At 55.9% G+C, this 115,343-nt stretch carries 90 protein-coding genes, 2 tRNA genes and 2 pseudogenes (1 of these 94 running past the window's edge); 52 read left to right on the forward strand and 42 right to left on the reverse strand.

Annotated features, from left to right (window positions below; genetic code table 11):
- Positions 1–131: 131 nt before the first annotated feature.
- Complete coding sequence (ppc, locus tag RSQ48_RS02045) at positions 132–2,966, reverse strand: phosphoenolpyruvate carboxylase (protein WP_131071230.1); 2,835 nt, start codon at positions 2,964–2,966, stop codon at positions 132–134.
- A 163-nt stretch (positions 2,967–3,129) separates the two neighbouring features.
- Between ppc and ilvD the strand changes: the two genes are divergently transcribed.
- The 8 genes from ilvD (at position 3,130) to RSQ48_RS02085 (ending at position 13,510) form a co-directional block, all read left to right on the forward strand.
- Positions 3,130–4,989, forward strand: coding sequence for a dihydroxy-acid dehydratase (gene ilvD, locus RSQ48_RS02050; RefSeq protein ID WP_131071231.1), 1,860 nt, complete (start codon positions 3,130–3,132; stop codon positions 4,987–4,989).
- 482 nt (positions 4,990–5,471) lie between these two features.
- The gene (gene nadE, locus RSQ48_RS02055; RefSeq protein WP_275694068.1) at positions 5,472–6,299 is read left to right on the forward strand and encodes an ammonia-dependent NAD(+) synthetase; all 828 of its coding nucleotides are present in this window, start codon (positions 5,472–5,474) and stop codon (positions 6,297–6,299) included.
- Positions 6,300–6,816: 517 nt separating this feature from the next.
- Positions 6,817–7,881, forward strand: coding sequence for an AI-2E family transporter (locus RSQ48_RS02060; RefSeq protein WP_003804212.1), 1,065 nt, complete (start codon positions 6,817–6,819; stop codon positions 7,879–7,881).
- 308 nt (positions 7,882–8,189) lie between these two features.
- Positions 8,190–8,274: transfer RNA gene (locus tag RSQ48_RS02065), tRNA-Leu, on the forward strand.
- A gap of 412 nt (positions 8,275–8,686) precedes the next feature.
- Entirely contained in the window at positions 8,687–8,878 is a 192-nt protein-coding gene (locus RSQ48_RS02070; RefSeq protein WP_311219480.1) for a helix-turn-helix transcriptional regulator, read from the forward strand.
- Positions 8,879–9,627: 749 nt separating this feature from the next.
- A complete protein-coding gene (locus tag RSQ48_RS02075; RefSeq protein ID WP_415302087.1) occupies positions 9,628–10,107 on the forward strand; it encodes a helix-turn-helix domain-containing protein in 480 nt (159 codons plus the stop codon).
- Between the two features lie 189 nt (positions 10,108–10,296).
- Complete coding sequence (locus RSQ48_RS02080) at positions 10,297–12,168, forward strand: DUF262 domain-containing protein (RefSeq protein WP_415302088.1); 1,872 nt, start codon at positions 10,297–10,299, stop codon at positions 12,166–12,168.
- Positions 12,169–12,349: 181 nt separating this feature from the next.
- Complete coding sequence (locus RSQ48_RS02085) at positions 12,350–13,510, forward strand: PIN domain-containing protein (RefSeq protein ID WP_415302089.1); 1,161 nt, start codon at positions 12,350–12,352, stop codon at positions 13,508–13,510.
- A 94-nt stretch (positions 13,511–13,604) separates the two neighbouring features.
- Here RSQ48_RS02085 and RSQ48_RS02090 read toward each other — a convergent pair whose 3' ends face one another.
- Positions 13,605–15,593: a hypothetical protein gene (locus RSQ48_RS02090; protein WP_415302090.1), complete on the reverse strand. Its 1,989-nt coding sequence runs from the start codon at positions 15,591–15,593 to the stop codon at positions 13,605–13,607.
- A 158-nt stretch (positions 15,594–15,751) separates the two neighbouring features.
- The gene (trfA, locus tag RSQ48_RS02095) at positions 15,752–16,849 is read right to left on the reverse strand and encodes a plasmid replication initiator TrfA (RefSeq protein ID WP_415302091.1); all 1,098 of its coding nucleotides are present in this window, start codon (positions 16,847–16,849) and stop codon (positions 15,752–15,754) included.
- Positions 16,850–17,770: 921 nt separating this feature from the next.
- On the opposite strand from trfA, the gene RSQ48_RS02100 reads away from it, so the two are divergent.
- From RSQ48_RS02100 to RSQ48_RS02140, 9 genes are all read left to right on the forward strand, one after another.
- The gene (locus tag RSQ48_RS02100; RefSeq protein ID WP_415302092.1) at positions 17,771–18,667 is read left to right on the forward strand and encodes a helix-turn-helix transcriptional regulator; all 897 of its coding nucleotides are present in this window, start codon (positions 17,771–17,773) and stop codon (positions 18,665–18,667) included.
- Between the two features lie 107 nt (positions 18,668–18,774).
- Entirely contained in the window at positions 18,775–21,330 is a 2,556-nt protein-coding gene (locus RSQ48_RS02105) for an N-6 DNA methylase (protein ID WP_415302093.1), read from the forward strand.
- Positions 21,323–22,540 carry a restriction endonuclease subunit S gene (locus RSQ48_RS02110; RefSeq protein ID WP_415302094.1) on the forward strand — a complete coding sequence of 406 codons (1,218 nt, stop codon included), beginning with the start codon at positions 21,323–21,325 and terminating at the stop codon, positions 22,538–22,540. Before RSQ48_RS02105 ends, RSQ48_RS02110 begins: the two co-directional genes overlap by 8 nt.
- Before the next feature lie 92 nt (positions 22,541–22,632).
- Entirely contained in the window at positions 22,633–23,802 is a 1,170-nt protein-coding gene (locus RSQ48_RS02115) for a hypothetical protein (RefSeq protein ID WP_415302095.1), read from the forward strand.
- 34 nt (positions 23,803–23,836) lie between these two features.
- Complete coding sequence (locus tag RSQ48_RS02120; protein WP_415302096.1) at positions 23,837–27,070, forward strand: type I restriction endonuclease subunit R; 3,234 nt, start codon at positions 23,837–23,839, stop codon at positions 27,068–27,070.
- A complete protein-coding gene (locus RSQ48_RS02125; protein WP_415302097.1) occupies positions 27,070–27,753 on the forward strand; it encodes a M48 family metallopeptidase in 684 nt (227 codons plus the stop codon). Before RSQ48_RS02120 ends, RSQ48_RS02125 begins: the two co-directional genes overlap by 1 nt.
- Before the next feature lie 532 nt (positions 27,754–28,285).
- On the forward strand, positions 28,286–29,236 hold the full coding sequence (locus RSQ48_RS02130) for a DUF1837 domain-containing protein (protein WP_415302098.1): 951 nt from the start codon (positions 28,286–28,288) through the stop codon (positions 29,234–29,236).
- Positions 29,233–31,833 carry a DEAD/DEAH box helicase gene (locus tag RSQ48_RS02135; RefSeq protein ID WP_415302099.1) on the forward strand — a complete coding sequence of 867 codons (2,601 nt, stop codon included), beginning with the start codon at positions 29,233–29,235 and terminating at the stop codon, positions 31,831–31,833. The genes RSQ48_RS02130 and RSQ48_RS02135 overlap by 4 nt, the downstream gene beginning before the upstream one ends.
- Before the next feature lie 26 nt (positions 31,834–31,859).
- The gene (locus RSQ48_RS02140; protein ID WP_050451002.1) at positions 31,860–32,156 is read left to right on the forward strand and encodes a DCL family protein; all 297 of its coding nucleotides are present in this window, start codon (positions 31,860–31,862) and stop codon (positions 32,154–32,156) included.
- 364 nt (positions 32,157–32,520) lie between these two features.
- Here RSQ48_RS02140 and RSQ48_RS02145 read toward each other — a convergent pair whose 3' ends face one another.
- Positions 32,521–33,897, reverse strand: a complete 1,377-nt coding sequence (locus tag RSQ48_RS02145) for a tyrosine-type recombinase/integrase (protein WP_415302100.1) — start codon at positions 33,895–33,897, stop codon at positions 32,521–32,523.
- A gap of 348 nt (positions 33,898–34,245) precedes the next feature.
- Between RSQ48_RS02145 and RSQ48_RS02150 the strand changes: the two genes are divergently transcribed.
- Together RSQ48_RS02150 and RSQ48_RS02155 are read left to right on the forward strand one after the other, a co-directional pair.
- Positions 34,246–35,334, forward strand: coding sequence for a site-specific integrase (locus RSQ48_RS02150; RefSeq protein WP_415302101.1), 1,089 nt, complete (start codon positions 34,246–34,248; stop codon positions 35,332–35,334).
- 112 nt (positions 35,335–35,446) lie between these two features.
- The gene (locus RSQ48_RS02155) at positions 35,447–36,871 is read left to right on the forward strand and encodes an SIR2 family protein (protein WP_415302102.1); all 1,425 of its coding nucleotides are present in this window, start codon (positions 35,447–35,449) and stop codon (positions 36,869–36,871) included.
- Between the two features lie 910 nt (positions 36,872–37,781).
- Here the strand turns inward: RSQ48_RS02155 and RSQ48_RS02160 are convergent.
- The 3 genes from RSQ48_RS02160 to RSQ48_RS02170 are packed head-to-tail and all read right to left on the reverse strand — an operon-like array spanning position 37,782 to position 39,054.
- Entirely contained in the window at positions 37,782–38,105 is a 324-nt protein-coding gene (locus RSQ48_RS02160) for a TraK family protein (RefSeq protein WP_415302103.1), read from the reverse strand.
- Positions 38,102–38,734, reverse strand: a complete 633-nt coding sequence (locus RSQ48_RS02165) for a hypothetical protein (protein ID WP_415302104.1) — start codon at positions 38,732–38,734, stop codon at positions 38,102–38,104. Before RSQ48_RS02165 ends, RSQ48_RS02160 begins: the two co-directional genes overlap by 4 nt.
- Entirely contained in the window at positions 38,731–39,054 is a 324-nt protein-coding gene (locus tag RSQ48_RS02170; RefSeq protein ID WP_415302105.1) for a hypothetical protein, read from the reverse strand. Before RSQ48_RS02170 ends, RSQ48_RS02165 begins: the two co-directional genes overlap by 4 nt.
- Positions 39,055–39,110: 56 nt before the next feature.
- Between RSQ48_RS02170 and RSQ48_RS02175 the strand changes: the two genes are divergently transcribed.
- On the forward strand, positions 39,111–40,058 hold the full coding sequence (locus tag RSQ48_RS02175; RefSeq protein ID WP_415302106.1) for a helix-turn-helix domain-containing protein: 948 nt from the start codon (positions 39,111–39,113) through the stop codon (positions 40,056–40,058).
- 23 nt (positions 40,059–40,081) lie between these two features.
- Positions 40,082–40,315, forward strand: a complete 234-nt coding sequence (locus tag RSQ48_RS02180) for a HigA family addiction module antitoxin (protein ID WP_415302107.1) — start codon at positions 40,082–40,084, stop codon at positions 40,313–40,315.
- Between the two features lie 243 nt (positions 40,316–40,558).
- On the opposite strand, the gene RSQ48_RS02185 is transcribed toward RSQ48_RS02180, so the two are convergent.
- Positions 40,559–42,550, reverse strand: a complete 1,992-nt coding sequence (locus RSQ48_RS02185; RefSeq protein ID WP_415302108.1) for an ATP-binding protein — start codon at positions 42,548–42,550, stop codon at positions 40,559–40,561.
- A gap of 951 nt (positions 42,551–43,501) precedes the next feature.
- Between RSQ48_RS02185 and chrA the strand changes: the two genes are divergently transcribed.
- From chrA to RSQ48_RS02205, 4 genes are all read left to right on the forward strand, one after another.
- Positions 43,502–44,728: a chromate efflux transporter gene (gene chrA / locus RSQ48_RS02190; RefSeq protein ID WP_415302109.1), complete on the forward strand. Its 1,227-nt coding sequence runs from the start codon at positions 43,502–43,504 to the stop codon at positions 44,726–44,728.
- Between the two features lie 189 nt (positions 44,729–44,917).
- The gene (locus RSQ48_RS02195) at positions 44,918–45,439 is read left to right on the forward strand and encodes a ferritin-like domain-containing protein (RefSeq protein ID WP_415302110.1); all 522 of its coding nucleotides are present in this window, start codon (positions 44,918–44,920) and stop codon (positions 45,437–45,439) included.
- 762 nt (positions 45,440–46,201) lie between these two features.
- Positions 46,202–47,203, forward strand: coding sequence for a 2Fe-2S iron-sulfur cluster-binding protein (locus RSQ48_RS02200; RefSeq protein ID WP_131071245.1), 1,002 nt, complete (start codon positions 46,202–46,204; stop codon positions 47,201–47,203).
- Between the two features lie 120 nt (positions 47,204–47,323).
- On the forward strand, positions 47,324–47,875 hold the full coding sequence (locus tag RSQ48_RS02205) for a GNAT family N-acetyltransferase (RefSeq protein ID WP_415302111.1): 552 nt from the start codon (positions 47,324–47,326) through the stop codon (positions 47,873–47,875).
- 135 nt (positions 47,876–48,010) lie between these two features.
- On the opposite strand, the gene dld is transcribed toward RSQ48_RS02205, so the two are convergent.
- The 4 genes from dld to lldP form a co-directional block, all read right to left on the reverse strand.
- Positions 48,011–49,732 (reverse strand): D-lactate dehydrogenase, encoded by a 1,722-nt coding sequence (dld, locus tag RSQ48_RS02210; protein WP_059318532.1) that lies wholly within the window; start codon positions 49,730–49,732, stop codon positions 48,011–48,013.
- A gap of 2 nt (positions 49,733–49,734) precedes the next feature.
- A complete protein-coding gene (lldD, locus tag RSQ48_RS02215) occupies positions 49,735–50,874 on the reverse strand; it encodes an FMN-dependent L-lactate dehydrogenase LldD (RefSeq protein ID WP_003804027.1) in 1,140 nt (379 codons plus the stop codon).
- The gene (gene lldR, locus RSQ48_RS02220; RefSeq protein WP_059318533.1) at positions 50,871–51,650 is read right to left on the reverse strand and encodes a transcriptional regulator LldR; all 780 of its coding nucleotides are present in this window, start codon (positions 51,648–51,650) and stop codon (positions 50,871–50,873) included. Before lldR ends, lldD begins: the two co-directional genes overlap by 4 nt.
- 77 nt (positions 51,651–51,727) lie before the next feature.
- Complete coding sequence (gene lldP, locus RSQ48_RS02225; RefSeq protein ID WP_003804023.1) at positions 51,728–53,395, reverse strand: L-lactate permease; 1,668 nt, start codon at positions 53,393–53,395, stop codon at positions 51,728–51,730.
- Positions 53,396–53,867: 472 nt separating this feature from the next.
- Here lldP and RSQ48_RS02230 point away from each other — a divergent pair, with 472 nt between their 5' ends.
- Both RSQ48_RS02230 and RSQ48_RS02235 read left to right on the forward strand, forming a co-directional pair.
- A complete protein-coding gene (locus tag RSQ48_RS02230) occupies positions 53,868–54,296 on the forward strand; it encodes a hypothetical protein (RefSeq protein WP_131071248.1) in 429 nt (142 codons plus the stop codon).
- A gap of 114 nt (positions 54,297–54,410) precedes the next feature.
- Complete coding sequence (locus tag RSQ48_RS02235) at positions 54,411–55,115, forward strand: GntR family transcriptional regulator (protein WP_219235580.1); 705 nt, start codon at positions 54,411–54,413, stop codon at positions 55,113–55,115.
- A gap of 42 nt (positions 55,116–55,157) precedes the next feature.
- Here the strand turns inward: RSQ48_RS02235 and RSQ48_RS02240 are convergent, their stop codons facing one another.
- A complete protein-coding gene (locus RSQ48_RS02240) occupies positions 55,158–55,619 on the reverse strand; it encodes an Lrp/AsnC family transcriptional regulator (RefSeq protein ID WP_003804018.1) in 462 nt (153 codons plus the stop codon).
- 143 nt (positions 55,620–55,762) lie between these two features.
- Between RSQ48_RS02240 and kynU the strand changes: the two genes are divergently transcribed.
- The 14 genes from kynU (at position 55,763) to RSQ48_RS02310 (ending at position 69,286) form a co-directional block, all read left to right on the forward strand.
- Complete coding sequence (gene kynU, locus RSQ48_RS02245; protein ID WP_003804016.1) at positions 55,763–57,013, forward strand: kynureninase; 1,251 nt, start codon at positions 55,763–55,765, stop codon at positions 57,011–57,013.
- Positions 57,014–57,049: 36 nt separating this feature from the next.
- On the forward strand, positions 57,050–58,423 hold the full coding sequence (locus RSQ48_RS02250) for an amino acid permease (RefSeq protein WP_003804014.1): 1,374 nt from the start codon (positions 57,050–57,052) through the stop codon (positions 58,421–58,423).
- 167 nt (positions 58,424–58,590) lie between these two features.
- Entirely contained in the window at positions 58,591–60,453 is a 1,863-nt protein-coding gene (locus RSQ48_RS02255) for an amidohydrolase (RefSeq protein WP_131071250.1), read from the forward strand.
- A 170-nt stretch (positions 60,454–60,623) separates the two neighbouring features.
- A complete protein-coding gene (locus tag RSQ48_RS02260; protein ID WP_131071251.1) occupies positions 60,624–61,394 on the forward strand; it encodes a DeoR/GlpR family DNA-binding transcription regulator in 771 nt (256 codons plus the stop codon).
- Positions 61,391–62,485: an ABC transporter ATP-binding protein gene (locus RSQ48_RS02265; protein WP_003804005.1), complete on the forward strand. Its 1,095-nt coding sequence runs from the start codon at positions 61,391–61,393 to the stop codon at positions 62,483–62,485. Before RSQ48_RS02260 ends, RSQ48_RS02265 begins: the two co-directional genes overlap by 4 nt.
- Before the next feature lie 19 nt (positions 62,486–62,504).
- Positions 62,505–63,767 carry an ABC transporter substrate-binding protein gene (locus RSQ48_RS02270; protein WP_003804003.1) on the forward strand — a complete coding sequence of 421 codons (1,263 nt, stop codon included), beginning with the start codon at positions 62,505–62,507 and terminating at the stop codon, positions 63,765–63,767.
- 12 nt (positions 63,768–63,779) lie between these two features.
- Positions 63,780–64,670, forward strand: coding sequence for a carbohydrate ABC transporter permease (locus RSQ48_RS02275; protein WP_003804001.1), 891 nt, complete (start codon positions 63,780–63,782; stop codon positions 64,668–64,670).
- Positions 64,670–65,512: a carbohydrate ABC transporter permease gene (locus RSQ48_RS02280; protein ID WP_415302112.1), complete on the forward strand. Its 843-nt coding sequence runs from the start codon at positions 64,670–64,672 to the stop codon at positions 65,510–65,512. Before RSQ48_RS02275 ends, RSQ48_RS02280 begins: the two co-directional genes overlap by 1 nt.
- A gap of 9 nt (positions 65,513–65,521) precedes the next feature.
- On the forward strand, positions 65,522–66,331 hold the full coding sequence (locus RSQ48_RS02285) for a phosphodiesterase (protein ID WP_059318539.1): 810 nt from the start codon (positions 65,522–65,524) through the stop codon (positions 66,329–66,331).
- Positions 66,332–66,713: 382 nt separating this feature from the next.
- Positions 66,714–67,415 (forward strand): TerC family protein, encoded by a 702-nt coding sequence (locus RSQ48_RS02290; protein WP_059318540.1) that lies wholly within the window; start codon positions 66,714–66,716, stop codon positions 67,413–67,415.
- Positions 67,416–67,515: 100 nt separating this feature from the next.
- Positions 67,516–67,797 carry a peptidylprolyl isomerase gene (locus RSQ48_RS02295; RefSeq protein WP_003803993.1) on the forward strand — a complete coding sequence of 94 codons (282 nt, stop codon included), beginning with the start codon at positions 67,516–67,518 and terminating at the stop codon, positions 67,795–67,797.
- A 311-nt stretch (positions 67,798–68,108) separates the two neighbouring features.
- The gene (locus RSQ48_RS02300; protein WP_003803991.1) at positions 68,109–68,375 is read left to right on the forward strand and encodes a hypothetical protein; all 267 of its coding nucleotides are present in this window, start codon (positions 68,109–68,111) and stop codon (positions 68,373–68,375) included.
- A gap of 3 nt (positions 68,376–68,378) precedes the next feature.
- On the forward strand, positions 68,379–68,840 hold the full coding sequence (locus RSQ48_RS02305) for a YaiI/YqxD family protein (protein WP_003803990.1): 462 nt from the start codon (positions 68,379–68,381) through the stop codon (positions 68,838–68,840).
- 71 nt (positions 68,841–68,911) lie between these two features.
- Positions 68,912–69,286, forward strand: coding sequence for a nucleotide pyrophosphohydrolase (locus tag RSQ48_RS02310; protein WP_003803988.1), 375 nt, complete (start codon positions 68,912–68,914; stop codon positions 69,284–69,286).
- A 24-nt stretch (positions 69,287–69,310) separates the two neighbouring features.
- Here the strand turns inward: RSQ48_RS02310 and RSQ48_RS02315 are convergent, their stop codons facing one another.
- From RSQ48_RS02315 to RSQ48_RS02345, 7 genes are all read right to left on the reverse strand, one after another.
- Positions 69,311–69,952 (reverse strand): HD domain-containing protein, encoded by a 642-nt coding sequence (locus RSQ48_RS02315; protein ID WP_039943889.1) that lies wholly within the window; start codon positions 69,950–69,952, stop codon positions 69,311–69,313.
- A gap of 104 nt (positions 69,953–70,056) precedes the next feature.
- A complete protein-coding gene (locus RSQ48_RS02320; RefSeq protein WP_003803983.1) occupies positions 70,057–71,031 on the reverse strand; it encodes a Bug family tripartite tricarboxylate transporter substrate binding protein in 975 nt (324 codons plus the stop codon).
- Between the two features lie 30 nt (positions 71,032–71,061).
- Positions 71,062–72,216 (reverse strand): mandelate racemase/muconate lactonizing enzyme family protein, encoded by a 1,155-nt coding sequence (locus tag RSQ48_RS02325; protein WP_415302113.1) that lies wholly within the window; start codon positions 72,214–72,216, stop codon positions 71,062–71,064.
- A 300-nt stretch (positions 72,217–72,516) separates the two neighbouring features.
- The gene (locus tag RSQ48_RS02330; RefSeq protein ID WP_415302114.1) at positions 72,517–72,897 is read right to left on the reverse strand and encodes an RNA-binding S4 domain-containing protein; all 381 of its coding nucleotides are present in this window, start codon (positions 72,895–72,897) and stop codon (positions 72,517–72,519) included.
- A gap of 78 nt (positions 72,898–72,975) precedes the next feature.
- Positions 72,976–74,289, reverse strand: coding sequence for a ferric reductase-like transmembrane domain-containing protein (locus RSQ48_RS02335; protein WP_240208934.1), 1,314 nt, complete (start codon positions 74,287–74,289; stop codon positions 72,976–72,978).
- A 262-nt stretch (positions 74,290–74,551) separates the two neighbouring features.
- On the reverse strand, positions 74,552–75,727 hold the full coding sequence (locus tag RSQ48_RS02340) for an amidase (protein ID WP_415302115.1): 1,176 nt from the start codon (positions 75,725–75,727) through the stop codon (positions 74,552–74,554).
- Between the two features lie 15 nt (positions 75,728–75,742).
- Positions 75,743–76,735, reverse strand: coding sequence for a Bug family tripartite tricarboxylate transporter substrate binding protein (locus tag RSQ48_RS02345; RefSeq protein ID WP_003803973.1), 993 nt, complete (start codon positions 76,733–76,735; stop codon positions 75,743–75,745).
- 156 nt (positions 76,736–76,891) lie between these two features.
- Between RSQ48_RS02345 and RSQ48_RS02350 the strand changes: the two genes are divergently transcribed.
- On the forward strand, positions 76,892–77,785 hold the full coding sequence (locus tag RSQ48_RS02350; RefSeq protein WP_003803971.1) for a LysR substrate-binding domain-containing protein: 894 nt from the start codon (positions 76,892–76,894) through the stop codon (positions 77,783–77,785).
- On the opposite strand, the gene RSQ48_RS02355 is transcribed toward RSQ48_RS02350, so the two are convergent.
- The gene (locus RSQ48_RS02355) at positions 77,777–78,631 is read right to left on the reverse strand and encodes an AraC family transcriptional regulator (protein WP_003803969.1); all 855 of its coding nucleotides are present in this window, start codon (positions 78,629–78,631) and stop codon (positions 77,777–77,779) included. The two genes, RSQ48_RS02350 and RSQ48_RS02355, sit on opposite strands and share 9 nt — an antisense overlap.
- A gap of 131 nt (positions 78,632–78,762) precedes the next feature.
- Between RSQ48_RS02355 and RSQ48_RS02360 the strand changes: the two genes are divergently transcribed.
- Positions 78,763–79,305: a carboxymuconolactone decarboxylase family protein gene (locus tag RSQ48_RS02360; protein ID WP_131071259.1), complete on the forward strand. Its 543-nt coding sequence runs from the start codon at positions 78,763–78,765 to the stop codon at positions 79,303–79,305.
- 64 nt (positions 79,306–79,369) lie between these two features.
- Here the strand turns inward: RSQ48_RS02360 and RSQ48_RS02365 are convergent, their stop codons facing one another.
- A complete protein-coding gene (locus RSQ48_RS02365) occupies positions 79,370–79,681 on the reverse strand; it encodes a monooxygenase (protein ID WP_131071260.1) in 312 nt (103 codons plus the stop codon).
- 166 nt (positions 79,682–79,847) lie between these two features.
- On the opposite strand from RSQ48_RS02365, the gene RSQ48_RS02370 reads away from it, so the two are divergent.
- The 5 genes from RSQ48_RS02370 (at position 79,848) to RSQ48_RS02390 (ending at position 87,252) form a co-directional block, all read left to right on the forward strand.
- A complete protein-coding gene (locus tag RSQ48_RS02370) occupies positions 79,848–80,732 on the forward strand; it encodes an EamA family transporter (protein ID WP_003803963.1) in 885 nt (294 codons plus the stop codon).
- A 93-nt stretch (positions 80,733–80,825) separates the two neighbouring features.
- Entirely contained in the window at positions 80,826–82,730 is a 1,905-nt protein-coding gene (gene htpG, locus RSQ48_RS02375) for a molecular chaperone HtpG (RefSeq protein ID WP_003803961.1), read from the forward strand.
- 412 nt (positions 82,731–83,142) lie between these two features.
- Positions 83,143–85,338: a TonB-dependent receptor gene (locus tag RSQ48_RS02380; RefSeq protein WP_415302116.1), complete on the forward strand. Its 2,196-nt coding sequence runs from the start codon at positions 83,143–83,145 to the stop codon at positions 85,336–85,338.
- Between the two features lie 99 nt (positions 85,339–85,437).
- Positions 85,438–86,118 (forward strand): Fe2+-dependent dioxygenase, encoded by a 681-nt coding sequence (locus RSQ48_RS02385; protein WP_003803959.1) that lies wholly within the window; start codon positions 85,438–85,440, stop codon positions 86,116–86,118.
- Between the two features lie 21 nt (positions 86,119–86,139).
- Positions 86,140–87,252, forward strand: a complete 1,113-nt coding sequence (locus RSQ48_RS02390) for an alpha-hydroxy acid oxidase (RefSeq protein WP_415302117.1) — start codon at positions 86,140–86,142, stop codon at positions 87,250–87,252.
- Here RSQ48_RS02390 and ampD read toward each other — a convergent pair.
- Genes ampD through RSQ48_RS02405 form a run of 3 tightly spaced genes read right to left on the reverse strand, consistent with a single transcriptional unit; the run spans position 87,240 to position 88,975 of the window.
- On the reverse strand, positions 87,240–87,875 hold the full coding sequence (gene ampD / locus RSQ48_RS02395; RefSeq protein ID WP_003803957.1) for a 1,6-anhydro-N-acetylmuramyl-L-alanine amidase AmpD: 636 nt from the start codon (positions 87,873–87,875) through the stop codon (positions 87,240–87,242). The two genes, RSQ48_RS02390 and ampD, sit on opposite strands and share 13 nt — an antisense overlap.
- A 4-nt stretch (positions 87,876–87,879) precedes the next feature.
- Entirely contained in the window at positions 87,880–88,131 is a 252-nt protein-coding gene (locus tag RSQ48_RS02400; protein ID WP_131071264.1) for a PP0621 family protein, read from the reverse strand.
- Positions 88,124–88,975: an inner membrane protein YpjD gene (locus tag RSQ48_RS02405; RefSeq protein ID WP_003803955.1), complete on the reverse strand. Its 852-nt coding sequence runs from the start codon at positions 88,973–88,975 to the stop codon at positions 88,124–88,126. The genes RSQ48_RS02400 and RSQ48_RS02405 overlap by 8 nt, the downstream gene beginning before the upstream one ends.
- A 103-nt stretch (positions 88,976–89,078) precedes the next feature.
- On the opposite strand from RSQ48_RS02405, the gene ffh reads away from it, so the two are divergent.
- A complete protein-coding gene (gene ffh / locus RSQ48_RS02410; protein WP_003803954.1) occupies positions 89,079–90,503 on the forward strand; it encodes a signal recognition particle protein in 1,425 nt (474 codons plus the stop codon).
- Positions 90,504–90,658: 155 nt separating this feature from the next.
- Here the strand turns inward: ffh and lysM are convergent, their stop codons facing one another.
- From lysM to trmB, 4 genes are all read right to left on the reverse strand, one after another.
- The gene (gene lysM / locus RSQ48_RS02415; protein WP_240208943.1) at positions 90,659–91,102 is read right to left on the reverse strand and encodes a peptidoglycan-binding protein LysM; all 444 of its coding nucleotides are present in this window, start codon (positions 91,100–91,102) and stop codon (positions 90,659–90,661) included.
- 129 nt (positions 91,103–91,231) lie between these two features.
- On the reverse strand, positions 91,232–91,432 hold the full coding sequence (thiS, locus tag RSQ48_RS02420; RefSeq protein WP_003803952.1) for a sulfur carrier protein ThiS: 201 nt from the start codon (positions 91,430–91,432) through the stop codon (positions 91,232–91,234).
- Between the two features lie 42 nt (positions 91,433–91,474).
- On the reverse strand, positions 91,475–92,422 hold the full coding sequence (pip, locus tag RSQ48_RS02425) for a prolyl aminopeptidase (RefSeq protein WP_415302118.1): 948 nt from the start codon (positions 92,420–92,422) through the stop codon (positions 91,475–91,477).
- The gene (trmB, locus tag RSQ48_RS02430) at positions 92,419–93,186 is read right to left on the reverse strand and encodes a tRNA (guanosine(46)-N7)-methyltransferase TrmB (RefSeq protein ID WP_003803950.1); all 768 of its coding nucleotides are present in this window, start codon (positions 93,184–93,186) and stop codon (positions 92,419–92,421) included. Before trmB ends, pip begins: the two co-directional genes overlap by 4 nt.
- Before the next feature lie 202 nt (positions 93,187–93,388).
- On the opposite strand from trmB, the gene RSQ48_RS02435 reads away from it, so the two are divergent.
- Together RSQ48_RS02435 and RSQ48_RS02440 are read left to right on the forward strand one after the other, a co-directional pair.
- A tRNA-Gly gene (locus RSQ48_RS02435) sits at positions 93,389–93,462 on the forward strand.
- A 238-nt stretch (positions 93,463–93,700) separates the two neighbouring features.
- Positions 93,701–94,792 (forward strand): annotated as a pseudogene (locus RSQ48_RS02440) (tyrosine-type recombinase/integrase); the annotation flags it as partial.
- 50 nt (positions 94,793–94,842) lie between these two features.
- Here the strand turns inward: RSQ48_RS02440 and RSQ48_RS02445 are convergent.
- The 13 genes and pseudogenes from RSQ48_RS02445 to RSQ48_RS02505 form a co-directional block, all read right to left on the reverse strand.
- Entirely contained in the window at positions 94,843–95,865 is a 1,023-nt protein-coding gene (locus tag RSQ48_RS02445; RefSeq protein WP_415302119.1) for an IS30 family transposase, read from the reverse strand.
- 62 nt (positions 95,866–95,927) lie between these two features.
- Positions 95,928–98,015 (reverse strand): capsular polysaccharide synthesis protein, encoded by a 2,088-nt coding sequence (locus RSQ48_RS02450; protein ID WP_079984729.1) that lies wholly within the window; start codon positions 98,013–98,015, stop codon positions 95,928–95,930.
- A gap of 770 nt (positions 98,016–98,785) precedes the next feature.
- The gene (locus RSQ48_RS02455) at positions 98,786–99,910 is read right to left on the reverse strand and encodes a hypothetical protein (RefSeq protein WP_153163444.1); all 1,125 of its coding nucleotides are present in this window, start codon (positions 99,908–99,910) and stop codon (positions 98,786–98,788) included.
- A 2-nt stretch (positions 99,911–99,912) separates the two neighbouring features.
- Positions 99,913–100,779: a histidinol-phosphatase gene (locus RSQ48_RS02460; protein ID WP_058195286.1), complete on the reverse strand. Its 867-nt coding sequence runs from the start codon at positions 100,777–100,779 to the stop codon at positions 99,913–99,915.
- Positions 100,776–101,735, reverse strand: coding sequence for a hypothetical protein (locus RSQ48_RS02465; RefSeq protein ID WP_415302120.1), 960 nt, complete (start codon positions 101,733–101,735; stop codon positions 100,776–100,778). The genes RSQ48_RS02460 and RSQ48_RS02465 overlap by 4 nt, the downstream gene beginning before the upstream one ends.
- Before the next feature lie 186 nt (positions 101,736–101,921).
- Positions 101,922–102,515 carry a 4Fe-4S single cluster domain-containing protein gene (locus RSQ48_RS02470; RefSeq protein WP_312451482.1) on the reverse strand — a complete coding sequence of 198 codons (594 nt, stop codon included), beginning with the start codon at positions 102,513–102,515 and terminating at the stop codon, positions 101,922–101,924.
- A complete protein-coding gene (locus RSQ48_RS02475) occupies positions 102,512–104,374 on the reverse strand; it encodes an AAA family ATPase (protein WP_058195251.1) in 1,863 nt (620 codons plus the stop codon). Before RSQ48_RS02475 ends, RSQ48_RS02470 begins: the two co-directional genes overlap by 4 nt.
- Complete coding sequence (locus RSQ48_RS02480; protein ID WP_415302121.1) at positions 104,371–105,597, reverse strand: hypothetical protein; 1,227 nt, start codon at positions 105,595–105,597, stop codon at positions 104,371–104,373. Before RSQ48_RS02480 ends, RSQ48_RS02475 begins: the two co-directional genes overlap by 4 nt.
- Entirely contained in the window at positions 105,521–107,929 is a 2,409-nt protein-coding gene (locus RSQ48_RS02485) for a PIN domain-containing protein (RefSeq protein ID WP_415302122.1), read from the reverse strand. The genes RSQ48_RS02480 and RSQ48_RS02485 overlap by 77 nt, the downstream gene beginning before the upstream one ends.
- The gene (locus tag RSQ48_RS02490) at positions 107,926–111,672 is read right to left on the reverse strand and encodes an AAA domain-containing protein (RefSeq protein WP_415302123.1); all 3,747 of its coding nucleotides are present in this window, start codon (positions 111,670–111,672) and stop codon (positions 107,926–107,928) included. The genes RSQ48_RS02485 and RSQ48_RS02490 overlap by 4 nt, the downstream gene beginning before the upstream one ends.
- 227 nt (positions 111,673–111,899) lie before the next feature.
- Positions 111,900–112,271 carry a DUF3742 family protein gene (locus RSQ48_RS02495; protein WP_121738022.1) on the reverse strand — a complete coding sequence of 124 codons (372 nt, stop codon included), beginning with the start codon at positions 112,269–112,271 and terminating at the stop codon, positions 111,900–111,902.
- Between the two features lie 17 nt (positions 112,272–112,288).
- Positions 112,289–112,854 (reverse strand): annotated as a pseudogene (locus RSQ48_RS02500) (RES family NAD+ phosphorylase).
- Positions 112,855–112,866: 12 nt separating this feature from the next.
- Positions 112,867–113,493: an integrase gene (locus tag RSQ48_RS02505; RefSeq protein WP_125283004.1), complete on the reverse strand. Its 627-nt coding sequence runs from the start codon at positions 113,491–113,493 to the stop codon at positions 112,867–112,869.
- Positions 113,494–113,812: 319 nt separating this feature from the next.
- Here RSQ48_RS02505 and mobH point away from each other — a divergent pair, with 319 nt between their 5' ends.
- A protein-coding gene (gene mobH, locus RSQ48_RS02510; RefSeq protein WP_264838725.1) for a MobH family relaxase crosses the window boundary here: on the forward strand, positions 113,813–115,343 show its 5' portion. The gene runs 311 nt beyond the window's last position; the window shows 1,531 of its 1,842 coding nt (coding positions 1–1,531); the start codon lies at positions 113,813–113,815; its stop codon lies off the right edge, out of view.

The raw sequence follows: 115,343 nt of genomic DNA on the forward strand, positions 1-115,343 counted from the left end.
GGGCGTGATCCCGGTAAGGATCACGCCTTATACAAAAAGCGACGTAATGGCTTATTGTACGCCTTTAACTTCTTTTGGAAATTAGCTTATTTATAAAAGTAATTAAAAAAGCCGATTTCCTGGTTCCTGCTTTAGCCCGAGTTACGCAGCCCTGCGGCAATGCCGTTAATCGTCAGGTGGATGACGTGTTGCTTATTGACACCACTGCGCGTTGGCTGACTGGCTTTTTGCCCTTGGCGGCGATGGCGGCGCAGCAGTTCCACCTGCAAGTGATTCAGCGGGTCAATATAGGCAAAGCGTTCGGTCAGGGCATCTCGCAGTGCCTGATCGTGCGCCAGCAGCTCATGACCGGTAATTTCACGGAACAGTCGGTGTGTGAGCTCGAACTCGTCGCGGATTTGCGTGAAGATGGTCTCGCGCAGCTCCGGGTCTTCGACCAGCCCGGCGTATTTCAGGCCGATGTCCAGGTCTGTTTTTGCCAGCACCTGTTCCATATTGGAGAGCAGGGTACGGAAAAATGCCCAGTCTCGTGCCATGGCTTGCAGCTGGGCCAGGCGCTTGGCACGGTTCAAGCCGTCATCGGGCAACCCTGATTCCAGGTAGCGATGCAAGGCGGTGCCCATGCCGTACCAGCCTGGAATGGGCAGGCGGCATTGTGCCCAGGAAAAACTCCAGGGAATGGCGCGCAGGTCTTCAATGCTTTGCGTGGCCTTGCGGGACGAGGGACGCGAACCAATATTCAGGCCGGCAATTTCCTTGATGGGCGTGGACTGGAAGAAGTACTGATCAAAATTGGGCGTGCCGTAGACGAGCTCGCGATAGCTTTGATGTGCCTGCTCGGACATCCAGGCCATGATTTCGCCGTAGGCGGCCAGATGTTCGTCATCATTCGGTGCCCCTTTGCGTGCGCCCAGACTGGCTTCTAGCGTCGCAGCGACAAAGAGCTCCAGATGCCAGCGCCCCACGTCTGCATCTTTGTACCGTCCCTGAATCATCTCGCCTTGCTCGGTCAGACGGATCTGGCCGTTCACGGTGCCTGGAGGTTGGGCCAGAATGGCGTCGAAGCTGGAACCGCCGCCTCGGCCTACCGAGCCGCCACGGCCATGGAACAGCCGCAGACGGATTTTGCGGCGCGAGAACACCTGGGCGAATTCACGTTCGGCACGGTACAAGGTCCAGTTGGAGGTCAGGTAACCGCCGTCCTTGTTGCTGTCCGAGTAGCCCAGCATCACTTCCTGCACACTATCCTGGGCATGGCGTACACGCTGGCGTATTTCTGGCATGTCCAGCCATTCCTGCATGATTTGCGGGCCCCGTTCCAAGTCGGGGATGGTCTCGAACAGGGGAACGACCATCAAACCCTGGTGTTCAGGCTCATCGGAGTTGGGCACGATCAGCCCGGTCTCCTGCTGCAATACCAGCACTTCCAGCAAGTCGCTCAGCGTTTCAGTGTGCGACACAATCGTCTGCTCCAGAGCCCGGGCGCCAAAGCGGCGACGACATTCGGCCGCTTTGCGCAGGATGGACAGTTCTTTTTCGGTTTCTTCCGAGTAGCGATACCAGGGCGAGACCAGGGGGCGGTGATGGCGCAGTTCGGAGCGCAGCAAGTGGACACGGTCCTCTTCGGACAACTGGCGGTAGTTGACCGGTTCGTCCTTGTACAGTGTGCCGGCCACGCGAAACAGCTCGTCCAGCACGCGTTCGTGGACATCGGAGCTTTGGCGCAGATCCAGGGTGGCCAGATGAAAGCCAAACACTTCCACGGCTTGAATCAATTCGTTCAAACGCAGGCCGGCAATGGCGCCGCCTTTGTTTTCTGCCAGCGAGTCCGCGATGATCTGCAAGTCGGCCTTGAACTCCTGGGGACTGGCGTAGGGCGGGGCGGCGTAAGTGGGGCGATCGGCCAGATCGCGACCTAGCAAGGTTTGCGCCGTGGCAGCCATGCGGGCGTACAGATGGATGAAGCTGCGACGATAGGGCTCGTCCACCCGGTGTGGCGAGCGGTCCTGGCTGCTGGCCGACAAGGCCGCCAGGTCTTTGCTGACCCGATTTAACGCGTCGGACACCGAGATTTCCGTACCGAGCAGACGAATCTGTTCCAGATAATGCTGAAGGGCGCGGGTGGACTGACGCAGTACCGCCTGTTCAACTGTCTCCGGGCCTACATTGGGATTACCGTCACGGTCGCCACCAATCCAGCTGCCCATGCGCAAAAAAGCGGGCAGGGCGCGGGTTTTCTGATCCAGCAGACTTTTCTTGCCCGGTTCCAGCAGACGGTCCAGATCGTGGTAGAGCTGGGGGATCGTAGGTAAAAAGGTGGAGCCGTAATAGGCCAGCGCATTGTCGATCTCGTCCAGTACGGTCAGCTTGTGATCGCGCAGCATGCGGGTTTGCCACAGCAGCGACACCAGACCGGTCAGCTTCTCCTGGGTGCGGGCCGATTGCGCGGCGCTGGCCTTGTGGTCCAGGCCGTTTAGCTCATCGGCAATCGCCATATGCACGGCCAGGGTACTTTGGCGCTGAACTTCGGTTGGGTGAGCCGTCAGCACCGGCATCACACATGCCTCTTGCAGATAACGGCGAATTTTCTTGGCGCTTAGGCCCTGATCCATCAGGGTCTGGATGGCGTGCTGCAGGCTGCCCAGCAATTTTTCCGGGTCCTGCTCTTCGCGGCGACGATTCTGGTCGCGGTCCTCGGCAATATTGGACAAGTGCAGAAAGTAGGCAAAGGCACGGGCCACCGAGCGGGCCTGGGCATCGTTCAGCTTGGGAATGTCTTTTTCCAGAATCCGTGCTTGCTGCGGATCGTGTTCACGTCTGAAACTGACGGCAGCCCTGCGCAAGGCTTCAATCAGCGTGAAGGTCGCCTTTCCTTCGCTGTCACGAATCACCTCTCCCAGGGTCTTGCCCAGAAAGCGGATGTCCTGTCTGAGCAGGTTGGAAAGGTCAGGCACGGCCTGCGGCATAATCAATCTCCTGTTAACTAAGGGGTTTTGCTGCAAAGGATTCTGGGTGCCAGATCGGTAGCTGCCCTATGGTAAGACGCCTGCCCGACCTTGACGCGCACAAAGCGCCTTGGGACGTTTATGATAGGTATCTTTACATAATTTTCCTGTTCAGAGAGTAGTCATGCCCCAATATCGCTCCCGTACCTCGACACACGGTCGGAATATGGCCGGCGCGCGTGCCCTGTGGCGCGCCACCGGTATGAAAGACGAGGATTTCTCCAAACCGATCATTGCGGTGGTGAACTCCTTTACGCAATTCGTACCGGGTCACGTACACCTGAAAGACATGGGTCAGTTGGTGGCCCGTCAAATTGAAGCGGTTGGTGGCGTGGCAAAAGAGTTCAACACCATTGCGGTGGACGACGGTATTGCAATGGGCCACGGCGGCATGCTCTATTCCCTGCCTTCGCGCGAACTGATTGCCGATTCGGTGGAGTACATGGTCAACGCGCACTGCGCCGATGCCATGGTGTGTATCTCCAACTGCGACAAAATCACCCCCGGCATGTTGATGGCCGCCATGCGTCTGAACATTCCCGTGGTATTTGTGTCGGGCGGACCGATGGAAGCGGGCAAGGTCTACTCGCCAGATGGCAAAACCGTGGTGCAGAAGCTGGATCTGGTCGATGCCATGATTCAGGCAGCCGATCCCAACGTGAGCGATGAACAGGCCGAAGCCGTGGAGCGTAGCGCCTGCCCCACCTGTGGTTCCTGTTCGGGCATGTTCACGGCCAATTCCATGAACTGCCTGACCGAGGCGCTGGGCCTGTCCCTGCCGGGTAATGGCACCATTGTGGCGACGCACGCGCGTCGCCAAGGCCTGTTTGAGCGCGCAGGCAGCCTGATCGTGGATCTGGCCAAGCGTTACTACGAGCAAGACGACGAATCCGTTCTGCCCCGCAACATCGCCACCTATCAGGCTTTTGAGAACGCCATGACGCTGGACGTGGCCATGGGCGGTTCCACCAACACCGTTTTGCACTTGCTGGCCGCAGCCCAGGAAGCCGGGGTGGAATTCACCATGGCCGATATCGACCGCATCTCGCGCCGTGTACCTTGCCTGTGTAAAGTTGCGCCTGCCACCCCCGAATACCATATGGAAGACGTACACCGCGCAGGTGGCATTATGGCGATTCTGGCCGAGCTGGCTCGGGCTGACCTGCTCAATCTGGACGTGGGCAACGTACACAGCGGCACCTTGCGTGAAGCCATCAAGCGTTGGGACGTCAAGGGCGACAACGTCAAAGCCATCAGCGACTTCTTCCGTGCTTCCCCTGGCGGCATTCCCACCCAAGTGGCCTTCAGCCAGGACCGCTACTATCAGGAACTGGACACCGATCGTGCCAATGGCTGTATTCGTGACAAGGCCCATGCTTACTCGCAAGACGGCGGGCTGGCCGTGCTGTACGGCAATCTGGCCATCAACGGGTGCATTGTTAAAACGGCAGGTGTGGATGAAAGCATCCTGACCTTCACTGGCACAGCTCGTGTTTACGAAAGCCAGGACGATTCCGTTGCCGCCATTCTGGACGGTGTGGTCAAGGCGGGTGACGTGGTCATCATTCGCTACGAAGGTCCCAAAGGCGGCCCCGGCATGCAGGAAATGCTGTACCCCACCTCCTACCTGAAATCGATGGGGCTGGGCAAAAGTTCGGCGCTGTTTACCGATGGCCGCTTCTCGGGCGGATCGTCCGGCTTGGTGATTGGTCATGCTTCCCCGGAAGCGGCCGAGGGCGGCAATATCGCCCTGGTACAAGATGGCGATACCATCGAAATCGATATCCCCAACCGTCGTATTCACCTGGCGATCAGCGATGAGGAATTGGCGGCACGCCGCGCCGAAATGGAGTCGCGTGGTGCCAAGGCCTGGAAACCCGTGAACCGCGAACGGGTTGTGTCGCAGGCCCTGAAAGCGTATGCCGCGCTGGCTACTTCGGCAGACCGTGGCGCTGTGCGCGACGTGTCGCAACTGGATCGCTAAGCCCAATTAAGGTTTAGCTGATGAAACCCCATCTGTTCTGGCAGATGGGGTTTTTTTATGGGTTTTGAGGGTGGGGCTGGTGTTGATCTTCGTATAAACGTAGCCCAAGCCCGCAGCCCCTGGCTCCAGGCGGATGGCTTGCCGATGCTGCGCACCGCTACCTTTGTCTGAGTTTGCCTTCGGGCGCACGCTGAACGCGCGCGATAGCTCATCTGCCGGACGTACTATAAGCGTCGCGCTTAAACAGCAGAGTGCGTGAATCCCGAAGACAGACTCCCCCTGCGACAAGCTGTCTGACTCGTCTGGAGCCAGGGGCTGCGGGCTTGGGCGGCTTTAGAGGAGCAACAGTCCCTGGTTTTCTGTTGTGTTGGACTTTCTGGCCCAGCACAGCTTGCTTACGCATTAAACCTCTCCCGTCTGGCACAGTTTCTCCAGTCCTTTACAATCGAATTATTGTTCACTTTGTGTAGAGAGCCTGCGCCATGACTGATGATCAACGCGCTTTGCAAGCCAGTATTCGTGCGGAATTGGGAATGATGGATCATTTCGACGTTCAGCAGGAAATTGAACGTCGCGTCCGCTTTCTAAGTGACTATCTACTGCGCACCGGTTGCCGTAGCCTGGTCCTGGGGATTAGTGGGGGCGTGGACTCCCTGGCGGCAGGATGCCTGTCTCAGCGCGCTGTCGAGCAGGCGCGGGAGCAAGGCCATCAGGCGCAGTTTATTGCTGTCCGTCTACCCTACGGTGAACAGGCCGATGAGAAAGACGCGCAAGGTGGCCTGAAGGTTATCAATCCCGATCAGACGCTGGTTGTCAACGTGAAGCCTGCCTCGGATGCCATGCTGGAACAGTTGCTGGCCTCCGGCCTGACATTTCGTGATGCGGCGCAGCAGGATTTTTTGATGGGCAATATCAAAGCTCGCCAGCGCATGGTGGCTCAGTATGCCATTGCCGGGGCCAGGGGGGGGCTGGTGGTCGGTACCGATCACGCCGCAGAGGCCTTGATGGGGTTTTTTACGAAATTCGGTGATGGCGCCGCAGACATTACCCCCCTGGCGGGCTTGAACAAACGACGTGTACGTGCTCTGGCCTCCGCGATGGGGGCCCCTGATGATTTGGTCTTTAAAGTCCCGACCGCCGACCTGGAAAGCCTGACTCCCTTGAGGCCGGACGAGGACGCCTTTGGAGTCAGCTATGAGCAGATCGATGACTTCTTGGAAGGTAAAGTCATTGATGACGAGGCGACACAGATCATCATCAAGACATTCCGTGCATCGGCGCATAAACGCGCCTTGCCGGTGGCGCCCTGATCGGGGAGGATAAGGGATGATCGGCCTGCGCTTACCGACTCTCGTGCTGAGAGGGGCCCACTTCCCGGACTGATAAACACAATAAAACGCCCGACGGCATGGTGCCTTAGGGCGTTTTTACATCTGCCTGGATAGCGGGGTGAGTCCAGCTTCCCAAGCCTCCTGTCCGCCTATCGGTATACCAGACCCTGCTTGGTGAAAGAAGCGTTTAAGCGGTTTCACAGCAGCAGGAGTAGACTTGGCAAAACGTGGTGCGAAGCAGAACACACGAAGGGCAAAGAGCCGCCTCGCTCAAGTCAGGTAGCCTTCCCCTTTCATACTGCGACAACCCCCGTTCTGATGAGTCTTGACCTGTGCGGATCGCGCCTGCAGCCCCAACCCTGTCATAAGCTGAAGAACCGTGATCAGCTTGTTGTAAGAAACGGGTATTCCTTGGCCTGCGATCATGCTATCGTCAAAAAAACTTTCGGGCACCGACCCATGCCCAGACCAATAGACAAGAGGGTCTCCACCGTTTATGCAACCCGTCTTACCCGCATTTCTCATCGCTCGCTGGCTATTGCTGCTCTTGCTGGCCGCAGGCGTCTATTTTTTGAAGGGATTTCTGGTCCCTGTTCTGGCCGCACTTATCATTGGCCTGGCCGGTTGGCCTTTATATAAACGCTTGGTCGTCCGGTGCAATGGACGTAACGCATTAGCCGCCACCCTGGCCTTGCTGGTCGTCATCGTCGTGCTGGTTGTGCCCTTATCCCTGGCCTTGTCCTTTGCCATTCAGGAAGCCAGCAGCTTTATCACCTGGGCGCTGGCCGCCAACCGCTACGGCACACCCACGCCCGAGTGGATCAAGGCCATGCCACTGGTGGGCGAACGTCTGACCGCGTATTGGCAGCTCTATCTAGGCGAACCCCATGCACTGGGTGAACTGGTGGAAATGGTCAGCGGCCAGCATCTGGGCAATATCTACCGCATGGTGCTTTCCGCCACCGGCAACGTGTTCCACTTGTTGCTGACCGTATTGTTCATGCTGATCACGCTGTTTTTTATTTTCAAAGATGGCGACCGCTTACTGGCTCAGCTGGACATCGTGGGCGAACGCATCCTGCCGGGTCGCTGGCAGCGTTTCTCCCGCGTCGTGCCCGCAACCGTGAACTCCACGGTCACCGGCATGGGTCTGATTGCCTTGGGAGAGGGCGTAGTCCTGGGGATTGCCTATTGGATTGCGGGTGTGCCGTCACCCGTATTACTGGGCGTTATCACCGGCTTCATGGCGCTGATTCCCGGTGGCGCACCCTTGTCCTTCACCCTGGTCTCGCTTTATCTGGTCGGTTCAGGCCACTTGGTTGCGGGCGTCAGCCTGTTTCTGTGGGGCGCAATCGAACTGTTCATTGTGGATAAAACGCTAAGACCTCGCCTGGTCGGCGGTCCGGTAAAACTGCCTTTTCTGCCCACCTTCTTTGGTCTGGTGGGCGGGGTTCAAACCATGGGTATTGTGGGTTTATTCATCGGCCCGGTTTTGATGGCCTTACTGGTCGCGATCTGGCGTGAGTGGATACGTAACGGACAGGTGGCCGCTGCGGACTAGCCCCTTCACGCCGAGCAGAAGACGGAGCAGGCCAGGGCAATGCACCTGGCCTGTTTTTTTGCAGGCCTAGGAAGGTGAATCAGACCAGGCCGGGCAGAACTCAGGCCTTGTGAAAAGGGCTTGTCATAACTTAAGCAACTGTGACAAAGCGGGCGGAAAAGATGCAATAAAAGGGGAGTTGGACAGAAGATCGGCCGAGCTGGCGCTGAAACAAAAAAAATTGCCTGGGTACTTGCCAAAATATTCAAAAATCTGCGTATAATAACAATCTTTCCTTCCAAGCCTGGATTCCCAGGTTGCCATACCTAGCCCGGGTGGTGAAATTGGTAGACGCAGGGGACTCAAAATCCCCCGCCGCAAGGCGTGCCGGTTCGATTCCGGCCCCGGGCACCACTTAAGTAAGCCCTTGATTCTCAAGGCAATTTTCAGGCAACACTCACTGTCTGGCTAAATTCCCGTTGTACTCAGATTTTGCTTGTGCACAGTCCTGTGCACAGTATTTTTGCCTTTGCAAATTCCTGCACCCAGGTTGCGAGTTTCGATTGCATCTCACCTGGTACCCGCCCTCTCCTCGCGACGCAAGCAGCTGCCCACCCAGAACAAGAGTCATTTGGGCGGTGTCCAACGGCTCTACCCCCAACTTTTTCTGAAATTGCCCCCATCATCCTACCCTTGCCTTCCTATACTCACCCGGACGTCAGAGGACGCCACCGGACCCAACGATGCTCCCCTATCGTTTGGTGGAGGAATATATAGAGGTACCGAGGACAATCTTCCGGAATCACTTTGGGGAAGGAAGTGAGCAATGCATACAACAGAATCTTTTTTACGCATCCGCGATGTACTGGCGATCATCCCCGTTTCCCGGGCAACCTGGTACGTAGGCATCCAAGCAGGACGATATCCAGCGCCAGTAAAGCTAGGCCCTCGGGCCTCGGCCTGGCGACGCAGTGACATTGACCGCCTGGTTGCGACGCTGAGCGAGAATGCAGAGTAGCGCTGCCCTCAGATGAGCAGCCATTCGGTTGGCCAACGCACCTGCCCAACCAAAAAATGGAAAAACCCGAAGCGGCGACTGCTGCTTCGGGCCTGGGTGCGAACCTTCCCTCCGGGCACCGTACTCACGGATGAAGTGACTGTCTTCCGTCATAACCCCTGCGGGGCTAGCGACATACCTTGCAGCCACCCCTCAGACTAACTAAGCGGCCACATGGGCAATAGGTCGTCCAGCTCGCGCATTGAAAGGCTGTAGACCGGCCGATCTAACTCAAAAAAGACCTGGTCATCGATGAGCCGAACAACCAGAAAGACCGGGCAACTGGCCTCAGGTACCTCCTCGTCATCCTGATTATTAGGGTTGAGCAACGTAAGCGCCTTCGCGCACTCCGCTAGCAGAGCCTGGATAGAAGAGGCAGAGCTCTCAAACTGGTCGAGGCCAGCGGCTGCACCCAGCGTCTCAATAGACACTGTGAGCGTACCCCCGGTACCTCGCTGAATGCCCAACAAGATCAAAGCACGAAGGATTCGCTTTGCTGACTCGCTCAAGCAGTCGGTATCAAACGCGTTAGGGTGAAAGTCGGTCATCATACGCTCCATGACAAAAGCCTGGAGCGTATTTTTTGGGACCTAACGTGGAGAATCTATCGCCGGTGGCGGCAGACTCACGCTATTGGAGACCGAAGGTTAGGTGCCGACGCGACCTATACGTGATTGGGCATGTGCCCGATCACAAAAAAGGCAATCAACATGAGAAAGGAAATAGAACAGAAGGGTCATCACCTGAGGCTGGCGCTTCGTGCGGCCATGCATGAGAGATCCCACGGCACGTCATACGTCGCAAAGCAAGTGGGAATCAGCCAGAGCTATCTGTCAGAGCTCATGAGGGGTGATAAACCAATGGAACAGGTTAGCGATAAGCACTTGAGAGCATTCGCTGCTTATCTGGGCGTACCTCCAGTCGCTGGATTTGTACTTGCAGGCAGACTCAATGCGTCGGACTTCCTCGAAGTTATCCCTCCACTGGAAGAAAGGCTGGAAAAGACGTTGAGGTTAGTATGTGCGTCGCCATCGGCAGCGGAAGCTCATATCCAAGAAAGCGATCTAGTGACGCTGTCCGTACCTGTGAAGATGCTAATTTCTTTGCTGTATCAACAAACGCAGCAAGCTGATCTGCTCCGACCTTCGCAAGCATGGTGGGAGTCGAGGCGTATTGTTTTCCAGGACTAAGCAAATGTGCTCTGCCCCTACTCAGAACGTGAGTAAGGGGCATTTTTTATGAAGGGTCTGTGAGTGACCACAAGCGGATATTCATGTCCGTCAGGCATAAAGCCTTTCGCGATGCTCCTCTTCCAGCATTCGTGCTCCACGAGAGACAGACTGGCATAATCCTGTTATCAAAGGTAACAGGAGTGGGGAATGAAGTCAGAAACATGGACGATCCAGCAGGTGTTCCAAGATCGTAAACAGTACAAAGTGCCGTTTTACCAGCGGGCTTACGTGTGGACCTTGGGAGAGCAGTGGAAGCTTTTGTGGGACGATATAAAGGACAAGGCTGACGAACGGCTAACTGGAACGACTCCCGCACCCCACTTCCTCGGGGCCATCGTAGTGGAACCTCAGGACAAGTTCGGCCTGCGAGGTGTCGACACCCTCCACATTATCGATGGTCAACAGCGGTTGACGACCCTACAGTATGTCTTAGCTGGTATTCGTTTGGCCACACGCGAGCTCGAGATTGAGGACTACGACTCCTATTTGGCAGCTGTGTTGGATAACCCGAACCCCAGCACCATGGCCAATGCGGACGTGGAGGTCTTCAAAGTCTGGCCGACGTTCTCTGATCAGAAGGCGTTTGTTGAGGCCATGACTGCGGACAAGCTGGCCACCCTGCAAACCCGGTTTCCAGCGCACTTCACCCAAACAAACACATTCCGGCGAATTGGCATCACCCATCCTCCGGCGTTGGACGCCATATGGAACTTCGCCGAATGGGCCATGGACTGGATTAAGACCAATGGTGGCGCCGATGCCGCCGAAGCTTTGGTTCTGGCGGTCTTGACCGACCTAAAAGTGGTGATGATCCAATTAGAGAAAGACGACGACGCCCAGGTTATTTTTGAAACTTTGAACGGTCGTGGAGCGAAGCTCGATGCTACCGACTTGATCCGTAACTACTTGTTTATGAGTGTCGACAGTGCCAATGAAGATTCGGCATCGTTGTACGAAGATAAGTGGAAGCAGTTTGAAGAAACCACTTGGAAGGTCGGAGAGCGTCGAGGTCGCATCGTCAAACCACGGTTGGAATGGCTGATTTTTTCTGCTATTCGTGCGCAGACTGGACAGGAAGGCGATCTGGCCCGGCTGTACGTAGATTTTAAGAACTACGCTCAAGGTAAAACCACAACCCAGCAATTGGACATGCTTAGCACCTATGCCAAGCATTACCTTCAACTGATCGAAGGAAAGGGTGCCTTGCCCATTGCTAGATTCGGCCGACGTCTCCAGCCGTTCGACACCACGACCACCCATCCGCTCGCATTACGTATTTCAATAGCCGACCTACCGGACAGCGAGAAGACGGCGATATTCAACGATATCGTCTCCTACGTCGTACGCCGTGCGGTTTGTGGCCTGACTACTAAGAACTACAACAACTGGTTCATGTCGATGCTACGCCAATGGATCAAAGGGCCTATGACCCGTGTCGCGTTGAAGGACCTTCTAGCCTCATCACCCAACAGTCCTGCTGCACGCTGGCCCGACGACGACGAGTTCTCACATGCCCTCCAGTCTGCCCCTATTTACTACGGCAACCTTGATCCAGGTCGGTGCCGTATGTTGCTCACTGAGCTAGAGGGCTGGCTGCGCCTGACCAAGCGCACAGAAGAGCCCACCATTCCCGACTTGTCCAACCTTGACATCGACCATATCCTGCCGAGATCCTGGTATGAGCATTGGGCACTACCTGATGGCTCCAAGGCGACACTCGTCGAAGCCCAAGTCGCTGAGCAGCAAGAACTAATGGGCGGTACCCTATCAAGTCACCACCTGGCTATCCGTCAGCGTGCCAAGGCAATCCCATCGTTGGGTAACCTCACATTGCTAAACCTGTCGGTCAATCGTGAAGCGCAGAACAAGTCGTTCCAGATCAAAAAAAATCTGCTGATCGCTAACACTGTGCTGAGTATCAATGGCGACTTGATGACCCAAAATACCTGGGATGAGAAAGCCATAACGGCTCGCTCTAAAGTTTTATCCGAAGCTGCAAAGAAACTCTATCCGCGCTAAGTGCTCTCTCGATTTCAAAGCACTTCTAATTAGGCACAAACCGTCTTTTTTTGGGCGACTCGCGCCTATTCGCAGCGACTGAAATCAGCCAGAAGCGGCCGTTGACGATAAGGAATCGAATAGTTAGAGGGTATGCTGAGTCTTGTGTAAATAGAATTGCTTAGATAGGGAAGTATCTACCATGGACCTAAATGACGATCAAATCAAAGAAGCGATCGCTAACAGCGAAATTTCAGCAATCACGCTTGACACGTCCATTTTTTCAGGAAACGGCAATCGTTTCGAACACGGTTTGCTTGCTAGGCTTAAGCAGTTCAATGACACAGAGATTCATGTCGTACTGTCCGACGTGGTTGTTCAAGAGGTGAAGGCTCATGTGATCACCGAATCCACCGATTCACAGTCCAAGGTTCGAGCTGGGATAAAGTTAGCCAGCAAGGCCTGGCAGTTCAGTGCAGAACAGCGGGATGTCGCTATGCGCGCACTTTTCGGAGATGAGACGCCAGAGCTACTTGCTCAGCGAAGAATAGCCGCTTTCATCGAATCCGCAGCAGCAGATATAGTCGAATCAGCTAGTCGAGTGAGTGTCGCCCGTATCCTAGCTGACTACTTTTCGGCAACTCCTCCTTTTGGAAAATCGGCAGCCAAGAAGAGCGAGTTCCCAGACGCTTTTGCGCTCCAGGCTCTAGAACACTGGGCCGAGGAGAAGGCTCTGCTGCTACTTGTCGTATCAAAAGATTCCGACTGGGTGCGATATTGCAAGACCTCGCCTCACTTAGTAGCTACCGACGACCTAGCAAACGCACTGAGCTACTTTCATCAAAATGCGGAGGTCGCTTGTGCTCGACTAATCGAACGTTTTAAACAGGATCCGTTACCAATTGAGAACGTCATAGAGGATGCAGTGCGTGATGCTACAGATCGACTGACGTTCACGCCGGAAGTAAGTTCGGGTTATTACTATGACGCAGATATTTATGACATCGACGTCACTTCTATTTCAATAGAAAATGACATAAAAACGCTTAAGCCATTTAGGGTAATCGATAAACCAGAGGAAGATGTGCTGGTTGTTGAAGCGGCCATAGAAGCGACGATTGCAGTATCCACGTCATTTAATTTCTCGGTCACAGATCCAATTGATAAAGATGAGGTTTCCATCGGTTCAGCCTCAGCAACGGTTGACGTGCCTATGGATCTAAGGGTCATCCTGACGTTCGAGGGTGACCTTGCAGGAGACGCCGAGTTGGTCGAAGTTGAAGTCGAGGTGGATAGCCGAAGTATCGTCGTCGATTATGGCGATGTGGGTCCTGACTGGGTTCCAGGCCCCTGCGACGAATAAATGCGTCAAAGCTGGCAATTACCGCTTCGGGTTGCTGATTCAACCGGTGGGTGCCGCCCCGATCTCGTGAGCAGCACCCAACCAGCAAACGCTCCTACATCCGCTTGAACGAGCTATCCAGCAATTCAGCCATGCGCTCACTACCGTCATTTGAGCGCAGCCATGCATAGTGGCGCTCTACCGTTATAGGGCGATCATTGAGCACCAGCGCTGCTGTCTTGTAGTCCCCTCCGTCCGCCTTCAGAATCGATGTTGCGACAATATGTCGAAAGGCGTGCGCACGGATACCGACGCAGCGCACGAGGTACCGCGCCGTGAGCCTAGCTACATGCTGGCTCAACCCCTCCCATGGCCTATGCTCCGTAACGCCATGGGAAGCCATCGCCAAGAAAACTAGGTCAGTCGGTTCGCGCAATAGTTTTGGACGGAAAATGAACAGGTAGCGCTCAATATCTCGCCAGGCGGACGCATGAACCTGGCTGTCATAATCCCGGTCACCAGCAGCACCTTTCACGTTCTTGAACTTCGCCCTTGAGATGCGAACCCACCATGACTTATCAGGACGCTGGTAAAGCTCGCCCGTGTTATCGGCTCTCCAGGTCAAGCTTGCGAGCATACGAAACCGCAACGGGTTGCTTATCAACATCCTCAGCAACACCAAGTCACGGGCCCAGAAAGCCTCTCTGCGAGGCTGGCCGACAGGGCGATCGGCACGAATCCGCTGGATCATATCGGCCATGGCATCCATGGGCTGCGTGGATTGCAGGATGTGTTTCAAGGGCTCCATAGAAGATCTTGAAGCGACAATCTCATCCTTGTAGGACTGATTCAATTGATCGAGCAATTCAAACTGACGCTGACACAACGTCTCCCAGTCGTAATCCCAGTACTTCTGCGGGAGTGTTTTCAGGAGCTCAGGGCGTTGCCGCAAGTAGCCAACCTCAGGGCGCACCACCGACCCAATGAAACCAAAAAACTGCGGCACTCCGCGGCTCAGTACTCCCACTCGTTTGCGTTGCCATTCGATGTATTGCTCGATGTAGTCTGGGACGGCCAACCACGCCATTGTTTCGGCAGTCTCTTTAGCCATGCCTAACCCGCCTTCGTTTTTGTCAAGACCAAGCCAGCCGAGGTAAGACGCCGTCTTGTGCCAATTGATTCTCGCGGTAGCGACTTCTCGACCATCTAGAAACTCAAACCAACTCGATGGTCTTAGCGGTGTGATGGGGCAAGGAGAAAACCGCCACTTGGCCAAACGGCTGCGTTTATAGCTTGGGACGGCTGATGTTTTATACCGGAGAAATTCGGTCCACTGCTCTCGCAGCAATGAGCCCTCCTCAGGCTTTGCGCAGAACGGCAACTTAGTGAGCTCCACAATCTTTTGATTGAACGGCACAGGAGCTGGCGTGCCACCGACAGTTGGCTTGAAACCGTAAGGACGCATTCCGGAGAGGTTAACCAGTAGATTTCTCTCTAGGCCAAAAAAGCCTTCCAGGCGCAGAAGATAGCGAGCACTGCCGGCGCGAGGAATCTTTCCGCGCAACCAGCCCCAGAGCATGTCTTTTGGGATGCCTGCTCGTCTTGCTACGTGGGCAACGGGTAAGTCTGCAATTACGCTTCGGAGTGTCTCCTGGAGCGGCGTCTGACTGCCGGCGCTAAGGGCCGCTGCTGTGTCCAGCTCGACGACGGCTTCCTTCCAACGTCGCATCATTGAGCGATTGTTGGAAATATCTCGGTTCGACTTACCTTCGTCTGCCAAATAGTTGAAGAAGCGCTCCAGGGCCTCGATGTGGCTAACGCGCATCTCACTGCCGATGACATCATCTATGCTCAAGCGATTGGCCCGTAGAAAGCTTCGCAGTACGGTCGCGCGGTTTGCCGCGGTCTGCGCATTGATGGTTTGGATCTCGACTTGACGATTCAGGTTTTCCAGTAGGGTTTGATAGGTTAATGGTTGGCTCATAAATCTCTTTCTAGCCAAACCACCTTGGTTTTCTGCCGTCTGCGAAGCAGTTATAGACGACGGAGTGAAATACCTGACGATTTTGTAACCAACTGATTTGTTTGGTTTTTTCCCTTTCACGGGTTTCCCCCTTTGAGCTGCAAAGGGACACAAATCTCAGGTAGTCATCGGGCGAAGGTGGCTCAGCAAAAAAACTTCGCCTCCCGTATAGGCAAATTACCCTGACCATGATCAGAACATTCAGCTTTAGCATCACCCCAGCACCTAGACTCCAGCCCTCACTCCCCGTTCCAACTCACCCGATGAACCTGGATCTTCTCCCCGTCATTCGAGAAGTGATACTCCGAAATCCGGCACGAGGGCGGCGTATCGCCGGCTTTTAATTTGTCGAGCGCTTCGCACAGTCCCTTTCGGAAGTTGCTGAACCTAGATTCATAGCCGGACATTTCATGTAGCTTTTTCACGCTGAGCCACAGCGGACCTTGGTGGGTTGCATAGAAACTTGCCAGCCACCCCTGGAGCCCGCTGTAATCCATCGCCTTTCGTTCCAGCGCTGTCCAAGCTCCCGGCCCGAAAAGCTCGGCAACAGATTCACTGACCCGCAGCCAGAGTCGATCGCTGCCCAGGGGAGCGCCTGCGATTGCTGATGCCTCAACATCTTGCTCACTGTCTTCGAATGAAACCGAGAGGAATTTTGGCACTTCGAGATTGAGACGATCTCGCCGAATTCGTAGCTGGGCAAAGCTCAGTCTTAGCAGGCTTGCACGGATTGAGTGATGCAACCTCACGCTGTATGAGCGGCCCATCCGCTTAGCGAACTCGTAGAAGGTCGTCCCGACATGCTTGTTCTCCGTCTCCGGAGAAAGCGGACGCTCGCGGTAGTAGTCCAGGCAGGTCGCATAGACGATACGGTCGAACTGGCAAAGCTCATACCCATTCAGCGTCACGGTGACGTTGTTGAATGACGCGATCGTCTTGTTGACGACCAGCAGGGATGTATCGCCGGATAGCACCTGGTCGTTCAGCGTCGGCACTTTGCGACTGCTGGAGAACAGGGCACAGCGCAATAAAGCGTTTGGCAGCACTTGAGCCACATCGGAGAGCGTTGGCAGGTAGGTTTCTGCGCCGCGTCGGGTCGCCTGCCGGCTTCGCGCGGACGTGAGTTCGTCCCGGGTAGCGTTCGACGGCAATATCTTGACGGGCTCTTCTTGCTTCTTGATCCTCAGCTCACTGGTGTGAGCAAGGGACGATAGCGTGTTCGAGGCTTCAAGCAAGTCTTCGCGCGCATCAGGGGCCGCCTTCAGGGCGGCGCGTGCAGTGGCTTCAGCAAGGGCTCGAAGCTTATCGGCGCGGGAGAGGTTCGTCAATTCAGCCATTCTTTCCCTCAGTCTGGTTCATACGCACAAAGCTCTCCATCAAGGAGCGCAGAACCTCCGATGCATTAAAGCCAAGCTGATGGCACGTGCCATGAAAACTGCTATGTAGGTCTCGAGGAACCCGGGCAACAAATTGGACTGTGGTGGGGGAATGGCGGGATGCGTTCTTTTTGGTTGGCTCGGTGCTGCTCATATGGAACTCGGTAGGACAACGGGATTTGATGTGTATATACACATCAGTGCGTCCATGACCGAGTCAGTCGACTCAGGATAGTTCCTAACTTCGATTTCAGAGGGAGGCTCAGAGGGAAACGCTGCCCAAACGACTTGTACGCCACAGCATTAAAACTTGTACTCCACAGCACGGCGACTTGTACTCCGCAGCACCAAAACTTGTACTCCACAGCATGCTGGGCTGATAGACATCCAAAAACGCCATTAAATTGCTAGGAGATTTGATGTGTATATACACAGCCATAGACATGGTAGACCTCTGTAGCCTGCATAGCCCCTCATTCGATGGAGCCTCTCAAGCTTGAGATGATGCGCCAGCGATGAGGCGTCCAGCAATCCGAGGCATTGCACCCGATCTGGGTTGAGGAGTTCATTGGGTGCGGATGCTCGGTTTCTGCACCCAGGGCCGAGGTGGTGCGAGCGTGGTATCGACCAACCCTGACGGAGCGCAGTAGCCAACTCCAGGATAGGGTTGCGGCCGCTGGCCGCCTGGGTGCCGGCTGTCCATTGCTCACTAGCGACACCGCGGTGTGTCACTGTCTGATGCAAGGTCGCCAAATCCTTGCTTTTCTACAAAAACAGCCTCAGAATATAATCATTTTGATGATAACGTCGGGCTAAGAATGATAAGAATAGTGTACTTCTCTAGCCGTTTCCCCCGTTCTCTTGGCTAAGGAGACACTAACTGTGCGCTCCAAAAGTGTCGATGACCTGAGCCATGCGCAGCGCGAGCGGCTGGCCTACATCGATTTTCGGCTCTACTTCTTCGGTGAGGTCGGGCGCCCGGACCTGGTCAGCCGGTTCGAGATTGCTCCTGCGGGTGCAACAAGAGACCTCGCCTTGTACAGAGAGATCGCCCCGCAAAACATAGAGTTCGATGGCAGCGGCAAGATCTACCGTATTGGCAAAAGCTTCACCCCAACTTTTGAGCATGCCTCGCCACGCGTCTTGTCAGCACTTGCCTTGGGATTTGGTGATGGAGTGAGTGGAGATTCACAACCGCTTCTACCTTGCGAATCTCCATCGGTATTGACAAGCCCTCGGATGGATGTGCTGGCCCCTATTTGCCGAGCGATTCACGCCAAGCGACCAGTGGCCATCCGTTACCACTCGATGAGCAGCGGGGAGTCTGAGCGAGTCATCGTACCGTTTGCCCTGGTTGACACCGGGCTGCGCTGGCACGTGAGGGCATTCGATCGCAAGAGCGGTGAGTTCCGCGACTTCGTCATTACGCGAATAGAGGCGCCTGTCTTGCTCGACGAGGAGCCGAAGTCCAATGAGCGGTCCGACAATGATATCCAGTGGACACGAATCGTTGAGCTGGAATTCGTCCCGCACCCACGCCTAAACCGGCCGGAAATCATTCGAATGGATTACGCCATGAAGGATGGCTCGATCCGGATGCGCGTTCGCGCTGCTGTTGCAGGCTACATGCTCCTGCGCTGGAGTGTGGACTGCTCACCCGATCACAGCCTCCAAGACGAGCAGTACCGCCTGTGGCTCCGCGATCCGCTGGCACTCTATGGCGTCGAGAACGCAAAACTGGCTCCGGGTTACCGTCATCCGACGACGCACCTTCATTAAATTCAACTTGGTATGTCGCTGAGATTACCGAAAAAGCTAAATCTAAAGGTTCATGCATGAGCAATAACGCTATACAGATACCCCCGAACAAATTGGTTGGAGAATCTGTGGCCAGTCGTCATCGCAAAAAGCTTACTCTTACGCAGCTCGAGTCCTTTCTTCTGAAGGCAAGTGACATCCTCCGCGGCAATATGGATGCCTCGGAATATAAGGAGTACCTCTTTGGGATGCTGTTCCTGAAGCGGCTATCCGACCAGTTCGCTGCGGACCGCGCAGCCTTGCTCAAGGAACTGCAAGCGTCGGGCGCATCTGCAAAGGTCATCGAGACCAAGCTCAATCACAAGCGCAGTCCCCACTACACCTTCTGGGTGCCCGAGCGCGCACGCTGGGAACTCGATGAGCCCATCACTCTCGAGAATGGCCAACAATTCCGCGGCCTGATGCATGTCAAGCAGAACGTCGGAGAGATGGTGAACAAGGCCTTGGCCGCCATCGAGGAAGACAACAGCGAATCCTTGAGCGGCGTGCTCAAGCCAATTAACTTCGTGCACACCAAGGGCGACAAGAAGCGCGTTCTTCCCGACGACAAGATCGTCGACCTGATCACTCACTTCAGTACGGTCAAGCTGGCCAACGCAGACTTCGAGTTCCCCGACCTCCTCGGTGCCGGCTACGAATACCTCATCAAGTACTTTGCTGACTCGGCGGGCAAAAAAGGCGGTGAGTTCTACACCCCGGCACCGGTCGTGCGCCTGCTGGTGCAGCTGCTCGAGCCTATCGAGGGCATGTCGGTCTACGACCCCACCTGCGGCTCCGGCGGCATGCTCATCCAATCAGGGCAGTACGTCGAGGAATCCGGGGGTAACGCTCAACGTATGGCACTGTATGGCCAGGAACTGTCGGGTACCACCTGGGCCATCTGCAAGATGAACATGATCTTGCACGGCTACCGAGCAGCAGACATTCGCAACGAAGATGTCTTGGGCAAGCCGCAGCACATCAATGATGGTTCTTTGATGCGATTCAAGCGGGTGCTAGCCAATCCGCCGTTCTCGCAGAACTACTCCAAGGCGGAAATGCAATTCCCTGAACGCTTCCATACCTTCATGCCCGAAAGCGGCAAGAAGGCTGACATGATGTTCGTTCAGCACATCGTGGCGACGCTAGATCAGGATGGCAAAGCTGCTGTAGTGATGCCGCATGGAGTGTTATTCCGAGGTGGCCCCGAGAAGGAAGCCCGCAAGAAGATCATCGAAGCAGGCAACCTGGAAGCCATCATTGGCCTTCCGCCTGGCCTCTTCTACGGAACAGGTATTCCCGCCTGTGTCTTGGTGCTGTCGAAGATTGGCACCAAGGATCGTAAGGATGTGATGTTCATCAACGCGGACCGTGAATTCAAGGAGAGCAAGAACCAGACTATCCTTCGCCCGGAAGACATCGAAAAGATAGCCTACGTGTATCACGAACGCCTTGAGGTGAAGGGCTACTCCGAATTGATTCCTTTCGCAGACCTGAAGGCCGAAGACTGGAACCTGAACATCCGTCGCTATGTGGACAACTCTCCTTGGCCTGAGCCGCAGGATGTGCGCGCCCATATCCACGGCGGTGTACCCACGACCGAAATTGATGACCTCCAAGGATACTGGAAAAACTACGGCACCTTGCGTGATCAGCTGTTTACTTGTCGCGCCGGGGACGCCGCGTATTGCGACTTTGTGCCGGCGCTGAAGGCCGACAAAGCGCAAGCAAAGCTCTTGGTTGAAAAGAACGATTCGGTGAAAGCCACCAATGCGAAGTTTGCAGAGGCCTTGGCCTCCTGGTGGCAAGCCAATGTTGGCGACCTTAAGCAGCTGCCCAAACTCGGTAGCTTTGTACCGTTGCGCAAGAAATTCGCTCAAAGTCTCGAGGACACCTTGGTGCCTTTCGGGTTGTTGGACAAATTTCAGATTCGCGGGGCCTTTGCAGAGTTTGCCAGCGAGCTAGCGACGGACTTCAAATCGGTAGCCGCATCTGGTTGGAATGCGGATCTGATTCCGGCAGACGACATCCTGGCGGCCCAGTTTCCAGATGTGTTGAAGGAGTTGCAGAAGGCTCAAGAAACCATCGTACGCCTGCAAGGTGAATTCGAAGCTGCGGAGCCGGGGGAAGGTGAAGAAGTTGAGGAGGTCGATCTCGATACCTACGACTTCGAGGAAAGCGGCGATGTGTTGCGCAAAGCTGTTATTGATGCACTGAAGGCTCGCAAGAAAGAGCTGGCACGCGAGGCTAAAGCCTTGAAGAAAACGGCTCCGGCTGAAGCGAAGGCTTTGGAAAACGAGATCTCGAAGGTTGAGTCTTTGATGACCAAGCATACGGCCAAAGAAGATGAGCTGAAGGCCGCCAAGCAGACGGTAAAAGCGATTGAACTCAAGCGTGACGTCCTAGTGGAGAAGGCTCGAGACGCCATCTCGGATGCGGACGCGGAGCAGCTAATTCTGGAGCGTTGGAAGAAAACGCTGGTTAACGCCTATGAAAATCGTGTAGGAGCCTACCAGGCACAACTTGTTGGACGGATCGAACTGTTGTGGGCCAAGTACGCCGTAACTTTGCAGGACATTCAGGCAAAGCGTACCGCAGCAGCGGCAAAGTTGAGCGCTTTCCTGAAGGAGAAGGGTTATGAATAGCAAACATTTGCAAGCTCCTGCTGGCTGGGCTCTGGCCACGCTTGGCGAAATCTGTGACATTGATCCTGATATGTTGTCGAGCTCAACTTTAAGTGACTACGAATTTCAATACATAGATATTGCGAGCGTTTCACCGAACAGAATTTCAAACCAACTCAGCCTTGAGAAGTTTTCGACTGCTCCCTCTCGGGCAAGAAAAAAAGTCAGAAAAGACGATGTCTTGATGGCAACGGTCCGCCCGAACTTAAAAGCTATCGCAAGAATACAAGAAACTGGCGAGTTGGTCGCCTCGACGGGATTTGCAGTTCTGCGAGCAAGACGGGAGGTAAGCCATCCCGAGTTTCTAAAGCAGCTCTTGTTCTCCGACTCAATCGACTTGCAAGTTGAGAGCCTGGTGGCTGGCTCAAATTATCCAGCCATCACAGTCGGCAATGTTAAAAGACTCAAGGCCCTCGTTCCGACGTATCTAGAGCAATGCGGCATCGCCGACGTGCTGTCTGCACTGGATGAGCAGATTGAGGCGACGGAAGCATTAATCTCCAAGTTTGATGCAACTAGGACAGGCCTAATCAGAGATCTGCTTGATGAAGTTGCCGCTGCTCCGAAACTTCCGCTAAAAGATTTGGCTGATATCGGAAGCGGTATTACCTTAGGGCGTGAATTTAGTGGTGTAGGAACAGCTGAGTACCCTTACCTGCGCGTCGCGAATGTACAAGATGGGCGGTTAGAGTTGAGCGAAGTTAAAACCATCAGAATCCCCGTGGAAAATGCGGAGAAAGTTATGCTACAGCCAGGCGACGTGCTGATGAATGAGGGTGGCGACTTCGACAAACTGGGGCGAGGAGCGGTGTGGGAGGGGCAGATTCCAAACTGTCTGCATCAAAACCATGTCTTCCGAGTTCGGTGCGATCAATCCAAATTACTGCCTGGTTTTCTCGCTCTTTGGGCTGCTTCAGCCTTTGGTAAGCGTTTTTTCATGCTGGCATCAAAGCAATCCACGAATTTGGCTTCGATTAACTCGACTCAGCTTAAAGGATTCCCTGTTCTTACCCCGCCGATAGAGAAACAACGCCAAATTTTGGAAGCCGTCGAATCCGTTGACGCGATACAAGCTCAGAACAAAGCTGAGATCATCAAGCTTCGGCTGAAAAAGCAAGGGCTAATGAAAGACTTGCTTACCGGCGCGGTTCGCGTCACGGGAGCCCACTGATGCGGAGTACGCGAAATTATCTCTTCTCCGATGGAGACCTACAGTCCTCGCTTGATAACCAGATTAGGACAGCTCGTAATGCTGTAGCGAGCATGCGCCGAGATCATTTTTTGGCAACCTCAATTGATACGCTGGTTGAGCATCTCGTAGCCGAGTATTCAGTGACACCGCTGACCCTCCATGAGGAGCAGCGGTCTATGGACAGAGAAGAGGCTCAGATCGATGTAACTGGTCGATTTGACTATGCCCAAGCCCACTCAGGGCCTACCATTGCCAAAGGCTTTCGATTCACCTTCTTTTACCCGTTCAGCGGGGACGCAAACCTCTGGAAGTTGCGTCCGAATACATGGTCCACGGTGCTGCCGTCCGCCGAGGTTGATGCTCGCCGCTCACTTCTCATTATCCGTATCGAGAACACCAGCAGCGCAAGCCCGGAGCAGCTAAAACAAACCTTGGATTCGCAACTGAGCAATATTCGTAACTACATCGGGTGGCAGGCTCAGATGCTATCTGCCTTCAATGAGCAGCTACCGCGCCAAATTCGAGAGAGCGTTGAGACTCGTCGCAAGGAGTTGGAAAAACTTGATGGGGTTTCAGCAGTTTTCGACATTCCCTTGGTGAAGAAGCCAGGTATGCCAGATTTCAAGCCCATTGAGATGGCAAAGAAGGTTAGCCGCCCGCTACCACGAGTTCCGGCTACCGGCGTCAAACCCGAGCCAGCCATCAATGCGGAAGCGTTTGAGGAGATCCTTAGAATCATCCGCCATGCAGGAGCGTCATTCGAAGGCACTCCACAGACCTATGCCGCCATTGGCGAAGAAGGCCTGCGGGACAATATGCTTTCGCACATCAACGTCATCTTCGAGGGTAAGGCAACCGGCGAGACTTTCCGTAAATACGGGAAAACAGACATCCGGATAGAAGAAGAGTCTCGTTCGGCGTTTGTGGCGGAGTGCAAGCTGTGGGGTGGTCAAAAGCTCCTTGGAGAAACTCTCGATCAACTGCTGGGATACCTGACCTGGCGAGATTGCAAGGCAGCCTTGGTCATCTTCAACAAGAGCGTTGCTGGATTTTCTGGCACCCAAGAACAGGTGCGCCCAGCTCTAACTACTAGGCCTGGCTATCTTCGAGAACTGTCAGCTCCATCCGGTGAATGGAGGTTTGTCTTTCAGTCCAAAGAGGACCCTTCCAGAGAGGTCACGGTTCACGTGTTCATGTTCAACCTCTACGTCGCTCCGGACAGGGCCGGGAAGAAACGTTAGTCCTATACAAAAAGACAAACCATAGGGAGCAACAATGTCCGAACGCCTACAAGTAGAAAAACCATTCCTCGACCAGCTGGCAACCCTTGGTTGGGATGTCATTGATCATGGCGAGTCGCTGCCGTCCTCCCCGGATAGTAGCCATCGCAGAAGTTTCAAAGAGGTTGCGCTCAGGAGTGTGTTTTTCGAGGCTGTTCGGGCGATCAATCTGGATGAGGCTGGACTGCCTTGGCTGACCGACGTTCAACTTGAATTTTTGTTTGAGCACATCACGTCGCGCCCAGGTTCTTTGGTTGAAGCCAACCGGGCTGTACATGAGGCGCTGCTTGCCGGCGTCGATGATCTCGACCATGAGACTGCTACCGGCGTTGTGAAGCGTAAGGCTCGATTCATCGATTTCGACAAGCCTGACAACAACCAGTTCGTGGCCATCAACCAGTTTCGCATTGATACCCCAGGCCAGGCTAAGGAACACATCCGCCCGGACATCGTACTGTTCGTGAACGGCTTACCCCTGGTGGTCATTGAGGCCAAGGAGGCCAACACGTTTACCAGCCTGCCGCTGGAGGAAGCCAAGCGTCAAATTTTGCGCTATTCCGAACGCCGTGATGAGTCGACCAAGGGTGGAGTCAAGGAAGGCGAGGAACGCCTGTTCCACTTCAACCTGCTCTCGATTGCGACTACAGGCACCCAGGCGGTGTACGGTTCGATCACTGCGGAAATGGACGAGTTCCAGACTTGGCGCTCCATCGAGCCGCCCGAATACCAGACCTACACCCCGCCGCTTGGAGGAGCGCCTCGAGCTCAAGAGGTTCTCATCCAGGGAATGCTCCCAAAGCCCACGCTGCTCGACTTGCTCCAGAATTTCTGCCTGTTCGCTACCAAGCGCGACAAGCTCATCAAGGTCGTTTGCCGCTACCAACAATACCGAGCCATTCTCAAGGCTCTGGCCCGCATCCGCTCGAATGAAGGACCGAATCGAGGAGGCGTTATCTGGCACACGCAAGGCTCCGGCAAGTCGCTGACGATGGTTTTCTTTGTGAAGAAGCTGCGCTCCTCGAAGGACCTGTTTGATTTGAAGGTGGTGATGGTCAACGACCGCACGGACCTGGAAGATCAGCTCGGGGGGACCGCTCACCTGGCAGGGGAGAAAGTTACGACTATCGGTAGCTCTCAGGAGTTGAGAGAAAAACTGGCCGGCAACGACTCAGGCCTCTACTTGGTAATGGTCCACAAGTTCCGCGAGGCTGCGGAGCAGCTCCCTGAGAGTGTCAAATCTGCGCTGGGCATCTCATTGTCGGCGCCAAAGCTCAAACCGTTCCCCGAGGTGAACTCATCCGATCGCATCATCGTCTTTATTGACGAAGCCCACCGGACCCAGTATTCAGATCTCGGCAACAACCTGGCCATCGCATTCAAGAACGCCGTCAAGATTGCATTCACTGGTACGCCGCTTATAACGGCGCGGCACGACCAGACTACGATGCAACGCTTTGGCGACCTCATCGACACTTACAAGCTGAAAGATGCCCAAGAAGATGGCGCAGTGCTGCCAATTATCTACACAGGGCGTACAACTGACACCGCGTTGTCTCACAAGTCAGAATTTGACGAGAAATTCGATGATCTTTTCGCCGAACGTACCGAGGAAGAGCTGGAGGCAATTAAGAAGAAATACGGCACCCGGGAGGATATCTTGGAGGCTGAGGCGCGGATTGCCGAAGTTTCAAAGAACCTTGTGAAGCACTACATCGAAAATGTTATGCCTGATGGCTTCAAAGCCCAGGTCGTGAGTGTTTCGAAGATCGCAGCGCTTCGCTATGAGGGTGCCATCGCCAAAGCGCTTGAGGAGTACGCTGATAAATATGCCAAGCGTGCGGACGCAGATTCTGAAACCCTCAAACGCATCAATTTCCTGAAGGCGGCAGTGATTGTGTCGGTCGATGGCACCAACGAGCTGGCCGGCGTCCTGGAAGCAAAAAAACGGGCCAAAGAGCTGGATGCCGTAAACAACCTCCTAAAGCGCTTCGACTACGATAAGCCTGAGACTGGGATCGCATTCCTTATCGTGTGCGACATGCTCCTGACGGGCTTTGATGCGCCCATCGAGCAAGTGATGTACATCGACAAGCCCTTACGTGAGCACACTCTGTTGCAGGCGATTGCTCGAGTGAACCGCACGTACCCGGGTAAGAAATTCGGTCTGATCGTCGATTACGTGGGGCTTACCAAGCACCTGCGCGAGGCATTGAAAATCTACGCGAGCGATGATCAGGATGAAATCTTGCAGGGCATGCACTCCATGGAAGAGGAGTTTGCCAAGCTGGAAGGCACCTATGGCCGACTCATCTACTTTTTCAATGAGAACAAGCTTTCCGAGGCTGAGGACTGGGGAAATCAAAAGCTTGATGCGGAGGATGACTACCTGATCTTTGAGATGATGATGGATGTGCTCGAAGACATCCAGCAGCGCGAGACCTTTTCCGTCTTACTGATGTTGTTCTTGCAGGCACTGAACACGATACTTCCCGACCCAAAGGCGAGCGGCTACATTGCGCCAGCAAAGCGCTTTGCCTGGCTGAAGGCACAGGCCCGTGAGCGTTTCAAGGATGAGGGGATGAGCTTTGGCAATGCTGGTGAAAAGGTCAAAAAGCTAATCAACGACCACTTGGTCAGTCTCGGCATCAACATGAAGGTGCCTCCCATCGAATTGATGTCTGCGGCGTTCCCAGATCAGGTGAAAAAAGGCAAGTCCTCGAAGGCAAAGGCGTCGGAGATGGAGCACTCACTTCGCAAGCACATCACCGTGCATATGGAAGAAGATCCTGCGTGGTTTGGCTCCTTATCCGAAAAGCTTGAAGAGGTGCTGAAGAAGTACAAGGACAACTGGGACGAACAGGCCAAGCAGTTGGAACTACTTGTTGGCACCGCAAAGTCTGGACGCTCGAAGGCGCCTACGGAAGGTGTGGACGCCAAAGCAGTTCCGTTTTACGAAATGTTGCTCAAAACTCTCGAGAAATCCATAAAGCTGACTTCGACAGACAAAGCGGGTATGAAGTCGTTGGTGAATGGCTTGATGCCTATGCTCAAGGATGAAATGACGACCCCTGGGTTCTGGGCAAACAGCGTCATGGTTTCGAATTTGCAGGGCCTGGTCGAGGACCGCTTAGTCGACAGTGGCGTGGATATTTTGGTGGAGCATTTCGAGACGCTGGCCCAGGATGTTGTGCAACTAGCCAAAGCCCGACATTCTGATATTCTCAGCTGATGCTTAAGGTTGCTGACATTGATTGCACCGTGCTGCGCTCTGCCCGTCGGAGCGTAGCTATTTTTATTGAGCGAGATGGCTCGGTGAGCGTACGCGCTCCATCGTCGGTTGCTGACGAACAGCTGGTCAAGGTCGTCGAAAAGAAACTGCCTTGGATCTATCGAAATATGGCTCTGTGGCGGGAGCTCAACCGCAACGTGCCAAAACGTGAGTTTGTATCAGGTGAGTCATTCTATGTAGCCGGCAAACCTTGCATTTTGGATGTGCGATCGGACACCAAGAAGCCGTTAGAGTTGGTAGGCGATCGACTGGTATTGAAACGCAGCCAACTGGCCAAGGCAGAGGAGCTTCTCCGGGCTCTGTACAGGAAACTAGGCTATGAGCGGCTCCCAGGTATCATTGACCGGTATGCCTCCAGGATGGGTGTCCGTCCCGGAAAGCTGCGGGTTTGGGAGCTCCAAAATCGCTGGGCATCATGCTCCGAACTGGGCAATCTCAACTTCCACTGGAAGGTCATGTCATTGCCTGGGGATGTGCTCGAGTATCTGGTCGTGCACGAACTCGCCCACATCAAGCACCGAAACCATACAAAAGAGTTCTGGGGTGAAGTGGACAAAGCGCTGCCTGGTTGGAAGCACGCGGCAGCTTGGCTGCGCGATAACGGAGCCGGTAGGACGTTTTAACTTGGTTGCTTCGCTTAAGCACAACGTCTTCTGATCAAACTTTAGCTGTATAAATCTAGACTTGATGTGACAAGCACTGTCAGACCGTAAACGACCCAAAGCGGAAGTTCCATATTTGCCGTGAGCGTCTGGTAAAAGCAGCTTTTAGTCATCCGAGATCTGCGACGCAATAGCCGTTGTCAGACTGAATCAAGCATGCGAAATACGAAGAAGTTTGAAACACCATCGTAGCCTGGTGGGGCCCAGACAGACTGGTCTACCTATCAATTCAGGACTCGATTGATCTCAATTTCAAGTACTTCACGGACTTTCCCAACACAGGTCGTCGGGTATCAGTTGAATGATATGGATGTTGTTATGCACTCATGCTCGTCAACCGAGCCCCGCAGAGGGGCGATCATGTTGTGATTCGACCGACTTAATCCCTGCTTAAAGCGCCTTAAGCGCCAGTTCGTGGACTATGGAGGTTTATTCGGTTACATTTTCTTTCGTTGCCCGTCTGTGGGAGACGGGTAGACGATATGGAGGCCATTTGTCGACCATTACTGCCACTGATCTCGAATCTGCCCTAACGGGAAATCCAGAAGCACTAGAAGTTCATCTTACGCTAGTGGAGCGAGACGTCCCCATTGAGGGACATTCAGTCAAGATTCACTGTCACTGTCTTTCGGTGGATGGGAATGGTCGTGTTCAACCGCATCGACTGGCGGAGTTCATGCGGAACGCCGTCGTTGACTATGCGATCCCGCGCTCGAAACTCGCCGATGCGAAGGCGCGCGATCATAGGTTCAATAGCACCGAGGCAGTCGCCGAACTCGTCGAGCGGGCCAAACGCTCATTTACCGATTTAGCGAACACCGGCGAGGGTGGCGAGATGTTGCTGTTCCTACTGGCGGAGCGCTTCCTCAAGTTGCCACAAATTCTTTGCAAGATGGATCTCAAGACGGACACGCGAATGCACTATCACGGCGCGGATGGAGTGTATGCCGGGGTGACCCCAGAAGGAGTATTAAAGCTCTACTGGGGTGAATCAAAAATCTACGGTGATGCGAGCGCTGCGATTCGTGCCTGCCTTAATTCCCTCGCCCCCTTCCTAATCGAACTCGAACACGAGGAGGCAGAGCGGGAGCGCGACCTGATGCTCCTGAGCGACAAGGCCGACCTTAGTAACCCAGCTCTCACCGATGCGCTCAAGAACTATTTTGACAAGTCGTCGGTCATGTCGAAGCGGGTCCAATATTGCGGCGTGGCCCTTGTAGGCTTCGACGCACCATTCTACCCAGAAGCCAATGCGAAGGCTGTTGCTGAGGAGATAGTCAAGGCATCCCGCACTGAACTTACTGGTTGGAGCAATAGCATTGGGGAACGGCTCAAATTGGAGAATCTTGACCAGATGGAAATCGAGATGTTCTGTATCCCTCTGCCTTCAGCCGAAGGTTTCCGCGCCGCATTCCTCAAGGCGATGGGGTTCAAGGAACAATGAGCCTCGCTGACCTCCAATCCTGGCTTCTCCAAGAAGGCGTCCGAGACGATCTCGATGCAATTACCCGACTCACAGTACGCAACGAACTAGATAATCTGGCGCCAGACCCTTCGGCACCGTCCGCCACGGCGATTGATTGGCCCAGATTGTTGCTCGCTGGCAGCATTCTGGCGCGATCCGATCAAAGGCGCGATCAAGAAGCCGCGCTCCGGATCGCAACCGCTGCAATTTCTCTGACGGACGGTCAAGCACTCAAAGACGCAGGTGCCGTCCTCTTGGGTAAGCTCTCCAACTTCCGGGCCATCGCGTTAGCCACGAATCGGGGCCTGCTGACAGCTGACCTTGACGGGCGGCTGGGCGTCGCGTTGCGTCTCGAAGCTCAGCGCCGCGAGATGGACCGTTCCATCTTGGTGCAATCGAGTGGTGCTTGGCTACAAGTAAATGATTTTCAGCAACGCTTCTGGAGCAATGCGGGAGGGGAACGCTGGCTCTCAGCATCCGCGCCTACCGCCTCTGGCAAAACGTTTCTCGTGCTTCAGTGGCTGATCGACCAAGTGATTGCGCGTGAGGCGCGGGTGGCCGTCTACCTCGCGCCCACCCGCGCGCTGGTCTCCGAGATAGAGACCAGTCTCAAGAGAATTCTAGGTAATACCGAGGAAATTGAGGTGTCGTCTCTTCCCCTTCCCGATAAGTATAGAGCTGCTCGCGCTGGCGGCGCGCGAGTGATTCTCGTATTCACACAGGAACGGTTGCACTTTCTCGCCAACGTCCTCAGTGACGTGCTTTCGATCGATCTGCTCATCGTGGACGAAGCGCACAAGATCGGTGACAACCAGCGCGGCGTGATTTTGCAGGATGCAATAGAGCGAGACACCCGTGCTAACCCAAAGTTGAAGGCTGTATTTATCAGTCCGGCGACCCAGAACCCAGAAGAGTTACTCACGGATGCCCCCGATGGTGTACAGACCGTCGCCGTCGATAGCGACTTCTCCACCGTCCTTCAGAACCTCATGGTCGCGACCCAGGTACCGCGAAAATCGAAGCTCTGGACGCTTACTCTTCGACAGGAGGGAGCAACACTTCCGGTCGGGACTCTTCAGCTCGCGAGCACGCCGGATGGACTCAAGAAGCGCCTTGCGTTCATCGCCGCGGCTGTCGGTGAGAGGGGTGGTACGCTCGTCTACACGAATGGCGCCGGAGAGGCGGAAGAGGTCGCCGATCTGATCAGTCAGCTCCTCCCCAAGCTTAGACCCGTCGATTCGGAGCTCTTAGAACTCGCTGAACTTGCTCGGAAGGGCGTGCACCAGGACTTTCGGCTTGCACCATTAGTTGAGCGAGGGGTGGCGTTTCACTACGGCAACATGCCATCGCTGCTCCGGCTAGAGATAGAACGGCTGTTCCGTTCAGGAAAAATTCGCTTCCTTGTATGTACTTCAACTCTGATCGAGGGCGTGAACCTGTCGTGTCGCACAATAGTTGTGCGTGGACCGCGAAAAGGGAAAGGCCATCCGATGGAGCCGCACGACTTCTGGAACCTAGCTGGCCGCGCAGGCAGATGGGGAGATGAGTTCCAAGGAAACATCATCTGTATCGATCCGGAGGATACGCAGGCTTGGCCCAGTGGTGTGCCCAGCCGCGCGCGCTACCCCATTAAGCGCGAAAGCGACGCTGTTCTCGACCTTGGCGACGGTATGGCGGACTATCTATCCGAGCGTGGATTATCGGATATTTCCAGCATTGAGGACACGGATAAATTCGAACAGGTTGGCGCCTATCTGCTCACCACGTTCATGCGGCTTGGCTCTATATCAGCAGCTAGCCTCTCGAAGCGCCATGACGCTGCGTCGATTGCGAAGCTCGATCAGGCTCTCGGTGCCTTGGCAGCGCAGATCGAAATCGACGTTGATCTGGCGGCTCGGCATCCAGGGGTTAGCGCGGTTGGCCTTCAGCGCCTTCTTGAAGCTTTCCGTTCGTATGGCGGTGATGTCGAAAACCTGCTCCTGGCCGAGGTGGCGAGCAATGACAGTTACGACCGGTTCATAACGATTATGGGAAGGATTAACAAGCACATGTTTCTAGCCTTCGCCCCCGAAAGCCGTATTAGGCTATATGCGTTGATCGTCTTCAAATGGTTAAAGGGGTATTCGTTGGCTAAGATCATCCGAGATAGCATCGAATGGCACCAAAACACCGCGAGATCTTTCAAGCTCCCGGACTTGATCCGCGGCACGATGGAATTGGTGGAACAGATCGCCCGCTTCAGGGCGCCAAAGTACCTTTCAGCCTATATGGATGTGCTGCACCTGCATCTGCGTGAGATTGGCCGTGAAGATTTAATCGACGACGGTTTGGATATCGGAACGCAGCTTGAGTTCGGCGTTTCGTCGACGACACTTCTCTCACTCATGGAGCTTGGCCTTTCCCGCATGAGCGCTGTTGTTTTGTACGAAAAAATTGCCCGTGACGACCTCACCAGAGAGGAATGCGTGGCGTGGATTGCCGAGCGTGTTGGTCAACTCCAAACAATGGATGTCCCAGCCATCATCATCCGCGAGGTGCGCGAACGTCTCACGCTGCCTGGCGACATAGCCTCGTAATACCACCACAGAATCGGAGGTTACGCATGCCCGCAAAGCCCATTGCCCTCGGCCCATTGCAGTTCGACAGGAGGGGGGATGCCGTCAAATACTTGAAGGCGATGCTCCACCGGTATGACGTGGGAGATCGAGTCAGCGCCGACGACGCAGTGATTCTACGAGCGGCGCTGGAGCGCCATCCAAATGCCGCTGCAAAAATTGGTTGCGGCATTACCGACTTCAGTGTCCGAACTGCTGACTTCGGCACGAAGTGCTTCTGGGTGAATCGTACTGATGGAACGACCGAAAAATTTTCCATTACCGGCTCCATCCACGGTAGTTAAGCGAAATAGCGTTATCCGCCCTCGTTCAGGGCACTAAAAGTGATAGCTCATATGCCTAATCAGCTGTCATCTTGCACTTGCTTGCAGACTGCGGGAACTTCGGTAATGCGTGCGGGGAATCGAACGCAAAACTCAACCCTGAAACAGGTCGGGAAAGTCGCGCACGTTGGAGCTAGGCGGCGAGTGAAAACTTGCGTTCGACACTTAGCCGGGCGCGATTTGCCGGACCACCGTCGGCTCCCGCAGCAAAGTAGACAGTGAGCGGTGCCCATCGAATTCACGGTTCTGGCCGAAAGCGGCTATTGGAGCTCAGTTGCGACTTGAGATGACAGTGTATGTCAGATCGAGTCTGGGTTAGTACACTTTAGCGCCTCTGCTTCCTCCAGGCACCAAGCCCTGTTAGCGACTTTGTTCTGGCACGTCGCTCCCGCGGCCGGCGCTCCCGCTCCTTTTCTTCGCCAGACGCATTCAGAAAGTCATACATCGCCTGTAGCGCCTCCTTCTTCTCATCGAAGTACTCATAGAGGTTGTAGTGCCGCTTCTCCACACTCGACAGGCCATGAGACTGAAGCTCATCACGAAATTCTTTCGGCACCTTCAGCTTGGCCAGTAAGGTGGTCACGCCAGAACGCACTCGCTTCAGAGAAAAACCTTCGATGGAGTCTCCTACGACATTCTTGGCCCAGCGCCGCACAGTGGTCGCACTCAGGGGCGTACCTGGATTTACTGACAAAGCAAACTCGCCCTCTGCGCACCGCAACTCGTTGAGCGCAGTTTCAGCCGCCTCAATCAACGGAATGAGAATGAGGCGCACATTGCCCGAGCGTCCCTTGGTATCTTCCAAAACAACAGCGTTGGGGCGCACATCTTCATTCTTTAGCCGAAGCAGCTGTTCCAGTCGCTGGCCACCAAGCAAGAGGTGCAAACGCAGGAACGCCGACTCTCTGCCAGGGACGTTGATGACCTTCCAATACTCCCGCATCACCTCTGGCATCAGCGGGTTCTTGTCCACGCCATAGGAGTTCGGGATACTTGATACATCAGAAACCGGATTGATTTTGACGTTGAACGGAGCGTACCTTTTGGAAGCAGCCGGGTCGTTATTGATCTTCCTGGCCTGCTCATACGCCGCATGAAGATATGCCCTCACCTGCCTCGCAGTCGTTTTGTACCCCGCCTCCAAAACCTTGCGTAGCACGGTCGAAATCTGCTCGGTTGTCACCTGGTTAGCCTGAGTGGCGGCAATCTTGGGGAAGGCTACCTTCACGTTTTTGTGAAATGAATTCCTTGTATCCTTCGCCGTCGTTGGATTCCCTAGGCCGTCGACATACACGGCCATCAATTTCTCCAAGGTATAACCCTTAGCAACAGCAGCTAAGGCCTCTGCTTCTTGTTTCGCCGCTACTTCTGCTTTCGCCTGCTGCAAGAGTCCCCGCAGGCCGCCTTCATCGCGAGCCTCATAGTGCCGAGCTGCCAAAGCAGCCGCCGCAAAACGAGCAGCAGAAAGTGAGTAACCTTGCTTTGTAGGATTGACACTCTTGGGCGGAGCGAGCTTGTCATATAGACCGATCTGCACTCGATCCGGCTTACCGTCGTGAGTGAATCTATAATAAAAAGTGATCCCGTCTTTGGCTGCCTTTCTAATCTCAAGACTACCGCGTGGCGACACCGACTCAATCCGCAAAAATTGCCTCGGTTTAATCGTCTCAATCGCGGTTTTTAACGTCATCTGTTTTTTCATCTAGCTGATCTCGTGCACAGTTTTGTGCACAGTTTATCGCAAGATGGAATAAAACTATAGCAGACACCAATAGACAATAAATCCTTATTAATCAATAGTTTATAATTTTAGGATTGTCTAAAAAAGTCCAGGAAAGTCCAGGATTGCCACTCTCAAAATCCCCCGCCGCAAGGCGTGCCGGTTCGATTCCGGCCCCGGGCACCACTTAAAAATCCCTAGTATTTACAAGCATCTAGCGCGATTTTTAGTCTTTCCCTAGCACTAGGGGATTTTCCAATTTTGTGAGCCAGGTACAGTTTCGGGACAGTGGCGAAGCGCCGAGCGTACTTCCGGAGCTTCTGCACACACATGGCTACTATCGTTAAGACCCCCTCTGGTACCTGGAAAGCCGTCATTCGCAAGACCGGCTGGCCAACCTCGTCCAAAACATTTCGCACCAAACGTGACGCCGAAGACTGGGCGCGTCGCACCGAAGACGAAATGGTGCGCGGCGTCTACATTCAGCGCGCCCCTGGCGAGCGCATGACGCTTGGGTCCGCCCTGACACGCTACCTGCGCGAAGTCACGCCCACCAAACGCGAATCCACACGGGCGTCCGAAATTAAAAAAGCCCAGCCGCTGCTCAAGCACCTCGGCAAATACTCGCTCGCTGCCCTCAGCGCCGATATCGTCGCGCAGTACCGCGACATCCGACTGGCAGGCGATCCCGACGAAAACGGCAAGCTGGTACCGCGCAGCAACAACACCGTGCGCCTGGAGCTGGCGCTACTCAGCCACCTATTCACCATCGCCATCAAAGAATGGGGCTTGGGCCTGCCCTTCAATCCCGTATCGCAGATTCGTCGCCCGGCTCCCGGCGCAGGCCGCAATCGTCGGCTGACTCCCGCAGAAAACAAACGGCTGCTAGCAGCCGTCGATGCCTACTCCAACCCGATGTTCAGCTGGATCGTGCGCATCGCCCTGGAAACCGGTATGCGGCTCTCCGAGATCGGTGGCCTGCGCCTGGGCCAAGTAGACCTGCAAAAACGCGTCGTGCGCCTGGATATCACCAAGAACTCATCGCCACGCACCGTACCGCTCACCAAAGCGGCGACAGCGGCGTTTCAGGCTGCCATGGATAACCCCACTCGACCGCCTGAAACCGATCTGGTGTTCTTTGGTGAACCGGGGCGCGATGGCGTGCGACGGCCGTATCTATTCGACAAGGCGTGGACGGATGCGAAGAAAGAGGTGGGGCTGACGGACTTCCGGTTTCATGACTTGAGGCATGAAGCGGTGAGTCGGTTGGTAGAAGCGGGATTATCCGATCAGGAAGTCGCGGCGATCAGCGGGCATAAAAGTATGCAAATGCTGAAGCGGTATACGCACTTGCGGGCGGAGGATTTAGTAGGGAAGTTGGATAAGCTAGATATAGACCAGCATACAAGCGAGTTTTAGCACGGCCAGTCCTCCCTCTCTTGCACTGTTCGACAGCACCATAGCAACGGTTAGCACTACGATCGCTCTGGCCTATCTGCAATGTGGTTCAATAGGCTGACAGGAGGGGCAAATGCCAGACTATGCACAATACCAAGCCGAAATCAAAGCCGATATCGCTGAAACCTTGCAACGATTACAGTGCCAGCCAATTTTATTCATTGGCAGCGGATTTTCACTGCGATATGCAAATGGACCGAATTGGGAAGATCTATTAACACTACTTGCCAATGAATGCCCAAAAATCGAAAGAGACTTTGCTTATTTCAAGCAAAAATATGGTGGCGACCTTACCAAAGTTGGATCACATTTCGCAGAGGAGTATTTTGAATGGGCCTGGAGCAAGGAGGGTAGAAAAAAATTCCCCGACAACCTTTTTCAAGCCTCCATTCCTAGAAATGCATACATAAAGCATAAGGCTGCGAAAATATTAGAATCGTTGCAGATTAACGAAAAAAACCCAGCCTTAAGAGCAGAACTTACATCCCTTAGAAAATTAGGCCCACATGCAGTAATAACAACAAACTATGATTCCTTATTAGAATCAATATTTCCGCAATATGAAGTTGTGGTAGGCCAAAGCGTATTCCGGCACTCATCACTCGTAGTCGGTGAAATTTTTAAGATTCATGGATCAGTCACTAAACCAGAATCAATAATAATAACTAGCGAAGACTACGATTCATTCAACGCTGACAAAAAATACTTAAGCGCAAAGTTATTAACATATTTTGCAGAGCACCCGCTGCTTTTCATTGGCTATAGCGCCACAGATCAGAACATAAAGAATATTCTCTATGATATGAGCCGTATGTTTTCGCACACATCCGGCTTGATACCAAATATGTATATATTACAGTGGGATGGTTCGATAACTAAGAGTTCGATGCCTGCCAAGGAATATGTATTAGACGTTGGCGAAAACATCAACGTACGAATAAAAAGTATTTCTGCAGATAGTTTTGAATGGATTTACGAAGCCTTTGGAGCCGGAGGAACAATGGAACGAGTTGACCTGAAGGCACTTAGATCCCTAGCCCACAGAATGCACAACCTGATACGAACAGATATTCCAACCAAGAATATTCAGGTGAATTATGAAGCGCTAGAAAATGCAATATCAAATGGGGAGGAATTCGGCAAGTTGTTCGGCGTAACTAACCTTGGCGATCCAAGCACTGCCAATGCCAACCATCCATACACGGCCAGCCAACTAGCAGAACGCATTGGCGTTTCGCACTGGTATTACGCCAACAAATTGATAGCTCAAATACAATCTGAAACCGGTTTCAACATGAAGGGATTTGACAACATTTATCATGTAGATATAAAAACCGGTCAAGCTGCGAATAGTCGAACAAGAAAATACTCAGATGCAGCCGTATCTCTATTAAAAAAAGTACACGAAGGAATTCCCTGCGAAATCCCTGAAAGCGTAATTTCAGCTCAACCATCACAAAAAACAAAGGCTAAAACTGTCACTCCCAAGAAAAAATAACGTTTCTCAAAAGAAAAATTAATTGGTGCCCGAGGCCAGAATCGAACTGGCACGCCTTGCGACGGGGGATTTTCTTACCACTTCGGCTTTCGCCGCCGTCGCTCTACAAGCAACGTTCGTGGTCTGGAGCACGCCTTCACCTTAGCCTTTCAGCCGTAGGTGCCCGCCGTCTACTCTCTACACCTTCCTGGCGTTCAATCACCAGGCTTGGCTCGGTATTAGCTCGGATCATAATCCAGGGCCTTCGCCGAGTTTGACGGGCTTCACCTCATGGGTTTCCCCTTGAGGGCTCAAATTGATCTGAGTCCCCTGCGTCTACCAATTTCACCACTCGGGCACACGGCGAGAATGTAGCATCAGGGCCCAGTCAAAATCAAACAATTCGCAAAAAATACCCATTAAAAACAAAGAGTTCAGAAATCAACCGAACTCTAGCGAAGATAATCCAACACGTTTTCTTGAACCGCGCAGCACCCCACAGACATAGCACCGTGCCATAGTCCCCAATGTACGGAAAGCAGCGCCGAAGGCGGGTCAGAAACGCCTGAGAATCAAGCCATCGCCCCTCGCATCAGTTCAACGCTGCTGATAATCAGAAAAATATCCGTACATTAGGGGCCAGCCCACTTGGGCTTGCGACTACCTGTTGCGGCAGCAACCGCAGGCCTCGCAGAGCAAGATTCCGTTGAGTCTCAGGCGAATAAGGCTGGTGTTGTAGCCAGAAAGCGCATAGCGCTGTATGACTACAACACACATCTTGCCATCTCTACTCACGCGAAAACACGCGATGAAACGCGATGCAAAACCATTGACGCCTTGAATCGCGTTGTTATGCATAGAATCCCGCTGAATTGCATTCAGTCGCGTGAAGTTGCCTTGAATCGCATTTGCTTGCCTTTACCAACCGACGTCAGATGAGATCATCACGAATTTTGTTTGGGCGATGCGCTAACACGGGTGCTACGCTCTTTTCATTACTCCGGGATGTAGGGCTGGATGATGAAGGCCTCACCAAGGCCTTTAAATGGCCCTCAGAGCCCTGCAAACGGTTTTCCTGACCCCTGACATACCGTGCGACGTAACGCGTGAACTGGCTGTAGCTCATGACGTTTAGAACGTCGCTGTGCGCGTCGTAGATGGCAGCCAAGGTATGCCCCGCATCAAACAGGCGGCGTATCTCCTCCTGACGAGCGAGAAAAGCCACACGAGCGACTCCGCGATGCTGTTTGCTCATTTCATGTCTCGATCAGGTCCGCGATGCTGTCGATCGCTCTTTTTTTGGTGCTGTCGATCTACCTCAGCACGGATACGCGCCTTAAAAGCCCCCATGCTCTCCCCGGGCAGGGCATTGAGTTTGAGTAAACGCCCTGCCGCCATAACCCCCTCATCGCTTTCCCACCAACCTGGCGGCAGCGTTTGGCCTATTTCCTTTGTAAAAGGAAATACCACCCCCACCCCCACCCCCTCCCCCGGTCGGGGTATTGATTTATAAGCACTTTTTGCAATTGTGGATAACTTACGGCTCTTTATGCGGTCTAAAGATGTCCACAGGGCTCCCCTCGCGCTGGGAGTACTGAAGTTCAACCAGCGGGGCCAAGACAGCACAAAAATCTCCCCGGTTTCATTATCGAGTGCGACGAGTTTGCGGCGCTCAAACTCGCACAGTGCTTCCTCCAGCACGGCAACCGGCAAAGACAGGTCCGCCGCCGCCCGAGGGCGTGGCAGGAAGTAGCAGCCGCAAGCACTGGCATCTGGCGAAAAGAAAAGATAGGCACCAATGAGCTTCTGATCCGGCAACAAATTACTGATCGCGGGCCATGCCAGCAGGTTGCATGGTACTGCCCGGGTATCCACCGCACTCATACAGCCGCTCCAGGAGCCTCCAGGCCCGTGCGCACCCCTTTACCCACCTGTCGCTGCGTTAACGCGCTAGAAGCCGTCTGAGGGTCTTCTGCGTGGCAAAGGTAGGACGCGATATCCGTTGTGCGGAAATACACCCGCCGTCCGATCTTCACGCGGGCCTCGCAGATTCTCAGCGCATACGGCTGCGAAGTCCGCAACGCGACCCGCAAACCGTCAGCACTACGGTGCAACAGCTCGGCCAACTGCTGCAAGCTGAGCAGCGGCCCGTACTTTTGATGCAGATTGTTTTCCAAAGCTTGCTGGCTGTACGCATTGTTCATTCTGAATCCTTTCGGTGTAGTTCGATAGGTATAGAAGTTACGCGTAAGCACCGGCCTTGAAAGACCTACAATATGACAGTAAGGTTGACGAACGTCGGGTGGCGCCACATCGAAAAGACATGACACCAAAAGAGACTACAAAAATCATCGTGTGGGAAGGTTGCCCAAGCGTCGTCGCGGCCGCTGTGCATCGTTTCGAACAAGCCTGCACGCCCTCATACACCACGGCTTTACGCCGCTACTCGATCTGGAGCCTGGTGCGTGTGCATATGGACGCTCCGGTCGCAGAGGCATTGCAAGCATTGAAGCTGCCCAACCTGTTGGGCCACTCGTTCTCGCGTTGGCTAGAGCTGGGCTGCGAACGTGGAGAAAGGGTGCGACTCGAACGGCTCAGCAAAAACATACGAGCCTTGCAACGCGCCTTCAAGGCTGAGTTTCATCCTGGCCTACATGCCTTACTGGATACGTTGTGCGAAGTGGGCTTTTTTGTCCTGTCACGCAAACCTCGAATATCCGTTGGCGTGCCCAAAGAAAGAGCCTCCCAAGCCGTCAACTATGGCCGCCGTCAGTCATCCGACTATCCCTTTTGCGAGTTATGCTGGAAGCACTCCATGCGTGCCGTGGTAGAAGAAAAGGCAAAGAAAAAATCCACAGGCACGCGTGCGCCGCTGGCCGAAATAATACGTTTTAGCAGCCGTTTTTGTGCCGACCATAACCCCTCCGATCCCACTTCACGCTATCGCGTAGACCATCGCTATCGGCAACGATTTCAAGATGAGGTAAAACGACAGTGGGGACTGATGAGACGCAAGCAAACGCCCTGGACTCACACCCCCGATGAATGGGAAGTCCGCATGCAAGCGTACGGATTGGCGCGAGTACCCGACGAAACACGAGCCGATGCAATGCGCCGCATGGCCGCGCAAGGTACACCAAGAAAAAACATCGCCGAACACTTCGGCGTCAGCCGCCAAGCGGTGCACAAAGCACTCAAGCATGTTTGAATCGGTGAGAAGGAGAAACCCACATGCCACCCAAAGTACATCCTGGCGAGCTTATCAAGATGGACGTCATGGAGCCGCTGGGGCTGGATTTAGAAACGGCTGCGGGGCTGTTTGGTGTACAGCCAGAGGTATTGGCTGTGGTTATCGCGGGGCAGCGCGCTGTCACTCAGGAACTTGCTGCTGGGCTTGCGAGGCAAGGGCATGGCACTGAGCGGATGTGGTTGGCATTACAGAAAGCGTTTGATGCACGGCCTTAGAAACCCAAAACTCACGAGTCACGCCTAATTTATAACCGCTATAAAACTGAACAAATTTTCGTGGCCGGCCAGAAGCAGCCGAACCCGTATTTCGATTGAGTAACCACTAGATATCGGTAGCAACCAGGATTAAGGGAGCGACCTAAGCTAGACACCAGGCCCCTTGAATCGCTTATGGCTGCGATGTCTCGCGATTGCGTCCGTCTGGCACGAGGCACCCATCTCGGCGAATGACTCCCGTCATTAGACGGTCTTTTTCTGCATGTCGGCAATGAGTTCTGGCCCTGAAGACTCGGAGAACGAATCGCGCTTTAATGTAAGTGCGTCAATCATCGTTTGGTTTGTTAACAGGAAGTTATCCAGCAACGTATACCAGTTGAGTACGAAACGCTTCATGCGCTCGTCGTCGCTGACTAGACCAGGCAATCCCTTCGCGACCTGACCTTGCATGCGGCTGCGAATCTCCGTATCCGTCACGGATATCTTGCGTCCGATCAGAATGAGTTCGAAGTGCATCGCGTCGCTGCCAAACTCTGCATGTTTCTTGATGAGCTGCGCGTAGCCATCGAGCTGTTGGAGATGCTTGTAGTTAAGCGCGATACTTGGTCTCTTGATTTCCACCACGATACAACGATAAATCTTGCGGCCCATCGAATCGTGATGCAGAACCTTGCGGGCGAGGAACAAATCTGTCTGCTTGTTCGCACCCTCGATGGCTCTAGCCTCATTCTCTTCTAAATCGTCTAAAGCGATGTCGTTGATCCCCTTGACTGCGTCGCGAAGCGACTTGGCTATTTTGGTGAACGTGTCCTCCTCAGCTCCCAGAGTCTCGTAAGAACTACCGAACAGCCATGTGTTGGCCTCGATGATGCCCTGCAAATCTGGCGTCTCAAGCGTGTCCAAATAGTGGTCGTTCATCAGAGTCCGCAGCTTGTCGGCCACCTCGTGTCTATGGCGGAGGACTTCAATCGCTGAAACGATGCTTTGCAGCGTCACGCTCTTGAGTTGCTTGGCGAACAATTTAGTCGAAGCGTCGTCGAGCTCCAGCACGCTGTTAAGCACCTCGAAGATAGCGTCGTTCTCATTAGATACCGCCAGCTTGTCAAGGAGTCGCACGACAATCTTCTTCTGGCTCTTCTTGAGCGACTTCAATGCCGTCGGATCAGCGGTGTAGATGGCTCGTAAGATATTCTTAGTGTTCTCGAACCGCCACTTCTTATAGTCCTCTGTCAAGCCCGCATAGCTCGGAAAAACGCCATCGGCGACGTAGCCTTCAATCTCTCGCTCGGCCTGTCTCCGTAGAAAGTCCTCATACACAGACTTGGTAATCTTGTTAAGTTCACGCGCCACTTTTCGCCATATCTCGGACTCAAAGCCTGTGGCGTCTGGGCTATCCAGATCCCCTCCGCTCGGTTTGAAAGTGTCAACCCACTTTGAACCGACGTAGATGCTGGTATGAAAGCTTCCCTTGTGATTGAAGGTACTCAGTTTCTTATCGACTGTCTTGCCAGAAGAGTTCAAGAGGTAAACATAGGACTTCTCAGAGCCTGGCTTTTGCTCCCAACGAAGGACCGACACGTCGAACTCATAGTCGTCAAGAGAGAGTTTTTGCTGAATTAGGTCGTGCGACGGCACCACCACTTCATCACCATTAAGGCGGAGCCTCTTCGCAGGGTTAAGCGCGAGAAACCAGCCGAACTCCACAGAGAGTAGATTGTGAAGTACCCCAGTGGTCGGCAATCCTGTATGTAGGTTAAGCAGTTCCACCGTTGTTCCAGTCTTACCTGCATCCAACCCTCCAAGAAATGCGGACGGCTCCACTGACCGGCCCTCATAGTTCGTGAGCGCCGCACCGTTCACCTCGATCCGAGCGGGCCCCGACCCGACTGCATTCGTCCACCAAATGGCCCGTTCGGCGAGTCTGTGAAAAGACAGCCTGCCACGTCCATGTGAACCATGCATCGTTACGTCATCCTTCTTACTGGAGTCGTTGAATCGACCAAACGTTTCGCTATGCGTTTCGAGCTGGATGCCTTCGCCGTCATCGGCAACTGCCACTCGCACCGCACTACCCATCGCCCCTTCCTCAACCCACACGTCGACATTGGACGCCTTGGCATCGAAGCCGTTCCATGCCAGCTCGGCAATTGCGCGCCACGGATCTGTGGTCCGAAAATGCTTTTTGATCCCCTCCCCGTTAATCTCCGTCTTTCCTGAGATTTGTCGAATCGCCATGTTAAATCCCTGAGTTGGTCATTTCATCCGCACGAGAAGCGGTCGAGTTCAGCATTCTGCTCACTAGCCTCGATCGCCGCGACGATGAAAGCCAATTCGTTGATCAGCAGCGTCCAGTCGTGATTGACAACACTGACTTGCCGTTCAAAAGTTTTGCCGGGAAAGGTAGCTAGTAATTAGTAATTGTATCCAGGGCATCGTGCGTCATGTCAAACAACGACAACAACGCCGGCACGAGCTCTTTACCAGATCGAAATGCTGCACAGATACGCGCCGATGAAAGAGGCCGTGAGCGTCGTACTGACGCTGCTAACGAACCGTCATAACACGCTCTTTCCTCCATAGTAGGTAAAAACACAGGTCCCAACCGTATTACGACTACTACTTTGGGTCGAAAGCCGTCGTTCCGCCACACCACAGCTACCACAAACGCTAGTTGACCTATACCCTGGCTGTACCGAACCCACACTTCGGTACAGTACAAGTACACACATCAGTTCCTGCCGATTTCGCTAAAATACGATAAGCAAATGATTTAAAACTACTTTCCACTACCCCAAGCTACGCTCGGTTTCGTACCACTTCCCTAGACCAGCACCTTAAATCACCGACTCAAAATCCCCCGCCTAAACAAACACCCATCCCCTCCCTCCCGGCAGTTAGTTTCCTTACCCCCTGAGTTAACCCCCCCCCTCAGCGATCTCCCCCTTCCAGGCCGGCTCTGTGAAAAAGTAATAATCTTTAAAAAAAGAGCAGTGGGTTGGGGTGATACGGTTTCGGTTATTTCTTATGCTGGCCTTCTCATCTCAATGAACCAGGAACTCGTACACTAGTGGTCTTTAGCGTCACAGGGTTTACTGCTTAAGACTGGCAATTCTCGTGTGTCTCTTTAGCCCTTCCTCTTATTTGGACTCAGCGCATGGCCGGTCGTGACAGGAGAATAAAGCTGCAATGAACCGTTGGATTCCGCCGCGACAGGCGTCATTGGAGTCTGGGAATGGCTCCGCTCTGGAGGTGTTCTGGGCCTTCCTGAAATTAGGCCTGACTTCGTTCGGCGGCCCTATTGCCCATCTTGGGTATTTCCGTGCGGAGTTCGTCGAGCGCCGGCGCTGGCTGGACGATCGCAGCTACTCTGATCTGGTGGCCTTGTGTCAGTTTCTGCCGGGTCCGGCCAGCAGTCAGGTGGGGATGGCGATTGGCTTGGGGCGGGCTGGCTGGATGGGTTTGCTGGCTGCCTGGACGGGGTTTACCTTGCCGTCCGCGATTGCCTTGATTCTGTTCGCCTTGGGTTTGGCCGGGCAGCAGGGGATCGCGCAGTCCCCGTGGGTTCATGGGCTCAAAATTGTAGCGGTGGCCATTGTGGCTCAGGCGGTGCTGGGTATGGCCCGTTCCTTATGTCCTGATCGGGGCAGGGCGGGGTTGGCGATTCTGGCCGCTTTGCTCAGTCTCTTGCTGCCTTCTGCGTTCGGACAGGTGCTGGCGATTGCGGTCACGGGCTTGTTGGCCTGGTGGAGGCTGGATTCTGTGCAGGCCGGTGCTATGCAGGCCCATTCGTATCCAGTGTCACGTACGGTCGGGACGGCGGCGTTGGTGCTCTTTGCGGGTCTGTTGATGGTTTTACCGGTGTGGGCAGCAGTCAGTGCTTCGTCCACGGCGCAACTACTGGAAGGGGTGTACCGTTCCGGGGCTTTGGTGTTTGGTGGTGGGCACGTGGTGTTGCCTTTGCTGCAGGCTGCGGTCGTACCCAGTGGGCTCGTCAGTAATGCCGATTTGATGGTGGGGTATGGCGCTGCCCAAGCAGTTCCAGGGCCATTGTTTACCTTTGCGGCTTATATCGGCGCGATGGCTCAAGGCCCCTTGCACGGGTGGCTGGGCGGGCTGGTCTTGTTGGGGGTTATTTTTGTTCCGGCCTCGCTGATTCTGATCGGGGTCTTGCCTTTTTGGCAGGGTTTGCGACACAGGGCGGGGATTCGCACGGCGATGGCCGGGGTGAATGCGGGTGTAGTGGGCATTTTGGGCGTGGCTCTGTATGACCCGGTGTGGACCAGTGCCATTCATACTCGGGCGGATTTTGGGCTGGCTTTACTCTTGTTTGGTTTGCTGACAGTAGGGCGTGTGCCGCCCGCCCTGGTTGTGCTTCTGGCGGGGCTGGGGGCATCGTTGCTGGCCGTGTTCTGATAGAGCTTAACTGGGGTCGCGGCAAGCTTGCTTCACACCCGCCTCGGGCGGGCCGAACGGGCTAAAAGTCGCCCTGCGGTCAGTCTTGTTCTGAGAGCAGGGACAACAATTTCGCGGTTTGGGAACGCTTTGTGCTAGGTATCCATCGCTTGTCGCCGTTGCGACAGGCTAAACCGACTGGAGGATCTCATGGACAGCACTCACTCACGCGCAAGCAAACATTTAATGGACTGGCTGCGGGACGCGCATGCGATGGAAGAACAAGCTGAAACAATGTTGAACAGCATGCTCTCGCGTGTCGAGCATTATCCCGAACTGCATCAGCGCATTCAGCAGCATATTGAAGAAACCCGGACTCAGCAGAGCTTGGTGCGTCAGTGCATTGAGCGGCGCGGTGGTGACACATCCCTGCTCAAGGATCTGGGCGGCAAGGTCATGGCAACCTTTCAGGGGTTTTCGGGGATGTTTGCGTCTGACGAGGTGGTCAAGGGCTGCATGTTCAGTTTTGCCTTTGAGAGTCTTGAAATTGCCGCCTACAGCCAGATCAAGGAAGCGGCTGACTATTTGGGGGACGTCGAGACGGCCGCCGTTTGCCAACAGATTCTGGAGCAGGAACGTGCCATGGCCCATTGGCTGGAAGTGCATTCCCCTGAGTTGGTACGGGTCTTTCTGGCTCGGGCCGATGAGGGCCACCCCCAGGCAAAGCGTTGACACACGACAAAGGAGGCGAGCGGCGCCCGGTTTGCTGGTCTGGCTGGGCGGGGGTGATGCAAATTTGCCATAGATACGCTGCTTGCCTGAATTTGCCTGCAAAACCTGATTGTTGGAGGCTTATATGAATACATCACGCCAAGATCGCCGGGCATTGCCAACGCAACCCGAGGCCCCAGAACCCAGCCGTGAATCTCAAGCGGATATTGCAAGGCGGGTGCAGGAAGATTTGAAAGAAGTAAATAAGCAGAGTCAGGACAGGACACCAAGCAAAACGGGTGATCAGAAGGCGACCCAGTTTGACGGCTCTCCCAAGCCAAAGCCTGACCCTAGCCCCAACTGGTTCAAACCAAAAGATGATACCCCTGCCATTTTGCCCAAGCGCCACGGGCCCAAGAACCCCGACTGAGATTCCCGGCTAGCCCTTGACTGGATAAACGCAGCCTAGGGGGGCTGTAGGGCAAGGGGCAGGGTGACATTCCAAGCCGTGGCTGCACAGATAAGGCGAAATGCTGGGGCCTTCACTGTGCCGCTGTGGCCTGGCGTGTCGGTTGGCGGGCCTTGTTTCGCCGCCCCAAGTAAGCCTTGGCGTGAAATAATCTCTTGAAAAAACAGGCATATTGCCGGGTTTGCGTGCAAACTTCCGGGAAAGTGTCATGTCACATACAACGATGAGACAGTCAGACCTTTCTGTGGTGCCAAGAAAGGGGCTGGAGTTGACCGCTATGCAGGGCCTGTGCGGCCCTACTTGAAAGGGCAGCAATGAGCAGCAAAACCATTATCATCCGCCAGACCGGCATGCAGTTTGACGCTCAGGAAGGGCAAAACATTCTGCAGGCAGCGTTGGAGAACGGGATCGTCTATCCCTACGGCTGTCGTCAGGGCCGCTGCGGTGGCTGCAAGACCCGTTTGGTGCAGGGACAGGTGGACCTGCTGGATTACTCCCGTTTTGCCCTGACGGAAGCTCAAAGCGCGCGCGGCTTGATTCTGGCTTGCCGGGCCATCCCACGCAGCGATGTCACGCTGGACTGGATAGGGACCGATGACGTCCGGGGACAGGTCCCCCTGCGTCAGGTCGAGGGCACAGTCGTCACGCTGGAGGCGTTGACCCACGATATACGGCGTGTTCGCATTCGTCTGGCCGACGAGCAGCCCCTGATGTTTTTTGCCGGTCAATATGCTGATATCAAGTTCGGGCAGGCGCCAGCGCGTAGTTACTGCATGGCTAATCGACCGGGGGAGGCGGAGCTGGAGTTTCATATCCGTCGTGTCCCCGGCGGGGTGGCCTCTGCGTATGTGCATACCGTGCTTGAGCCTGGCGAGCGGGTGACGCTGGAATTGCCCAAGGGAACGTCGTATTTGCGTGAGGGGCATGGTGGGCCCATGCTATGTATCGCAGGGGGAGCAGGTCTGGCTCCCATTAAATCGATTGTGGAGACAGCGCTGGCCAGTGGCATGAGCCAGGCGATTCATGTGTATTTTGGTGTCCGTGAAGGGCGGGATTTGTACGGGCTTGAGGAGTTCCGAGCCTTGGCGCGCGACTATCCCACGCTGCTTTTCACACCGGTCGTCTCGGGGATACCGGTCGCACACTGTAGTCGGGGCCTGGTGACCGATATTGCAGGCAGTGAACAAGCGGATTTGCGGGGTTGGAAGGTCTATGTGGCGGGCTCCCCGACGCTGGTCGACGCTACCATTGGCATGGCGCTCAAGCGTGGCCTGAAGATTCAGGATCTGCATGCGCAAATCTATGTGACCCCCTAGGAGATTTGCGTGTGAACCCGAGCATGGCGTTCCGTCTCGCAAGAGGAGGGAGGAACGCTATGATTCAAGCCTGGGCTTAACCTTCACTGTTGTAAAACCGTATTTTTCAAACCGATCATCATGTCCTTTGTGCTTGCTGGCCTGACGCTGCGCCCCTTGAGTGAAACCGAATTGAATTGGGTGTGGTCCATTGATCGCAGCGAGCAAATTGAGGCCTTGTATGAATGGCGCGAAGGCGTGCTGCACAAACAAGAGGTGGTGATAGATCTGCGTGGCTGGCCAGAAGGCGATCCCGAGAAATACCATCCGGAACACGAGGAGGCCTTTCATCGCGGTGCCTGGTTTATGGGGGTCTTCAAGGATGACCGTCTGGTGGCCGCGGTGGGTTTGGACCGTTTGCCTCTGGGCCCGCAAGGCGATTGGCGTCAGCTTTTCTTCCTGCATGTCAGCCAGGCGCTGCGTGGGCAAGGCATGGGGGCCTGCTTGTTGGATCACGCCAAGAAACAGGCGATCCTGTGGGGGGCGAAGGCGGTCTATGTCTCGGCCACGCCTTCAGTCAATACCGTGGACTTTTATAGGGCGCAGGGCTTTGTGATCGCACCCGAGCCGGACCCACGTTTGTTTGCGCTGGACCCCGAGGATATCCACCTGCTTTGCCATCTGGCTACCTGACGGAGCTCGACGGCGCGACCCCCGCCATCAAGCCCCGGCACACTCCTTCAGATAACCACGTTATAAGCAGCACGAACGCGTGTGCTGACTATAGCGCCACGTCCCGTGGGAGTGAGGCCTTCCAGAAGCGGGCATTTAGTCGTGTTTGCCGGCGCAGCATGCACTCCACCATTTACGGCGCGACGTATGACCGATACCGGGGTTGAACGTGTTGGTAGGGTCCAGTTCGCGGTAGAAACCCGCCAGTGCAGGTTTGGCGACGTACAGGTGGCCCACATTGTGCTCGGCTGGGTATTCAGCCTGACGCTCATCCAGTAGTTTCCACATACGGTGTTCCATCTCCAGAGGCGCCACGCCTTTTTTGATGATGTAGTCCTGATGGAACACGTGGCACAGGAAATGACCGTAATAGAGTTTGTGGACGATATCTTTCTCCATATCGTCGGGCAGTTGCTCTACCCATTCCCGGTCGTTGCGGCGCAAGGCAATATCCAGCGCCACAATGTCCTCCACGCTGTTGGGATGGGATTCGCGGTAGCGGATGGCGGCACCGGCGATCGCAAAGCGGTGCAAAAAGGCTTTGCGGCCTTCTTCGGCATCACACTCAAAATACGCGCCCTGCGTGCTGTCGCCAAATTGTTGCTGTAGATAATCGCGGGTGGCCTGGGCGGTGTCGTTGGAGACGCGTAGCAGCAGATGATGCTCGAAACGGTCACGCCATTGCCGCATCCGTGCGGGCAGGTGACTGGGCAGACGATTCATGACAGCCTGAATCACACGATCGGTGACGCCGCGCCAGCCAAAGCGTTCAAAAAAGCCGTCGATACGACTTTTCATCGCAAAGGCGGAGGGCACTTTGGCAGTCCCAAAGCGGTCGATGAGCAGGAACGTATCTTTACCGTACTGCTCACCAATATCGTAAGCGGTGCGATGGATGTATTCGCCCGCAATGGGCAGGCGTGGCAACTGGGTCAGCAGGTGTCGGCGGACAGCCGTCAGCTCATCCGGCTCATTGGTGCCAATGTAGAACACCGTACTGGCTTCTTTGGGAAAGGTATCCAGACGCACGGCAAAAATGCACAGCTTGCCCGCTGAGCCCGAGGCTTCGTACAGGCGGGAGGGGTCAGCATTGAAACGGGCAGGAGTTTGGGCATCCACGTCGCGTACGTCGTCGGCGTAACGGGGATCGCTGGCCTTGCGTTGCGGATCGTTGAGGATGTCGGCAGCACGGTAGTTGCCCTGTTCCAGGCGGCTCAGGATTTCTTCGGGCGTGTCGCCCAGATGGATACCCAGGTGATTGACCAGTTGCAGACTGCCATCGTCCCGCACTTGGGCGTACAGGGTCAATTCCGTGTAGGCGGGTCCACGGCGTACCAAGGCACCGCCGGAGTTGTTGCAGACCCCGCCCAGCACAGAGGCGCCGATACAGGAGGAACCAATGACCGAATGGGGCTCGCGCCCCAGGGGGGCCAGTGTCTGTTCCAGACGATCCAGCGTGGCGCCGGGCAGGCAGACAACCTGTTCGCCATCGTTAATGACCTGTATACCTTGCAGGCGCATGGTGTTCATCAGCACGATGTCGCGGTCGTAGTCGTCGCCGTCGGGGGTGGAGCCCCCGGTCAGGCCCGTGTTGGCCGCCTGCATGATCACGATGCAGTCCGCGGCGACGGCTGCTTGCAGGCTGCGCCACTGCTCCAGCAGCGTTCCGGGCCGAACCACGGCCAGTACCTTGCCTTCACCTGTGCGGTGGCCCTTGCGATAGCGGCGCGTGCTGCGATCGTCGGTCAGGACGTGTGCCTGGCCGACAATAGAGCGCAGTTGCTGCAGCAGATCCGTGCGGATGGAGGAAGCGGTCATTATCAAGGCTCCCGGACAAGCAGCTCGGAGGTGATCTGAGAGATGCTGCTGACGCTGGTCAGCGTCATGGCGACGCGGATTTCTTTTTCAATCAGGCCCAGCAGGTGGTCGACGCCGGATTGTCCGGCGGCGGCCAGTGCATAGATGTAGGCGCGTCCCAGCATGGCGGCATCGGCACCCAGGGCAATCATGCGCACTACGTCCAGACCACTGCGGATACCGGAGTCCGCCAGAATCTTGATCTGGCCTTTGACAGCATCGGCAATGGCCGGCAGGGCGCGGGCCGAGGACAGGACGCCGTCAAGCTGGCGGCCACCGTGGTTCGAGACGATGATCCCATCCGCTCCAAAGCGCACGGCGTCGCGGGCATCATCCGGGTCCAGGATGCCTTTGATCAGCATGGGGCCTTTCCAGAATTCACGGATCCACTCCAGGTCCTTCCAGGAGATGGACGGGTCAAAGTTGGCGCCCAAGTAACCCATATAGTCTTCCAGGCCCGTGGGTTTGCCCAGGTAGCGCGAGATATTGCCCAAATCGTGCGGACGACCCAGCAAACCTACATCCCAGGCCCAGCGCGGATGCATGACGGCCTGAGCGTAGCGGCGCAGGGCGGCGTTGGGGCCGCTCATGCCCGAGTGTGCGTCACGGTAGCGCGCGCCGGGTACGGGCATATCCACGGTAAAGACCAAGGTGCTGCAACCGGCAGCCTGGGCGCGTTCCAGTGCATTGCGCATGAAGCCACGGTCTTTCAGCACGTAGAGCTGAAACCACATGGGTCGGCTAAGACGAGGCGCCACTTCTTCGATCGGGCACACGGATACGCTGGACATGGTAAAGGGAATACCGCGTGCATCGGCGGCCCGGGCAGCCTGAACTTCTCCCCGGCGTGCGTACATACCCGTCAGTCCGACCGGAGACAGAGCCACCGGCATGGACAATTTTTCGCCAAACAGATCAATGCTGGTGTCCAGCTGGCTCATGTCTTTGAGGACGCGCTGGCGTAGGGCGACCTCCGCCAGATCGTCCACATTGCGGCGCAGGGTGTGCTCGGCATAGGCGCCGCCATCGATGTAGTGGAACAAAAAGGGAGGCAGCCGTTTTTGGGCGGCACGCCGGTAGTCGGTCGAGGAGGAAATAATCATGGCAAGATGGGGTCGGGTAAGACGGAGGGAGAGGTCTGCAAGCGCGCGGCACGTTCGCGGCGGGCGAGGTTTTCGTCCGCCTGAAGAAGCGTGTTGCGTACGTAGCCTAGATGTTCGTTCACGACATGGCGCGCATGGGCCGCGTCGCCATCGATAATGGCCTTGACCAGGGCTTCGTGCTGGGCGGTCAGGTGGGTGAGTGTTTCGGGACTGTCATGGACGAACATGATGATGTCGCGGTTTTGTGTCACGCTGCTCAGCACCAGATCGAACAGTCCGCGCATGACCTGAACCAGAACCAGATTGTGCGAGGCTTCGGCGACGGCCAGATGGAATTGGGCATCGGCCCGGGCCGACAGATCGGTATCGCCGCTTTGCTGGTAGCGGATCATCTGCTCAAAACATTGCAGGATCTTGCTCTTGTCCTCGGGCGAGGCGCGCAAGGCAGCGTGCCAGGTCGTGCTGCTCTCCAGTGCGATACGGGCTTCCAGTACGTCGTATCGGTATTGCGGATCGGACAGCATCAAGGCGGCCAGCGGGTCCACCGAACGCTGGGTCCACTGCGGCGTTTGAGAGGTCAGGTAAGTACCTGATCCGACCTGACTGCGCAAAATGCCTTGGCTGGTCAGTTGCTGAATGGCCTCGCGCAAGGAGGCGCGAGATACGTTCAATTGGGCTGCCAACGTGCGTTCGGCGGGCAAACGTTGCCCCGCTTTGAAATCGCTGGACTGAATGAGCGCCAGCAATTGTTGGGCAACGTGATCAGAGAGGCGCATAGTTCTTGAGGTACCGAAAAGATAAATCTGCAAGGCACGAGTCTACGGCCTTGCAGATGAAGGATGAGGGCGGGCCCTTAGGGGATCATCCAAGGTAACACATAGGCTTGCAGGGTGGTCAGCAGGCCAATCAGAACGGCGAAGATCAGGCTGTGTTTGACGGTGAAGCGGAACAGGTCGGACTCCTTGCCAGCCAGGCCGACGGCGGCGCAGGCAATGGCAATGGACTGGGGAGAAATCATCTTGCCGGTCACGCCACCCGTGGTATTGGCCGCAACCATCAGCACTTCAGGCAAACCCAGTTGCTGGGCCGTGGTGGCTTGCAAAGCACCAAACAGGGCGTTGGCCGAGGTATCGGAACCGGTCAGAAACACGCCAATCCAGCCCAGGAAAGGGGAGAAGAAGGTGAAGGCTTTGCCGGTGTGGGCCAGGGCCAGGGCCAAAGTAGCCGACAAGCCGGAATAGTTGGCGATAAAAGCAAAGGCCAGCACCATGCCGATCGAGTAAATGGGAACGGCCAGTTCCTTGAAGGTTTCACCCAGTGTTTCCACTGCTTTGGCGGGCTTCATGCGCAGAAAAAGAATGGTCAGCAAGGCGGCAATCAAAATGGCTGTGCCGGTAGCCGAGAGCCAGTTAAAGGCATAGACCGCGCCATAAGGAGTAGCCGAGGCGACGACGGGAGGGGCTTTTTCGACCAGATTGTGCAGGAAAGGCACAGGAATGTTCACAATGGTCGAGGCCAGCGGACCGTTGGCGGCAAACAGTACTTTAAAAGGCTGCACGCTCCAGATCGTGACCATGACGGTCAGGATGATGAAGGGCGACCAGGCTTTGATGATGCGACCGGTGGTCAGCGGCAGAGTAGCTTGTTGGGCCACATCGCTCTGGACCGGTGTAGCTTCTTGCTCGTCAAAGCGGAAGATGCGCTTGGGCTGCCATACCTTCAGGAACAAGGTCAGGGCTACCAGGGAAACCAGGGCCGAGGTAATGTCGGGCAGTTCGGGGCCAATGTAGTTGGCCGTCAGGAACTGCACCAAGGCAAAGGAGCCGCCGCCGACCAGCACGGCAGGCCAGGTTTCTTTGATGCCGCGCCAGCCGTCCATGATGGCCATCAGCCAGAACAGCACAATGATGGTCATAAAGGGCAGTTGGCGACCGGCCATTTGTCCAATATGGAAGGGATCAATGCCCGAGACCTGGCCAGCCACAATGATGGGAATGCCCATGGCGCCAAAGGCTACGGGAGCCGTATTGGCAATCAGACACAGACCAGCAGCGTACAAGGGGCGGAAACCCAGACCGGCCAACAGGGCTGCGGTAATGGCGACGGGAGCGCCGAAGCCGGCCGCGCCTTCCAGAAACGCCCCGAAGCAAAAACCGACCAGAATCAGCTGCAGGCGCTGGTCAGGGGTGATGGACAGGATAGAGGCACGAATAATGTCGAACTGTCCGGTTTTTACCGAAATCTTGTACAGGAATACGGCTGCCACAATGATCCACGCGATGGGCCACAGTCCGTAAAAAAAGCCATAGACCACCGAAGCGAAGGCGGTGGAGACGGGCATGCGATAGAAAAACAGGGCTACGCCCAGTGCCAGCAGCACGGTAATGGTGCCTGCCTGATAGCCCTTCATGCGCAACTTGGTCAGGGCCAGGAAAAAAAAGATGATGGGAATAAGGGCGATCAGGGCCGACAGCCAGATATTGCCGGTGGGATCGTATTGCTGCAGCCACGCTTGTTGCATGTTCTTCTATCTCCGCAGGAGCAAAGGGGGGGGGGCGCTTGTAGAGGAAGCGTACCAGTAGGTCGCCAAATTGGTCTGACCATTAAAGATGTGGTCAAGAGTAGAACGCATTGTATCCAAAGGGTAATTTGATTGAACGTCAGTGTTTACCCTAATAATTTAAAACTCAATGTCTTTTTCTATCAATAATTGGTCTGACCAATTTAAGGGCGGCAGTGGTGTGTGAAGGAGGTCAACGCTAGCGTTCCTAGCGTGGCTTCATAGGGGAAAAAGGGCGTTTTGTGCAGAAGAAGACACTGGTCGCCATACTGGACTACCAGGGACACTATCGTCTGTTTGCGTTGGGAGGGGCCGGAGTCTGCGTGTCCTTTTGACCGTGGCTAATACGTGTTTTCCCGTCTAGTGGGAGTGGGGTTTTGATATGACAATGTTTTTATTGTCATAACAATAACGATGGAACAAGAGCCAGTCAGTGAAAGACCCACATTGTCATTCCAGCAGCATCTTGGTGGAGCGCCCGGCACAGGTCGCTTTTGAAATCATGTCCGATGGCCTCCTGCAAGGTCAGTGGGCTTGGGGCAGTGCGAATCGTAGCGAAGTGGAACCGGGCTTGTTCAAGGGAACCTCGGTCTTTAGCGGTCAGGAAACCTATGTGCGTCTGAATGTGGATGCAGCGCGTTTGCAGGTGGATTACGACGTGGGGGCCAGCAAAGAGGTGATGCAGTTTCGCAATATGTCGCGTGTCATTCCCGGCGAGGTGCTCAAGCTGGGGGCGGATAAATGTGTAGTGAGCTTGCTCACCTGGCGCCTGGCCACGCAAAGCGATGCCGCCTGGGAGCAGATCTGTTGCGTCCACGAAGCCGAGATGTTTCTGATTAAAGGGCTCTTGGAGCGCGAGTAACAAGGTGGTTTGCAGGCAGGGAAAGCCAGGAGAGACGGCTGAACACAGCAGGGTGAATACCGCAGGTGGGTGGGGCCAGCCGCACATGGCCATCAATGGGGATGAAATTACGCAGTGAGTACAAAACCGCTCTACGAACAGCTTGCTGACAAGCTGACCCGCTATATCCAGGACGGTCGCTTAAAGCCGGGCGACCGTTTGCCCACGGAAGCCGAGCTGGGGGAAATGTTTGGTGTCAGCCGCATTACGGTACGGCAGGGTCTGGCAATCCTGACCCGTAATGGCCTGATCGAGCGCTTTCCCAGCCGTGGCTCCTTTGTGCTGGAGCGCAAGAATACAGGTTCCTGGGAGCTGAACTCCCTCAATGATCTGGTCCAGCTGGGCAAGGACACCAGTACCAAGGTTGCCCGGTGGGAATTGGTCGCCCCTCCGGCGGAGATTGCCGAATTCTTTGCGTCCGACGAGCCGGTGTATAAGCTGCAAGCGGTGCGCTACAAGTCTGCCGTGCCGCTTTATTTTGCAGAAAACTACGTGCTGCGCTCGATTGGCGAACGTCTTGGGCAACAGGATCTGGAAACCCGCACCATGGTGGAGATGCTGACCTCTGTGCTGAATGTGCCCATCAAGCATGCGCAAGAAGAGATCAGCATGGCCGATGCCTCAGCGGAGATGGCCAAGCAGTTGTGGATCAAGGAAAACCAGGCAGTGATCGTGCAGCGTATCGACTTGTTCGATGTCGATGACAAACCGGTACAAAGTGGCAAGGGCTGGTGGCGCAGCGAGCATTTCAAACGCCGCTTCACGCTCAATTACCTCTGAGTGCAAGCGTTGGCTTTATGCCAGCCCGTGCCGCGAAGGCGGTTACACCGGCAAGCGTTGCCCCTTGGCTTTGATGCAGGACAGCACAATCTGTGAATGGATTTTGGTGACACCGCGCAGGGTATTGAGCTTGTGAACGACAAAGTTGGAGAAAGTCTCGAAATTGCGCGTGCGGATGTGCAGCATGTAGTTGGCCTGACCCGTCACGATGTAGGCATGCAGGACTTCATCCATGGTGGCCAGTGCTTTGCTCAGGTACTGGTGTTCGCTTTCATTGAGCTGGGCGATATTCACTTCTACAAAGGCTTCAATGGCAAAACCCAGTTTGCTGGCGCTCAAGTTGGCGCTGTAGTTTTCAATGAGTCCTTCCTGCTCCAGGATTTTCACGCGTCGGTGGCAGGAGGAAGGGGAAAGGGCCACCAGATCAGCCAGTTCTTGGTTGCTGAGTCTGCCGTTATCCTGCAAAAGACGCAGGATTTTAAGGTCTGTCTCGTCTAGTCTCATGTTTTAGAATTATCTTCGAAAAGAGTTTTTAAAAAACGATTTTTCTTCCAAATTTAATCATAATGTTCGTCACTTTGGAATAATTTGCCAGAGCCTCGATGCTAGACTAAATGACGTAAAAAGCAGAATCGAGGAGCATGAACATGATTACCTTGCAGCAATGCGAGCAGTGGGATCAGGCCGACGAACTGGCTGGCTTCAAAGCCAGGTTTGATCTGCCACCCAACACGATTTATCTGGATGGAAATTCCTTGGGCGCCATGCCCCGACACGCGATGGAGCGTGCGCAGCAAGTGATTGCCCAGGAATGGCGTACCGACTTGATCAACAGCTGGAACAAGGCAGGCTGGTGGACCTTGCCTGTGCGCCTGGGCGATCAGATGTCTTCGCTGATCGGTGCTGGTCAGGGCGAAACCATCGTGAGTGACAGTACCTCGGTCAATCTGTTCAAGGTTCTGGCTGCGGCTGTCAATTTGCAAAAAGAGCGTCATCCGCAAAAGAAAGTCATCTTGGCCGAGCGCGACTCTTTTCCAACGGATCTGTACATCATTGAAGGGTTTAACGCCTTTTTTGGTAAAGACTATAGGCTGGAACTGATTGATGAGCCGGCCGATCTGAAAACCGCCATCAATGACGAAACTGCCGTGGTGGTCTTGTCCCATGTGAATTATCGTACCGGCTATCTGCACGATATGCAGGCCACTAACCGTCTGGCACATGAGCACCATGCGCTGGTGATCTGGGACTTGTGCCACTCGGCGGGCGCCTTGCCCATCGAGCTCAAAGCCAGCGGTTCTGATTTTGCCATTGGCTGCACCTACAAGTATTTGAACGCCGGTCCTGGCGCACCGGCCCTGTTGTGGGTGAATCCCGAGCTGCTCGACAAGATCAGTCAACCTTTGTCGGGTTGGTGGGGGCACAAGCATCCTTTTGCCATGAGCCCCTCTTATGAGGCGGCCAGCGGGATCGAGCGTTTCTTGTGCGGTACCCAGCCTATTGTGTCCCTGAGCCTGGTTGCCTGTGGCGTGGACGTTTTCTTGCAAACCGATTTGCAGGCCGTGCGTCGTAAATCCCTGGCCTTGACTGATCTGTTCATCCGTCTGGTCGAGCAGGAATGTGCCGAGTTTGGCTTGCGCCTGATCACGCCCCGCGATCATCATTTCCGCGGCAGTCATGTCAGTTTTGCGCATGAGCAAGGTTACGCCGTTGTTCAGGCCCTGATTGCACGGGGTGTGATTGGCGACTATCGCGAACCTGAAGTGATGCGATTTGGCATTACCCCTTTGTATCTGTCTTTTGTGGATATCTGGCAGGCCGTCCAGCATCTCAAGGCGGTGCTGACGGACAGGGAATGGGACAAGCCGGCCTACAAAACCCGCTCCAAGGTGACTTGATCGCACTCATTAAAAAAACAATCATAAGGAGGAGACATGAGCCGATTTGAACAGATTCAATCGCGCGAGGCCGGACTGCACAAGAGGCTGAATGCCCGTCAGATGAGCATGATTGCGATCGGGGGGGCCATTGGTACCGGCCTGTTCCTGGGCAGCAAGTTTGCTATTGGCTTTGCGGGACCCGGGGTGGTGCTGAGCTACGTCATTGGTGGTTTTATTGCCCTGGTGCTGATGGGGTGCCTGGCAGAGATGACGGTAGAGCATCCTACCTCGGGCTCCTTTGGCGCGTATGCCGAGTTTTATATTCATCCGCTGGCCGGTTTTCTGGTGCGCTACAGCTATTGGGCCTGCATTGTGTTGGCTGTCGGCACTGAGGTGACGGCGGTGGCCGACTACATGAAGTTCTGGTTTCCGGAGGTATCGCCGTGGATCTGGATCGTCTTTTTCTCGGCCGTGCTGATTGCGGTCAATGCCTATAGTGTTAAAGCATTCGGCTCGGTGGAGTATTGGTTTGCCCTGATCAAGGTATTTGCCATTATTGCTTTTATCGTCTTGGCCATTGGCATGTTGACGGGTTATTACCAGCCCGCACAGGTGCAGGAAAACCTATTGGGCCAGGGTGGCTTCATGCCCAATGGCTGGTATGGAGTCTGGGTGGGCGTGATTATTTCCATCTTCAGTTATCTGAGTATCGAGATGATTGCGGTTGCGGCGGGCGAGGCAGAAAACCCTGAGCAGGCGGTACGCCAGGCGTTCAAGGCAACCATCTGGCGCTTGATCATTTTCTACCTCTTGTCTCTGTCCCTGATTGTGATGCTGGTGCCCTGGCAGGTGCTGATTGCAGATGGCACAAGCAGCCCCTTCATTACGGTGATGCAGTCGGTGGGCATTCCTTATGCAGACAGCATTTTGAATTTCATCGTGATTATTGCTGCTTTGTCGGCCATGAACAGCATGCTCTACATTTCTACACGCATGATGTTCAGCCTGTCGCGTGCGGGGGATGCGCCACTGGTACTGGGTAAGGTGGCACGCAATGGAGTGCCGTTAAATGCCCTGGCTTTGTCGGCCAGCGGGGTGGGTGTGGCGGCCGTGGTGTATGCCTACAATCCGGAAACGGCGTTCCCGGTGATGATTGCCTTGTCCATGTTCGGTGCCCTGTTTACCTGGGGCATGATTTTCCTGACCCATTTGTTTTTCCGCCGCCGCGTGGCGCAGGAAGGGGTGCAGCTGCGTTTCCGGATGCCGGCCTATCCCATCGGCACCTTGCTGGGTCTGATCGGTATTGTGGCGATTCTGATTACCACCTGGTTCATCAATATCTTCCATTACACCCTTTTGTTTGGTGTGCCGTTCTTGCTGACCTTGATCGTGATTTATTTTGTACGCTCAAAAAGCCGGGTCGCGTAACCGTGTAGCCGCATAGCGTGGTCCCGTTCATTCGGGCTCAGTCTGGGGCTTGGCACGAATGAGCGGCAGCATGGCCAGCAAACCGATACAGACAGCAGGACAGAGCCGGTCTCCTTGTGGCACAGTAAACGAGTTGGCCACTTTTTTCTGGGCAGAAAGGGGAGCATATGTCGTTCAAAAACATACTGAAAGTGTCTGTGCTGGCGGGCAGTCTGGTGATGGCTGGCTCGGCCTGGACAGCGGAAACGGCCGATCAGATCTGGATGGGCGGGCCGGTCTTGACGATGAGTGACAGCCAGCCTGCTGCCGAAGCGGTCGCGGTCAAGGAGGGGCGGATTCTGGATGTGGGTACCTTGCAGGCGATGCAAGCCTATAAAGGTCCAAACACCTCTGTGATCGACCTGCAGGGCAAGGCTTTGCTGCCGGGGTTTGTGGATGCGCACAGCCACGCCTTCATGATTGGTGTGCAGGCCATGTCCGCCAATCTGCTATCGCCCCCGGATGGGGCGGTCAAAGACATCGCCAGTTTGCAGGAGACGCTCCGGCAATGGCTGGATGAGCAAGGTAAAACCAGGCAGGTGGGCTTGATCCTGGGCTTTGGGTATGACGACGCCCAACTGGCAGAGCAGCGCCACCCCACGCGACAGGAATTGGATGCAGTGTCCGAGTCCGTGCCGATCATCATCATTCATCAGTCCAGCCACATTGGCGTGCTCAACAGCAAGGCGCTGGAGATGGCGGGCATTTCCGCCCAGACCCCGGACCCGGCAGGCGGTGTCATTCGGCGGGAAGAGGGCAGCACTCAACCCAATGGGGTGCTCGAAGAGATGGCCTTTTTTTCAAGCGTGGCCAGCCAGATGGGCAAACTCACACCCGAGCAGGTTCAGGCCCTGTTTGTGGCCGGGACCGATCTGTTAAAGCGTTACGGCTACACGACCGGACAGGAAGGGCGGGCCACGTCCGATACGGTGCCTTTGATGCAGGCCGCGGCGTCGGCGGGCAAGATCGATATTGATGTCGCTGCCTACGTCGATGTGCTCCAGGACCGGGACTTTATCGCGCGTCATGTATCGCGGCGCTACACCGATGGTTTTCGGGTGGCCGGTGCCAAGCTCACGATTGATGGCTCCCCTCAGGGGTTTACGGCCTATCGCGACCGCCCCTATTACAAGCCACCAGCAGGTTACCGCGCCGATTACCGGGGGTACGCAGCGGTCACGCCCGACCAGGTGTTTGATTCGGTGGACTGGGCCTTCAAGAACGATATACAGCTGCTGACTCACGCGAATGGGGAGGCCGCCTCGGATCTGCTGTTGGCTGCGATTAAAACAGCACGTGAAAAGTATGGTCCCCGGGATCGGCGGGCCGTCTTGATTCACGGGCAGTTTCTGCGCCGGGACCAGATAGTGTCCATAGCAGACCTGGATGTCTTTCCGTCCTTGTTCCCCATGCACACCTTTTATTGGGGAGACTGGCACCGTGACCGTACGGTGGGGCCGGTCAATGCCGACAATATTTCTCCCACTGGCTGGGTGCGTGAGCATGGCTTGATGTTTTCAACCCACCACGATGCGCCCGTGGCCTTCCCGGATTCCATGCGGGTGTTGTCGGCGACCGTCACGCGTCGCACCCGATCGGGCGATATTTTGGGGCCGGATCAGAGGGTAGATGTCATGACGGCCCTGAAGGCAATGACGATCTGGCCGGCTTTCCAGCATTTTGAGGAGAAGGAAAAAGGGTCGATTGAGCCGGGCAAACTGGCGGACTTTGTTGTCCTGTCGCAAGATCCGACAGCGGTCGATCCCGAGCAATTGGCCAGCTTGCGCGTGGTTCAGACCATCAAGCGAGGCAAGCTCATTTATGAACAGGACGATGCATCGGAGACCGAGCAACTCAGCCAGGCGCAGACTGGGCAGATGCTTTCCCGTTTTCTGAATGAGTGGCAACACCAGGCATCTGAAACAGGCGCTGCAGAGCACGCGCATGGGCCTGAGTTGCTGATGGGGGCTCTGTTGCGAGGTTTTGAGTAAGGCCAGTCCGTCACTGACACCAGGCGGCCGGCGCGAATGCTGTCTGGATTGAGCGCCGACATGTTCATATGAACATGTCGGCGTCATAAAACTTTCATCTGAGCGTCACTGAGTCGTCATGTCGCGTTCCTACACTGCCAGGTATTCAAACGAAACCTGTATGCCGTGTTATGAACCTATCCGTCAGGCAAAGCATTATTGTGGATTTGCTCGCCGCCCAGGGGGCGGTGTCCGTTGATGGCCTGGCCGCGTATTTCGGGGTGACGCCCCAGACGATACGGCGCGACCTGAACCACCTGTATGAGGCCGATCTGGTGCGTCGTCGTCATGGCGGCGCCGAGCTGAACGTGGTCGAGCGCAATGCGCCTTTTCAAACGCGCCGCATTACCCACTTGCAAGCCAAGGCCCGTATTGGTCGAGCCGTTGCCAAGCTGATCCCTGCCGGTGCCAGCCTGCTGCTGGGTTTTGGCACCACTCCCGAACAAGTTGCCTTGGCGTTGGCAGATCACCGAGATCTTACGGTGGTGACCAACAACATCAGTGCCGCCTTGGCCCTGTCGCACAATATGAGCCATCGCGTGGTGCTGACGGGGGGCGAGCTGCGACAACCCAATCCTGAAATTCTGGGCCCCGGTGCCGAACGGCTGTTCAACAGCTTCAAGGCAGACTTCGGGGTGTCCGGGGTTGGGGGCTTTGATTCGGATGGTGCCTTGCTGGACTTTGATATGGCCGAGTCCGACTGCCACAAGGCGCTGCGGGGCAATTGCCGGGTGCGGATTCTGGTGCTGGACCATACCAAGTTCGGTCGGCGCGCCCCGGTGCGCAGCGGCTCCTTGGACGATGTGGATATTCTGGTCAGCGATCAGCCCATTCCCGAACCTTACCGCGATCAGATTCCTGCGCGTGTTCAGCTTGTGATTGCGGATGAGGTGCAGGTATGAGCCGCAGCGCGATCGAGTTGCAGGGCATAGTCAAATCCTGGGGCGAGCAGGCTGTGCTCAAGCAGATGGATCTGACCATTCAGGAAGGAAAATTTACGGCCTTGCTGGGCCCATCGGGCTGTGGCAAATCGACCTTGCTGCGCATTATTGCCGGGCTGGAAGCGCCCGATCAGGGCCGTTTGCTGATTAATGGGCACGATGCCACCCATATGGAACCCGCCAAGCGCGGCTTGAGCATGGTGTTCCAGTCCTACGCCCTGTTTCCCCATTTAAATGTGGCCGACAACATCTTGTTCGGCTTGCAGGTGCGCCGTGCGGACCGCCGGCAGCAACAAGAGCGTCTGCGCGAGGCCTTGGCCCTGACCAATCTGGAAGGGCTGCAAGAGCGCAGACCCGGCCAGCTCTCGGGAGGGCAGCGACAGCGGGTGGCCCTGGCGCGCAGCATTGTCTCAGGACATCGCATTTGCTTGATGGACGAGCCCTTGTCGAATCTGGACGCCAAGCTGCGTCACACCGTGCGCCACGAAATTCGCTCCCTGCAACAGCGTCTGGGATTGACGGTGGTCTATGTCACTCACGACCAGACCGAGGCGATGGGGATGGCGGATCACGTGGTGTTGCTCAATGCCGGTCGTATTGAACAGCAGGGCCGTGCCCAGGACCTGTATGGCCAGCCTATGAGTGTCTTTACCGCCAGTTTCATCGGCAGCCCGCCCATGATGATGATTCACAGTGACCAAGTGCCCCTGGGACTGTGGCCTTCACGTCGGCAGTACGACCAGCCGCATCGTGTACTGGTGGGCGTGCGCCCCGAAAACCTGAACCTGCACGAGGCGGGCGAGCAGTTTGTGGCGGCCACCGTGGTGCATCAGGAATTTCAGGGGGCAGATGCTTATGTGTACGTGCGACTTGATGATGGGCATACCTTGATCGTGCGTGCCCCGCACAGCCACCGTTTCGAGGCGGGTACACGTTGTGGTCTGAGCTGGCATCCCGCTGACGCTTTTTACTTTAATCAGGACAGCGGCGCTCGCCTGCCGACACCGTCTGCCGATGCGCTGACCGCTGCTTCTTTTGCTGTTGTTCCCTAAACGTACTGCGAGTCTACTCATGTTGAAGAATTGTCTGCTTGCCACTTCCAGCGCTTTATTGATGGGCCTGGGCACCAGTGCCCACAGCGCGGTGGAATTGACCATGTATTACCCGATTGCCGTGGGTGGTCCGCTGACCGAGGTGGTCGATGGAATGATCAAGGACTATCAGGCCCAGAACCCGGAAGTGACCGTGAAGGCCGTCTATTCCGGCAACTACGATGAAACGCGGGTGCGTGCCTTGTCGGCCCTGCGTGCGGGCGAGCCGGTGCAGCTTTCTGTGCTGGGCGCACTGGATACGCATGATCTGGTGGAGCAGGGCCTGGTCGAGGCTTTTAGCGATGTGGCTCAGGATGCCCCCAGCCAGGACTGGCTCAAGAGCTTTTACCCTGCGTTGATGGCTAACGGCACCTTGGAGGGCAAGGTCTGGGGCATTCCCTTTCAGCGTTCGACCATCGTCATGTTCTACAACAAGGATATGTTCCGTGAGGCGGGTCTGAACCCCGATCAAGCTCCCAAGACGTGGGACGAGCTGGTGCAAACTGCCCAGAAACTGACTAATGACAAGCATCACGGCTTGATGATTCCATCGACGGGCTATCCCTACTGGATGTTCCAGGCCATGGCCTTGCAAAACGGCCGTCAGTTGATGAATGAAGAAGGCACGCAGGTCTACTTCAATGATCCCAAGTCGGTGCAAGCGCTGCAGTTCTTCCACGATCTGGCCTACAAGCACAAGGTCAGCCCCGCGGGCACGATTGAATGGGGTACCTTGCGCCAGGCCTTCGTGCAGGGCAAGACCGCCATGATGTGGCACACCACGGGCAACCTGACGGCCGTCAAGAACGAAGCGAAGTTCGACTTTGGCGTGGCCATGCTGCCCGCAAAGGAAAAAGCGGCTTCTCCTACCGGCGGTGGCAACTTCTACCTGTTCAAGGGCGCTAATGACGAGCAGAAAAAAGCCGCATTGGATTTCGTGCGCTGGATGACGGCCCCCGAGCGTGCTGCCAAGTGGTCCATGGCCACGGGCTATGTGGGTGTCAGCCCTGCAGCCTACGAAACACAGGCGCTGCTTGACTACGCCAAGACCTTTCCACAGGCCGTGGTAGCGCGTGATCAACTGGCCGTGGCCTCGCCCGAGTTTGCCACGTACGAAACAGCGCGTGTGCGTGAACTGTTGTCCAACGCCGTGCAGGCCGTGCTGACCAATGCCAAGACGCCTCAAGCCGCCCTGGATGAGGCCCAGGCCGCCGCGGATCGCTTGCTGCGTCCTTTCAACTAAGCAGGTGCAGGAATGGCTGAACCATTGCGTGTGCTGCGTAAAGAGTGGGTATTTGCCTACCTCTTGCTGACGCCGCTGTTTGTGCTGCTAAGCGTGTTTGCCTTTATCCCGGCGCTGCACACGTTTTGGTCCAGCCTGTTAAGTAAAGGCACGGCTCGTCGTCCGGCCCAGTTTGTGGGCATGGACAACTACGATGCCATGCTGGCTGACCCGACTTTCTGGCTGGTTCTGAAGAATAATCTTTGGTACGCCGCCATTGTGATTCCGGTGTCCATGGCACTGGCCTTGCTGATGGCCTTGTGGGCCAACCGGGCCATGAGCATGCGTGCCTGGGTGCGCTGCGCTTACTTCACGCCCACCATGTTGCCCATGATCGCCGCCGCGAACCTCTGGCTGTTTTTTTACACGCCGGATCTGGGTTTGCTGGATCAGATTGCCAAGCTGTTTGGCGCCGGGGCCACCAATTGGTTAGGTCAGCCTCAAACTGCCCTGGGCGCAGTCATGGTGGTGACCATCTGGAAAGAGGCCGGATTTTTCATGATTTTTTATCTGGCCGCCTTGCAAACCATCCCGCCCGAACTGCGTGATGCTGCCCGTCTGGAAGGCGCAAGCCGCTGGCAATATGGGCGCCGTGTACTGCTGCCCTTGCTGGCTCCCACCACTTTATTCATTCTGATCAATGCATTGATCAACTCGGTCAAACTGGTTGACCACCTCTTTATCCTGACCAAGGGCGGCCCCAATAACGCTTCCAAGCTGATGTTGTACTGGATCTGGGAAACGGCTTTTGCTTACATGGATACGCCCGCGGCTGCCGTACTGACGGTGGTGCTCTTGTTGGGTCTGGGCGCCGTCGCTATTTTTCAATTCCGCTACGCCGAACGACGCGTGCACTACCAGTGATGAACATGGACACTGTTTTGACTGCCCCCAGCCGCCCGCTGCGTTTGCCCTCACTGGATACGGTAGGAGCGCACGTTTTGGCCCTGCTGTGGATCGCGCCTTTGCTCTACGCGTGCTGGGCTGCTTTTCGTGACCCGTCAGCGGCCTTGCGTTTTGACTGGAGCGCAGGTTGGACCTTTGATAACTTTGCCGCGGCCTGGGATCGTGCGCCCTGGCTGCGCTACATCTTCAATACGACCGCGTTGGTGCTGACGATTCTGATCGGTCAGTTTGTTCTGTGTACGCTGGCTGCCTACGCCTTTGCCCGCTTTCGTTTCTTTGGCAGCCAGTTTCTGTTCATGCTGCTGCTGTTGCAATTGTTCATTTTGCCCGAAGTGCTGATTGTGGAAAATTACCGCATGGTGGCCTGGCTGGGCTGGCCCGATACGGTATGGGGCATGGGTGTGCCTTATATGGCCAGTGCGTTTGGGGTATTCCTGCTGCGTCAGGCCTTCAAGCAGGTGCCGCGTGAGCTGGAAGAGGCGGCGCGTCTGGAGGGCTGTAGCCGTCTGGGGGTGTTGTGGCGTGTGTATGTACCCTTGGTCAAGCCTGTTTACCTGGCTTATGCCCTGGTGTCGGTGTCAACGCACTGGAACAATTTTTTATGGCCATTGGTGATCAGCAGCTCGGATCATACACGGCCTTTGACTGTGGGCTTGTCCCTGTTTGGCGCGCCTGAAAGTGGTGTCAGCATTTCCCTGATCAGCGCCGCCACCATCATGACGATCCTGCCGCTATTGCTGGGCTTTCTGCTGTTTCAAAAGCAGTTCATGCAGGCTTTTTTGCGCGCCGGCATTCGTTAAGGAATTCTGATGAAGATTATCCAGTTTTCGGATTTGCACATTACCCCGCCCGATGGCCTGTTGTTTGGTTCGGACCCTCTGGATCGCTTGCGTCACTGTGTGCAGCACATTAATCGCCATCATGCCGATGCGGATCTGTGCGTGCTGACGGGCGATCTGACCCATGCCGGTCACCCACGCGCGTACGAGCGCCTGCGTGAAGGCTTGCAAGACTTGATTCCGCCCGTGCGCTTGTTGATGGGCAATCACGATAGCCGCAGCGCGTTTCACCGTGTGTTTCCAGACGCCAGGACCGATTTGTCCGGGTTTGTGCAATATGCCGAAACCATGCGCGATTGGCGTCTGATTTATCTGGATACCTTGGAAGACAGCTACACCAACGGTTATCTGTGCGCGCGGCGTCTGCAGTGGTTGCAGCAGGAACTGGCCTCGCATAACGGGCCGGTGATGCTGTTCTCGCACCATCCTTTGCCCGCCTTGCAGTATCCCTCCATGGATTGGCTGCGTTTGAGCAATGCCCTGGAGCTATTGCCTGCGTTGAAGGCGAACCCAGCACCCGTACATTTGTTTTCCGGTCATGTGCATCGCTGTGCCAGCGGCGTGTGGAACGGTCTGCACTTTGTAACGGTCAGTGGCACCAACCATCAGCATGAACTGGATCTGGAGCGCGAGGGAGCGGCAACGTCCACTTTTGAACCGGCCAGCTACGCGGTAATCCTGCCCAATGCAGACGGTCTGACCGTGCATTTTCAGCCCTTTGCTTACGAAGAGCTGCGCTTTCCGTACACGGGAGACCTGAACGCGTTGAAGTGTCTGTAAATGCGGGGCGGTCGATTTTGAGGTTGGCATGCAACGCGGTCTTCGAACGTGTACTGAAAAACCGCCATGTTCGGCGAAACGCTTTGTTGTTTGCCACAAGATCGCTATACTTGCGAACTATCAGGGGGAGTAGCTTACTTTCCGGCGCATCGTCATCACGGCAATTTGTGTTTTTCACCGATTCCCGGTGCCCGGGCAGCCTTAGGGTTGCAAGCGAGACCTTGCCATTCATGGGCAAGGTGCATCCTCAAAAAAGATGGCCTGTGTCCTTAATGGATCAGGCCATTTTTGTTTTGTACAACAGCGGTCATTTTCTCGTTGTACAGTCATGCAAGATGGTCGTCGGGTTTCAATTAAACAATATGAAAAGGCGGTCTTATAAATGATTGAATTTTTGCAGACAATGAGTTGGGCGGCGGTATTTCAGATCATCCTGATCGATATATTGCTGGGGGGCGATAATGCTGTGGTGATTGCCCTGGCATGTCGCAACTTGCCTGCACAGCAGCGCGTAAAAGGTATTTTGTGGGGAACGGCAGGGGCGATTGGTCTGCGCGTTGTCCTGATCGCGTTTGCTCTGACCTTGCTGTCCGTTCCATTCCTGAAAGTGGTGGGTGCCTTGTTGCTGGTCTGGATTGGCGTCAAGCTGCTGATCCCCGAGGAAGATGGTCACGGCAATGTGGAAGGGGGGGCAACCTTGTGGAAGGCCATCAAGACCATTATTATCGCGGACTTTGTGATGAGTCTGGATAACGTGATCGCGATTGCGGGTGCCGCTCAGACGGCTGACCCGGATCATCAGATTGGTCTGGTGGTCTTTGGTCTGGTGGTGAGCGTGCCCATCATTATCTGGGGCAGCACACTGGTTCTGAAGCTGATCGACCGTTTCCCCATTGTGGTAACGCTGGGCGCCGCGTTGCTGGGCTGGATTGCCGGCGGCATGCTGGTGACGGACGTTAAATACATCGAGTACTTCGGCGAGCCTAGCACCACCATCAAGCTGGCTGCGGAAGTGGCTGGTGCCTTGCTGATTGTCGCGTTGGGTCACGGTATTGCGGCCTACAAGCGCAAGCAGGCTGCCTGAGTCTGAAATTGAAACAGCCCGTATAAAGCCATGCCGGAGACTTCGCTTCCGGCATGGTTCTGGGTTAAGCTCAAACGATTTTCTAAAAAAGGAGTACACCATGGCACAAGCCTCCGCACGCCACATTCTGGTCAGCACCGAAGAGAAAGCGAATGAACTGAAAGCCGCTATCGAAGGTGGTTCTGACTTCGCTCAGGTGGCCAAGGACAATTCCAGCTGCCCATCGGCCCGCATGGGCGGTGAGCTGGGAACTTTTGGTCGTGGCCAAATGGTGCCCGAGTTCGATCAGGTTGTGTTCAGCGCCCCCGTGGGCGTTGTGCAAGGCCCCGTCAAGACCCAGTTCGGCTACCATCTGGTAGAAGTGACTGCACGTCAGGACTGATACGATCAGGCCAGAAAAACCCGCTTCGGCGGGTTTTTTTGCGCCTGCTGCGCCTGTGTATGCTGGGCAGGGCTTGAACTGTTTTGGCAAGCGCAATCCCGTCTTTTCGCGACGGCGATGTCAGTAGGCTCTTGTTCAATAGGCCTGGCTCTGGAGTGGCTTCATGCTGGTATTTGCCAGACATATACATAAAAAGTCTGGACATTTATCCACAAGCTGCGCAGTATGCCAGCCATGCCGGCTCGTGGGGCCTTGCCCACGCCTTGCTCGCTTGTTTCGAGCAATTCAGCCCATTCTTATAAAGAAATCCCATGAAACGCACCGATATGGAAAAACTCAGCGCCGTCAAATTGCTGGGAAATGTAAAAAAGGCGGGCACGCCACAACGCTTTGCAGCTGATTCCGCCGTGGCCGACCGGCGCGAACAACGTCGTCTGGATCAGGCTGCTGGCCTGGTGTCCTTTCCCGTTAAGCTGACGCAGCCTGTTATTGATGCCGTGCGCGCTCGCGCTACCGAGCAAGGTGTCTCGACCAATGAGGTCATTGATCGTCTACTGGCCCAAGCCTTGGACCTGTAATTTATGCAGATCTGGGTAGATGCAGACGCTTGTCCGGTCGTCATCAAAGAAATTTTGTATCGCGCCGGGCAGCGCTGGAGTCGCCATGTGATCCTGGTGGCCAACCAGATGCTGCGCACTCCCCCTTCACCCTGGCTGCGGGCCGTGCAGGTGGCGCGTGGCTTTGATGTGGCGGATGACTATATTGTTCAGCACGCCAGTGTGGGAGATCTGGTGATTACCGCCGATATCCCGTTAGCGGCGCAGGTTCTGGAACGTCGGGCTCTGGTCCTGACCCCCAGAGGTGAGCGTTTGGATGTCAATAGCATAGGCGAGCGTCTGGCCATGCGCGACATGATGGAAGAGCTGCGCAGCACCGGCGTGGACATAGGCGGTCCGGCGCCCTTCAGCCAGGCTGACCGGCGCGAGTTTGCCAATGCGCTGGATCGTCTAATGATGAGTCTGAATAGCGCAGCCCGACGATGAGCAGACTTGCCTTGGCGGCCACCTTTGTGTGAGTCTGTGGTCGGATTGAATTTTTTTAAGTGAAGTACGCAATGACAGACTCAAACCGTCCTTTGATGAATTTATCCGGTCTGAATGAGGCCGTCGCCCAGTTTGCGCGCGAGCGTGAGTGGGACCAGTTTCACAGCCCTAAAAACCTGGCCATGGCCTTGACCAATGAAGTGGGCGAACTGATCGAAATTTTCCAATGGCTGACAGAAGCGCAATCGCACGAGGTGGCTAGGGACCCGAAAACTGCCGAAGCCGTGCGTGACGAACTGGCGGATGTGCAGATCTATTTGAGCCGTCTGGCGTTCGTGTTGGGCGTGGACATGAACGACGCGGTCGCCTGCAAACTGGCGAAAAATGCGCAGAAGTATCCCGCCGACAAGGTGCGCGGGACGAACAAGAAATATACGGAACTGTAAGAACGTCGCGGCAAACGCGCTGCCTTACAGCTCCCTCAGCAGATCCTGCACAAACTGCTCCATCCGCTCGTGTCTTTCGCGGGCGATTTCCTGTCCTCGTTTAGTCTGAAAGCCCTCAGCCAGTTTCAACAGCTTGGCCGCAAAGTGGTCCAGCGCGTAGCGCTTGTCATCCAGGGGGCGGTGTTGTGCCTGCGGGTCGCAGGGATCATACAGGCCCGAGCCCATGCGCCCGGCGGTATAGAAGCAGCGAGCTATCCCTAAGGCACCAATGGCATCCAGCCGATCGGCGTCCTGCAAAATGCGGGCCTCCAGGCTGACCGGCCTAATGTTGGCTGAAAAGCTGTGGCTTTGGATAACCTTGCCCACGGCCTCGCAGTCCTGCCCGGACCAGCCTATCTTGGCCAGAATGTGTTGTGCCTGTTCCGCTGACAGGGTGGAAGCGCGCGAACGCAGCGGCGAGTTCTTTTCTACCGCAACGCAGTCGTGCAGCACCGTTGCTGCCAGCAAAATCCGCAGATCCCCACCTTCTTTTTCCTGAATCGCACAGACATTCTTCCAGACACGCTGCAGGTGTGACTGGTCGTGAGAGCCATCGTTATGGCTGGTGCTGCTATGGGGCAGGAGTTGAGTGGCAAGCGCCTCAAAGGGATGAAAAGGACGGGTCATGGTCATGGTCTGCAATCGTCAGGCACACAGCATACCGCGAAGCAGTACAGGACAAAGAAAAGGAGCTGCACCAGGCAGCTCCTTTCTGGCCTGAGTCCAGCGATTTAAAAGTCGCTCAGGCCCAGATCACTGACAGCATCGGCCCAATAGTTCAGTTCCTGATCCACATATTGTGTGAACTCGGCAGGGCTATTGGTAAGCAGGGTGGCCCCGTTGCCTTGCCAGATCTCCTTGATCTTCTCAGTGTCCAAGGCTCGATGAATGCTGTCCGCGACGGCTTGTACCGTGGCATCAGGCACGTCACCCTGCATGAAGATGCCATACCAGGTCTGGGCGGTGATCTCATCCATACCCAGTTCTTTGAGCGTCGGCACATCAGGCAGGGCAGCCGCGCGCTCCGGGCTGGAGACGGCCAGAGCGCGCAAGCGGCCATTGCGGATCTGTGCGACAGCCGAAGGCATGGTCTCGAACATGAAGTCCACCTGATCGCCACTGATCAGCGCCATGACGGCCGGGCCGCTGCCTTTGTAATGCACGGCAGTCATGGTGGTGCCAGAGCGTTTCTCCAGCTTGCCCGCCATCAAATGCAGCATCGTGGCCACGCCGCTCGTGCCATAGTTCACGCCTGCGCCTTGCTTGGCCGCAGCCAAGAGGTCATCCACGCTCTTGTAGGGCGAGTTGGCATTGACCACCAGCACGTTGGGCATGGCAGCAATCAAGGTGACCGCTTTCAAGTCTTTGCGGGTGTCGTAGGGGAAGTTCTTCAACACGGCAGGCGCAATCATGTGATGCACGGCACCAAACAAGAGCTGATTGTCTGCGGGGCTGGAGTTGGCGACCATGCTGGCACCCAGCACACCACCGACACCACCTTTATTTTCTACGACAACGGTTTGACCGATTTCATTACCCAGTGCTTCGGCCAGAGGACGAGCCAGGGTGTCGCCCGAACCACCTGCGGCAGAAGGGACGATCAAGCGCACCGGGCGCTCGGCCCAGGCGGGGGGAGCTGCCCAGCTTTGGGGTGCGGCAGCGACGATAAAACTGAGGGCAAGTACAACACGGGACCAGGGTTTCATGTTTTTTTACCTCCTCGGTAGTCGGTGGTTTCAGCCTTTGCCGGAGCCCAGGCTGCCAGGGTTGCTGCGCAGCTTGTCGATCTGATCTTGCCGGGGACTCAGACCCAGCCCGGGGGCGTCTGGCATGTGTAGCCAGCCTTGTTCGGGCTGGGGCAGGCCGGTGTAGATCTCGGCCATCATGGCGCTGGCGGCCAGATGCCATTCCACATCACCGCCATTGAGCAAGCCGCAGTGCAAGTGACCGTTGTGGGAGGGGAATGCCCCGCCATTGGCTACCGAAGCATTAAAGCTTTCAGCCAGGGCAAAGATCTTGCGGGACTGGGTAAAACCGCCGGATATCAGTACGTTAGGCTGCACAATGTCCACCGCCTGCTGCATCAGCAGATCGCGGAACCGATAGGCCTGGCCTTCGTTCTGGCCGGCCGCCACAGTGATGCCCGTGCTCTGGCGCAGTTCACGCATACGCCCGGTGTCATTTTGTGTGATGGGTTCTTCAAAGAAACCTACATCCAGGTCACGGGCGTGGCACGCAATGGTCTTGGCGTGCACATAGTCCAGACTACAGTTGCCATCGATATACAAGGGCATCTCGGCAGGAATGGATTCTCGTACCAGGCTCATGCGGCGCATGTCCTGACGAATCAGCTCGGCTAAGGGGCGTGGTTCATCTCGGCGTTGCAGGCCGTGATGGCCCACGACCATCTTCAAGCCTTTGAAGCCTTGGTTGACGCAGTCCTGGGCGACCTTGACCAGTTCCTCCTCGTTCAGGAAGGCAAAGCCAAACGTGGCATAAGCGGGCACTTTCTCACGGGCGCCACCCAGCAGTTTCCAGACAGGCAAACCCAGGGCCTTGCCCTTGATATCCCACAAGGCAATGTCCAATGCAGAGATCGCATGCATGGCATAGCCGGTCTGGCCGCGAGGGCATACGTTCCAGTACATGCGATCCCACAGACGCTCCGTGTTCAAGGGGTCTTGTCCGACCAAATCACTGGCCAGGATGTCGTTGATGGTGCTGGCCACGGGGTGCTCTTCGGTAATGGCACTCAGGCCATAACCGGTAATGCCTTCATCCGTTTCGATTTCCACATGACAGATGGCCAGATTGCTGGGTTTTTTGATGCCCGCGCTATGGAACTGAAAAGGTACGTTCAAGGGAATTGCGCGTACTGCCGTGATTCTCATTCTCCGTTCTCCTCACATTTTTTAAATGCGTTTGCATGTAATTGTTTTAGGTTTATAGCGTTTTGGAGAATAGGTGGGCAATGGTGTAAACCCTTGATTTTATTGATATATAAAAGCCATTTCTGATATATCAAAAGGACAGGTTCAGGAGTGTAGAGAGTCGCACGCGGTGGGAAAAAGATGCAGGAGAGTGGTGATGTACGCCACTAGGCGCTCTTGGCCCTTGTGCATGCAAAAGGCCCTGCCAGGCAAGGCCTGGCAGGGCCGGTGAACTCTCGGGATGTATGAGCAGTGAGTGGCTTATTTACCCCGCAGTAACTGCATCTGACGACGATCTTTTTTAGTCGGGCGTCCCTCGTCAAAATCCAGGGCAGGCTCAGGCGCCAGACGGCGCTGTTCCGCGGCCTGCGCGCGTCGTGCACTGCTTTGCTCGGTTTCTTGATAGAGAGTGCGCGCCACGGGAGCGGGGCCACGTACCCCACTCAAGGCTTGAACGTGAACTTCCATGGCTGGCGTTTCCTTGCGCAGGGTAATCAGATCCCCTACCGATACCTCGCGGGCCGGCTTGGTGCTTTGCTGATTGAGCAAAACCCGTCCTTTAGTGATCTCTTCACTGGCCAGGCTGCGCGTTTTGTAAAAGCGCGCAGCCCAGAGCCATTTGTCCAGTCGTAATTTGTCCATGCCGTATTGTAAATCCAGGCCGGGCCCCCGTGAAAGGCGGAACCCGGTGTGACGAGCTTGCTGGTGGCCAGCCCGGTTCTAGCGGAACTGAAAGTGTTCCTTATGCAAGGTCCAGGACTTAGCGGGCAAGGCACGCTTGAGCTCCCGCTGCAGCTGCTTGCCCATCCCGGCAGGGCCACAAAACCAGATATGTAATGGTCTGCCCGCCTGATAGTGCTGCACTACCTCTTGGGGAGTCCAGCGGCGGCCATCGGCATAAATATCCAGCTTGACATCCGGGTGCTCTTTGGCGGCGTTGCTCAAGGCCTGGGCGAGTGGGTCGGAACTGTGCTGACAGGCATATTGCAGATAGGCGTAAGGAGCATGGCCCTCCTCATGCTCCTGGCTTAACCAGGACAGAAAGGGGGTCGCTCCCACTCCTGCGCCGACCCAGATATAAATCCCCTTGTCGTCACGGCCCGGTTGAGTGAAACGGCCATACGGGCCATCCAGCTCGATGTTCTGTCCGATATGCAGGCGCTCTGGCAGGCGGCGCGTCCAGTCGCCCAGTTGCTTGATGTGAAAACGCACAATCTGGTCATCCTGATCCGCGTCGGACAGGGTGAAGGGGTGAGACTCGGTTTCGCCTTTCAAACGCAGGAAGGCAAACTGGCCCGCCTGATGACCCGGCCAGGATTGATCCATGCGGCATTGCACTTCTAGGACATCGCCTTGCGGGGTACAGGAAATGACGGTACCGGTGTGCGGGTAAGCCGAACTGAGATTGCGTAACAGCTGAATGCTGGCGGCTACTGTTCCGATCACCAGGCTGACGGCCAGCAGCCAGCCACCTATCCCGCTCCAGTAGGCAGGTGGGGTCAAGACTACGCCATGAAAGACCAGAATCAGATAGGCAACCGGCATTAGCCGATGCAGGCTGTACCATTTTTTATAGGAAATCGTGCGGTGCGCCAGGGTAATGATCAACATCACAATCAGCGCGTAGAACGTCCATTCCCCCAGCGTCTTGGCATAGGGCTTGAAGAGGCTGACCCATTCGGGGACGGGCACTTTGGCCAATTTGCCGCTGGTGCCGATGGCGGCGGCGATCAGGTCTTTGGATTGTTTGCTTAGCCAATGCGCCAGGCTGAGCAAAATCGCCAGGATGCCCAGGTACTTGTGTAGCTTGTAGGCTTTGTCCATGCCACCGAGCCACGGTTCCAGGCGACGGGGGCGTAAGGCCAGGACCATAATGGCCGTCATGGTGCCCAGCGCCAGAATGCCGGTGAGCAGCATGCCTTCCTGCCGGATTACCCACAGCGTGTCGCCTGGGGGCGAGGGAGAGAGCCACAAGGCTTGTACAGCCCAGATCAGAAAGAAGGTGGAGAGCAGCAGAAATAGAGGGCGACGCATGGCCTTTTCCGAATGATGGGTGGGCCGGGGGCTGGCAAGTCGCACCATGAAAAAGTACCGACGCAGCGCACCGGGGACATCTGTCCATCTTAGTGCGTAGCGTGGCGGTCTGGGGTGTTTGTATTCAGGCGTGAATTGAGAAAACTCAAAATACCCCTAAATAGTTGTTATTTAAAGTATTTGTTAATGATTCTGGTTGCTGTTTATCGTGTTGACCCTGCCTGGGGGGGGTTCGGAGGGACACCGCCTGGCAGGGCGTTTTTCAGTGGGCCTGTTCAGGACTGAGCAGTACGGCCAGATCCAGCAAGGCCGCGTCCTGATGGGCTTGTCCGATCAGTTGCAGTCCCAGGGGCAGCGGGGAGTCCTGAGCGGGCGCGGGCAGGCTTAAGGTCGGCCAGCCTAACAAGGACCACGGGCGGTTCAGAATCGAGGAGCCTGTGCTGTCCAGCCCATAGGGCGCGGGGCCAGGGGCCGCCGGAGTTAGCAAGGCATCGAAATGAGCATATCGGTCCTGCCATTCTGTCTGGAGCTGGCGACGGCGTGCCTGCCAGGCGTGGTAGTCCGCCGGGGGCAATTCCAGGCCTTGCTTGATCGCTTGCACGGTAATGGGTCGCAAGGCATTGGGGCTGGCTTGCCAGACGGGCAGCAGGCTGCTGGCCATTTCGTAAGCCATGATCTGGCCTTGCAGGATCAGCAGCTCTTTCAGTTGCGGGTCCGCGGGCAGACGCTCCAGTTGGGCACCTTGTTGTTCCAGGTGCAGGCAACCTTGCTCCAGAGCAGCAAGGGCAGCGGGGGTAATTGGGCCCAGATCTTTGCCATCCAGCACGCCGATGCGGGGACAGGTGGGCATCTTAACATCGGGCAAACCTTGCAGAACCGTCGCCACACGGCGCAATACGGACAAGTCGCGGCTGAAGTAGCCGATGGTGTCCAGACTGTCGCATAGCAGGAAAAGACCGCTGCGATGAATGGCACCAAAACTAGGTTTGAAGCCGACAATGCCGGTAAAGGCAGCAGGGCGCATCATGGAGCCGCCCGTTTGGGTTCCCAAAGCGAAATCGACCATGCCCGCGGCCACGGCAGCCGCAGACCCACTGGAGGAGCCACCGGGAGTGTGCTCCAGATTCAGCGGGTTACGGGTCGGGCCGGGCGCCGCATAGGCAAACTCTGCCGTCACGGTCTTGCCGACTGGAATGGCACCGGCCCGGCGCAGCACGGCCACACAGGCCGCATCATGCTGCGCGGGCAGCGCGTCGGGGAAATGGGCCCCGTAACGCGTGGGCATGCCTTGCACATCCAGCACGTCCTTGACGCCGAAGCTCAGGCCCGCCAAGGGGCCCTCGGGGTGGGTGCTGATACAGGTAAGCGGGTCCGCCAGCCAGGACCAGGCCTGAATGGACTGGTCCTGCACAGCGAGAGGAGAGGGATGGGCAGTCATAGCGCAGAGTAGCAATTACTGAATCGAGATGTTTTGTGCCTTGATCAGTGCCGTCCAGCGCTTTGCTTCTTCCTTGATGAAAGCAGAGAACTCTGCAGGCGTGCCGCCCACCACTTCTGCGCCCTGGGATTCCACAATCTTGCGGTACTCGGGGTCTTGCAGTGCATCGTTGACGGCTTTATTCAGTTTTTCCAGCACATCGGCTGGAATGCCTGCGGGAGCAATCACGCCAAACCAGTTGGAGGCGACCAGATCCACGCCTTGCTCTTTGAAGGTGGGAACATCAGGCATGGCCTTGACACGCTCTTCAGAGGTCACACCCAGAATGCGCAAACGTGGATTGTCGATTTGCATGTGCGGCAAGAACAAGCTGGCCAATTCCAGGTAGAAGGAGATATTGCCGGCCAGCAGATCGTTGGATGCCGGTGCGCCACCGCGGTAAGGAACGTGTACCGCGTCAAAACCCGACGTGGCTTTGAACTGCTCGGTCAGCAGGTGCGAGGCGCCGCCCGCTCCGGTCGAGGCATAGTCCAGTTTTTGTGGGTTCTTCTTGCCGTCGTTCACCAGGTCGGCCAACGACTGGTAGGGCGAGTTGCTGTTTACACCCAAAGCCATGGCGCCACGCTCAATCAGGGCGATGGGCTGCAGATCCTGTTCGGGATCAAAGGGCAGGTTGCTGCCGTACAGGGCTTTGTTCACGGACATTGGACCAAAGTTGCCCAGACCGATGGTGTACCCGTTGGGCTTGGCACGGGCAATCATGCTAGTGCCGATATTGCCGCTGGCGCCAGGCTTGTTCTCCACCACAATCGTCACGCCCAGACTATCGCTCATTTTCTGAGCCAGCATCCGCGAACGGGTGTCCGAGCTGCCGCCGGCCGCATAAGGCACAACAAAAGTAATGGCTTGCGAAGGGTAGGGGGCGTCGGCCAGTGCCGAGCCGGAACCCAGCAAAGTCAGTGTGAGTAGGCCGCCCAGCAATGAGGCACGATGCTTGAATACCGTCATGTTCATCTCCTGCAATGGGCCGAGATTCGCCGTGGCGTGCAGTATGGCCCTGTTTTTTTGATAGAAGTCAGAACGGATAGTAGAGAGAGCTTATTATGTTGTCTAATATTAAAAATAGTCATTATTAATCTTTTTAAAAACCTAATTGGTGGGCATATGCTGGACTCCAAATTAAGTGAAATGTTTTTGGTTCTGGCCGAAGAGTTGCACTTTGGTCGTGCGGCACAGCGTCTGTTCATGACCCAGCCTCCCTTGAGTCAGGCCATACGCAGGCTGGAGGAGCAGGTCGGGGCCACCTTGTTCATCCGCACGACGCGCACGGTGCAACTGACTGCGGCCGGCGCGGAGCTGCAGCGCCGCCTGCGCCTTATCGGCAATGAGATGGAGCAGACTTTGCAAGCGGTGCAGCAGGTTCACCGCGGGGAAACCGGTATGTTGCGTATCGCCCTGACGCCCAGCAGTGCCTATGCGGGCGTATCACGGCATTTGTACCGGTTTCGTCAGGACTTCCCGCAGGTGGATATGCAGGTTTACGAGATGAACTCCAGTGACATGCCTGCCGCCTTGTATGAGCGCCGGGTGGATGTGGCGTTGATCCGCCCCTCTTTTGCGGTGCCCGATCTGAATCCGCAATTGGTGGAGTCCGAACCCATGATGTTCGTGCTCAGACGCGATGATCCCCGTGCGCAGGAACATAGCCAGGGGCTGACGCTACATCAGGCGTTTTCTTACGAAATGGTGGCCTATTCACGTCAGCAATCGCGCTACTTCCATCTGCTTCAACAACGTTTGCTGCAGCGTTCGGGCTGCCTGCCGCGCTTTGTCCAGGAGAGCATGGTGCCCACGGTGTTGATTATGGTGGAGGCGGGGATCGCACCGGCTATCGTGCCGGCCTCCCTGGCTCGGCTGCGCACGGATACGCTGGTGTATCTGCCCTTGCTCGATGCTGCCGATATTGCGGCCGAGCTGATGAGCGCCTACATTTCCGACAATACCAATCCCGCGCTCCAGAATTTTCTTGCGGTGCTGGAACAGGATCGTTCAGTCTGACTGGCGGGCAGCCAGCCATTGGCGCATGGATTGACCGGTGCGCTGTCGAAACAGGCGTGACAGGGCCGAGGGATTGGCGTAGCCCAGATCCAGTGCGATGCGTTTGGCGGACTGGCCCTGGGTCAAGCGCTGGCAGGCCAGCGACAGACGCCATTGGGCCAGATAGTCGGCCGGCGTGTCACCCACCCACTGCTTGAACTGGACGGCAAACGCGCTGCGCGAGAGCTTGGCTTGTTCAGCCAGCGATTGCACAGTCCAGTCTCGTCCCGGGTCGGCCTGGATGGCCAGCAAGGCGCGGGCGACGGGAGGATGGGACAGCCCCCGGAACAGGCCCACGGGAATATCGCAGCGGTCGGGATGGTCAAACAACCAGCGCAGCAGTTGCAAGAGCACGATTTCAAACAGACGATCGGCCAGCAAACGATGGCCGCAACGTACTGATTCTGTTTCTGCAAATAACAGGCTCAATGCTTGCTCCAGACCTGCCGCCTCCTCCAGGGGAACAATGATCAGGTCCGGCAGCGACCGGGCCAGCGGGTGATGTTCACCACCGTCAAAATCCAGGGTGGCGCAGGTAAAGTCCGAGCCCTCCTCGGGCATATCGTAGAAAGTATGGTCCAGCGGACGTGGATAGAACAGCAGGCTGGGACGATCAATCGTCAGGATTTCCGGCACTGGATCGCGCGGATCGTGACGCACCCCCAGCTGACCCCGTCTGAGGATGTGCAAAAAGGCCCGCCCGGGCTGAGCCGCAAAGCGGGTCATGCCGCATAAGGAGCCGTTGTAAAACAAATGGGCCCGGACACGGAATTGTTCCAGCAAAAGAGAGAGGCGATCCAGATTCATGAAATCATCCCTTTCTGGATGAAAAGATAAGTTGTCGGGACTAATCTTATCCAATGATCTTGATTCTGGCGAGACACTATCCCTGTCAGATTCATTTTGGCCCTCAGGGCCTACTTCACCAGGAGATCACCATGTCCCGTCTTACGTTGCCTGATGTTGCTCAAGCTCCCGCCGCCAGCCAACCTGCTTTGCAGGAAATTCAAAAGGCTTTTGGCGGCAATGTGCCTGCCATGTTCCGAATGGTGTCCAACTCGCCCGCCGCTTTGCGCAGCATGTGGGGGTCTTTCGGTGCTTTTGCGGGTGGCAAGCTGGGTGCAAAACTGGGCGAGCAACTGGCAGTGGCTATTGCTGACCGCAATCGTTGCGAGTATTGCCTGGCTGCCCACAATGTGCTCGGTGCCAATGCTGGTTTGAGCTCGGAGACTCTGGCCCAGGCCCAACGTGGTCAGTCTGATGATCCACGCACGGCGGCCGCCCTGAAGTTTGTGCTCAAGCTGGTCGATCAGCGGGGTCAAGTGTCGGCGGCGGATGTGCAAGCCGTGCGCGACGCAGGTTTTTCCGAGGGTGAGGTGGTGGAGCTGGTCGGTGTCACGGCCTTGAATCTGTTCACCAATTACATCAACAATGCGCTGGATGTTCCGGTCGATTTCAACGCGGTTGAGCTGACGGCTTAAACAAGGTTTGATGACCCGCTTGCTGGAGAGGCAGGCGGGTTTTACTGCGTCGGTACGGCCGGCGCTAGTTGCCGGACAACGGGCCGGCGTTAATTTCGCTCAGTGCCGGATTTACATCAAAAAAGCGGGCGTCGATGCCGGTGATACCAACGCTGTTGAGCCGCTTGCTGTGCATGTCCAGATAGGCCTGTGCGCTTGCCTTGTCACTGAACAAATACACCCCGCCAGCCTTGGACTGCTCCTGATTTTCCGTCCAGAGTTTCCAGATCAATCCCGGTTCCTGCGAAATGGATTGCGCCAGTTCTTTCATGGCGATGGCCATGTCCTCGCCCCAGGGGCCGGAGTAGGGAAAATCAACATACAGCAAGGTGCTCATGGTCGGCTCCAAATCAAAATACGTGACGATCATCATACCCTGATGATGAAATGCTCCCGTATTGTCTTTTATTTGTCATGGGACGTTGAAAGCGGTGTGATTGGCTGGCCTCGCCCCTGAAGGGGGCGTATAGTTTTTGTTTTGCGATTTGCCGGTGGAAGCCCTCATGTCCTGGACCGCTGTGTTGTTGGTGGTGTGTGCTGCGTTCATTCATGCGGGCTGGAATCTGCTCTCCAAACGAGCGGCGATGGCAGGAGCCCATTTTGTATTTGCGTACTCCTTTTTTGCCATCCTGTTTTATTTTCCCATCATGTTGTGGGTGGTGTTTACCGAAGGCAATATGCCTTGGACCACCGAGACCGTGACTTGTCTGGTGTTAAGCGCGTTGCTGCATATGGGCTATAGCCTGAGTCTGCAAAAAGGCTACCAGGTGGCGGACTTGTCGGTGGTCTATCCGATTGCACGCGGCACCGGTCCCATGCTCTCTTCCGTGGGCGCCTTCATTCTGCTCGGTGAGCCGGTACGGCCTGTGGGGGTGCTTGGTATCTTGCTGGTGGTGATGGGAATCTTGCTGATTGCCACGCAAGGTCATTTGCGGCGTTTCTTCAACCCCGCTGCGCTAACCGGCGTGCGCTGGGGCATGCAGACGGGGATTTTAATTGCGGCCTATACCGTGGTGGATGCCTACGGCGTCAAAGTATTACTGATCTCGCCGTTCTTGTTGGACTGGTTCAGCAATGTGCTACGTCTGGGCATGCTGGCCCCCTTCATTGCCAAGCGTGGACGGGAAGGCTTTATCAAACTGAAGCCTTATTGGAAGCTGGCGGCAGCCGTGGGCCTGCTCTCGCCCCTGTCTTACATACTGGTTTTGCAGGCGCTGCGCCTGGGAGCCCCCCTGTCCATGGTGGCACCAGCTCGGGAAATGTCCATGATGGCGGGCACGCTGCTGGGCATGGTGGTCCTGCGCGAGAAAGCCAATGCCTGGAGTTTGCTGGGCTGTGCCGTCATGATCGCCGGGGTGATCGCCCTGACTGCCGGACCGTCTGCCTGATTGCTCTCTTGAAATATGCGGGGCCGACCCTATCTGTCTGCAATAGGGCGCGCACCTGCGCGTGGCCATCAACCCATTTTTTGCTTTTTCACCATGAGCCAGACTGACACTGCGAATACGTCCGAAACCTTGGGTTTTCAGGCTGAAGTCAAACAATTACTGCATTTGATGATTCACTCCTTGTACAGCAACAAGGAGATTTTCCTGCGTGAGCTGGTATCCAATGCGTCGGATGCCTGTGACAAACTGCGCTTTGAGGCCATCGACAATCCTGCCTTGCTTGAGGGCGACCCGGAACTGCGCATTCGTGTGGACTTTGACAAGGAAGCACGCACGATCACTATTTCCGACAATGGCATTGGCATGTCGCGTGATGAAGCCATTGCCAACCTGGGCACGATCGCCCGGTCCGGCACCAAGGAGTTCTTCTCTCAGCTGACAGGCGACAAGCAAAAAGACACCCAACTGATTGGTCAGTTCGGGGTGGGCTTTTATTCCTCGTTTATCGTCGCCGATAAAGTGTCGGTACTGACACGTCGTGCCGGCGAGGACCAGGAAGCCGTCTTGTGGGAGTCCACCGGCGAGGGCGAATTTACCATCGCGTCTGCCGAGAAAGCCGAGCGCGGCACCAGCATCACCTTGCATCTGCGCGAAGGCGAGGATGAGTTCCTGGATGGCTGGCGTTTGCGCAATGTGCTGCGCCGCTACTCGGATCACATTTCTTTGCCGGTACAAATGCGCAAAGAGGACTGGGACGAAGACAAGCAGCAGCAGGTCAAACAAGATGAATGGGAAAGCGTGAACCAGGCCAGTGCCTTGTGGACGCGCTCCAAGTCGGAAATTAGCGACGAGCAGTACCAGGAATTCTACAAACACATCGCTCACGATTACGAGAACCCCTTGGCCTGGACACACAACCGGGTGGAAGGTCGCAGCGAATACACCCAACTGTTGTATGTGCCCAAGCAGGCTCCTTTTGATCTGTGGGATCGTGACGCTCGCCGCGGCGTGAAGCTGTACGTCAAACGCGTGTTCATCATGGACGACGCTGAGCAGTTGTTGCCGGCCTATCTGCGGTTTGTGCGTGGCGTGATCGACTCGGCGGATCTGCCCTTGAACGTCTCGCGCGAAATTTTGCAGGAAAGCCGCGACGTACGCGCCATCCGCGAAGGCAGCGCCAAGCGCATCCTGTCCTTGCTGGAAGATCTGGCGGAGAACCAGCCCGAGCAATATGCTGAGTTCTGGAATCAGTTCGGTCAGGTGCTCAAAGAGGGCACGGGCGAAGATATGGGCAACCAGGCCCGGATTGCGGCCTTGCTGCGCTTTGCGTCCACGCATCAGGAGGGCTCGGCCCAGACGGTGTCCTTGAACGACTATATCGGTCGCATGAAGGAAGGCCAGGACAAGATTTACTATGTGACGGCAGATACCTTCGCCGCCGCCTCCAACAGCCCGCATCTGGAAGTGTTCCGCAAGAAAGGGATCGAGGTGCTGCTGATGTCTGATCGCGTGGACGAGTGGATGTTGTCTTATCTGCGCGAATTTGAAGGCAAGCAACTGGTTTCCGTGGCCAAAGGGGGGCTGGACCTGGACTCGCTGGCTGACGAAGAGGAAAAGAAACATCAGGCTGAAGTCGCCGAGACCTTCAAGCCTTTGGTGGAGCGTCTGAAAACCACGTTGGGCGACAAGGTCAAAGAGGTGCGTATTACGGCCCGTCTGGTCGACTCCCCGGCCTGCGTGGTGGTGGACGCCAACGAACTGAGTCCGCACCTGCTGCGCATGTTGCAGGCGGCGGGGCAGGAAGCGCCGGAGGTCAAGCCGATTCTGGAAATCAATCCAGAGCATGCTTTGATTGCCAAGGTGCAAGCCGCTGACGATGAAGCCTTTGGGGAGTGGGCGCAACTGCTGCTGGAACAAGCCATGCTGGCTGAAGGTGCCGCATTGCAAGATCCCGCCAGTTTCGTAAAACGGGTGAATCGTTTGTTGTTGAATCTGTAACCTTGTATGGACTGTGCGTAAAGCGCAGTCCGGGACTTCTTGGAAAAGCCCTGATCCTCTGTACGAGGATCAGGGCTTTTTTGTGTTTGTCAGTCGGCTAACGCGGCGCAAAAGCCCAGAATCCTCATCAGGAAGCGATAGGTATTAAGCGATTTTTCACTTTTTGTCTATCTTAATGAGAATTGATCTCAGTACGATGCGGGTACGCCACACTCTGGTACTGATCCTGCTTTTTTTCAGCAGAATTTAAGGAAAAGGCCTGTTTTGGATGGACTTAGTAATAAGAATGATTAATATTACGTTTCCTTTATTAAAAGAACTTATCAAGCAGTGAGAAGCCGCCGACGCAAGCGATTGGCCTGGCTCCCTTAATCCTGTCTTGAAAAAGTGATACCTACCATTTGGAGCTGGTATGTTGTTTGTTTCTTCCGTACCGCCTCGCCGCTTTGCCGAGACGGTTTTGTCTGCTGCCTTGTTTGCTGCCCTGACCGCGCCTGCGATGGCGCAAACCGCTGATCCGGGTGTGACCGAGTTGCAGTCGATTAAAGTGCAGGGTTCGGCAGACGCCAATGGCATAGATGGCTTTCAGGCCCACAAAGCGCAGTCGGTCAAATTCTCTGAGAGCTTGTTGAACACACCGCGTTCCATCACCGTGATTCCAGAGGAGGTGATCCGGGACCGTGGCGCGACCTCGCTGCAAGATGTGCTGCGCACGACCCCTGGCATTACGCTGGGATCGGGTGAAGGCGGCACGCCCGTGGGGGACCGTCCTTTTATCCGTGGTTATGAAGCCAGTACCGATATTTTTATCGATGGTGTGCGCGATTACTCTCGTGGCTCGCATGAGACCTTCAATCTGGAATCGGTTGAGGTTCTGAAAGGCCCCAGCTCGGCCTATACCGGCCGTGGCGGCACGGGCGGCAGCTTGAACCTGGTGACCAAGTCGCCCAAGCTCAAGGACTTTTTCCAGGTGGAAGCGGGTTACGGCACGTCGGACCAGTATCGTCTGACTGCCGACGGCAACTATGTGTTTTCGGATACGGGGGCAATTCGCTTGAACCTGATGCGTATGGGCGGCGATGTCCCGGGTCGCGATGGGGTAAAAATCGACCGGTGGGGAATCGCTCCTTCGATTGCCTTTGGCTTGGGCACGCCCACGCGTGTTACGTTGTCCTACTCCCGGCTTGAAAACAAGGATATGCCCGATCTGGGCTTCCCCTTCAAGAATGCCGCCAACCCGGGCCGTGTCACGCCTTTGGAAGCGGATCGTGACAATTTCTACGGTCGTCACAATGTAGATTTCCGCAAATACATTGCCGATACCGCCTCAGCCAATATTGAGCATGATCTCAATGATCGTTTCACGGTGCGTAACGTTACCCGTTACAGCAAGACGCTGAACCATTACCTGATGACCCGTCCGTCCTTTGACAATTGCGTGGCAGGGGCGGGTGGTGCTTGCGCGTCGGAGGGACCTGGTCTGCAGTTTCGTCGCGATGACCGGACGAATTACCGGGTGGCTGAGTCCTTGCTGAACCAGACTGATGTGTATGGCAGCTTCAATACCGGTTCGATCAAGCACGATATTGTGGCGGGTGTGGAGATCAGCAAAGAGGAAATTCACAACAAAGCCATGACGGGCGGGCCAGGCCGTGACACGGACTCGTTCTACAACCCCGACCCCAATCGTCAGTACAACTATTCCTTGCAGTACGGTCCCAAGACCAAGACAGGCGACATCAATACCCGTTCCGCGTATCTCTTTGACACTTTGACATTGAACGAGCAATGGATGGTGAATGGCGGCCTGCGCTTTGATCGCTTTGAGGCCGACAATACCAAGGACTCCCGCACCGACGATATGTGGAACTATCAGCTGGGCGTAGTCTATAAGCCCGCTCAGAACGGTTCCATCTACTTGAGTTACGGTACGTCCTCCAACCCGACAGGCGAAAATCTGGGGCAGGCTGGGGGAGCAGATGGCCCGGCAGGCGGCGCGGCCATCCGTGATCTGAAGCCCGAGCGCAGTTACAGCTGGGAGCTGGGTACCAAGTGGGATGTGGCCGACGAAAAATTGTCGCTGACCGCCGCCGTATTCCAGACCGACAAGAAAGATGCCCGTTCTACCGACCCGCTGACCGGTGATGTGTCGTTAAGCGGCAGCAATCGTGTGCGGGGCCTGGAGCTGGGTGCGGCTGGCGCGATCACGCCGAACTGGAATCTGTGGGCAGGCTATACCTACCTGGACCCCAAGATCAAGAAGTACCGCAATGGCAGCAACGTCTTTGACGGCAATCAGATGAAATTCATCGCCACACAAAGCTTCAATATCTGGACGACTTACAAAGTGATGCCCGAGCTGACCTTGGGTGCAGGCGCCACCTTTGTGGGCAAGCGGTTTGTGGATGATGCCAATCAGCTGAAGCTGCCGTCGTACTGGCGTTACGATGCGATGGCGCGCTACGAGCTGAACAAGAACGTGTCCTTCCAGTTCAACGTCAACAACATCAGCAATGTACGCATGTATGATGCTTCCCACGTGGGGATTTTTGCCAACGTGGGCCCCGGCCGCTCTTACATGTTCAATGCGTCTTACCGTTTCGAGTAAATTGCCTCGGGTAGGCTGATGGCAGATGGGCCGCCCGCGGGGGCGGCTCATCTGCTTTTTCCGCGTTCCGATGTGTGTCTTTGTTCTCGCAGGTCTCTCATGCTGATTACTATTCCCGACGTTCTCGATGCCGAGCAATTGCGCGATTGTCGCCAGGCCCTGGAGCAGGCGCAGTGGGAGGACGGACGCACGACGGCAGGCTATCTGGCCCAGCACAGCAAGCGCAATTTGCAGTTGCCTCTGGATGCGCCTCTTGCCCGTCAGATGGGCGAGTTTCTGATGCACGTACTGGGGCAGCACAGCGGCTTTATTGCCGCTGCCTTGCCACTGCGCATGCTGCCGCCACGCTTTAATCGTTACGAGGGTGGCGGGGAATATGGCAACCACATTGATAACGCGATTTTTACCGTTCCTGGCACGCCCCAGCGCTTGCGTACCGATGTGTCCACAACCTTGTTTTTCAGTGATCCCGACGAGTACGAGGGGGGCGAGCTGATCATCGAGGATGTGTACGGCACTCAATCCATCAAGCTGCCTGCAGGACATATGGTGGTGTATCCCGGTACCAGCTTGCATCGCGTAGAGCCGGTAACGAAAGGAACGCGCTATGCCTCCTTTTTCTGGACGCAAAGCATGGTGCGCCACGCGCATCAACGCAAATTGCTGTGGGAGCTGGATCAGAGCATTCAGCAACTGGCCAGGCAGAATGCGGATGCCCAGGAGCTGTCACGCCTGACGGGGATTTACCACAATTTGCTGCGTGAATGGAGCGATGTCTGATCGCCTGGAGCTTGATTGACCATGTCCCACGAACGACTGCCCCCACTCACTCACATCCCGGCCCAGATTAGCTGCCTGAGGGATTACGAATCCTATGCCCGTCAGCGTATGCGTGCGCAGGACTGGGCTTACTTCAGCACGGGGGCAGCCGATGAGCTTACCTTGCAAGACAATCTGGCCAGCTTCGGGCGTTGGGGCCTATGGCCTGCTGCTCTCAGCGAATTTGATCAGCCCTCGACCCGCTTGACGCTGCACGGGCAGTCCATGGATTACCCGATTCTTCTGGCTCCCGTGGCTTATCAGCGCCTGGCTCACCCTGACGGTGAATTGGCCAGTGTGTTGGGCGCGGGTGCGATGGGGGCGACTAGCGTAATCAGCATGCAGGCCAGTCATTCCTTTGAAGAGATCGCCGCACGGGCGCACGCCCCTTTGTGGGCCCAGTGGTACTGGCAAACGGATCGCGCCTTTACTGTGGATTTATTGAGGCGGCTCGAAGCGGCCGGTTATGCCGCGCTGATGTTGACGGTAGATGCTGCGGTCAATGGTGTGCGTAATCAGGAGCAACGTGCCGGCTTTAGCTTGCCTGAGGGGGTGGACGCCGTGAATCTGCGGGGGGCGCCCAAGCAACAGGTGGTTTTGGGTGCAGCAGGAACCAGTCCTTTGTTTGCTAGTGGTTTGTTGAATACGGCGCCGACCTGGGAGGATCTGGCCTGGTTGGTGCAGAACAGTCCTTTACCGGTATGGGTGAAGGGTGTGATGCGACCCCGAGACGCTCAGCGAGCCCTGGATAGGGGGGTCGCCGGAATTGTGGTGTCCAATCACGGAGGGCGAACGTTGGATGGTGCTCCCGCCTCTGTGGACGTCTTGGCACAGGTTTGTCAGGTCGTGCAGGGCAGGGTGCCGGTCTTGATGGATGGCGGTATTCGACGCGGAACCGATGTGCTCAAGGCATTGGCGCTGGGTGCAACAGCCGTGATGATTGGCCGTCCTTATATTTATGGTCTAGCCGCCGCAGGAGCGGCCGGCGTGGCGCATGTCCTGCATATTTTGCGGGCGGAACTGGAAGTGGCAATGGCTCTGACGGGTTGCAACACCTTGGCTGATATTGGCCCTGAACTGCTTTATCGATCCTGAGCGGGCACTGGTTGCGGCTTGGGTTCCAGCTCTTGCTCCGGCAAGCTTTCTTTGGGCCAGCCATGTTCCCGCTTCACCCTTTCCCAATCAAAGAATGGCCCCGGATCGGTCTTGCGCCCCGGGGCGATATGCTCGTGTCCACGTACTGCGGTCAAGTTATGGCGCATACGCAGGGCGCGGCTCAGACGGGACAGTTCCCGGTACTGCGCTTCTGTAAAAGGCTCGAAATCGCTGCCTTCCAGCTCGATGCCAATAGAGAAGTCATTGCAGCGCTCACGGTCTTCAAAGCGTGACACACCCGCATGCCAGGCACGGCGGGTAGTGGGCACAAACTGGATGATATGGCCCGTGCGCTGAATCAGAAAGTGCGCTGATACTTTCAGGTCCCGGATATTCTCGAACCAGGGATGAGCACTGATATCCAGCTGGTTCTGGAAGAAATCCCGAATATAGGGTCCGCCAAACTCCCCGGGGGGCAGGCTGATGTTGTGCAGCACCAGCAAGGTCGGGGTGTCGCCCTCGGGGCGCTCATCCTGATTGGGAGACAGGGCCCGTAGGACATTGGCATGAGGTTTGAGCCAGCCCTGGCGATCCAGGTCGTAGGCGTGGTGCATGCGAGCCATAGCTTCAATTGCGCGGGCCGCGCTTGGCGTGTTCCAGGCTGCACCAGGTGTGATGATTGCTCATCAGGGCTTCAGAACGCGGCAGGTAAATGCCACAGTGCGCACAACGAACCATCTCTTCGGCACCGCCTTTCTTGCGTGGGGGGCGCGTGGTCGGGTTGGGTGGAGTGCGCTTGCGGGCCTTGTTTTGTGACACGATGCGGGCAATGATCATGGCCCCCAGAATGACCACAACCCAGAATAAGACTTTACCCAATTTTCCCTCGTTGCAAGATGACGTCCAGTACAAAGTGGCTGCCTGTATAGGCGAGCAGCAGGAAGGCAAAGCCGGCCAAGGTCCAGCGCAAGGCTACCCGACCGCGCCATCCATACTGTTTTCGACCCCATAATAAGCCACCAAATGTAACCCAGGACAGCAAGGTAAAGACAGTTTTATGGTCCGCTGGCAGAAATTTACCATCTATGGCCATGGAGACAGCGGCTCCGCTCAAAATCGTGAGGGTCAGAATAAGGAAAGAGACGCGGATCAGACGAAACAGCAGCTCTTCCTGGACCAGCAGGGGCGGCATGGTGTCCAGCACCCGGCTGAACAGGCCGCGTTGCTCCTGATGAGCCACGGGGCGGTGTAGTTGACGGTCCAGCGCGGTCATCAGGACGGCATGCAAGGCAGCCACTGTGCTGAGACCATAAGCGACCAGGGCGATCATCAGGTGGATGCGCAACCATTCATTGCCCACATGGTTGACGATATGGCCCTGGGGAAAAGCCATGGCCAGCAGGCTGACGATTGTGGCTGCAGGCAGTAGAATGAGCAGCAGGCTGTCCAGACGCAGATACAGGCTTTGGAACCAGAACACCACCATACCCAGCCAGATTGCCGCCGATAGGGCCAATGCCCAGCTCAGATGCAGCCCCTGGGGCTGCACAATCGTCAGCAACAGGCCCGCTCCGTGCACAATGATGGCGCATAGCAAGGCTACCCGGCTGGGGGCGTTCAGTACGGTTCGGGTGCTGCCGCGAGTCAATGGACGCCAGAGCGAGATCGACAGCACGATGTACGCCAGTGCGGCGAGCAAGTGAAATACAATACTTGCAGACATAAGTCCCGGTTTTCCTGAAAAACGGTACGGGGCGTACCTCAAGTGGCCATTTTATTCTTATTCGTAGACCACACGATAACCTAGTTTAAGCGAACCCAGTCCTATGTTTGAAAATCTGACCCAGCGTATGTCACGTGTGGTGAAAACCATGCGCGGCCAGGCTCGTCTGACCGAATCCAATACTCAGGATATGTTGAGGGAAGTGCGTCTGGCGCTGCTGGAGGCGGACGTGGCCTTGCCGGTCGTGCGCGATTTTGTGGCACGGGTCAAGGAAAAGGCACTTGGTGTTGAAGTTGCCGACAGCCTCAATCCGGGGCAGGCGCTGGTAGGGGTTGTTCACCAGGAGCTGACCAACTTGATGGGGGCAGACCTGGGCGACAACGCCAGCGAGCTGTCCTTGGCTGCCCAGCCTCCTGCTGTGATTCTGATGGCGGGTTTGCAAGGGGCCGGTAAGACCACGACCACTGGTAAGCTGGCCAAATGGCTTAGCGAAGGCGGCCATATCCAGCATGGCCGCAAGACAGGCAAGAAAAAAGTGCTGGTGGTCAGTGCCGACGTCTACCGTCCTGCCGCTATCGAGCAGTTGAAAACCGTTGCCGCGCAGGTCGGTGTGGAGTTTCTGCCTTCCGATCCCAGCCAAAAGCCTGCAGACATTGCCCGTCATGCCTTGGATCATGCCAAACGTCATCACTTCGATGTGTTGATTGTCGACACGGCCGGTCGTCTGGGCATTGATGAAGAGATGATGCGCGAGATACGCGCGCTGTACGATTTGCTGAACCCGATCGAAACCTTGTTTGTGGTCGATGCCATGCAGGGCCAGGACGCGGTCAATGTTGCCAAGGCTTTCGCCGACGCTCTGCCCCTGACCGGTGTGGTCTTGACCAAGCTCGACGGTGATGCCCGAGGTGGTGCAGCCTTGTCGGTACGCCACGTCACCGGCAAACCGTTGAAGTTCGTGGGAGTATCGGAAAAACTGGACGGTCTGGAGCCTTTCCACCCCGAGCGCATGGCTCAGCGGGTGTTGGGGATGGGCGATATTGTCTCTCTGGTCGAGCAGGCTCAGCGCAACATCGACATTGCCGACGCGCAAAAGATTACCGACAAGATCAAGGCCGGCGACAAGTTCGACCTGAACGACTTTCGCGATCAGTTACAGCAAGTCAAAAAGCTGGGCGATATGGGCTCTTTGCTGGAAAAACTGCCTGCCCAGTTTTCTCAGGCGGCGTCCCAGCTGCAAGGCGGTCAGGCTGAGCAGCAATTGCGCCGTACTGAAGGCATCTTGAATTCCATGACTCCTGCCGAGCGTGCCAAGCCTGAGTTGCTGAAGGCGTCGCGCAAGCGTCGCATTGCGGCTGGTTCGGGCGTGTCGGTGCAAGAGGTCAACCGTCTGCTTAATCAGTTCGAGCAGATGCAGGGCATGATGAAACAGATGAAAAAGGGCGGCATGGCCAAAATGATGCGGGGCCTGGGCGGCATGGGAGCCTTGAAAGGTCTGGCCGGTAAAGGTTTCAAGGGTTTTCGCTAGGCAGCCGTTAAAGTCGGCGGGAGTGGCGTGATCCGCTTCTCCTGGAGGCTTGAGTCAATAAAAAAACGCCCGATGCACTGCATCGGGCGTTTTGTTTTGGCTTGAGCGAAAATCCAGGCCTGTCACCGATGGACAAAGACCGGTACAAGCCCGTTTTACAGGGCAGGAATACGCAGTACCTGACCGGGATAGATCTTGTCAGGATGGCTGAGCATGGGTTTGTTGGCCTCAAAAATGACCGTGTACTTGGCCCCATGGGGTGTGCCGTAATGGACTTCGGCAATTTTCCACAAGGTATCGCCTTTTTGGACGGTGTACATGGTGGCCTCGATGGACGGCTGTGCCACCGTCAACTGGTTATCGACTTGTGCCACACCCAAGGTGTTACCCAGTGCCAGTACGATTTTTTCCGCCTGTTCGGTGGAGGCAACCTGACCGCTGACCGTGACCTTATCGCCCTCTACCGTCAGATTCAGACCGTCAGCGGACAGCTGGTGTTTGGCCAGTTCTTTCTGCAGTTCGTCTGCGGTGGCTGCTTTGGCCTCATTGGCGCCAAAGAGTTTTTCGCCGACATCTTTAAGAAAACTGAATACGCCCATCGCTTTGCTCCTGAAGTTAGGGTTCTATGGCAGCCTGCTCGCTGGCAGGCCAATCCACCCATTATGACCGCATTTCTAACGGTGAAGCGGTACCGGAATGTCAGCAATTGTGCATTTTAGGAAGGGGCGTCAGCCGCCTCCGACCGCAACCACGATTTCAATCGTGTCGCCGTCCTTGATAGGGGTATTGGCATGCTGGCTTTTGGGCACGATATCGCCGTTAAGCTCTACAGCAATGCGCTTGTTCTCGTAGCCTAGCTCGCGGATCAGGGAGCCAATCGTATCGGAGTTTGCCAAAGTCTTGCTCTGGCCATTCAAGGTAATGTTCATTCTTGTCTCTGGATAGTGCCCGACAAGGGTCGGACGCGTGATTCAGATGGCAAATTTCCGGGTGGCAGCCAACAAACGGGCCAAAATACCCGGTTCGTCATAAGCGTGACCCGCGTCGGCCACCATATGGAATTCTGCCTGGGGCCAGGCGCGATGCAGTTGCCAGGCTGTATGCGCCGGAGTGCACACATCATAGCGCCCCTGGACGATTACCCCGGGAATGCCGTGCAGGCGGTGGACATTTTTGAGCAGTTGATCCGGCTCCAGAAAGCCCTGATTCATGAAATAGTGGTTTTCAATACGAGCAAAAGCCAAGGCCGCCTTATCACTGGATTTGGCGTCCAGGTGATTCTGGCTGGGCAACAGTGTAATGGTGTTGCTTTCCCACTGTGACCAGGCATGCGCGGCCCGCAGCTGTACAGCAGGGTCGTCACCTGTCAGACGCTTGTGGTAGGCCGTGATCAAATCATGGCGCTCGTTCTCGGGAATGGGGGCCAGGTACTGTTCCCACATATCGGGGAACAGGCGCGAGGCACCGTCCTGATAAAACCAGTGCAGCTCTTGCGGGCGCGCCATGAAGATGCCCCGCACGATCAGTTCGCTGACGTGCGCGGGGTGAGTCTGGGCATAGGCCAGCGCCAGAGTCGAACCCCAGGAACCGCCAAAGACCAGCATCTTGTCCGCTTTGAGCTTTTCCCTGCGCAAGCGCTCCATATCCTCAACCAGATGCCAGGTGGTGTTGTTCTCCAGGCTGGCATGAGGGTATGAGCGCCCGCAACCGCGCTGATCGAACAACAGCACATTGTATTTTTGCGGGTCGAACAGGCGGCGATGATCGGTAGAGCATCCTGATCCCGGTCCACCATGCAGGAAGATGGCTGGCTTTCCGGCCGGGTTGCCGCAGCATTCCCAGTAGATATGGTGGCCATCATCGGTATGCAAGGTGCCTTGTGCGTAAGGCTCGATCGGCGGGAACAGGGTTGCGCTCATTGTTCTTTCTTGGGCCAGTTCAGTTCAGGGGTAGGGGTGTCATTGCGCGTGAAGATCAGATCCCATACGCCATGGCCCAGACGCAGTCCGCGATTCTCAAATTTGGTTAGCGGCCGAAAGTCGGGACGAGGTGCGTAGCCCTCGTGCGTGTTGGTCAGCATGGGTTCAGCCGACAGCACTTCCAGCATCTGCTCCGCATAATTTTCCCAATCGGTTGCGCAGTGAATATAGCCACCGGGCTTGAGGCGGCTGCTGAGCAACTGAATAAAGGGCGACTGGACCAGTCGGCGCTTGTGGTGGCGTTTTTTGGGCCAGGGATCGGGGAAGTAGATGTGAATGCCAGCCAGCGAAGCAGGCGCGATCATGTCGCGCACCACTTCCACTGCGTCATGCTGAATGATGCGGATATTGCTGATCTGATTGTCATCAATACGCTTGAGCAAAGCGCCGACACCGGCGTTAAACACTTCCACACCCAGGAAATTGTCATCGGGTCGGGCCTGGGCAATTTTCTGGGTGGTTTCACCCATGCCGAAACCAATTTCCAGAATCACGGGCCTGTCGTTGCCGAACACCGTTTCCGGTTTCAGGATGTTGTCGCGGTAGCTGATCGACCACAGCGGCAAGAGGCGCGCCAAGGCTTGCTCCTGGCTGGGCGTGATGTGCGCGCGCCGATGAACAAAGCTACGGATATGGGTCTCGCCGGAATTGCTGTTGGCGACAGTGGGCGACAACAGGGATTGTTTTTCGTTGCTGGAGGTCATGGTTGGGGCGCGGGCATCGGAAACGGCTCGCGTATCAGCTAAAAGCGGGAAAGCTCTATTGTAGTGAGTCTTGCCGCCAAATTCATGTGGTGGTGGGTGAAAAAGATAGGGCGGGTGTGACGCACAGCCACCAGATCGCGCTATAATTTTCGCTTCCCTTTTCGCGGGACCGGCTGCGTTTGACGCAGACCTCTCCAACAGGGCGGGTGTAGTTTAATGGTAAAACTGATGCTTCCCAAGCATCCGTCGTGGGTTCGATTCCCATCACCCGCTCCACTTCGACTTTCCAGGGACTTCCACCGAACGCCAAGGAATGTCGCAAGTCATTGTCAGGATTGATGTTTTTCACCTAACCTCGATCCACTGACATCCAGCGAGAACCACTGACAACCGGCCCAAACTGGTACAAAAAGTGGCCCAAACAATGTGCGAGGTTCCCAATCCGCATTGTTGCTGGAGGAGCTGGCGCTAGAAGAGAACGATTGCATTCAACTCGCCTTCTGGAGTTGGACATATGCTCTCGGACCTCATGGCTCGGCAAGCCAAGGCCACCGGCAAGCCGTACTCGCTTGCCGATTTCGACGGCCTTTACCTCTACGTCTCCGCCATCGGCAGCAAGGTATGGCACTTCCGCTATTCCTGGCTGGGCAAGCGTGAGCGCATCACCTTTGGCGGCTATCCGGCCCTCTCCTTGAAACAGGCTCGCGACTTGCGTGAAGAGGCGCGGGCGCTGCTGGCCAAGGACATCAACCCGCACTCGGAACGCAAGCGCAAACGTCACGTGATTGTCCTGGCTGGCGAGCACACCTTCCAGACCATCTACGACAAATGGCTGGCCCACCGCAGCCTCTCTCTGGAAAATGAGGGCCGCCAAAGTACGCCCAAGCAGATCGGGCGCGTCTTCGCCAAGGACGTGTTTCCCGTATTGCGCCACCTGACCATCTACGACGTCACCCGCGCCCACCTGCTGGACATCATCGGCAGAGTGGAAAAGCGTGGCTCGCTGTCGGTGGCCGAGAAGCTGCGCACCTGGTTCAGCCAGCTATTCACCTACGCCTCGGTGGTGGTGCCCAACATGGGCGACAACCCGGCCAAGGATTTGGACGTGGTGGCGATGCCGCTGCCCCCGGTGGAGAACAATCCCTTTTTGCGCATGCCCGAGCTGCCGGCAATGCTGCAGACGTTGCGCAAGTACAGCGGTCGCCTGAATACGCAACTGGGTCTACGTCTGCTGCTGCTCACGGGCGTGCGCACCGGTGAATTGCGCTACGCCACGCCCGATCAGTTTGATCTGGAGCGCGGTCTGTGGATCATCCCGGTTGTCAGGCTCAAGCAACGCAAGCAGCTCACCAAGAAGAAGCGCCAGCGTTTCGCCGACATCCCGCCATACATCGTGCCACTGTCGTTGCAGGCACAAGAGGTCGTTCGTCATTTGCTGGGAAATCTGAAGCCAGCACAGGTGTATCTTATCCCCGGTGATTGGTGCCTGAAAAACCCTCTGAGCGAGAACACGCTCAATGGCGCGCTCAAGCGTATGGGCTATGAAGACCAACTCACTGGGCATGGCGTTCGCGCCACCATCTCGACTGCGCTCAATGAATTGGGGGCGGTTTCAAACCCGAAGTGCAACAGCGGTTTGAATGAAGCAGGAGTTGTTCAGTGTACGAGGGTCGAATCTTTGTCCTGCAACGCCTGCATGAACTCGCGGAAGACCTGGTAGGGCGTTTGCCACTGCAGGGTCTGGCGAGGCCGGTTGTTGAGCAGATCAGCGATCGAGTCCAGCGCGGCCTGGTCATGCACCGACAGGTCCGTGCCCTTGGGCAGGAACTGGCGGATCAGCCCGTTGATGTTCTCGCAGCTGCCGCGCTGCCAGGGGCTGTGGGGGTCGCAGAAGTACACCCGCATGCGCGTGTGGCGGGCCAGCTCGCGGTGACGCGCCATCTCCTTGCCCTGGTCGTAGGTCAGCGTCTGGCGCAGCGGCTGCGCGATGAGGTTGAGCTTGTAGGTGAAGGCCGCCAGGGCCGACTCTGCCGTGGCATCGGGCATGCGGCACAGCATCACCATGCGCGAGGAGCGCTCCACCAGCACGCCCACGGCCGAGGCATTGCCCGCGCCCTTGATCAGGTCGCCCTCCCAATGCCCGGGCATGAGCCGGTCATCCACCTCGGGCGGGCGCACATGGATGCTCACCATCTCGGGGATCTGGCCGCGCCGGTCTTGGCCCGCACTGCGCGGGCGGCGCGTGCTGCGGGCCTGGCGCAGGCAGGCGATGAGCTGCGAGCGCAACTCGCCGCGCGGGTGGGCGTAGATGGCGTTGTACAGCGTCTCGTGGGAGAGCTGCAGGCGCGGCTGGTGCGGGTGCATGCGCTTGAGTGTGTGGGCAATCTGGGCTGGAGACCAGCGCCACAGCAGCATGTGCGACACCACCGGCCACAGCGGGCCATGGGGATCGAGCTTGCGCGCCGGACGGGCCTGCTTGCGACGCCGCCGGCTCTGCGTGTGCGCGGCCTCGGCGCGGTAGGGCTGATCGGGCAGAGCATTGCGCCGAAGCTCGCGGCTGATGGTGCTGGCGCTGCGCCCCAGGCGGGTGGCAATGCCGCGCAGGCTCAGCCCCTGGAGTCGAAGCGCCGAAATCGCCACGCGCTCATCGGCGCCCAACTGTTGGTATCCGGTGGTCATCTGTGCAACTTACCCTATCGCAGGGCTGTTGCACTTCGGGTTTGAAACCGCCTTGTCATAATTCATCGGCCTGTCAATAAACAGGCCTGCTCGGCCTCAGCAGCTAAAAAACCATAGAATGCGTGGTAGAGACTTTTCTTGTTTAAATAGTCGCCTAGACAAGTAAACTCTTGCTCCAAATCCTTTCTCAAATACCCTGGGATTACCAACAAATCTACTTCTCGACAGATATCAATACGCCCATCTAGTGAGGTTGAAATGCCATCCCACGTATCCATCTCCCCCTCAATAAAACATTGCAGCATCTTTCTAGGTGAAGCTGGCTCATAAGAAGTTTTTCCACGGCAGAATATGTCGGAGATAGCATAAGGGCCATGCGCAAGCGCGGTTTCCTTACCACTTCTATGTATGCTCTGCACTACAACCTCTCCAAGCAATTCTGGTTGCCTGGTAATGATAAGATGGTAGATAGAGTAATGGACATGATACTCATTCAGGAAACTTATTTTACCTAAGCCATACTCTATAAATGGCGGATAATCCTTGTAGTCTTTATCGGATGTTTTCCACTTCCAGTACTTGTCGATTTCACAGTTAAAAATCCGCAGGATATTAGACTTTTGTTTTGCGTACAAAACGCCTAATTCAATACCATCTTTTGCCTCTTTAAAGTAATTACGCCCTTTTTCATCCTTGCGAGTAAATGTCACGTTTGCATAGCCAGCCAGCGAAGCACTCGTTGAATAAATAAGATTCTTGTACAAGGACACTTCGTCAAAGTTATTCCTGAGAAAAATAGTGCTCGTATCTAGATAAACACCACCATATCTTTCCAAAAGCCTAAGCCTGATAATGTCACTATGATTTCCATGCTGAACGCTAGGATCGCCAGCCTTCTCTATCAGTTGATGAAAGTACGGCGGGAGGGGTATGTAGTTTTCAATGTAATCAGGCGCGCGCTTGTCTAACGTAGTAACGATAACAATCCAATCACTGTTACTTAGCCTAGTCTCTAAATTTCTTATGTTTAAGGCATGGCCGATAGGCATGTCCTCTTTAGAAGAGTGCCAGTACAAGAAAACCACTTTTTTATTTTCCAATCTATCACTGTTCTTAATTCGGTTTAACGCATAATCGACGTCTGCGTTTTCGAATTGATTCATATCCTTAATGCCTCCAAAGTCAACCAGACCTTTGCTCTGAACAACTTCAAAGTTTCGACTTGTTGTCGGTTGCCAAATATTAAAATACCTAGTCTCAGGGTAGATAGCGACAACACCTTTATTTAGTACCTTAGAAACATGGACAAGAGATGTGTCTACTGAGATCAATAGTCCTGATTTGCGAATGATCGGAATAACACTTTCAAAATTTGTTATTCCTTTTACCAGCTCAACATTAGGCAAGCTCAAGTCGTCAACCAACTGTGAGGCTGACAGTAAAGAATTAGGAGAGTGCATAACGCCAAAGCTACTATCACGATGATACGTAGCTAGGTGTCTTATAAGAGACTTGGTTTTTTCGATAGAAAGTGACTTATCTTCCCGACTCCCGTAAGGGTTGATCAGAAAATCATAACTTTTTGAAAAACAGTCGTTCTCTACACAAAATGAAGCTCCAGCCAAAGTATTGTTCCCGCTAATTGCCATATCGACAATCGACTGGTAGATTCCGTAGATATCATTGTTTTTCGACTTATCTATGAATTCCTTACTTGACATCTTTAAGGCGCTATCTGTGCTAAAAATGACTCGAGGGTTCAAGAGAAGAACACACAGAACATCCTTAACTCCAAGCTTGCCAAAGAGTGGGACGATTGCATCACACCTTTTTACATTGAATGCGATATTAACTAGATCAAACCATCCAAAATTCTTCTCAAGTACGTGAACTGAATCTACTTGTATCACCGAGCAATAGAGCGCACGCAGTGGTTCGTTGGTAATTACACTAACTCTTACACCGCAGTGAGAAGTTAGGAATTCGATGATGGGGGCCGAAGCGATAGCGTCACCGTACTTACCATTCCAGTTAACGAAAACAATATGCCTGACGTTGCTATTTTTTTTCGTAAACCGCTTGATGAGTACAAATGACCAATCAAGAAGCCGTATCAGGAGCTCACTAAGCACAGGAAATAGAGTCTTCATTTAGAGCTGGCTCCGGTTGTTTGGACAGTTTTTCCTGACCGATAATTGGACGCCTGCGGGTGGCTGTCCAATCCCGGACGACTCCTTGACCTTGAGGTTTGCCAGAAGATTACCTTTAACAAAATCTCGCGTGCCGTTGCAAGTTTCAGGATGCGGTGATAAATGTGATCATACGGAACTAGACCCCGCCTTTGGCCAGGATCGTCTATCGTCGGCAAGACGCTGGTCAAATTCGGCGTACCGGCAGAAGGATATGAATGCGTTATCGACAGAGGTTCTATTGGACAATCTTCATGAGTTGTTAGCCACAATGCCCGATGCTGAGCGAATCCATTCGCTTAAAGCACGGATAGTGCCCGGCCTAGGCGTGGCGCAGGGAACTCTCGCTCGCCAGTTGCCACTGATCAGCCAAGGCTTCCCCGAGGTCGTAGACTGTTACCCTGGGACCATAAATATGGAGCTCGAATGTCCTCTCGAAGTGACGCAGCCCGATCATCGCACTCCTCCGCTCGCCTGGACTCCGAGCGGACGAACGACTGAAGTATTCGACCTAGTACGTATTGAGCTCGAGTTCGGCCCACTACCGACGCGTGTGCCCGCTTGGTTGTACGTTGCCCACGCATCCCCTCACCGTGGCACCCCGACCGTTCATGAGGTGATAACTCAGCAGTTAAACCTGAGTGAGGTCAGTGAGTGCCAAATTCATCTGCGCGCAAGCGCAGTAACACTGACACCCACACATTCACAAACGAAGCCTCAAGGCTGGCTGCTCACGGGTAAATAGCCCTGCCATTGGTACTTAACAACCCGGCATTTGTCAGGTACTCCCTCAGCAGCACCAAGGAAGGAGCACATTGCGGCTGGCCTAGAAACTCGTTGCCCAAGGCAGACTTGTACAGGCGCAGCCAGGTCGACGCAGGCACCTTCGGCAGGAAGGCGGCGAGCGACTCTCGGTTTCCCTCCCCGAACAACAAGCGCAGGGTGCGCAGGATTGGCTGGTAGTCCCGCGCAGACAACAGCTCCGCAACGGTATCGTCCAGCCGTTGCTCGACCACCACACTATTCAGCCGATCCTCAACCGAGGCGTCGCCTAGCGCCACCCGGGGGTCGATCGCCACCGGATAGATTGCGCGGAACGACTTTGCACCGTTACGCATGGATTCATAAAGCACTTTGTCGGCAGTAGATCCGGTAACCAACACATCGTCGCCGAAGATCACATGCACACCGCTCCATCGATAGAAATTTTCAGCCGGAATGACGTGGTCTTGGACCAGATTGACGCGCTCCCGCTCCTCGGTACTGAGGCTGGCGTAGTCCTCGCAGGGCGGCGCAATCCTGGGTAGCTTGACGTTGATGATGGTCGGCAACGCCATATGCGCCAGTTTGACGTTGACCTCCTCGACCACGAACTCATAGAGCACGTTCGCCGTGGACGGCACGTTGCGCCAACCAGTGGTCATCATCACCACGTTGTCACCACGGACCTTGGCGTTCTGGAACAGGTATGACCACTGCGAGTCTGGCCTATCCAGCTCACCACAGAGGTAGTCGATCAGTTGTCTTGCGAGATACCGGATGTCATGCACACCGCCGTATTTTGCACGGCTGTAGATCCCCGCCAGTGCTGAGGCATCGCTGCCCGTGGCCATGTCGCGAAACACCCCCGACTCGGCAGGTGTAAGGCAGTGCAGGGCAGTACCGCCAAAAATCGAAACATACTCGGTCATGCTGATCAGGTCACGTGCGAACAGCTCGGCAGCGAACGCGCGGAATCCAGTTTTCACATCATTCGCACGGGGCTGAGCGGAAGCCTGACGGAACATCGCCAACTGGACATCAATCGGGCTCTTAAGTACCTCGAACCATGGCGGAGAATTTTCGGGGTAAATCATGTTCAAGGCCGTTCAAGTCCTGCTGTCAAAGTTGCCGGTGTGCCCGGTAACGTCAGGCTGTCGAGGGAGACATCGATTCGTCGGCGCCTCTCGTAGTAACTAATGCTCTTCAGCCCCAAAGGCCTCAGGGCCTCAAGCAGTTCAGAAATGCCCGCACCAGCATCGCTCGGGGCATGGGTATCAGACCCAACCGTGAAAGGCACCCCATGTGCGATAAGCTGTGCCACCAATTCCCGAGATGGATAAGACCAAAATCCCTGAATCTCCCTGCCCGTTGCAGGGTCCAGGCTCGACTTTCGAAGACCTGAGGCATTGAGCTCGAATGCAATGCCGCTTCTGGCGAGCGGCGCCAGCAAAGGCTCGAAACGGCGCAGGAAGATGTCTTCCGGCACGCCACGCAGCAAGGTATCAGCGTGCCCTACAGCATCAAACAATCCACTGTCTAGCAGACCTTCGAGATTGGCGAAGTAGCGATCTAGAAACGCCTGCCCGGCAAGGCGTGGCAGCTCCCAGACCTTCACCATCGCTTCATCTGGAACTTCCACGTAATGAATCGAGCCGATTACGAAGTCCATCGGGTAACGAGCAAGCAGCTCGCGATTGAAGGCGTCGGTGCCTGGCATGTAGTCGAGCTCTAGGCCACACAGGATGGTGATCTGCCCCTGATAAATCTCCCGCGCCCGCTCGATGTCAGCGAAATAGCGATCAAGTTCGGACGCGAGCAGACGATTGTCCATATCCACAGGGAACGGCGCGTGGTCGGTGATGGTTAGGACGGTCACGCCTGCGGCGATCGAGGCACGAACTAACTCGTCGACAGTGCCGATCGCATGCTTCGAATAAAAGGTGTGGCTGTGTGAGTCGATCATGCAGCGTCCCACTGTTCAAGCAACCCTGCATGACCTGCCAGCTCCTTCACCAGCCAGTAGGGGTTGTTCACCTTGGCGATGATCGAACGAAGCAGGTCTGTGTTATCAAGGCGCGCCAGCAACTCGGTCAAGGGTTGCGTATAAAGTGCTCGGGTTAACGGTGTTTCCCGCACGTGGTCGACCAGCCGTTGCCAGTCGACCTGGTCAAAGTGAATGTTGCCCAGGCGCTGATTCTCGATGCCATACAGGTATATATCGCCGCTAGGCTTTACCGTGACATCCAAACCGTTGGCCTGCGGCGGTTTGTTCAGGCTGCCGAAGGTGAAGGGCTTGTTGACCTTGGACTCGATCGCTTTGATGTAGCCCAGCATATCCAGATAACCGGGGGCGGTTCCTAGAGCTGGGTGAACGAGGTTCTTGTAGTCGATACCGAAGCAATCGCCGCCCGCGGCCAGTACGTCTTCCAGCACGCTCCTCGGCTCGATGGTTGCCTCAAGCCCCCAACAAGCGAGTTCAGACTTTAGGTACTCGCGAGTGAAATCGCGATCGGTATCGATTGAGCGGAACGAGAAACTCAACCCAGAGGGTCGCCGACGCCGCAGGAAGTCCAAGCTGAAACCATGGGCCCGCCATTTGACCTTCTCGATATGATGGCTGTCTGCACTGAGGCGGATGTTGCAGGTGTCGCCATTGGTCAAGACAATCCGGTTTGTCGTGTCGTAGAACTCCTCCATCTTGTCATGTGGATAGAACCCACTGGTGATGAATTCGAAGCACTTACCACCTTCTGACAACCCAAGAATCTCGTGGAACACTTTGGCGTTGTTGAGTGGTTCGCCTTCACCACTGATGGAGATGCGCTTGACCTCCGAAGCATTGATCAACCTAGCAAGGTTTTCCCGCGCTAACGTTGATAGTTCCATGCTAATGCCCGCTTTGTGCTTGTCGGCGTACATACAGAAGGCACAGCCGATGCCGCATATTTGTGTAATGTCGATGTATAGGAGGTGTCCCTGAAGATGCATTCAAAGCCTCAATCCAACCTTGCGCCAATGCACAGGTTTTTTTGTAAACAATTTGAGATGATTGCGATGACGGATGAAATCTATGCGAACCAATACCGCCTGTCCGCGCCAAATCATTCAGCGCAATACTTTTTCTGGCCATCCGTTTATAAACATTGAGCCATCAGTTCTCAGGCGAACTTCAAGCACACGCTCGACTTCACCATCACTTTCAATCCGTGCGTCGTAACGCGTTGTCAGGTAATGAAATTGTTGATTTGTGGAGCCTGCCCAACGGCGATTTTGCTCCGGCAAATTCACCTCATACGGGCCATCTACCAACACATCCGTGTAGCGAATCAGTTGGTCAACCCCAGGCAGCTGCAGCACATCAAGCTCGTTTTTTGTATATCCACTAAATACCATCACTGACAGCCCCAGCGACTGCGCTCCTTGCGCAACAACAGTCAAGCCTTGTGCTTGCAACATGGGCTCGCCACCGAGAAAGGTCACCCCTTCAAGATCATGCGCATGGTGCGCGTCTTCAAGCCAGTCGAGAACCGATGAGGCCGAAACAAACTCACGCTCAACCAGCTGCAAATACGCGGGGTTGCAGCAGCCACGGCAACGCTTATTGCAACCTTGCACCCACAATGCTGCTCTTCGCCCCGGCCCTTCTGCTTCGGTGCAAGGTAGGCGAGATGCCATATTCAGCCAATGCACAAATTTCACTCCAGTTCGAATAACAATTTTCCACCGGCAATATGAACTTCAATTGCCTTTCCCCGGATCTGATCAGGGGCGGCCATTTGTGCAAATAGAAAATCGGCCAATGGATCAATCAGCTTATTGGTCAGTGCGTTAGGGACGCCGCGACCACCCGTTCCGCGATCCACTTCCCTGACCAGCAAGGCCAGTATCTCGGCCTCCTTAACTAGCCTCAAATCCGAAACACCCCATTTATCCTTCAGCCCTTTACGCAATGGCTCCAGCTTGGCTCGAGCGATATCAATCAAAAATCCATCATCACGCATGAAGTTGAAAGGAATGATGTTGGCTTCGCCAATGCGCCCTAGCAATTCAGGGCGCTTTAATTCATGCACGAAATGCTGTCGCACCTTTTGGATGAATGCATTGCGCACATCCTGGCTTTCATGGCTCACTTCGGCTGCGCCGATGTTTGAAGTGAATACGATGACGGTGTCCGAAAAAAGCACCGTTTCACCCTTGCCATCCGTTAAGCGCCCATCTTCAAGAATCTGTAAAAACTTGTCGAGAATGCGTGGGTGCGCCTTCTCGATTTCGTCAAACAGCAACAGGGAAAATGGCCTTTGTTTGACCGCATTGGTTAACTGTCCGCCAGCTTCGTAACCCACATATCCTGGAGGTGCGCCCACCAACCTCTGATCGGCATGTTCGTGATTAAACTCTGACATGTCGAAACGAAGACAGGCTTCTTCGTCGCCAAAGAGGAATTCGGCAATGGACTTTGCCAGTTCGGTTTTACCGACACCAGTTGGGCCAACAAAAAACAACACGCCCTTGGGAGTGCGTTGCCTGTACGAGTGTTGAAGCCCCGACAGCCCCGTGAAGGCACGCACGAGGATGCGCCGTACCGATTCAATTGCTTCCCCTTGACCTTTGACCCGACGCCCCAGGGTTTCGACAATGGTCTGAAGTTTTTTGTGATCCAGTTGTTCCCAAGGACTGTGTCTGCGTCCGTGGCGATAAAGATTGAGTAAAGACAAGGCACTTGAGACTTCAGTCTCCTGTCGTGAAAGTCGTGCGAGATTGTGAATGTCGCGGATACTCTGGCCTTCCAATCCGTCCACGAAGTCAGCCAACTCACGCCCTCCTTGCTGCAAAGGGGGCTGCAACCGAAACACTTCTTTCAAACCCAGTACAGCAGACTCACGAACCTGCCTTGTCGGCAAGGGAATTGCTATTTCCCTAAATAGTGGATTATTCAGGTAGAGCGATGGTGGCAGCACATTCAAGCCCCCGCACAGCAGCACTAGCAGTGATTGAGGCTGGCCAATGCTTTCAGCATTGCGAACCACGGCGGCATCACGAGTCGCTTGCCCCAGACGCAGCAGCCAGCCACGCTCGTTCTCACTCAGCGAGTTGACGCTACCAAACAAGTATTGCGTCCAGTCCAACACAAAAGCGACTGACTTTTCGGCGCGCGGTTGCCGCAGCCATTGTGCAGCAACAGTCAGTAAGTCATCCGCGCTGGCCGTGATGCCGTTGGATGCGGGGCTCGCCACAGGTGTAGGCGGCAAATCACCCATGTCATAGGCATTCCCCTCAGATGTGCTTTCTCTTGCGGCAGGTGGGGTAACTGAGCTTTGCAATTCCCCCCAAGTCCTCGCATCAACGCCGCTGACACCATTGACGCGGTTCCAGAAAACTACATGCTGATACCCACGCTGACGCAGCAGGTTCATCAACGCGGTAGGCAACGCTGTCCATTGCCCTGGTGCTTCGGGATCGGATGTCAAATCACCCGTATTACCGTGCAAGATAACACCGCGCCGTATGCCGCATTCGCGGCGAAAGTCTTCCTGCCACGGCAACAAAGCTGAACTCATTTGCTTCTCTCCTGTGTCGCATCAGGGTAAGGGCGAGCATCCTGATCCTGGTCGTCGGGATTGACCCAAATCACGCGTTTGTCACTCAGGCTGATGCCGTAAGCATCTTGTAGCGTTGCCATGACGGGGGCGACATCTTTCTCGCACGTTTTGCCTTTGTATTGATGAAACTTGTAGCTGAGATGACCGCTCAAGTTGACGCGGAAATCTGCTTGCGCACCAGCAGGGCGACGGGCGCGAATCAGCACTTGGTCTTCCCCTTCCGATACAAGATGCTCTGGTCCATCCACAACAAAGCCAGCTTGTTGCAGTGACTGATAAACCGCCCGCACGACTTCACGACGCTGGCTTTCGTCTACGGCAGCTTCATCTTGTTCTTGCACCAGTTGGTTCAAGGCTTCAGCCTGCTCTGCAGGAGCCAGTCCTACTGCATGAGCCAATGCCTCGCGCAACTTGGCAGCGCGTTCGCCACCGTCCTTATTCGCTTCCTGCTCCAACTGCTCTCTTTGCAGCGTCAGTACGTCGGTCACGGCCTCGCGCTGCACACGATTTTTCATTTCTTGCAATTGGCGCTCAGCGTCCACTTCATATCGCTGCCGAACTTCGCGTAAGGCGGCTGAAATTTGCGCCGAGGTCATGTTGTTGGCAGCATTGCCAAGTAGCCGCTCCCGTAGTTTCTGCAACTCGGCAAACGCTGCGTTGAGTGCGACAGGTGTGCTCCAGCCACTCAAACCCTCGCGCCATGCTGCTTCAAGTTCTGCCTTCACCTGCAACTGTCGTTCGACCTCAGCTTGCTGCGCGTTGCGGAATGCCTCAGCTGCGGCTAGCTCCGCCTCTTGACGGGAACGGCGTTGCTCACGCGCAAAGCGTGGTAATCCGTGGAATCGACCACCCAGGGAACGGCTCATATCTCTGGCAGCAAACGGGTCAGACTCCAGCAGAGCCTCCATGCGCTGAAGATCAGAACTCAGCTCACGAAACTCCGCTGGAATCACATCGCCCAGCCCTTGGCTGGCGACATCATTCAATACGCTGCGGTAGCGCTCAAGGAACGGACGCGTTGTCTCGCGCACACGCTGTCGATCAAGCTCTTGTTTGCGTTGCCGTTGAATTTGATAGCGATATTCGTCTGCCCGACTCATGGTTTCATTTCCTTTGATTTTTTCTTTTATCTTGCTTCCGTGAATGTATGCTTGGCGCACCAGCAGCAGCAGCGGGCACAAGGTGCGAAGGCGCATATGACTTGGAATCTTGCGTGTTCAGGCCAAGAGACTGCGCCTTGGTGCGTAGGTTGATGTCATTGCTCACAAACAAAACATCATTCAGCCGAAAGAATAACGCCGTTGAAAGAATGGCATGGTCGGGCTGCCTGGCATCCCATTCAGCAGGCAGTAAGGCTGCGTAGTCTGTTTCATGGCGGATACGGGACGCGCTTGCATCCAACTGGCGAATGGCCGCGCGCGCCTTGACCGCGCGAGCCTCATCTTCACTGCTCTTCAAACCATCCAACTCGCTCAGCACACGAAGCGGCACCACCAAAATATCGTTGGAGATCAGACCATGCAAAAGCTCAGGATGCTCCATCAGAGCGCTGGTATCCACTACGACGATACGATGCCCAATCTCGACTGGAGCCAGCTTCTCTTGCGCCAGAAGGCCCCAGCTTTCTACCTCTTCATTCAACGCATCCCAGAGGAGTGACGATACGTTTAGAGTGTGGAGATTCCCCGCAGCTTTGCGCCAAGTGCGAACAGCATCCAAGGCATGAGGGGTCAAGGTGCGCACATCCATTTGGCTATTACCAGCCGCTTTCAACGCCTGTTCGCCAATACTCCGATAAACGTCCTGAACGGCTTTCTGTATATCTTGCATCGGCTGCTGTATGGCGTGCGGGCCATACAGCTTCAACTCTTTGCGCTCCAATGCGTGTTCCAGCCACACTTGCCGCAATGCGATGGAGAGCAGTTCTTCTGGAATTTCAGTGGTGGAAGGCAAGGCAGATCGCAGCTTTGCCAATGACTCCAAGGCGCGAATGGGCGCCGCATGATGCAGTAGCGCGGCTTGCAGAGGCACAGCCTTGTCAGCAGGCAGCATCTGAGCCACCTGAGTCAAAAGAGAAGCGACTTCTTCAGGCTCAAGCTGATTGGGCGTATGCCTCAACGATTCATCAATGGCTCTTGCCAGAGATACTTCCCACGCAGGTTTCCAGTCTTTCCCACCAGGCCGCCACAAACCAATTGCTTGTGTAGCGGGTTCGACCAATGCAATCAGATCGCCCAGTGGCTGTTTAGCACGTGTGGCAAGCCACGGCCACACCGTTTCGCCGAGTGCATCGACATCCCGCCATGCCACGGGCATGAAGGCAATGCGTGGGTCATCAGAGTGCTCGCAAGCCCCTTCTAAATCTCTGCGCAGCTTGGCCCAAAGCTCGGTTGCAGCCTGGTCGTTCAAAGTTACCGCCAGGCCACACAGGCGCGGCTGCCCGGCCCAATAGAGGCGGAGGTTACCGGCTACTTCTACTTGAACGCTCGCCCCATCGATCTGAGGCAGAGACAAGCTACGAAATCCCGTCGTAATTCCTGCGGGGGTAGGCACAAGCAGTGTGTACACGGTCGGTTGTTTGCCATTGGCAACCAGTTCTGGTGCATTCACTTCAGACGATAAAACGATAATGGGTGTTGTTGCATCCGCTGCTGCAACCCCTTGCGCAACGATGCAGAACCGCGCCCTGGCTGTGCTCCCTTTAGCGGCAATGGGGCGGGCAGTGCGGGCCTCTCGTAAAACAGAAGAGTGAACGATGGGCAGCAAGGAATCTGGCTCGCTTGTCAGAGCATCAGCAAGCAGAACCTCCCATGCCAGTTCGAGTTGCGCTTGCTCCAGCCAACGCTGCAACGCTGCATCACGCGGAGCGCTCGCAGACAGTGCACCATCCTCGCTGCACGAGACTTCAAGTCGGCGCTCTATCCGTCCCGCTGGCTGAACAATGGGCGCGATGCGGTCTATAACTGTCGCAGGGGTTTTCCAGTCATACGTTTCCTGCGCTATGGCGCGCTCAACCTGCGGCAGCGGATTTTGCGGCCTTAAAGCTTGATCAGCGACACTAACGCGACTGAAATCACTTTGGCTGAGACGCGCTCCATCATTCTGTGTGGACTTAATCTCGTCGCTGATGGGATCATAGCGGTGCCAGACCTTAACCGTGCGCGAGCGCACCGGCAGGCTGTCGCTACGCAAAAATTGCAAGCCATCGGCAGTCAATTCAAGCTCAGTTAAAGGGGCCTCAAGCCTATCTTGAGCGTAACGCTTGGGCAGCGCTCCCAAAGCGGAAAGTTCAGATACGCAGCCTTCCAGCAGTTCACGCACATCACCTGCACCCAATTGATCGCGGAAAACGGCCAGCAAAGACAAGTTCTGTTTGTCGGGCAAATGGAGTCCAGGATCACACAGTCGCAACACCATCCGTTCAAATACTGTGGGCTTGCGCTCGGTGTGATAGGTCACATCGGATTCAATGCGATACAAGGGCAAGGGGACGGAAATTTCTGCTAGCTTCATGCGCGGCCTCCCCGGCTACCGTACTTGTCGTTTTGGGGCGCAGCCGTCCGATGAGTCGGAGCATTGAACCTGCCACGCTGTTGTTGCTGTTGGGGTAGCATCTCAGGCGACATCAATTGCCTTGCCGGAACCAGCCGTGCATCGCGCTCCAGTTGATCCAGAATGTCCTTGTAAACGGCTCGCTTCACGCTACCTGCGCTGTCCATGCGCGGCAAATCCACCTCATAGGATGCATACATGCTTTTTGCGCCGAAGACAATCAGCAAGGCCTGCGCGCGAGAAAAGGCCACATTAATAAATTCGAACCGGGCGACATTGGCCTTGCTGGAACGACGCCGGGGTTGATTGCCCGAACGCAAAGGGTCGTACCCATCGTGGCGCACCATGCTGACCAGCACGATTTCCTTTTCTTTGCCCTGATAACGAATCACGGTATTGACTTCAACATCGAGATATTCAAACCGACCATTGGAACCCTTTGGACGACGGCGGCGAATAGCAGCACGAATTTCTCGACACTGATTCGCATAGAAAGACACCGCGCCGACTTTGCGTTTGTTCGTTCGTGAGTAGCCCTGTGCAGCAGATTGCCGCTCAATTTGCTCCAGCGTTTCCGCAATCAACTCCGCCTCCAAGCGATTGGTGCGCCGAGGCTGGTTACCGTCCATATCTTCACGGTGAATCTGGTTGTGCAGGTTGTAGGTTGTGTCCACCCACAACGCATGGTCATCCGGAGTGAGTAAGGGTGAGCCACCGTTCACATTCTTCAACGTCAGTCCGTGAACACGGCGAAGCTTCGGGTCTGGATCGTCGTCAGGCCGAAGGAGGCCGCATTCCAACTGACCTTCGTAAAAGTGGTTCACCATCGCCATGATTTGCGGGTGCATTCGGAACTGCACACTGAGTCGTGCGCGGATCGCATCGTCCGCCATCTCGAAATGCGACTTGAACAACGAGGCTGTGACCATTCTCTCGAAGCGGCGTAGGTTGTCGCGGGTCAGCAAGGCTTGCGCTTCGGCAACCTTGCCAGCGCTGTTTTCCTCTGCACTGGCCGCTTCGCTTTCTTCTACTTCATCCATGAAGCTACGAGCTTCGTCGCCTTCCTGAAACAGCGGCGGCAACTGGCGGTGGTCGCCCACCAACACAGCGCGGCGCGCACGCATCAAGGGCATCAGCAATTCCAGCGGAGTGGCCTTGCTCACCTCGTCAATGATGGCAACATCAAAACTCGTCTGCCCGGCATCGTCCAACGTGCGTTCGTTTTCATTGCAGCTAATGGCCACCACATTACAGCTCGCCAGAAAATCCGCGCCCAGATGCTGCCAATCTTCTTCTGCGGCGTTGTTGCGGCTCAAATCGCGTTTCCAATCATCCAGCAACGGCCCCCATGTCTGGCGTTGATGTTGCTGGCTGGCCTGACGTTGCTCCAAGACCTTGATGACTTGGGCAACAGTTTCGACGCGCTGCGACAAGGTCGCAGCAGGTTCCAGCGGCAAGCGGTTGCCTTGCGTGATTGAATCATCCTGCAACAGGGCCTGAACCTTCTGCTCATGCTGTCTGCGCTGCTCGACCCAGTCATCGATCTTGCTTTGGGCGTTGCGCTCCTGGTTCCGCGCGGCTCGCACAAGGCCATCGTTCGGGGCTTCAGGTGCGGGTTGCGACAATTGAGCCTGCGTGGATTGCTTCACGATTTCGATGGCCTGATCGATGACCGGCCGCGTCCTCTCCAATGCAGTTAGGCTGGCATCCATTTCGTCTGCCAGTTGAGTAGCGTTCTTAATCGGAGCGCACCATTCGGACGCTTGGCGAAACAGACTGTCATAACGGCTGCGCTCCAAGCCCACACCAACCTGCTCCAACTCTTTGAGCTCCTTGCGCGCGGCTCTCCAATCATCTACGTAAGCATCGTCCTTCTCCATCTGCTCCTCCAAGGCTTTGACCTCGCTTCGGAGCGATTCAATACGTAACCAGGTGCTGGCATCCTGAATCGGGGCGCCCGCTGCTTCGCGAAGACGACGGATGTCCGCAGCAATAGCTTCTCGCGCATTCGTGAAACGCCGCCACGCGGCCAACATATGCGCCAGCATTGCGCCCCGACTGCTTGCATCGGCCAGCCAATCGTCCATCGAAAATTTCACGAGCAATCCTGCAGCCTCGCAGGAAGCAAGGCCTTGCACCAGATTTCTGGCAGGCGCTTCCACATCCCGCAAGTCGCCATGCAACGTTTCGGCTTCGCCATGCAGCAAGGCCTGAATGCTGTGTAGGCGCTGACGTTTGGCCTTGTCCTCCTCCAGCAGCGCGCAGGCAGCGTCATACGCCTGCTGTGTCTGCGTTGTCTGGCTGCGGGCCGATGCAAAGTCCGCTTCAAGCTGCCCGCGTCTGCTGGTCAGCTCCTTCTCGTCGTGCAACACAAAAGCCGCGCGGTCATGCCACTCCAGCAAGAGACGCAAGTCTTCGTCAGCACGCTTCCACACTACAAGACGGTCTTCGGTTTGCCCGGCCAAGGCCTTGTAGTAACGCTGCAAGGCTGCCTGCCCCGCGAAGGCTGCTCCATCTTCTGTCACCTTGCGTTCATTTCGTGCCAACCGCACTACGCGCAAGGAACCGTCATGCCCCAACCTATCCAGCGCATTGTCCACTGCGGTATGCGCCTGAGATGCCAGCAGTACCCGCTGCCCGCGCCGCGCCAATTGGACGATGGCTTCCGCGATCACTGTAGTCTTACCCGTGCCAGGCGGCCCTTGAACCAAGCATAAATCCGGTGCAGACAGAATCTTGACCACGGCTTCTTTCTGGGCCGGGTTGAGCTTGTCATTGGCCCACTGCGTAACCGGCTCCAGACGCTGCGGTACGGAAACCTGTGCAGCTTCGAACAGATAATCAGTCAGATACGGCGCATAGCCGCCTTGCTCCTGCAGCTGCCGCAACGCCTGTTGATGGCGCTTGATCAGGCTCATGTCGCCTGCCGTTGAAATGGACAGAAAACCGGACTCCGGAATTTGACTCAGGATGCGCTGGCGCAGGGCATCCGGCTCCTCGGCATTGGCGAGATCATTCGCGTCGTCTTCGGTCAGTGAGACGGTCAGCTCGGCAAATACGGGCGTAGGCCAAGGACATTCCGGCAAGTTGTCGTCCTTGGGTAATTGCCGATCTTTCGGCACCGATGCAGGCTCCGAGAGTTTGCCAGCTTGCCCTAGCCGAGGAAGGCGGCGCTCCTCCCGTTCAGGCAATTCGAACACCCACGGTTCTTTGGATTGACCAACCTGAAACGCCACCAGATCATCCCGCCCCAAAGCCTTGCGGTCTTTTTGCAAAGCCTGTGCGCTCTGCGCGACCAAGGAAAAAACCAACTGCTCGTCACGCCATTCACGGCTGATGTAGCGCAAGCCGCGCGCCTTGTGGCGGATGAGGCTTTCTTTCCATCGAAGAAATTCAGTCCACTCGGTCAACTGCTTTTCGGTTTGCTGCGTGATTGGTGGCAAGTCGGCCAGCAGTTGCGGCGTGAGCAGATTATTGACGCGCTGAATGCGCTGCTGGCCCGGCGTGAATTGCAGACTGTCATGCACGGCAAATGCAGTGACTTCGCGCTCGAAAGATCGCGCAGGCAGATCGGCGGTCTCGATGAAGCCGTTTATGAGAAAGAGTGGCGAAGAGGATTCGGTGGGCCAACTTCCCGTGGCGATGAAGGCGCATCCTTCCGGAAAAGGCCAATCCCGCCCAGCGGCGTTAACTCGAATCGCCATCTGTGCGTATCGTGGATTCTGCTTGTCCCGCTGCCGATTGGAAACATAGCCCGTGATTGGCATATTGTTTGGAAAGAGCAGCTCATATAAAACTTCCACCCCTTCACGGCCATTGCACCAGTTTTTGAATGTCTGATGGCTGCGCTGAATATCGGCGATAGCTCGATTAATTCCTCTGTTACCTAGGTCAAGCGCAATATACAAATTCATCAAAAAACATAGCCTTGTTAGTCGTCATACGGATTGTTGGGGTCATGCGGGTCGAGGCGATACCCGTCCGGCGAGTACAAGCCGAATCCTGCTTCACCATGGCGCAGTTCGTCGCGTGGTTGCGAAAAATCATCACTGCTTCTGCGAAAACCGCGAGAGACAAGCAGCAAGCCCACCAGCAACAGCGTCATCCAGAAAGCTACATAAAACAGCAATCCCAACACAACCAGCTTAATCGCCCACACGAACACGGAGGCACCCGCTTGCGGCACTCCCTTCGATACCAACCAGTTCGACGCCCGCCGTTCGCCACGCACATAGGCGCGCCATCCACGGCCAAGGGTGCGTCCGAGGCGTTCTGCGGTGCTGGTGCGGGTCGTGGTGTTCATGGTCGTCTCCGGCTGCTTCAGGACGCTTCGTCATCCGGTTCCATCGGGCCGGGGTCGGGTTCCACACCGATGCGATAGCGGGCAACGAAACGTGGCCAATCCACATGGTCAACCAGGTCGATGTCCTCGATGACGCTGACTTTCGCGCCCGCACGCTCGAACAGGGCGATGCTCTTGGCGGGATAGTTGTTGCGCGACGGATAGAGCACGCCGTCGAACAGCGGCTGGCCAACTGCTCCAGATTCAGGCCAAAGTAGCCCGCCATGACGCCCGGTGCTGTGAGATCCGCCAGAAGCACGTCAGCCACCACGCCTACGGCGCGCACCATCCGGCTCTGGACTTCTTTCAGCGCGATCGAGCGTTTCTTGTCCGCAAGCCACTGATGTTTGTGGAACACCGACTCCATCAGCGCCGTGGGCAAGTCGCGCCCCAAGTAAAGCACGCCGTAGGCCCGCGTCGGGTCATCGTAGCGATTGGTGCGGCTGCGGCCATAGTACAGCGGGCTGCCCCGATAGACGACGCGGCTCACATGCTGGAGCAGTTCACCGGCATCGATCAGGAAGGATGGCAACTCGCGGTTCATGACGGTTTCACTTCAATGCACCTGGACGCCCAGCACGTTGAACACCGCCTCGGCCACGTCGTCGATCGTGCCATGCGTCACCGCATCCAGCGGCGAGCGACCGCCCAAGCCTTCGAGCGGTTCGGACAGTGCGCGGTAGATCGTCCAGTGGTCGATGCCCTCGACCTCCTGAAGTACGGTTTGGGTCAACTGCTGCTTCACCGGGTCGAGTTGCCAGTCGGGCAGCTTCTGACCGCGCGGCCCCACGTTCAGCGCCAGCAGCCGACGGGCAACGATGTCCTTGTAGATCTGCTGGCGGGACTTGTCCGCCAGTTTGGCGAACTCGGGGATCGGCAGATTGTGTGGCTGGTTGAAGGTTTCCAGCAGCACGGCGCGGCCACGCTGGACGTCGGTTTTACTCGGTGCCCAGCGCGTTTCGGCACGCAGCGCGGCCGCCTTGCGTGCAAGGGCCTGCTCCACCGTCTCACCCTCCAGGTTGGCGGGCAGTTTTACCGCTTCCACACGCTCGTGGACGAACGCCTGCAACTCGGCCGCAAACGCCTTGGCGTCCCGGATTTCGACGGTATCCGCGAAGCGACGCACATCCTTCACCGTGACGCGCGGCAGACGGTCGGCAATGAATTCAATGGCAGTGGGCATGGTCATCTCCCAAGTAGGTTTGAGACAGGATTCACTCTAGTCGCCCTTGTCGCATTTGTCAACTTAGACGCCCGGAGTGAAAGCAACCTACCTGGCGGAAGCAGCGTTCCCGCAGCATAGGCCGAGGCCAGCGCCGGGTCGCCGTTCAATCCATTCGAGCGGGTTCCACATTGACGCTGGAGCCGCAATCCGCGCCCCGCTATACCGAAACGGTTGAAGGCCAAAGGGCCGAAATGGCAAGGGAATGGGGTGCAAGGGGAAAGGCCCTACCCGAAAAGGCGAAAAGGCCTCCCGCTTGGCCCGCCACCAGGACACCCACATGCTCTCTCTGTTCCAGCGGAAACGGCCTCCGGTCGCTGCCGCTCCATCGCCAGCACCCACCACCGACCTCCCGAAAGGGCTGATCTGGCCGGAATCGGCCGCATCGCTGCTGGCGACACCGCGCCGGCAGAAGCTGCTGGAACACATCTGGCAGCGCACCTCGCTCTCGCGCAAGCAGTTCGCCGCGCTGTACCGCGCGCCGCTGGAACGTTATGCCGAGCTGGTTCAGGCTTTCCCTGCCTCCGAAGCGCATCACCACGCTTACCCAGGCGGCATGCTCGACCACGGGCTGGAAATCGTCGCCTACAGCCTGAGGCTGCGGCAGTCTCATCTGCTGCCCATCGGCGCCAACCCAGAGGATCAGGCCGCGCAAGCCGAGGCCTGGACTGCTGCCGTCGCCTACGCCGCACTGCTGCACGACATCGGCAAGATCGCCGTCGATCTGCACGTCGAACAGGCCGACGGCAGCACTTGGCACCCGTGGCACGGCCCGCTGCACCAGCCATACCGCTTCCGCTATCGTGACGATCGCGAGTACCGGCTCCACAGCGCCGCGACAGGCTTGCTCTACCGGCAACTGCTTGACCTCGAAGTCCTGGACTGGCTCAGCTGCTATCCGTCGCTGTGGGCGTCACTGCTCTACGTTCTGGCCGGGCAGTACGAGCACGCCGGGGTGCTGGGCGAATTGGTGGTGCAGGCCGACCGTGCTTCCGTGGCCCAGGAACTGGGCGGCGACCCCACACGCGCCATGGCCGCGCCCAAGCACGCGCTGCAACGCAAGCTGCTCGACGGACTGCGTTACCTGCTCAAGGAGGAGTTGAAGCTGAACCAGCCCGAAGCCTCCGATGGCTGGCTCACCGAGGATGGTTTGTGGCTGGTCAGCAAGACGGTCTCGGACAAGCTTCGGGCGCATCTGCTATCCCAGGGCATTGACGGTATTCCTGCGAACAACACCGCCGTGTTCAACGTGCTGCAGGATCACGGCATGTTGCAGCCCACAGCAGACGGCAAGGCGATCTGGCGCGCTACCGTGACCAGTTCCACCGGCTGGATCCACTCGTTTACGTTGCTACGGCTGGCACCCGCGCTGATCTGGGAATCTGGTGAGCGACCGGTGCTCTTTGCCGGGACGGTGACGATCGACACGCCCCCCGCAGGTGAAGATGCCGAGGTAGCGGCCATCCTTTCTGCGGACGGCGCGACGTCCGCTTTGGAGAACCAAAACGCTCCGCCAGCGGAAGGTAGTGGCATCGCATCGGCCCCTCCATCCAAGGCCCCGGCCAGCCCCGACGTCATGGAGGACATACTGGCGATGGCGGGAACGGGAAATTCGCCAACCACCGATCAAGATGTGGAAACCGCCCCGGACGAAACACCCATCGTTCTTTCCGATACGCCCCTACCGACCTTGGCCGCCGCTGCGCCTTCGCGGCCGGCCTTCACGTCCTCGACGGCACAGCCATCCGGCGAGCACTTCATGGCGTGGCTGAAACAGGGCATCGCCACGCGGCGACTCATCATCAACGATG

The organism is Alcaligenes sp. SJTW-7 (assembly GCF_047716895.1).
GTDB lineage: Bacteria > Pseudomonadota > Gammaproteobacteria > Burkholderiales > Burkholderiaceae_B > Alcaligenes > Alcaligenes ammonioxydans.

Excerpts from the sequence above, each read along its gene's own strand:
- RSQ48_RS02320 (WP_003803983.1), bottom strand. The coding sequence starts at position 71,031 with ATGAAACCCTGGTCCCGTGTTGTACTTGCCCTCAGTTTTATCGTCGCT.
- RSQ48_RS02340 (WP_415302115.1), bottom strand. The coding sequence starts at position 75,727 with ATGACTGCCCATCCCTCTCCTCTCGCTGTGCAGGACCAGTCCATTCAG.
- RSQ48_RS02250 (WP_003804014.1), top strand. The coding sequence starts at position 57,050 with ATGAGCCGATTTGAACAGATTCAATCGCGCGAGGCCGGACTGCACAAG.
- RSQ48_RS02385 (WP_003803959.1), top strand. The coding sequence starts at position 85,438 with ATGCTGATTACTATTCCCGACGTTCTCGATGCCGAGCAATTGCGCGAT.
- RSQ48_RS02315 (WP_039943889.1), bottom strand. The coding sequence starts at position 69,952 with ATGACCCGTCCTTTTCATCCCTTTGAGGCGCTTGCCACTCAACTCCTG.
- RSQ48_RS02135 (WP_415302099.1), top strand. The coding sequence starts at position 29,233 with ATGAGCCTCGCTGACCTCCAATCCTGGCTTCTCCAAGAAGGCGTCCGA.
- RSQ48_RS02060 (WP_003804212.1), top strand. The coding sequence starts at position 6,817 with ATGCAACCCGTCTTACCCGCATTTCTCATCGCTCGCTGGCTATTGCTG.
- RSQ48_RS02200 (WP_131071245.1), top strand. The coding sequence starts at position 46,202 with ATGAGCAGCAAAACCATTATCATCCGCCAGACCGGCATGCAGTTTGAC.
- RSQ48_RS02475 (WP_058195251.1), bottom strand. The coding sequence starts at position 104,374 with ATGAGTTCAGCTTTGTTGCCGTGGCAGGAAGACTTTCGCCGCGAATGC.
- pip (WP_415302118.1), bottom strand. The coding sequence starts at position 92,422 with ATGAGCGCAACCCTGTTCCCGCCGATCGAGCCTTACGCACAAGGCACC.
- RSQ48_RS02150 (WP_415302101.1), top strand. The coding sequence starts at position 34,246 with ATGGCTACTATCGTTAAGACCCCCTCTGGTACCTGGAAAGCCGTCATT.
- RSQ48_RS02465 (WP_415302120.1), bottom strand. The coding sequence starts at position 101,735 with ATGTACGCCGACAAGCACAAAGCGGGCATTAGCATGGAACTATCAACG.
- RSQ48_RS02455 (WP_153163444.1), bottom strand. The coding sequence starts at position 99,910 with ATGATTTACCCCGAAAATTCTCCGCCATGGTTCGAGGTACTTAAGAGC.
- ampD (WP_003803957.1), bottom strand. The coding sequence starts at position 87,875 with ATGGCTCGCATGCACCACGCCTACGACCTGGATCGCCAGGGCTGGCTC.
- RSQ48_RS02335 (WP_240208934.1), bottom strand. The coding sequence starts at position 74,289 with ATGCGTCGCCCTCTATTTCTGCTGCTCTCCACCTTCTTTCTGATCTGG.
- RSQ48_RS02120 (WP_415302096.1), top strand. The coding sequence starts at position 23,837 with ATGTCCGAACGCCTACAAGTAGAAAAACCATTCCTCGACCAGCTGGCA.
- RSQ48_RS02350 (WP_003803971.1), top strand. The coding sequence starts at position 76,892 with ATGCTGGACTCCAAATTAAGTGAAATGTTTTTGGTTCTGGCCGAAGAG.
- RSQ48_RS02085 (WP_415302089.1), top strand. The coding sequence starts at position 12,350 with ATGGACCTAAATGACGATCAAATCAAAGAAGCGATCGCTAACAGCGAA.
- RSQ48_RS02360 (WP_131071259.1), top strand. The coding sequence starts at position 78,763 with ATGTCCCGTCTTACGTTGCCTGATGTTGCTCAAGCTCCCGCCGCCAGC.
- RSQ48_RS02070 (WP_311219480.1), top strand. The coding sequence starts at position 8,687 with ATGCATACAACAGAATCTTTTTTACGCATCCGCGATGTACTGGCGATC.
- RSQ48_RS02255 (WP_131071250.1), top strand. The coding sequence starts at position 58,591 with ATGTCGTTCAAAAACATACTGAAAGTGTCTGTGCTGGCGGGCAGTCTG.
- RSQ48_RS02125 (WP_415302097.1), top strand. The coding sequence starts at position 27,070 with ATGCTTAAGGTTGCTGACATTGATTGCACCGTGCTGCGCTCTGCCCGT.
- ilvD (WP_131071231.1), top strand. The coding sequence starts at position 3,130 with ATGCCCCAATATCGCTCCCGTACCTCGACACACGGTCGGAATATGGCC.
- htpG (WP_003803961.1), top strand. The coding sequence starts at position 80,826 with ATGAGCCAGACTGACACTGCGAATACGTCCGAAACCTTGGGTTTTCAG.
- RSQ48_RS02485 (WP_415302122.1), bottom strand. The coding sequence starts at position 107,929 with ATGAAGCTAGCAGAAATTTCCGTCCCCTTGCCCTTGTATCGCATTGAA.
- RSQ48_RS02170 (WP_415302105.1), bottom strand. The coding sequence starts at position 39,054 with ATGAACAATGCGTACAGCCAGCAAGCTTTGGAAAACAATCTGCATCAA.
- RSQ48_RS02445 (WP_415302119.1), bottom strand. The coding sequence starts at position 95,865 with ATGACCACCGGATACCAACAGTTGGGCGCCGATGAGCGCGTGGCGATT.
- RSQ48_RS02180 (WP_415302107.1), top strand. The coding sequence starts at position 40,082 with ATGCCACCCAAAGTACATCCTGGCGAGCTTATCAAGATGGACGTCATG.
- RSQ48_RS02405 (WP_003803955.1), bottom strand. The coding sequence starts at position 88,975 with ATGTCTGCAAGTATTGTATTTCACTTGCTCGCCGCACTGGCGTACATC.
- RSQ48_RS02355 (WP_003803969.1), bottom strand. The coding sequence starts at position 78,631 with ATGAATCTGGATCGCCTCTCTCTTTTGCTGGAACAATTCCGTGTCCGG.
- RSQ48_RS02310 (WP_003803988.1), top strand. The coding sequence starts at position 68,912 with ATGACAGACTCAAACCGTCCTTTGATGAATTTATCCGGTCTGAATGAG.
- lldR (WP_059318533.1), bottom strand. The coding sequence starts at position 51,650 with ATGCGCCTCTCTGATCACGTTGCCCAACAATTGCTGGCGCTCATTCAG.
- RSQ48_RS02290 (WP_059318540.1), top strand. The coding sequence starts at position 66,714 with ATGATTGAATTTTTGCAGACAATGAGTTGGGCGGCGGTATTTCAGATC.
- RSQ48_RS02505 (WP_125283004.1), bottom strand. The coding sequence starts at position 113,493 with ATGCCCACTGCCATTGAATTCATTGCCGACCGTCTGCCGCGCGTCACG.
- RSQ48_RS02275 (WP_003804001.1), top strand. The coding sequence starts at position 63,780 with ATGGCTGAACCATTGCGTGTGCTGCGTAAAGAGTGGGTATTTGCCTAC.
- RSQ48_RS02195 (WP_415302110.1), top strand. The coding sequence starts at position 44,918 with ATGGACAGCACTCACTCACGCGCAAGCAAACATTTAATGGACTGGCTG.
- RSQ48_RS02185 (WP_415302108.1), bottom strand. The coding sequence starts at position 42,550 with ATGGCGATTCGACAAATCTCAGGAAAGACGGAGATTAACGGGGAGGGG.
- RSQ48_RS02265 (WP_003804005.1), top strand. The coding sequence starts at position 61,391 with ATGAGCCGCAGCGCGATCGAGTTGCAGGGCATAGTCAAATCCTGGGGC.
- RSQ48_RS02075 (WP_415302087.1), top strand. The coding sequence starts at position 9,628 with ATGAGAAAGGAAATAGAACAGAAGGGTCATCACCTGAGGCTGGCGCTT.
- RSQ48_RS02080 (WP_415302088.1), top strand. The coding sequence starts at position 10,297 with ATGAAGTCAGAAACATGGACGATCCAGCAGGTGTTCCAAGATCGTAAA.
- RSQ48_RS02365 (WP_131071260.1), bottom strand. The coding sequence starts at position 79,681 with ATGAGCACCTTGCTGTATGTTGATTTTCCCTACTCCGGCCCCTGGGGC.
- RSQ48_RS02145 (WP_415302100.1), bottom strand. The coding sequence starts at position 33,897 with ATGAAAAAACAGATGACGTTAAAAACCGCGATTGAGACGATTAAACCG.
- lldD (WP_003804027.1), bottom strand. The coding sequence starts at position 50,874 with ATGATTATTTCCTCCTCGACCGACTACCGGCGTGCCGCCCAAAAACGG.
- RSQ48_RS02140 (WP_050451002.1), top strand. The coding sequence starts at position 31,860 with ATGCCCGCAAAGCCCATTGCCCTCGGCCCATTGCAGTTCGACAGGAGG.
- dld (WP_059318532.1), bottom strand. The coding sequence starts at position 49,732 with ATGACCGCTTCCTCCATCCGCACGGATCTGCTGCAGCAACTGCGCTCT.
- RSQ48_RS02160 (WP_415302103.1), bottom strand. The coding sequence starts at position 38,105 with ATGAGCAAACAGCATCGCGGAGTCGCTCGTGTGGCTTTTCTCGCTCGT.
- RSQ48_RS02110 (WP_415302094.1), top strand. The coding sequence starts at position 21,323 with ATGAATAGCAAACATTTGCAAGCTCCTGCTGGCTGGGCTCTGGCCACG.
- chrA (WP_415302109.1), top strand. The coding sequence starts at position 43,502 with ATGAACCGTTGGATTCCGCCGCGACAGGCGTCATTGGAGTCTGGGAAT.
- RSQ48_RS02345 (WP_003803973.1), bottom strand. The coding sequence starts at position 76,735 with ATGACGGTATTCAAGCATCGTGCCTCATTGCTGGGCGGCCTACTCACA.
- RSQ48_RS02325 (WP_415302113.1), bottom strand. The coding sequence starts at position 72,216 with ATGAGAATCACGGCAGTACGCGCAATTCCCTTGAACGTACCTTTTCAG.
- ppc (WP_131071230.1), bottom strand. The coding sequence starts at position 2,966 with ATGCCGCAGGCCGTGCCTGACCTTTCCAACCTGCTCAGACAGGACATC.
- RSQ48_RS02330 (WP_415302114.1), bottom strand. The coding sequence starts at position 72,897 with ATGGACAAATTACGACTGGACAAATGGCTCTGGGCTGCGCGCTTTTAC.
- RSQ48_RS02495 (WP_121738022.1), bottom strand. The coding sequence starts at position 112,271 with ATGAACACCACGACCCGCACCAGCACCGCAGAACGCCTCGGACGCACC.
- RSQ48_RS02305 (WP_003803990.1), top strand. The coding sequence starts at position 68,379 with ATGCAGATCTGGGTAGATGCAGACGCTTGTCCGGTCGTCATCAAAGAA.
- lysM (WP_240208943.1), bottom strand. The coding sequence starts at position 91,102 with ATGGGCGTATTCAGTTTTCTTAAAGATGTCGGCGAAAAACTCTTTGGC.
- RSQ48_RS02260 (WP_131071251.1), top strand. The coding sequence starts at position 60,624 with ATGAACCTATCCGTCAGGCAAAGCATTATTGTGGATTTGCTCGCCGCC.
- RSQ48_RS02270 (WP_003804003.1), top strand. The coding sequence starts at position 62,505 with ATGTTGAAGAATTGTCTGCTTGCCACTTCCAGCGCTTTATTGATGGGC.
- RSQ48_RS02205 (WP_415302111.1), top strand. The coding sequence starts at position 47,324 with ATGTCCTTTGTGCTTGCTGGCCTGACGCTGCGCCCCTTGAGTGAAACC.
- RSQ48_RS02460 (WP_058195286.1), bottom strand. The coding sequence starts at position 100,779 with ATGATCGACTCACACAGCCACACCTTTTATTCGAAGCATGCGATCGGC.
- thiS (WP_003803952.1), bottom strand. The coding sequence starts at position 91,432 with ATGAACATTACCTTGAATGGCCAGAGCAAGACTTTGGCAAACTCCGAT.
- RSQ48_RS02240 (WP_003804018.1), bottom strand. The coding sequence starts at position 55,619 with ATGAGACTAGACGAGACAGACCTTAAAATCCTGCGTCTTTTGCAGGAT.
- RSQ48_RS02115 (WP_415302095.1), top strand. The coding sequence starts at position 22,633 with ATGCGCCGAGATCATTTTTTGGCAACCTCAATTGATACGCTGGTTGAG.
- RSQ48_RS02370 (WP_003803963.1), top strand. The coding sequence starts at position 79,848 with ATGTCCTGGACCGCTGTGTTGTTGGTGGTGTGTGCTGCGTTCATTCAT.
- ffh (WP_003803954.1), top strand. The coding sequence starts at position 89,079 with ATGTTTGAAAATCTGACCCAGCGTATGTCACGTGTGGTGAAAACCATG.
- trmB (WP_003803950.1), bottom strand. The coding sequence starts at position 93,186 with ATGACCTCCAGCAACGAAAAACAATCCCTGTTGTCGCCCACTGTCGCC.
- RSQ48_RS02450 (WP_079984729.1), bottom strand. The coding sequence starts at position 98,015 with ATGAAGACTCTATTTCCTGTGCTTAGTGAGCTCCTGATACGGCTTCTT.
- RSQ48_RS02295 (WP_003803993.1), top strand. The coding sequence starts at position 67,516 with ATGGCACAAGCCTCCGCACGCCACATTCTGGTCAGCACCGAAGAGAAA.
- kynU (WP_003804016.1), top strand. The coding sequence starts at position 55,763 with ATGATTACCTTGCAGCAATGCGAGCAGTGGGATCAGGCCGACGAACTG.
- lldP (WP_003804023.1), bottom strand. The coding sequence starts at position 53,395 with ATGCAACAAGCGTGGCTGCAGCAATACGATCCCACCGGCAATATCTGG.
- RSQ48_RS02490 (WP_415302123.1), bottom strand. The coding sequence starts at position 111,672 with ATGGCGATTCGAGTTAACGCCGCTGGGCGGGATTGGCCTTTTCCGGAA.
- RSQ48_RS02300 (WP_003803991.1), top strand. The coding sequence starts at position 68,109 with ATGAAACGCACCGATATGGAAAAACTCAGCGCCGTCAAATTGCTGGGA.
- RSQ48_RS02285 (WP_059318539.1), top strand. The coding sequence starts at position 65,522 with ATGAAGATTATCCAGTTTTCGGATTTGCACATTACCCCGCCCGATGGC.
- RSQ48_RS02280 (WP_415302112.1), top strand. The coding sequence starts at position 64,670 with ATGAACATGGACACTGTTTTGACTGCCCCCAGCCGCCCGCTGCGTTTG.
- RSQ48_RS02380 (WP_415302116.1), top strand. The coding sequence starts at position 83,143 with ATGTTGTTTGTTTCTTCCGTACCGCCTCGCCGCTTTGCCGAGACGGTT.
- RSQ48_RS02165 (WP_415302104.1), bottom strand. The coding sequence starts at position 38,734 with ATGAGTGCGGTGGATACCCGGGCAGTACCATGCAACCTGCTGGCATGG.
- nadE (WP_275694068.1), top strand. The coding sequence starts at position 5,472 with ATGACTGATGATCAACGCGCTTTGCAAGCCAGTATTCGTGCGGAATTG.
- trfA (WP_415302091.1), bottom strand. The coding sequence starts at position 16,849 with ATGGCTGAATTGACGAACCTCTCCCGCGCCGATAAGCTTCGAGCCCTT.
- RSQ48_RS02155 (WP_415302102.1), top strand. The coding sequence starts at position 35,447 with ATGCCAGACTATGCACAATACCAAGCCGAAATCAAAGCCGATATCGCT.
- RSQ48_RS02390 (WP_415302117.1), top strand. The coding sequence starts at position 86,140 with ATGTCCCACGAACGACTGCCCCCACTCACTCACATCCCGGCCCAGATT.